At 69.1% G+C, this 113,450-nt stretch carries 89 protein-coding genes, 1 tRNA gene and 2 rRNA genes (2 of these 92 cut by a window edge); 26 read left to right on the forward strand and 66 right to left on the reverse strand.

The genetic code is table 11. The features are described from left to right. The 5 genes from OG584_RS07740 to OG584_RS07760 form a co-directional block, all read right to left on the reverse strand. Nucleotides 1-1,271 carry the 5' portion of a glycoside hydrolase family 13 protein gene (locus OG584_RS07740; protein WP_405776378.1) on the reverse strand. 319 nt of this gene lie to the left of the window's left edge, so the window shows 1,271 of its 1,590 coding nt (coding positions 1-1,271); it begins with the start codon at nucleotides 1,269-1,271; its stop codon lies beyond the left edge, outside the window. A 111-nt stretch (nucleotides 1,272-1,382) separates the two neighbouring features. Then, nucleotides 1,383-2,258, reverse strand: coding sequence for a carbohydrate ABC transporter permease (locus OG584_RS07745; protein ID WP_405776380.1), 876 nt, complete (start codon nucleotides 2,256-2,258; stop codon nucleotides 1,383-1,385). A gap of 17 nt (nucleotides 2,259-2,275) precedes the next feature. Further along, nucleotides 2,276-3,232 carry a carbohydrate ABC transporter permease gene (locus tag OG584_RS07750; RefSeq protein WP_405776382.1) on the reverse strand — a complete coding sequence of 319 codons (957 nt, stop codon included), beginning with the start codon at nucleotides 3,230-3,232 and terminating at the stop codon, nucleotides 2,276-2,278. An 80-nt stretch (nucleotides 3,233-3,312) separates the two neighbouring features. Next, nucleotides 3,313-4,728: an extracellular solute-binding protein gene (locus OG584_RS07755; RefSeq protein ID WP_405776384.1), complete on the reverse strand. Its 1,416-nt coding sequence runs from the start codon at nucleotides 4,726-4,728 to the stop codon at nucleotides 3,313-3,315. 126 nt (nucleotides 4,729-4,854) lie between these two features. After that, complete coding sequence (locus OG584_RS07760; protein ID WP_405776386.1) at nucleotides 4,855-5,871, reverse strand: LacI family DNA-binding transcriptional regulator; 1,017 nt, start codon at nucleotides 5,869-5,871, stop codon at nucleotides 4,855-4,857. 88 nt (nucleotides 5,872-5,959) lie between these two features. Here OG584_RS07760 and OG584_RS07765 point away from each other — a divergent pair, with 88 nt between their 5' ends. Together OG584_RS07765 and OG584_RS07770 are read left to right on the forward strand one after the other, a co-directional pair. After that, nucleotides 5,960-7,594 (forward strand): ATP-binding protein, encoded by a 1,635-nt coding sequence (locus OG584_RS07765; protein ID WP_405776388.1) that lies wholly within the window; start codon nucleotides 5,960-5,962, stop codon nucleotides 7,592-7,594. 248 nt (nucleotides 7,595-7,842) lie between these two features. Then, nucleotides 7,843-8,394, forward strand: a complete 552-nt coding sequence (locus tag OG584_RS07770; RefSeq protein WP_405776390.1) for a GNAT family N-acetyltransferase — start codon at nucleotides 7,843-7,845, stop codon at nucleotides 8,392-8,394. A 362-nt stretch (nucleotides 8,395-8,756) separates the two neighbouring features. Here the strand turns inward: OG584_RS07770 and OG584_RS07775 are convergent, their stop codons facing one another. The 4 genes from OG584_RS07775 to OG584_RS07790 all read right to left on the reverse strand — a co-directional run bounded on the left by OG584_RS07775 (nucleotide 8,757) and on the right by OG584_RS07790 (nucleotide 13,259). After that, nucleotides 8,757-9,839, reverse strand: a complete 1,083-nt coding sequence (locus OG584_RS07775) for an NAD-dependent epimerase/dehydratase family protein (RefSeq protein ID WP_405776392.1) — start codon at nucleotides 9,837-9,839, stop codon at nucleotides 8,757-8,759. A 398-nt stretch (nucleotides 9,840-10,237) separates the two neighbouring features. Further along, entirely contained in the window at nucleotides 10,238-11,269 is a 1,032-nt protein-coding gene (locus OG584_RS07780) for an ABC transporter substrate-binding protein (RefSeq protein WP_405776394.1), read from the reverse strand. A 240-nt stretch (nucleotides 11,270-11,509) separates the two neighbouring features. Beyond that, entirely contained in the window at nucleotides 11,510-12,454 is a 945-nt protein-coding gene (locus OG584_RS07785; RefSeq protein ID WP_405776396.1) for an ABC transporter permease, read from the reverse strand. After that, the gene (locus OG584_RS07790; protein WP_405776398.1) at nucleotides 12,444-13,259 is read right to left on the reverse strand and encodes an ABC transporter ATP-binding protein; all 816 of its coding nucleotides are present in this window, start codon (nucleotides 13,257-13,259) and stop codon (nucleotides 12,444-12,446) included. The genes OG584_RS07785 and OG584_RS07790 overlap by 11 nt, the downstream gene beginning before the upstream one ends. Nucleotides 13,260-13,403: 144 nt before the next feature. On the opposite strand from OG584_RS07790, the gene OG584_RS07795 reads away from it, so the two are divergent. After that, on the forward strand, nucleotides 13,404-14,126 hold the full coding sequence (locus OG584_RS07795) for a response regulator (protein WP_405776400.1): 723 nt from the start codon (nucleotides 13,404-13,406) through the stop codon (nucleotides 14,124-14,126). Here OG584_RS07795 and OG584_RS07800 read toward each other — a convergent pair. The 6 genes from OG584_RS07800 to OG584_RS07825 form a co-directional block, all read right to left on the reverse strand. Next, nucleotides 14,100-15,692: a cation acetate symporter gene (locus tag OG584_RS07800; protein WP_405783923.1), complete on the reverse strand. Its 1,593-nt coding sequence runs from the start codon at nucleotides 15,690-15,692 to the stop codon at nucleotides 14,100-14,102. The genes OG584_RS07795 and OG584_RS07800 overlap by 27 nt on opposite strands. 11 nt (nucleotides 15,693-15,703) lie before the next feature. After that, complete coding sequence (locus tag OG584_RS07805; protein WP_405776402.1) at nucleotides 15,704-16,174, reverse strand: DUF485 domain-containing protein; 471 nt, start codon at nucleotides 16,172-16,174, stop codon at nucleotides 15,704-15,706. 98 nt (nucleotides 16,175-16,272) lie between these two features. Further along, nucleotides 16,273-16,956, reverse strand: a complete 684-nt coding sequence (locus tag OG584_RS07810; protein ID WP_405776404.1) for a response regulator — start codon at nucleotides 16,954-16,956, stop codon at nucleotides 16,273-16,275. Further along, a complete protein-coding gene (locus OG584_RS07815; RefSeq protein WP_405776406.1) occupies nucleotides 16,953-18,101 on the reverse strand; it encodes a sensor histidine kinase in 1,149 nt (382 codons plus the stop codon). Before OG584_RS07815 ends, OG584_RS07810 begins: the two co-directional genes overlap by 4 nt. After that, nucleotides 18,098-18,619: a DUF1453 domain-containing protein gene (locus OG584_RS07820; protein WP_405776408.1), complete on the reverse strand. Its 522-nt coding sequence runs from the start codon at nucleotides 18,617-18,619 to the stop codon at nucleotides 18,098-18,100. The genes OG584_RS07815 and OG584_RS07820 overlap by 4 nt, the downstream gene beginning before the upstream one ends. Before the next feature lie 135 nt (nucleotides 18,620-18,754). Further along, nucleotides 18,755-20,875: a type IIA DNA topoisomerase subunit B gene (locus OG584_RS07825; RefSeq protein ID WP_405776410.1), complete on the reverse strand. Its 2,121-nt coding sequence runs from the start codon at nucleotides 20,873-20,875 to the stop codon at nucleotides 18,755-18,757. A gap of 192 nt (nucleotides 20,876-21,067) precedes the next feature. On the opposite strand from OG584_RS07825, the gene OG584_RS07830 reads away from it, so the two are divergent. Beyond that, nucleotides 21,068-21,310 (forward strand): hypothetical protein, encoded by a 243-nt coding sequence (locus OG584_RS07830; protein ID WP_405776412.1) that lies wholly within the window; start codon nucleotides 21,068-21,070, stop codon nucleotides 21,308-21,310. Further along, nucleotides 21,307-21,537, forward strand: coding sequence for a hypothetical protein (locus OG584_RS07835; protein WP_405776414.1), 231 nt, complete (start codon nucleotides 21,307-21,309; stop codon nucleotides 21,535-21,537). The genes OG584_RS07830 and OG584_RS07835 overlap by 4 nt, the downstream gene beginning before the upstream one ends. A gap of 164 nt (nucleotides 21,538-21,701) precedes the next feature. Here the strand turns inward: OG584_RS07835 and OG584_RS07840 are convergent, their stop codons facing one another. The 7 genes from OG584_RS07840 to OG584_RS07870 form a co-directional block, all read right to left on the reverse strand. Beyond that, on the reverse strand, nucleotides 21,702-22,529 hold the full coding sequence (locus OG584_RS07840; RefSeq protein ID WP_405776416.1) for a S1 family peptidase: 828 nt from the start codon (nucleotides 22,527-22,529) through the stop codon (nucleotides 21,702-21,704). Nucleotides 22,530-22,673: 144 nt separating this feature from the next. Beyond that, nucleotides 22,674-24,221 carry an RNA polymerase sigma factor gene (locus tag OG584_RS07845; RefSeq protein ID WP_405776418.1) on the reverse strand — a complete coding sequence of 516 codons (1,548 nt, stop codon included), beginning with the start codon at nucleotides 24,219-24,221 and terminating at the stop codon, nucleotides 22,674-22,676. 331 nt (nucleotides 24,222-24,552) lie between these two features. Next, nucleotides 24,553-25,491 (reverse strand): FadR/GntR family transcriptional regulator, encoded by a 939-nt coding sequence (locus OG584_RS07850; RefSeq protein ID WP_405776420.1) that lies wholly within the window; start codon nucleotides 25,489-25,491, stop codon nucleotides 24,553-24,555. 105 nt (nucleotides 25,492-25,596) lie between these two features. Then, complete coding sequence (locus OG584_RS07855; RefSeq protein WP_405776422.1) at nucleotides 25,597-27,495, reverse strand: ATP-binding cassette domain-containing protein; 1,899 nt, start codon at nucleotides 27,493-27,495, stop codon at nucleotides 25,597-25,599. Between the two features lie 99 nt (nucleotides 27,496-27,594). Further along, nucleotides 27,595-28,365 (reverse strand): NUDIX hydrolase, encoded by a 771-nt coding sequence (locus tag OG584_RS07860; protein ID WP_405776423.1) that lies wholly within the window; start codon nucleotides 28,363-28,365, stop codon nucleotides 27,595-27,597. A 95-nt stretch (nucleotides 28,366-28,460) separates the two neighbouring features. Then, nucleotides 28,461-30,497, reverse strand: a complete 2,037-nt coding sequence (locus OG584_RS07865) for a glycogen debranching N-terminal domain-containing protein (protein ID WP_405776425.1) — start codon at nucleotides 30,495-30,497, stop codon at nucleotides 28,461-28,463. A 122-nt stretch (nucleotides 30,498-30,619) separates the two neighbouring features. After that, entirely contained in the window at nucleotides 30,620-31,915 is a 1,296-nt protein-coding gene (locus tag OG584_RS07870) for a DUF4192 domain-containing protein (RefSeq protein ID WP_405776427.1), read from the reverse strand. Between the two features lie 110 nt (nucleotides 31,916-32,025). Here OG584_RS07870 and OG584_RS07875 point away from each other — a divergent pair, with 110 nt between their 5' ends. Beyond that, nucleotides 32,026-34,194, forward strand: coding sequence for a RecQ family ATP-dependent DNA helicase (locus tag OG584_RS07875; protein WP_405776429.1), 2,169 nt, complete (start codon nucleotides 32,026-32,028; stop codon nucleotides 34,192-34,194). Between the two features lie 215 nt (nucleotides 34,195-34,409). After that, nucleotides 34,410-35,048, forward strand: a complete 639-nt coding sequence (locus OG584_RS07880) for a hypothetical protein (RefSeq protein WP_405776431.1) — start codon at nucleotides 34,410-34,412, stop codon at nucleotides 35,046-35,048. Nucleotides 35,049-35,265: 217 nt separating this feature from the next. Here OG584_RS07880 and OG584_RS07885 read toward each other — a convergent pair whose 3' ends face one another. From OG584_RS07885 to nrdR, 7 genes are all read right to left on the reverse strand, one after another. Further along, nucleotides 35,266-35,952 carry a hypothetical protein gene (locus tag OG584_RS07885; protein WP_405776433.1) on the reverse strand — a complete coding sequence of 229 codons (687 nt, stop codon included), beginning with the start codon at nucleotides 35,950-35,952 and terminating at the stop codon, nucleotides 35,266-35,268. A 97-nt stretch (nucleotides 35,953-36,049) separates the two neighbouring features. Continuing rightward, nucleotides 36,050-36,760 carry a ribonuclease HII gene (locus OG584_RS07890; RefSeq protein WP_405776434.1) on the reverse strand — a complete coding sequence of 237 codons (711 nt, stop codon included), beginning with the start codon at nucleotides 36,758-36,760 and terminating at the stop codon, nucleotides 36,050-36,052. Between the two features lie 659 nt (nucleotides 36,761-37,419). Beyond that, the gene (locus OG584_RS07895) at nucleotides 37,420-38,343 is read right to left on the reverse strand and encodes an ADP-ribosylglycohydrolase family protein (protein ID WP_405776436.1); all 924 of its coding nucleotides are present in this window, start codon (nucleotides 38,341-38,343) and stop codon (nucleotides 37,420-37,422) included. A 12-nt stretch (nucleotides 38,344-38,355) separates the two neighbouring features. Next, nucleotides 38,356-39,015, reverse strand: coding sequence for a histidine phosphatase family protein (locus OG584_RS07900; protein ID WP_405776438.1), 660 nt, complete (start codon nucleotides 39,013-39,015; stop codon nucleotides 38,356-38,358). A 46-nt stretch (nucleotides 39,016-39,061) separates the two neighbouring features. After that, complete coding sequence (locus OG584_RS07905; protein ID WP_405776440.1) at nucleotides 39,062-39,667, reverse strand: YdbC family protein; 606 nt, start codon at nucleotides 39,665-39,667, stop codon at nucleotides 39,062-39,064. A 411-nt stretch (nucleotides 39,668-40,078) separates the two neighbouring features. Further along, nucleotides 40,079-42,955 (reverse strand): vitamin B12-dependent ribonucleotide reductase, encoded by a 2,877-nt coding sequence (locus OG584_RS07910; RefSeq protein ID WP_405776442.1) that lies wholly within the window; start codon nucleotides 42,953-42,955, stop codon nucleotides 40,079-40,081. Between the two features lie 125 nt (nucleotides 42,956-43,080). Continuing rightward, nucleotides 43,081-43,593 carry a transcriptional regulator NrdR gene (nrdR, locus tag OG584_RS07915; RefSeq protein ID WP_405776444.1) on the reverse strand — a complete coding sequence of 171 codons (513 nt, stop codon included), beginning with the start codon at nucleotides 43,591-43,593 and terminating at the stop codon, nucleotides 43,081-43,083. A 518-nt stretch (nucleotides 43,594-44,111) separates the two neighbouring features. Between nrdR and lexA the strand changes: the two genes are divergently transcribed. Further along, entirely contained in the window at nucleotides 44,112-44,906 is a 795-nt protein-coding gene (gene lexA / locus OG584_RS07920) for a transcriptional repressor LexA (RefSeq protein WP_405776446.1), read from the forward strand. A 173-nt stretch (nucleotides 44,907-45,079) separates the two neighbouring features. On the opposite strand, the gene OG584_RS07925 is transcribed toward lexA, so the two are convergent. The 5 genes from OG584_RS07925 to OG584_RS07945 all read right to left on the reverse strand — a co-directional run bounded on the left by OG584_RS07925 (nucleotide 45,080) and on the right by OG584_RS07945 (nucleotide 53,318). After that, on the reverse strand, nucleotides 45,080-47,050 hold the full coding sequence (locus tag OG584_RS07925; RefSeq protein ID WP_405776448.1) for an ATP-dependent DNA helicase: 1,971 nt from the start codon (nucleotides 47,048-47,050) through the stop codon (nucleotides 45,080-45,082). A 38-nt stretch (nucleotides 47,051-47,088) separates the two neighbouring features. Continuing rightward, nucleotides 47,089-48,894 carry an IucA/IucC family protein gene (locus tag OG584_RS07930; protein ID WP_405776450.1) on the reverse strand — a complete coding sequence of 602 codons (1,806 nt, stop codon included), beginning with the start codon at nucleotides 48,892-48,894 and terminating at the stop codon, nucleotides 47,089-47,091. Nucleotides 48,895-49,120: 226 nt separating this feature from the next. Continuing rightward, nucleotides 49,121-49,861: a GNAT family N-acetyltransferase gene (locus OG584_RS07935; RefSeq protein WP_405783925.1), complete on the reverse strand. Its 741-nt coding sequence runs from the start codon at nucleotides 49,859-49,861 to the stop codon at nucleotides 49,121-49,123. Nucleotides 49,862-49,903: 42 nt separating this feature from the next. Then, complete coding sequence (locus OG584_RS07940) at nucleotides 49,904-51,832, reverse strand: IucA/IucC family protein (protein WP_405776452.1); 1,929 nt, start codon at nucleotides 51,830-51,832, stop codon at nucleotides 49,904-49,906. A gap of 43 nt (nucleotides 51,833-51,875) precedes the next feature. After that, the gene (locus OG584_RS07945) at nucleotides 51,876-53,318 is read right to left on the reverse strand and encodes a diaminobutyrate--2-oxoglutarate transaminase family protein (protein ID WP_405776453.1); all 1,443 of its coding nucleotides are present in this window, start codon (nucleotides 53,316-53,318) and stop codon (nucleotides 51,876-51,878) included. Nucleotides 53,319-53,583: 265 nt separating this feature from the next. On the opposite strand from OG584_RS07945, the gene OG584_RS07950 reads away from it, so the two are divergent. Together OG584_RS07950 and OG584_RS07955 are read left to right on the forward strand one after the other, a co-directional pair. Then, nucleotides 53,584-54,807, forward strand: a complete 1,224-nt coding sequence (locus OG584_RS07950; RefSeq protein ID WP_405776455.1) for a trypsin-like serine peptidase — start codon at nucleotides 53,584-53,586, stop codon at nucleotides 54,805-54,807. A gap of 60 nt (nucleotides 54,808-54,867) precedes the next feature. Then, nucleotides 54,868-56,046: a trypsin-like serine peptidase gene (locus tag OG584_RS07955; protein ID WP_405776457.1), complete on the forward strand. Its 1,179-nt coding sequence runs from the start codon at nucleotides 54,868-54,870 to the stop codon at nucleotides 56,044-56,046. A gap of 118 nt (nucleotides 56,047-56,164) precedes the next feature. On the opposite strand, the gene hflX is transcribed toward OG584_RS07955, so the two are convergent. The 6 genes from hflX to miaA form a co-directional block, all read right to left on the reverse strand. Beyond that, on the reverse strand, nucleotides 56,165-57,682 hold the full coding sequence (gene hflX / locus OG584_RS07960; RefSeq protein ID WP_405776459.1) for a GTPase HflX: 1,518 nt from the start codon (nucleotides 57,680-57,682) through the stop codon (nucleotides 56,165-56,167). A gap of 150 nt (nucleotides 57,683-57,832) precedes the next feature. Then, on the reverse strand, nucleotides 57,833-59,290 hold the full coding sequence (locus OG584_RS07965; RefSeq protein WP_405776461.1) for a M1 family metallopeptidase: 1,458 nt from the start codon (nucleotides 59,288-59,290) through the stop codon (nucleotides 57,833-57,835). A gap of 67 nt (nucleotides 59,291-59,357) precedes the next feature. Then, nucleotides 59,358-61,511, reverse strand: coding sequence for a RelA/SpoT family protein (locus tag OG584_RS07970; protein WP_405776463.1), 2,154 nt, complete (start codon nucleotides 61,509-61,511; stop codon nucleotides 59,358-59,360). 172 nt (nucleotides 61,512-61,683) lie between these two features. Continuing rightward, a complete protein-coding gene (gene dapF, locus OG584_RS07975) occupies nucleotides 61,684-62,556 on the reverse strand; it encodes a diaminopimelate epimerase (protein WP_405776465.1) in 873 nt (290 codons plus the stop codon). Nucleotides 62,557-62,601: 45 nt separating this feature from the next. Then, complete coding sequence (locus OG584_RS07980; RefSeq protein ID WP_405783926.1) at nucleotides 62,602-63,063, reverse strand: hypothetical protein; 462 nt, start codon at nucleotides 63,061-63,063, stop codon at nucleotides 62,602-62,604. A 105-nt stretch (nucleotides 63,064-63,168) separates the two neighbouring features. After that, entirely contained in the window at nucleotides 63,169-64,107 is a 939-nt protein-coding gene (gene miaA, locus OG584_RS07985; protein WP_405776467.1) for a tRNA (adenosine(37)-N6)-dimethylallyltransferase MiaA, read from the reverse strand. Between the two features lie 182 nt (nucleotides 64,108-64,289). Between miaA and OG584_RS07990 the strand changes: the two genes are divergently transcribed. Further along, nucleotides 64,290-64,520: a gliding motility protein gene (locus OG584_RS07990; protein ID WP_405776469.1), complete on the forward strand. Its 231-nt coding sequence runs from the start codon at nucleotides 64,290-64,292 to the stop codon at nucleotides 64,518-64,520. Nucleotides 64,521-64,549: 29 nt separating this feature from the next. After that, on the forward strand, nucleotides 64,550-64,792 hold the full coding sequence (locus OG584_RS07995; RefSeq protein ID WP_405776471.1) for an antitoxin: 243 nt from the start codon (nucleotides 64,550-64,552) through the stop codon (nucleotides 64,790-64,792). A 66-nt stretch (nucleotides 64,793-64,858) separates the two neighbouring features. On the opposite strand, the gene OG584_RS08000 is transcribed toward OG584_RS07995, so the two are convergent. The 3 genes from OG584_RS08000 to OG584_RS08010 all read right to left on the reverse strand — a co-directional run bounded on the left by OG584_RS08000 (nucleotide 64,859) and on the right by OG584_RS08010 (nucleotide 67,832). Then, on the reverse strand, nucleotides 64,859-65,569 hold the full coding sequence (locus OG584_RS08000) for a class III extradiol dioxygenase subunit B-like domain-containing protein (protein WP_405776473.1): 711 nt from the start codon (nucleotides 65,567-65,569) through the stop codon (nucleotides 64,859-64,861). 42 nt (nucleotides 65,570-65,611) lie between these two features. Beyond that, nucleotides 65,612-67,114, reverse strand: coding sequence for a tRNA (N6-isopentenyl adenosine(37)-C2)-methylthiotransferase MiaB (miaB, locus tag OG584_RS08005; protein WP_405776475.1), 1,503 nt, complete (start codon nucleotides 67,112-67,114; stop codon nucleotides 65,612-65,614). Nucleotides 67,115-67,199: 85 nt separating this feature from the next. Beyond that, nucleotides 67,200-67,832, reverse strand: coding sequence for a CBS domain-containing protein (locus tag OG584_RS08010; protein ID WP_405776477.1), 633 nt, complete (start codon nucleotides 67,830-67,832; stop codon nucleotides 67,200-67,202). 186 nt (nucleotides 67,833-68,018) lie between these two features. Between OG584_RS08010 and OG584_RS08015 the strand changes: the two genes are divergently transcribed. Next, on the forward strand, nucleotides 68,019-69,014 hold the full coding sequence (locus OG584_RS08015) for a TAXI family TRAP transporter solute-binding subunit (protein WP_405776479.1): 996 nt from the start codon (nucleotides 68,019-68,021) through the stop codon (nucleotides 69,012-69,014). A gap of 165 nt (nucleotides 69,015-69,179) precedes the next feature. On the opposite strand, the gene OG584_RS08020 is transcribed toward OG584_RS08015, so the two are convergent. Beyond that, nucleotides 69,180-70,577, reverse strand: a complete 1,398-nt coding sequence (locus OG584_RS08020) for an ATP-binding protein (protein WP_405776481.1) — start codon at nucleotides 70,575-70,577, stop codon at nucleotides 69,180-69,182. 15 nt (nucleotides 70,578-70,592) lie between these two features. Further along, the gene (locus OG584_RS08025; RefSeq protein ID WP_405776483.1) at nucleotides 70,593-71,282 is read right to left on the reverse strand and encodes a response regulator transcription factor; all 690 of its coding nucleotides are present in this window, start codon (nucleotides 71,280-71,282) and stop codon (nucleotides 70,593-70,595) included. 361 nt (nucleotides 71,283-71,643) lie between these two features. Here OG584_RS08025 and OG584_RS08030 point away from each other — a divergent pair, with 361 nt between their 5' ends. From OG584_RS08030 to OG584_RS08045, 4 genes are all read left to right on the forward strand, one after another. Continuing rightward, entirely contained in the window at nucleotides 71,644-72,438 is a 795-nt protein-coding gene (locus tag OG584_RS08030) for an amino acid ABC transporter ATP-binding protein (RefSeq protein ID WP_405776485.1), read from the forward strand. 93 nt (nucleotides 72,439-72,531) lie between these two features. Beyond that, entirely contained in the window at nucleotides 72,532-73,362 is an 831-nt protein-coding gene (locus OG584_RS08035; protein WP_405776487.1) for a glutamate ABC transporter substrate-binding protein, read from the forward strand. Between the two features lie 82 nt (nucleotides 73,363-73,444). After that, a complete protein-coding gene (locus OG584_RS08040; RefSeq protein ID WP_405776489.1) occupies nucleotides 73,445-74,119 on the forward strand; it encodes an amino acid ABC transporter permease in 675 nt (224 codons plus the stop codon). After that, nucleotides 74,116-75,030, forward strand: coding sequence for an amino acid ABC transporter permease (locus OG584_RS08045; RefSeq protein WP_405776491.1), 915 nt, complete (start codon nucleotides 74,116-74,118; stop codon nucleotides 75,028-75,030). Before OG584_RS08040 ends, OG584_RS08045 begins: the two co-directional genes overlap by 4 nt. Nucleotides 75,031-75,480: 450 nt before the next feature. On the opposite strand, the gene OG584_RS08050 is transcribed toward OG584_RS08045, so the two are convergent. Beyond that, nucleotides 75,481-75,906 carry a hypothetical protein gene (locus tag OG584_RS08050; RefSeq protein ID WP_405776493.1) on the reverse strand — a complete coding sequence of 142 codons (426 nt, stop codon included), beginning with the start codon at nucleotides 75,904-75,906 and terminating at the stop codon, nucleotides 75,481-75,483. Nucleotides 75,907-76,325: 419 nt separating this feature from the next. Between OG584_RS08050 and OG584_RS08055 the strand changes: the two genes are divergently transcribed. The 4 genes from OG584_RS08055 (at nucleotide 76,326) to OG584_RS08070 (ending at nucleotide 79,269) form a co-directional block, all read left to right on the forward strand. After that, entirely contained in the window at nucleotides 76,326-78,140 is a 1,815-nt protein-coding gene (locus tag OG584_RS08055) for an FAD-dependent monooxygenase (RefSeq protein ID WP_405776495.1), read from the forward strand. Nucleotides 78,141-78,187: 47 nt separating this feature from the next. Then, nucleotides 78,188-78,259, forward strand: coding sequence for a putative leader peptide (locus OG584_RS08060; protein WP_327299548.1), 72 nt, complete (start codon nucleotides 78,188-78,190; stop codon nucleotides 78,257-78,259). Nucleotides 78,260-78,346: 87 nt separating this feature from the next. Then, nucleotides 78,347-78,886 (forward strand): cysteine dioxygenase, encoded by a 540-nt coding sequence (locus OG584_RS08065; RefSeq protein WP_405776497.1) that lies wholly within the window; start codon nucleotides 78,347-78,349, stop codon nucleotides 78,884-78,886. After that, the gene (locus tag OG584_RS08070) at nucleotides 78,877-79,269 is read left to right on the forward strand and encodes a rhodanese-like domain-containing protein (protein ID WP_405776499.1); all 393 of its coding nucleotides are present in this window, start codon (nucleotides 78,877-78,879) and stop codon (nucleotides 79,267-79,269) included. The genes OG584_RS08065 and OG584_RS08070 overlap by 10 nt, the downstream gene beginning before the upstream one ends. A gap of 83 nt (nucleotides 79,270-79,352) precedes the next feature. On the opposite strand, the gene recX is transcribed toward OG584_RS08070, so the two are convergent. From recX to OG584_RS08090, 4 genes are all read right to left on the reverse strand, one after another. Further along, on the reverse strand, nucleotides 79,353-80,066 hold the full coding sequence (gene recX / locus OG584_RS08075; RefSeq protein WP_405776501.1) for a recombination regulator RecX: 714 nt from the start codon (nucleotides 80,064-80,066) through the stop codon (nucleotides 79,353-79,355). Nucleotides 80,067-80,069: 3 nt separating this feature from the next. After that, a complete protein-coding gene (recA, locus tag OG584_RS08080) occupies nucleotides 80,070-81,203 on the reverse strand; it encodes a recombinase RecA (RefSeq protein ID WP_405776503.1) in 1,134 nt (377 codons plus the stop codon). A gap of 184 nt (nucleotides 81,204-81,387) precedes the next feature. Continuing rightward, nucleotides 81,388-82,527: an AI-2E family transporter gene (locus tag OG584_RS08085; RefSeq protein WP_405783928.1), complete on the reverse strand. Its 1,140-nt coding sequence runs from the start codon at nucleotides 82,525-82,527 to the stop codon at nucleotides 81,388-81,390. 241 nt (nucleotides 82,528-82,768) lie between these two features. Next, a complete protein-coding gene (locus OG584_RS08090) occupies nucleotides 82,769-82,963 on the reverse strand; it encodes a DUF3046 domain-containing protein (RefSeq protein WP_405776505.1) in 195 nt (64 codons plus the stop codon). Nucleotides 82,964-83,041: 78 nt separating this feature from the next. Here OG584_RS08090 and OG584_RS08095 point away from each other — a divergent pair, with 78 nt between their 5' ends. Continuing rightward, the gene (locus tag OG584_RS08095) at nucleotides 83,042-83,956 is read left to right on the forward strand and encodes a hypothetical protein (RefSeq protein ID WP_405776507.1); all 915 of its coding nucleotides are present in this window, start codon (nucleotides 83,042-83,044) and stop codon (nucleotides 83,954-83,956) included. Nucleotides 83,957-84,016: 60 nt separating this feature from the next. Here OG584_RS08095 and OG584_RS08100 read toward each other — a convergent pair whose 3' ends face one another. Genes OG584_RS08100 through OG584_RS08110 form a run of 3 tightly spaced genes read right to left on the reverse strand, consistent with a single transcriptional unit; the run spans nucleotide 84,017 to nucleotide 86,008 of the window. Further along, nucleotides 84,017-84,322 carry an AzlD domain-containing protein gene (locus OG584_RS08100; protein ID WP_405776509.1) on the reverse strand — a complete coding sequence of 102 codons (306 nt, stop codon included), beginning with the start codon at nucleotides 84,320-84,322 and terminating at the stop codon, nucleotides 84,017-84,019. Further along, nucleotides 84,319-85,125: an AzlC family ABC transporter permease gene (locus tag OG584_RS08105; RefSeq protein WP_405776511.1), complete on the reverse strand. Its 807-nt coding sequence runs from the start codon at nucleotides 85,123-85,125 to the stop codon at nucleotides 84,319-84,321. The genes OG584_RS08100 and OG584_RS08105 overlap by 4 nt, the downstream gene beginning before the upstream one ends. 10 nt (nucleotides 85,126-85,135) lie before the next feature. Continuing rightward, entirely contained in the window at nucleotides 85,136-86,008 is an 873-nt protein-coding gene (locus OG584_RS08110; protein WP_405776513.1) for an AraC family transcriptional regulator, read from the reverse strand. Between the two features lie 58 nt (nucleotides 86,009-86,066). Here OG584_RS08110 and OG584_RS08115 point away from each other — a divergent pair, with 58 nt between their 5' ends. Genes OG584_RS08115 through OG584_RS08125 form a run of 3 tightly spaced genes read left to right on the forward strand, consistent with a single transcriptional unit; the run spans nucleotide 86,067 to nucleotide 92,441 of the window. Beyond that, complete coding sequence (locus OG584_RS08115; protein ID WP_405776515.1) at nucleotides 86,067-90,692, forward strand: ATP-dependent helicase; 4,626 nt, start codon at nucleotides 86,067-86,069, stop codon at nucleotides 90,690-90,692. A gap of 60 nt (nucleotides 90,693-90,752) precedes the next feature. Next, the gene (locus OG584_RS08120) at nucleotides 90,753-91,625 is read left to right on the forward strand and encodes an Fpg/Nei family DNA glycosylase (protein WP_405776517.1); all 873 of its coding nucleotides are present in this window, start codon (nucleotides 90,753-90,755) and stop codon (nucleotides 91,623-91,625) included. Nucleotides 91,626-91,661: 36 nt separating this feature from the next. Continuing rightward, nucleotides 91,662-92,441, forward strand: coding sequence for an SDR family NAD(P)-dependent oxidoreductase (locus tag OG584_RS08125; RefSeq protein WP_405776519.1), 780 nt, complete (start codon nucleotides 91,662-91,664; stop codon nucleotides 92,439-92,441). A 457-nt stretch (nucleotides 92,442-92,898) separates the two neighbouring features. Here the strand turns inward: OG584_RS08125 and OG584_RS08130 are convergent, their stop codons facing one another. The 9 genes from OG584_RS08130 to OG584_RS08170 form a co-directional block, all read right to left on the reverse strand. Continuing rightward, entirely contained in the window at nucleotides 92,899-93,369 is a 471-nt protein-coding gene (locus OG584_RS08130) for a Dps family protein (protein WP_405776521.1), read from the reverse strand. Nucleotides 93,370-93,494: 125 nt separating this feature from the next. Then, nucleotides 93,495-93,878 carry a helix-turn-helix domain-containing protein gene (locus OG584_RS08135; RefSeq protein WP_405776523.1) on the reverse strand — a complete coding sequence of 128 codons (384 nt, stop codon included), beginning with the start codon at nucleotides 93,876-93,878 and terminating at the stop codon, nucleotides 93,495-93,497. A 109-nt stretch (nucleotides 93,879-93,987) separates the two neighbouring features. Further along, the gene (locus OG584_RS08140) at nucleotides 93,988-94,497 is read right to left on the reverse strand and encodes a CinA family protein (protein WP_405776525.1); all 510 of its coding nucleotides are present in this window, start codon (nucleotides 94,495-94,497) and stop codon (nucleotides 93,988-93,990) included. After that, on the reverse strand, nucleotides 94,494-95,150 hold the full coding sequence (pgsA, locus tag OG584_RS08145; RefSeq protein WP_405776527.1) for a CDP-diacylglycerol--glycerol-3-phosphate 3-phosphatidyltransferase: 657 nt from the start codon (nucleotides 95,148-95,150) through the stop codon (nucleotides 94,494-94,496). Before pgsA ends, OG584_RS08140 begins: the two co-directional genes overlap by 4 nt. Beyond that, nucleotides 95,147-96,610 (reverse strand): 30S ribosomal protein S12 methylthiotransferase RimO, encoded by a 1,464-nt coding sequence (gene rimO, locus OG584_RS08150; RefSeq protein ID WP_405776529.1) that lies wholly within the window; start codon nucleotides 96,608-96,610, stop codon nucleotides 95,147-95,149. The genes pgsA and rimO overlap by 4 nt, the downstream gene beginning before the upstream one ends. Before the next feature lie 48 nt (nucleotides 96,611-96,658). Beyond that, the gene (locus tag OG584_RS08155) at nucleotides 96,659-97,495 is read right to left on the reverse strand and encodes a helix-turn-helix domain-containing protein (RefSeq protein WP_405776531.1); all 837 of its coding nucleotides are present in this window, start codon (nucleotides 97,493-97,495) and stop codon (nucleotides 96,659-96,661) included. A gap of 216 nt (nucleotides 97,496-97,711) precedes the next feature. Beyond that, nucleotides 97,712-100,507 (reverse strand): DNA translocase FtsK, encoded by a 2,796-nt coding sequence (locus tag OG584_RS08160; RefSeq protein WP_405776533.1) that lies wholly within the window; start codon nucleotides 100,505-100,507, stop codon nucleotides 97,712-97,714. A gap of 135 nt (nucleotides 100,508-100,642) precedes the next feature. After that, nucleotides 100,643-101,323 carry a two-component system response regulator gene (locus tag OG584_RS08165; protein ID WP_405776535.1) on the reverse strand — a complete coding sequence of 227 codons (681 nt, stop codon included), beginning with the start codon at nucleotides 101,321-101,323 and terminating at the stop codon, nucleotides 100,643-100,645. 244 nt (nucleotides 101,324-101,567) lie between these two features. Continuing rightward, on the reverse strand, nucleotides 101,568-107,054 hold the full coding sequence (locus OG584_RS08170) for a HAMP domain-containing protein (protein ID WP_405776537.1): 5,487 nt from the start codon (nucleotides 107,052-107,054) through the stop codon (nucleotides 101,568-101,570). A 261-nt stretch (nucleotides 107,055-107,315) separates the two neighbouring features. Here OG584_RS08170 and OG584_RS08175 point away from each other — a divergent pair, with 261 nt between their 5' ends. Then, nucleotides 107,316-109,973: a SpoIIE family protein phosphatase gene (locus OG584_RS08175; protein ID WP_405776539.1), complete on the forward strand. Its 2,658-nt coding sequence runs from the start codon at nucleotides 107,316-107,318 to the stop codon at nucleotides 109,971-109,973. A 49-nt stretch (nucleotides 109,974-110,022) separates the two neighbouring features. On the opposite strand, the gene OG584_RS08180 is transcribed toward OG584_RS08175, so the two are convergent. The 4 genes from OG584_RS08180 to OG584_RS08195 all read right to left on the reverse strand — a co-directional run. Further along, nucleotides 110,023-110,095: transfer RNA gene (locus OG584_RS08180), tRNA-Thr, on the reverse strand. Nucleotides 110,096-110,211: 116 nt separating this feature from the next. Next, complete coding sequence (locus OG584_RS08185; protein WP_405776541.1) at nucleotides 110,212-110,889, reverse strand: DegT/DnrJ/EryC1/StrS family aminotransferase; 678 nt, start codon at nucleotides 110,887-110,889, stop codon at nucleotides 110,212-110,214. 96 nt (nucleotides 110,890-110,985) lie between these two features. Next, nucleotides 110,986-111,102: ribosomal RNA gene (rrf, locus tag OG584_RS08190) — 5S ribosomal RNA — on the reverse strand. A 78-nt stretch (nucleotides 111,103-111,180) separates the two neighbouring features. After that, nucleotides 111,181-113,450, reverse strand: a 23S ribosomal RNA gene (locus tag OG584_RS08195); it runs 855 nt beyond the window's last position.

A 113,450-nucleotide genomic window follows, 5' to 3' on the forward strand; every position in this document is an offset into this window, starting at 1 on the left:
GGCTCGGCGGCGGGCGGCACGGCGGTCCAGGGCAGCGGCACCCGGCAGCCGTCACGTCCCGGGTCGCTGCCGCCGGAACGGAAGTACATCGGGTCCTGGATCCGGTCCAGCGGGATCTCCACCTCGGGAAGCCCCAGCTCCTCGCCCTGGTAGAGGTAGACGGACCCGGGCAGCGCCAGCGAGAGCAGCGCCGCGGCACGGGCTCTGCGGGCGCCCAGCTCCAGATCCGTGGGGGTGCCGAAGGCCTTGGCCGCGAAGTCGAACCCGGTCTCCTGACGGCCGTACCGGGTGACCGTGCGGGTCACGTCGTGGTTGCACAGCACCCAGGTCGCCGGAGCGCCGACGGGCGCGTGTTCGGCCAGGGTCTCCTCGACCGCGGTGCGGAGCCGGGCGGCGTCCCACGGGCAGCTCAGAAAGCTGAAGTTGAAGGCGGTGTGCAGCTCGTCCGGGCGCAGATAGCGCGCGAAGCGCTCCGAGTCCGGCAGCCAGACCTCGCCGATGAAGACACCGCCGTACTCGTCGGCGACGGCCCGCCACGAGCGGTAGATGTCGTGGATCTCGTCCTGGTCGATGTAGGGGTGGGGGTCACGCCCCTCGACGAAGTCGGGCAGCCCGTCCGCCTTGGTGAGCAGCGCGGCCGAGTCGATCCGGACACCCGCGACACCGCGGTCGAACCAGAAGCGCAGTACGTTCTCGTGCTCCTTTCGCACCACGGGGTGAGCCCAGTTGAGGTCGGGCTGCTCGGGGGCGAAGAGATGGAGGTACCACTCGCCGTCGTCGACGCGGGTCCAGGTGGAGCCGGCGAACTGGGACGGCCAGTCGTTGGGAGCGAGTTCGCCGTGCTCGCCGCGCCCCGGACGGAAGTGGAAGAGTTCACGTTCGGGGCTGCCGGGGCCCGCGGCGAGCGCCGCTTTGAACCAGGCGTGCTGGTCGGAGACATGGTTGGGCACGATGTCGACGATGGTGCGGATCCCCAGCCCGCGCGCCTCGGCGATGAGCTTCTCGGCCTCACCGAGAGTGCCGAAGGCCGGGTCGATGCTGCGGTAGTCGGCCACGTCGTAGCCGCCGTCCGCGAGCGGCGACAGATACCAGGGCGTGAACCAGAGAGCGTCCACACCCAGTTCGGCGAGGTAGGGCAGTTTGCCGCGCACACCCGCCAGATCGCCGGTGCCGTCACCGTCCGCGTCGGCGAAACTGCGTACGTACACCTGGTAGATGGCGGCGGAACGCCACCAGTCATCAGTGGCCTCGGGCGGAGGGATGGCTGCCACGTGACGGTCCTTTCGGGCAGGTGGGACTCCACCGCCGGCCCCGGACAGCGGGGCGCCGGGAGGGGGGCAGGCGGCGGAGCGCGAAGGGATGAGGAGGTCCTGCGGCGGTGGTCAGCCCTTCAGGCTGCCCGCGGTCAGACCGCTCATGATGTTGCGCTGGAAGATCAGGAAGATGATCAGTGTCGGGGCCGAGGCCATGGCAAGTGCGGCGATGAGCCAGTTCTCGGGCACTCCCTGGGCGAGGGAGTAGATACCGACGTTGAGGGTCTGCTTGTTGGGGTCGGGCAGGGTGAGCATCGGCCAGAGGAAGTCCTTCCAGACACCGACGATCGCGAAGATCGAGACGACTCCCAGAATGGGCCGGGAGATGGGCAGCACCACGGAGCGCAGCGTGCGCAGCGGTGAGGCCCCGTCGATGGAGGCGGCGTCCAGGAGTTCCCGCGGGATCGAGTCGAAGAACCGCTTCAGCAGGAAGATGTTGAAAGCGTTGGTCACCGAGGGAAGCCAGATCACCCAGGGCGAGTTGAGCAGGTTGCGCTGGAATATCGGCACGTCGAGCACGGTGAGGTACTGCGGTACGACGAGCACGGTGGCCGGGATCATCAGGGTCGCCAGCATCATCCCGAGGATGGCCTTGCCGAAGACCGGCCTGAGCTTGGAGAGCGAGTAGGCGGCGGCGACGTCGAGGACCAGCTGGAAGGCGAGCGCCCCGAAGGCGTAGTAGAGCGTGTTGAGGAGCAGCTTGGACAGCTGCATCACGTTCCAGGCCTTGGAGTAGTTGTCCGGGTGGAGGCTCTTGGGGAAGGCGGTGGGCGGGGACTGGGCTATCTCCTGCGCGGTCTTGAGTCCGCCGGTCACCATCCAGTACAGCGGCCCGAGGAAGACCAGCGTGAAGAGGAGCACGACCAGGGTGAGGACGCCCCAGTAGACGGCCTTCCCGCGGGGTCTGCCCAGCTGGGCGGGTGAGATCAGAGTGCGCTCTGCCATCGTCGTACTCCTGCTCCCTAGCTCTCGCTGTCACGGCTGAGCCGGACGTACGCCGCCGAGAATCCGGCGAGCAGTACGAGCAGGACCAGGCCGAGTGCGGCGGCGCCGCCGTAGTTGTTGAAGTTGAAGGCGTACTGGTAGATGAGGTAGACGACGGTGGTCGTCGAGCCTTCCGGCCCTGCCCCGTTGGTCAGCAGGAACGGCTCGGTGAAGACCTGCATCGTGGCGATGATCTGCATCAGCAGAAGCAGCGAGAGGATCAGCCGGGTCTGAGGGACCGTCACATGCCAGATCTTCCGCAGGAGCCCGGCGCCGTCCAGCTCGGCCGCCTCGTACAGCTCGCCGGGTATGCCCTGGAGGGCGGCGAGGTAGATCAGCGTCGCTCCGCCCATGTTCATCCAGGTCGAGGCGATGACCACGGAGAGCATCGAGGTGCTGGTCGACTGGAGCCACTGCTGTTCGGGCAGGTGCAGGAAGTGCAGGATGCCGTTGAAGAGCCCGTATCCGGGGTCGTAGAAGTACTTGAACAGCAGGACGGAGGCGACCGGCGGCAGCATCACGGGAAGGTAGACCAGCAGGCGCAAGTAGCCCTGGGCGTGCCGGAATTCGTTGATCACGATCGCGATGACGAACGGCACCAGGAAGCCGAGCACCAGGGCCAGCCCGGTGAACAGCAGGGTGTTGCGCCACGCCTGCCAGAAGGCCGGGTCGTGGAAGACGTAGTCCAGGTTGTCCAGGCCGACCCACGTGGTTCTGCCGGACTTGTTCTTCTGGAAGGCCAGGAGGAACTCCCTGACCATCGGGTACCACGAGAAGAACGCGAAGCAGAGCACAGCGCCGATCAGGAAGCCGTGTGCCGAGAGGTTGCGCCGCAGGTTGCGGACGAGGATTTCGCGGCGGGCCGCCGGTGGCGGGCCTTCGTACTGCGGCGGAGGCACGGGCATGCTGCTCGTGGACAGGGTGGGGGCCGACATCGTCTCTCCTTGGCGCCGGGTCTCGGGCTGGGCGGGGCCGGGACCTCCCGGCCCCGGCCCGCACGGTGCAGTTTCCGGGGCTAGTTCGCCAGGACCTGGTTGACCTGCTGCTCAGCGGTGGAGAGCAGCGAGTCGATGTTGGCGTTCTTGTTGGTCAGCACTCCGGACATCGCGTTGTCGAGGACCTTGTAGATCTCCTGCGCCTTCGCCGGCTCGGCCTTGCCCTTGACGGGGTTGTCCATGAAGGGCCGGAAGTTCTCCACCGGCATGGTCGCGTTGTCGGTCCGGGACCGGAGGTCCTTCGCCTTGGTGTCCCCGGTCCAGAAGTTCGGCTGCGGGAGGCCCACCGGCAGCTTGTCGGACTTGGAGCGCGCCCACTCGAACTGCCCCTTGCCGGGGGTGAGCGTCTTGAAGTTGACCCAGGCGATGGCTGCCTTGATCTTGTCCGGTGAACTGCCCTGCTTGATCATGTAGTCGTTGCCGCCGAAGAGCGTGGCCCGCCCGCCGGGGATCGGCCCCATGCCGTAGTCCTTGTACGTGGCACCGAGCTGCTGGACCATGTAGGTGAGGTCGTCCGGGGCCGCGAGGAACATCCCGAGCTTGTCCGTGGAGATCTGCTTCTGCAGATCGCCCCACTTGAGCAGCTGCGTCTTGCCCATGCTGTCGTCGTCCCAGCGCATGGCCTTGAGATTCGCCAGCACCTGTTTGCCTTCGGCGTTGTTGAACGCCGCCTTCTTACCGTCCGGGGTGACGACGTCGCCGCCGAGGCCGTACATCTCAGCGGTGAAGTGCCAGCCGCCCTGGTTGGTCGCGCTGTAGTCGCCGTAGCCCGCTATGCCGTTCCCGAGGCCCGCGATGGCCTTGGCGTCCTTGCGGACCTCCTCCCAGGTGGTCGGCGGCTTGTTCGGGTCGAGCCCGGCCTGCTTGAAGAGCTTGCGGTTGATCATCAAGCCCATCGTGTAGTTGCTGGTGGGCAGGCCGTAGGTCTTGCCGTCCCGCTTCAGGACGTTCATCACGTCGGGGTCGATACTGCTCAGCGCGGGGACGGTCTTCGCGTTCACGTACGCCGAGATGTCGGCGGCGCCGCCGTTGTCCAGCACCTGCTGGAGGTCGGTGAAGTACGTGTAGAAGACGTCCGGCTGCGACTTCCCCTTGAGCGCGGCGGTGAAGCGCGTGGGCTCCTCGCACTGGCCGGGCGTGGACTTACCGTCGATCGTGACGTTCGGGTACTGCTTGTTGAAGGTCTTGATGTCCTCCTTCCACTCGCGCAGCTCGGCCGCCTTCGCGGCCGGCGGCATACAGTCCATGGTCAGCGTGACCTTGGTCTTCGGGTCGAGTGGAGCGGACGGGTCCGAACTGCCGCCACCTGATCCCTTGTTGCTGTCGTCGCTGCTGCTGCTGGTGCCGCAGGCGGCCAGTGCGGTCAGAGCGAGCGCGGAGACAAGGGCAGCCGCCGCGGTACGGCGGTGGGTCGGGCGGAACCAGGTGCTTCTCATCGGTGGTCCCCTTGTGGGCAAGAGCGCTGGAAGCCCACAGCTGGCGTCGCTGTGGGGCGGCGCAAACTCAACCACCCACAACGGCTCTCCGCAAGATGTCGCGCAGATTCCGCAAATTTTCGACAGCTAGCGGGACCCGTCTCGCGAGACTTGCGCGGTCGAACCGCGCACCACCAGTTCGGGCTCGAAGAGCAGCTCGTCGGACGGGACCGTATGACCTCCGATCTGCACGGACAACAGCTCGACCGCGGCACGCCCCATCGCCTCGATGGGCTGGCGGACCGTGGTCAGCGGCGGGTCCGTGCAGTTCATGAAGGCCGAGTCGTCATAGCCGACGATCGAGACGTCCCCGGGCACCGAGAGGCCCCGGCGCCGGGCGGCACGCACCGCTCCGAGGGCGAGGGGGTCGCTCGCACAGATGACTCCGGTGACCCCCTGGTCCAGCAGCCTGGTCGCCGCGGCCTGGCCGCCCTCCAGCGAGAACATCGCCCGCACGACCCGCTCGTCCGGGAGCTCGGCGCCGAACTCCGCCGCGATCGCCCGCGCGGCGTCCAGCTTGCGCATCGAGGGGACGTGGTCGCCCGGCCCGAGCACCAGACCGATCCGCTCGTGACCGAGGGACGCCAGATGCCGCCAGGCCTGGTCGATAGCGACCGCGTCGTCGCAGGAGACACCGGGGAATCCGAGGTCCGGGAGGGTCGCGTTGATCAGCACAACCGGAATCCTGCGGTCCGAGAGCGCCTTGTAGTGGTCGTGCGGAGCGTCGAGCTGATAGAGACCGCCGGCGAAGACCACTCCGGAGACCTGCTGCTCCAGCAGGAGTTCCACGTAGTCGGCCTCGGAGACCCCGCCCTTGGTCTGGGTACAGAGCACGGGCGTCAGGCCCTGTTGCGCGAGGGCCCCTCCGACCACTTCGGCGAAGGCCGGGAAGATGGGGTTCTGCAGCTCCGGGAGCACCAGGCCCACCAGCCGGGCCCGCTCGCCCCGCAGTTGCGTGGGGCGTTCGTACCCGAGCACGTCGAGGGCGGACAGCACCGCCTGCCGCGTGGCCTCCGAGACACCGGGCCTGCCGTTGAGTACCCGGCTGACCGTGGCCTCACTGACCCCAACCTTCTGTGCCACCTGTGCAAGTCGTCGCGTCATACACGCAAGATTAGCGCAAAGACCGCAAGCGGTTTGCGTAGCCTTGGGAGCTTCCGGTGGTTCCTCCGGCCCTCTACCGTTCTGCCACATGAACTCCGGACAGCCCTGGAAACATCGCATCGGCCTGCCCCGGCGGGTGTTCTCCCAGGTGCTGCTGATGCAACTGGCCATCGCCGGCGGGGTGCTCGTCCTTGCTGTCGGTCTCTTCCTGCGCCCCCTCGGCGCGCAGCTCGACGACCAGGCCATGCGGCGGGCCCTCGCGATCGCCGAGACTACCGCGTCGCCCCGGCTCGCAGCGGAGCTCCTCGCCTCTCGGCCGACGCCCGAAGGACCCGTGCAGGCCGAGGCCGAACGCATCCGGCGGGCGACCGGCGCCGAGTACATCGTGGTCATGGACGTACAGGGCGTCCGGTGGTCGCACACCACCCGCTCCGAGATCGGTCAGCCCGTCTCCACCAGCGCCGAGCAGCCCCTGGCCGGCCACGAGGTCATGCAGATCGACAGCGGCACCCTCGGCCGCTCCGCCCGCGGCAAGGTCCCGCTGCGCGACAGCCGCCGCCGGATCGTCGGTGCGGTGTCGGTCGGCATCAGATACGACAGCGTGCGCGGACATCTGCTCGCGATGATCCCCGGGCTTCTCGCGTACGCCGGCGGCGCACTGGCCGCGGGGGCGCCGGCCGCGTATCTGATCTCCCGCAGGCTCCGGAGGCAGACGCACGATCTTGCGTTCTCCGACATCGCGGCGCTGCTGGCCGAGCGTGAGGCGATGCTGCACGGCATCCGGGAGGGCGTCGTCGCGCTGGACGGTGACGGCCGGATACGGCTCATGAACGACGAGGCCCAGCGCTTGCTGGATCTCGGCCCCGAGATCATCGGGCTCCCTCTCACCGACGCGCTGGGTGAGGGCCGTACCACCGATGTACTGGCCGGCCTCGTCACGGGCGAGGACCTGCTGGCGGTACGCGGCCCCCGCGTCCTGGTCGCCAACCGGATGCCGACGGACGACGGCGGCGCCGTGGCCACCCTCCGCGACCGGACCGAACTGGAACAGCTGGGCCGTGAACTCGACTCCACCCGCGGGCTGATAGACGCCCTGCGCGCCCAGGACCACGAACACGCCAACCGGATGCACACGCTCCTGGGCCTGCTGGAACTGGAGATGCACGACGAGGCGGCGGAGTTCATCACCGAGGTGGTGGGGGTGCACCGCACGACTGCCGAACAGGTCACCGAGAAGATCCACGACCCGCTGCTGGCCGCTCTGCTGGTCGGCAAGGCCACGGTGGCCGCCGAGCGCGGGGTCACCCTGCGCGTCACCCCCGAAACCCTGCTGCCCGACCGGCTGGTCGACCCGCAGGGCCTGGTGACGATCGTGGGCAATCTGGTCGACAACGCCCTGGACGCGGTGTCCGGTTCGGCCGGCGCCCAGGTGGAAGTCTCGCTGGGCACCGATGGCCATACGGCCGTCCTGCGCGTCTGCGACAGCGGCGCGGGGATACCCGAGGAGCAGCGTGAGCTGATCTTCACCGAGGGCTGGTCGACCAAGAAGCCCCCGGCACACGGGAAACGTGGTCTGGGGCTGCCGCTGGTGCGCAGGCTCGCCGAGCGGCAGGGCGGCAGCGCCCGGGTCGCCACCGGCACGGAGGGCGGCGCCCAGTTCACCGTCGTGCTCCCGGAGGCGCTGACCGGCCGGCGGCCGGAGACCTGGGAACCGGCGGGATGAGCCGGGAGCGGCGGGCCGGCCGCACCGGGAGGGGGCCCGCCGGTCCGGCGGGGACTTCCCGGCCTGACGCCTCGTCCGGCTCGGGCGGGCGCCGGGTGTTGAGGGGCGGGGTGCAGCCAGTACTCCGTGCGCCCGCCCTGCTGTCCGGCTGCCGGCCGTGCGCCGGTCTCGCCGGCTGGAATCAGCGGGCCCGACAGCTCGTCCCTTGGGATCATCGAGCGGTACCGGCCCAGAAGGAGAGGCACACGATGTCGACACGGTTGCGGACAGCAGGCCCCGGCGACGCCGAAGAGGTAGCTCTGCTGCACGCCGAGAGCTGGCGTCGGCACTACCGCGGCGCCTACGCCGATGCGTTCCTGGACGGCGACATCCTCACCGACAGGTTGTCCGTCTGGTCGTCGCGGCTCGCCGCCCCCGTCCACAGCACGACGATCGTCGCCGAGGATCACACCGGGCTCGCGGGCTTCGTGCACGTCGTCTTCGACCACGATGACCGGTGGGGCAGCCTCATCGACAATCTGCACGTCGCCCACGACCGTCGGCGCACCGGTGTGGGCTCCGTTCTTCTGGCCCGCGCAGGCGAGACCATCACCGAAAGGGCGACCGCCAGGTCCACGTACCTCTGGGTACTGGAACAGAACATTTCCGCCCAGCGGTTCTACCGGGGCGCGGGCGGAATCTGCGCTGGAAAAGCGCCGGTTTCTTCCCCCGGCGGCGTACCGTCCCGGCTGAACGGGGCCCCCGAGAAGCTCCGCTTCACCTGGCCCCACACCGTCGCACCGGCTAGGCCGTGTCCGTAAAGTCGCGCCTGGCATGCGACGCCCGATACGCACTCCCGCCGCATCGGGCAACGACGCGACTTCGCGGACACGGCCGAGCGCCACCAGCCGCTGCCCCCTCCGTCCTCGGCTCCTTCTTCGGCCTCATCGGAATTCCGGTCGTGCTGTTCCCGCTTCCCGACGAAGGCTTCGGCCTCCAGGCAGCCAAGCCCGACGGCGATCCGGCCGGCGCCCCGTGTGTCCGGCGCAACGCCCGCGGCGCCACCGTCCGTACGGCGACGGCGCCGGCCGGCATCGCCCCGGTCCTCGGCCGTACGCCCAGCACGTCACCACCCCTCAGGGCTTCTACGGCCGGGCCGCGACACGTCGGCCCCAACCCCAGGTCACGGTCGTCGGCGCTCCCCTGCCCCGGTGCCACTGTCGGTCTGCGGATCCGGGCCTCCGGCCGACCGTGTGTCCGCGGCCTTCAGCAGGGCCTGCTCACGCTCGGGCGTGATGCCCTTGGCCTCCCGGCCCGTGCGAGCCTCGCCGAACGCCTCTTCAAGACCACCGGGACTGAACAGCCAGGCGGCGGTGGACCGGATGGATTCCTCGACCGGGCGGCAGCGCAGGCCCGCGGCGACCGCCTTGGCCGAGCTGGCCTTCCAGACCGCGGCGGTCTCCCCTTCCAGCGGGGCCCACAGCGGGAGCTCGGCCCAGACACCGACCTCATGCCCGGTCAGGATCTCGTCGTCCACCCACTCCAGTTCCGCTCCGCCGCCGGTCTCGGCGACACAAGTGCCCAAGAAGCTGCCCCAGGTGGTGTTCGCGGGCGTGCCGCTGAGCACATAGGTACCGGCGTCCTCAGCTTCGATCCGGTCCAGACCGAAGACGGCGATGTCGCGCGCGTCGATCAGCTGCATCTCACGGTCGGGCGCGCCCGGAGCGACCATCCGGCCGCCTTGCGCGGCCCGGCGCAACCACCAGGTGAGCCGGCGCGCACGGTCGTGCGGTCCGATGACCAGGCCGGGTTCAAGGATCAGCGTGCGCCCCGGAAAGCCCTGCTCGACGGCCATCTCGCAGCCGGCCTTCAGCTTGCCGTAGCCGCCGTCCTCCGGTCCCGCGTCCACGGCGCCGTCATGACGGGGCGAGCTTTCGTCAACGGGCTCGGTGGGCCAGCCGGGGCGGGCGTTGACCGAGGAGATGAACAGGTACGTCGACGCGGACTTCGCCAGGGCTTCGACCGAGGCCGCCACCACACGGGGAACATAGCCGCATACATCCACGATCGCGTCCCATGGTCCCGCCTCCGCGAGCCGCCCCAGGTCCTCGTGGGACTCCCGGTCGCCGCGCACTACCTGCACGCCGTCCAGGTCGGCCTGGGTCCTGCCCCGGTTGAAGGTGGTCACCTCCCAACCGCGCCGCAGCCCTTCCTGGGCGAACGCCCGCCCGAGGAACACTGATCCACCGATCACCAGAAGTCTCATGCCGCCCAGCCTGCGCCCAGAACCTGACGGCGACGCAGGAGTACGCCGGAAGCATAGGAGTTGTGCCATCGGCGAACGTCCTTGCCGCGGCCCTGGCCACACGTGCCGCACATCCGGCGCACCGGCCATCAGCGCCCGGTGACTTGCCGATGCGCCGGCAGCTACCGCGCGTCGCCCTCATGGCAGCCTCGGGCCGGCGCCGAGGCTTCCATGAGGGCGGCCGGTCTTCGGCACACCGGCCGCCGACCGGGGGCAGAAGCCGCATCCGAACGCCGAACACGACGCCGTCCGCACTGACGACGCGCTGCGCGGCAGCCCGCGCGTCCTGGCCCCTCGCCGGACCCGGCTCCGACCGCGCCGCCTTCACCCACCGTGGCGGCCGGCGAGGGGCCCCGGTCTCAGCGGGCCTTCTTGGCGAACTCCGTGGTGTATGTCCTGGCCAGATCCACCGTGGCGTTCTTGAGGTTGGGATTGAAGGCCTTGAGTACCTTCTCCACCGTCTCGGGACCGTTGGCCGGCATCACTCCGTCCTTGGTGAACATCGGCAGTGTCGCCTTGATCGACTGGGCGTAGAGGCCCTTGCCGCCCTGTGCGTAGTCGGCAGGCATCTTCGCCGCGATCTCCTCGGGCGAGTGCGACGACATCCATTTCAGGGTCTTCACGAACGCGTTGGCCAGCTTCTGCACCGTCGGCTTGTGGCCGTCGACCCAGTCGGCGTCCATGTAGAGGCTGGACGAGGGGTAGGGGCCGCCCAGCGCCGCCTGCGAACCCTCGGGGGTGCGCATGTCGATGAGGACCTTGCCGAGTTTCTGGTCGAGGATGTTCGCGACCGTCGGGTCGGTCGTCATCCCGCCCTGCACGGACCCCTGCTTGAGCGCGGCGATGAACGTCTGCCCCGCGCCCACGGCCACGGGCGTGAAGTCGCTGCTCTGCACACCTCCACGGACCGCCAGGTACTTGGTGAGGAAGTCGGTGGACGAGCCGAGGCCCGTGACGCCCAGCTTCTTGCCCTTGAAGTCCTTGGGTCCCGTGAGGTCTCCGGAAGCCTTGTTCGAGACCACTTCGACCTCACCGGGCGCACGCGAGAGCTGCACGACGGACTCTATGTGCTTGCCCTTGGTCTGGAGATCGAGCGTGTGATCGTAGAAGCCGACGGTTCCCTGGACGTCCCCGGAGACCAGGGCGGTCTCCGCCTGTACGCCGGCGGGCTCGGTCAGGAGGGAGACGTCGAGGCCTTCGTCCTTGAAGTACCCGAGCTGCTGGGTGAGCATCGCGGGCAGATAGATGACCTTGTCCAGGCCGCCCACCATGATCTTGATCTTGTTGGCGTTCTTGCCCTCGCCCGGAGAGTCGCCGCCGCAGCCGGTGAGCGCGGTCAGCGCCAGCACACCGGTCACCGCGGCTGCCGACACTCTGCTGATGCTGCGCATGTTCATCACGTCCCTGTGATTGGTACCGAATGACGAAGGGCTCCGGAAACAAGCCCGGTTGTACGGACGGTTTGTACGGACGGTTTGTACGGACGGTGTCGCCCGGTGCCGCCGTGCACTGCTTGCGCGGTCCCGCGCGGCCGGGTTGCCCGGACCCGGTGGTACGGGCCCGACGGCAAGGGGTCCTGCGGCACGAAGCCCGGAACGCGGGGACGGACCCATCGGGTCGGTGTGCCGCCGTCAGCGTTCGCTGCCGGCTTCGACGGGCCGCCACCTGAACAGCCGCCGCTCGGCGAAGGTGAGCAACCCCTCGGTGAACAGCGCCACGATCGCGAGGATCGCCATCGCCGCGTACACACCGGCGGAGTTGAGGTTGCCCTGGGATGCGGAGACCAGCAGTCCGAGGCCCTTGGTCGCACCGATGTACTCGCCGACGATCGCGCCGATGAGGGCGAAGCCGAAGCTGACGTGCAGGCTGGTGAAGATCCAGGAGGTGGCGGACGGGATCACCACCTGGAAGGTGACACGCCGGTTGCTCGCGCCCAGGATCCGGGCGTTGGCGACCAGGTTGCGGTCGACCTCCCTGGCGCCCTGGAAGGCGTTGAAGAAGACCGGGAAGAAGACCAGCACTACGGCGGAGGCGACCTTCGAGGCCGGTCCGAGTCCGAACCAGATGAGGAAGATCGGCGCCAGCACGATACGCGGGATGGCGTTGAGGACCTTGATGTACGGGCCGAGGACGTCGGAGAGGAACCGGATACGGCCGAGGGTGATACCCAGGACCACACCGGCGATCACGCCGACGACCCAGCCGAGCAGCGTCTCGTACATCGTGTACCAGATCTGCTCCCAGAGGGATCCCTGAGCGGTGCCGTGCAGCGCCCACTCCCGGATCTGGTCCCAGATCTTGGACGGCATGGAGAAGTTGAAGGGGTCGATGACCTCGGTGCGCGCCAGGATCTCCCACAGCGCGACGACCACGATCAGCAGGAGCGCACGGCACACGTACACCACTGCGCGTCGGTTCCGTGCGGCCCGCCGGCGCTCCTCGGTCCGGCCCGTTCTCCTGTCGAGCGCGGCCAACGGGGCGTCGGGCGGCGCGGTGGGCCGGGAAGCCGCCCCGGAGGCGGTCGCGGTACCGCCGGTGGCACCCGTTTCCGGCGTGGGCTTGTTTTCAGGCGGCATCGGCTGCACCTCGCTCACGGGTGATGCGGACTTCCTCGCCGAGGGACGACCAGATCTCGCGGTAGATCTCGATGAACCGGGGTTCGAGCCGGACGGCCTCGACCTTCCGGGGCCTGGGCAGGTCGATCTCGAAGACCTGCTTGACGGTCGCGGGGCCTGCCGTCATCACCACCACCCGGTCGGCGAGAGCGATGGACTCCTCCAGGTCGTGGGTGACGAAGACCACCGAGGCGCCGGTGCCTGACCAGAGTTCGAGGAGTTCGTCGGACATCAGCGCCCTGGTCTGGACGTCGAGCGCGGAGAACGGCTCGTCCATCAGCAGGATCTCGGGGTCGTTGACGAAGGTCGCCGCGAGCGCGACCCGCTTGCGCTGCCCTCCGGAGAGCTGGTGCGGGTAGCGGTCCTCGAATGAGGCGAGGCCGACGCGGGCCAGCCATTCGCGGGCCTTCTCCCTGGCCTCGGGCTTCGGCACTCCGCGGAAGCGCGGACCCGCCATCACGTTGGACAGTACGGTCCGCCAGGGGAAGACGGCATCCTGCTGGAAGACGAATCCGACCTTGTCGCCGATGCCGCGGACCGGCTCACCGGCCACCAGCACCTCGCCCTCGGTGGGCTCCTCGAGTCCGCTGACCAGGGTCAGTGTGGTCGACTTGCCGCAACCCGTAGGGCCGACCACCGCGACGAATTCACCACGGGCGACGGTGAGGTCCAACTCCCGCACGGCGGTGTGCGGCACCCCTGACGGGGTGCGGAACACCTTGCTGGCGCCCCGCAGCTCAATGGCGGGGCTCGTGTCTGTGCTCATGGACCGGGACCGTAGGTGTGGCAGACACCACAGCGGCAGCCTTGTGGGCGCAAGGCAGTCTTCTGCCTGCAAGAGACTGTTGTGCTCGTTTTGCGCGCGCTACAACTACGTGGTTGCAACAACGCCTTAACAGAGAGCGGCCCGATGATTGATGTACTGGTGGTCGACGACGACTTCCGTGTCGCTGAGATCAACGCTGCGTACGTGGGGAAGGTTCCCGGATTCCGCGTCACGGCACGCGCGCACAGTGCCGCCCAGGCCATGGCCGCCCTGGAGCGCGAACGCGTCGATCTGGTCCTGCTCGACCACTATCTGCCGGACGGGACGGGGCTCTCGCTGGTGCGTCGTATGCGGGACGCGGGCCACCACACCGACGTGATCATGGTGACAGCCGCAGGCGACGTGGCGACCGTGCAGGCCGCCATGCGCCACGGCGCCCTGCACTACCTGGTCAAGCCGTTCACCTTTTCGGCACTGCGTTCCCGGCTGGACAGCTACGCGGCGCTGCGTCGCACCGTGAGCCGGGTCGGCGGCAGCGGGCAGTGCGCGGGGCAGGAGCAGGTCGACCGGATCTTCAGCGCACTGCGGACCGCAGGGCCCGCCGCCTCGTCGAGCCTGCCCAGCGGGCACTCCGTACCGACATCCGATCTGATCCGCGATGTCCTGAGCGGCGCCCGCCAGCCGCTGTCGGCGCACGAAGTGGCCGTGAGAACGGGACTGAGCCGCTCCACCGCCCAGCGCTACCTGCGCCAGCTGGAGCAGACGGGACGGCTCAGGCTGACCCTCAAGTACGGGGACACGGGCCGGCCCGAGCATCGCTACGCCTGGGCCGTGCCCGGTTCAGACAGCCCCGGCGCCGGTCAGTGACCGCACCTCCGTCTCGGCGTGCCGGGCGGCGTCCGGCGGCTCGGACGAGGTGACCGTACCGAGCCATCCCGCGATGAAGCCGAGGGGAATGGAGAGCAGCCCGGGATTCTCCAGGGGGAAGAACTGGAAGTCCACGCCGGGGAAGAGCGAGGTGGGACTCCCGGAGACGACGGGCGAGAGGATCACCAGCACGATCGCCGGGACAAGTCCTCCGTACACCGACCAGACCGCGCCGCGCGTGGTGAAGTTCCGCCAGAACAGCGAGAAGAGCAGCACGGGGAGATTGGCCGAAGCCGCGACAGCGAAGGCCAGCCCCACCAGGAACGCGACGTTCAGGTCCTTGGCCAGCAGGCTGAGCCCGATGGCCACGGCACCGATCCCGGCCGCCGCGACACGGGCGACGGCCACCTCGCTGCGCTGCTTGGCGCTCCGGCGTTTGAGGGTCGCATAGAGGTCGTGGGCCACGGAGGCCGACGAAGCGAGCGTGATGCCGGCGACGACCGCCAGGATGGTGGCGAACGCGACTGCGGCGACCACGGCGAAGAGCACCGTGCCCCCGGTGGAACCCGCTCCCCCGCCGACCTCCAGCGCGAGCAGCGGAACCGCGGTGTTCCCCGCGGGGTTCGACGCCCTCACCTCGTCGGAACCGACGAGCGCGGCCGCGCCGAAGCCGAGCACGATCGTCATCAGGTAGAAGCTCCCGATGAGCCCGATCGACCAGACAACGGAACGCCGGGCGGCACGTGCGGTGGGCACGGTGTAGAAGCGCGACAGGATGTGCGGCAGCCCGGCCGTGCCGAGGACCAGCGCGAGACCGAGGCTGATGAAGTCGATGCGTGAGGTCCAGTCACCGCCGTACTTGAGGCCGGGTGCCAGGAACTTCATGCCGTGGCCGCTGCGATGCGCAGCCGAGGTGAGCAGTTCGTTGAAGTTTCCGTGGAAGCGCACCAGAACGAGCACCGTGAGCAGCGTCGAACCCGCCATCAGCAGGACGGCCTTCACGATCTGGATCCAGGTGGTGGCCCGCATCCCGCCGAGCGTCACATAGATCACCATCAGCGCGCCGACCCCGATGACGGTCCAGGCCTGGGCCGCCCCGCCGTTCCCGCCCAGCAGGAGCGAGACGAGGCTTCCGGCGCCGACCATCTGCGCCACCAGGTAGAGCACGGACACGGTGACGGACGACGAACCCACCGCGATCCGGACAGGGTGCTCGCTCATCCGGGCCGCCACGACGTCGGCGAGCGTGAACCGGCCGCAGTTACGCACCAGTTCGGCCACCAGCAGCAGGACGACCAGCCACGCGACGAGGAAGCCGACCGAGTAGAGCATGCCGTCGTAGCCGAAGAGTGCGATCAGCCCGGAGATGCCGAGGAAGGACGCTGCCGACATGTAGTCACCGGCGATGGCGAATCCGTTCTCCATCGGCGAGAAGAGACGTCCGCCGACGTAGAACTCCTCTGCGGAACCATGCCGGTTTCGGCTCACCCAGGTGGTGATCGCAAGGGTGGCCGCGACGAATACGCCGAACAGCAGCAGCGCCAGAGTCTGGTGCTGCGTGGTGATCGTGTGGCTGCTCAACGGCTGATCCCCCGCGTCAATTCCTGTGTGTCCCAACGGAGATCGAGCGCCGGCCGGTCCCTGCGCAGCCGGGCATGGCGCGTATAGGCCCAGGTGAGCAGGAACGTGGAGAGGAACTGACCGAGTCCGGCCAGCATCGCCACATTCACTGCTCCGGCCACCGGGCGGGCCATGATCCCCGGTGCGGCCGTGGCCATGACGACGTACGCGATGTACCAGGCGAAGAAGGCGCACACAGCGGGGACGACGAACCTCCGGTAGCGGCTGCGCACTTCCTGAAAGGCCGCGCTGCTCTGAACTTCCAGATAGATGTCGGCCGCGCTGCGGCCGCGCCCCGGCGGCGCTTGCGCCGGTACGGCAGCAGGTGCACCCGTACCGTCCAACTCGCCCCAGCCAGAGGCCAACGCGTCGTACCACGGGTCGTCCAACCGCACCTCAGCGGCGCCGAGCCCATCGTCCTTCTCCACCGAACACCCTCTCCCTGCTGCGCGACCACTTCAGCCGCGTGCCCAAGGATGGGTACTTCGGGGAGCTTCCGAACCCTTATCGCCCCGTCTTCACCCCTTTAGGTGATGGACGCGCCCGGTGGCAGCGCAAGACCGTGCCGGTAGGCATACCGCACCGCCTGCGCCCGGTCGCGCAACCCGGTCTTGGCGAACAGATTGTTGATGTGCGTCTTCACCGTGGCCGGCGAAATGTGCAGCGCGCGGGAGATCTCCTGGTTGGAAAGGCCCTCGGCGATGAGGGCCAGGATCTCGGCCTCACGGGGGGTGAGGCCGTCGGGCAGCTCGTCTGCGGCCTGCCCGGCCGGTGCGGCCTGCACCGGGGACGCGGTGATCCGCTCCACGAGCAGCCGCTGCACGCTCGGCGAGAGCCCGGCCTGCCCTGCCATGACGTCCTCGATGGCCCGGACGATCTCCTCGCCGCCCGCGTCCTTGGTGAGATACCCCCGTGCCCCGGCCTGCAGGGCAGGGAAGAGCGAGTCGTCGTCGGAGAACGTCGTGAGGACGACGACCTGAGTGGACGGGTACTGCTCCCGGATGCGGCGAGTCGCCTCCACTCCGTCGCAACGGGGCATCCGCAGATCCATCAGGACCACGTCGGGGGCGTGTTCGCCGACGAGCGCGACCGCCTCGACACCGTCCCTCGCCGCTCCCACCACCTCGATCCCCGGCAGCAGTCCCAGCAGCATCACGATCCCCTCGCGCACGACGGACTGGTCGTCGGCCACCACCACCCGTGCCGTCATGCCGGCACCCTCAGCCGTACCAAGAAGCCCTCCTCGTCGGGTCCAGCATCGAGCGTCCCGCCGAGCAGCTCGGCACGCTCCCGCATTCCGACCAGACCGTATCCCGAGCCACTGACAGCGAGTTCGTCAACGGGCTGCCCGGGGCCGGAGTCCCTCACCTCCAGGCTGATTTCGTCCACCCGGTATTCCAGCAGCAGCCGGACATCGGCGCCCGGCGCGTGCTTGCGCACGTTCGTCATCGCCTCCTGCGCCACACGCCGCACCGCCTGAGAGGCCTCAGCGGGCAGCTGTCTGCGGTCCCCCGTCACCGTGAGCCGTGAGCTGCCCGCCATCTCCTCCAGGAACTCCTCGACCGGCGTCATCTCACCGCGCAGCGCCGAGAGCGCCTGCCTGGTCTCGGCGAGCCCCTCCCGGGCCATTCCGCGCGCCGCCACCACCCGCTCCAGGATCTGTTCCCGCCCCGCGTCACGCTCGATCAGCAACCGGGCCGCCTCCAGATGCACCATCTGCGCGGAGAGGCTGTGGGCGAGAACATCGTGGATCTCCCGGGCGATACGGGACCGCTCCGCCAGCGCTGCGGACTCGGCCTCGGCGACCCGGGCCGCCCGCTCCTGCACCAGCAGCCGCTGAGCGCTGCCTCTGGCCTCCGCGTCGAGCCGCAACACATATCCGGCGAGAGCCAGCCCGGCGGTGGTCACGGCGATCGTCAGCAGCTGGTCGGTGCTGACCAGGGCGTAGGCACCGAGCGCGGTTGCCGTACAGGGCAGGGCCGCCACGAGCGGCAACCGCTCCAGAGCGGTCACCGCGCAACCGCACCAGAGGACAGCGGCGGGTACGTGGAAGCCCGTCTGCTGTGCCAGGACAGCGACCCCCAGCAGTACCGCGAGCAGCGCCACCGAAGGCCACAGACGGTGTTCCAGGCTGGTCCGGTAGAAGGCCCAGGCCGCCCCGGCGCAGACGCCCAGACCGGACACCGTGGCGGCCAGCACCCAGGCGTCGTCGCCGATCCTCGTGAACATGTTCCACAGGAGCGCGCCCAGGGCGATGAGCCGCACGGTCCAGATGAGCGAGCGCCGCGCAGCGGTCAGGCCTGCACGGGAAAGGGCTTCCCTGGAGGGCCAGCTCGTCCAGGAGCCGGGCGTCATACGCGGTCCTTCCTTGCCCACCCGGGGGATCCGGCGGCAGAAACACCGTACGACGGGCGTATTCGCCCGGCCCGCCATGCGAGCACCCCGGACCGTACGAGCAGAGAGGCTGCCAGCGCGAGCAGCATCGCTCCGGTCCCCAGGCTCACTCCTGCCAGTGCACCCGCGCCCGCCACCCCGAACCGCACGATCAGCCCCACTGTCCAGACAGCGGCCGTGGCCTTGGTGCCCCGGGTCCAGACCGACCCGTCGGGCTCGTTCCACACCTTCGTGGTCCAGGCCCATCCAGCTCCCATGGCCAGCCCGGCCAGAAGCTCGGCACCGATCACCAGAACGGACAGTGCGGGGTGATGCGTGTCGAGCAGACCGTGCTGGCGCAGGGCGACGAAGACCAGGACGACGGGCAGGAGCCACCAGCGCCTGTCGTGATCCACCCGCTGCGGGCGGAACTGCCGCACGAGCACCAGAGCGACGACTGCGACAGCCACCGCGACATCGGTGAGCGTGGACCCTGACATGAGTGCCTCCGGCGAGCGGGGAAGGTTGACGCCTTCGACGCTACGGAAACGCGCGGGCCGGCAGATCGGCGCTGAGGTGGACCGTGGGTGGAGCTTGCGGCTCCACCCACGGGTGGAGATGGACCGGCGCGCGGCTCAGACGTCGATCCGCGAGCGGTCGAGTGTCGCGGCGGAGCTGGTGATGAATTCCTTGCGGGGCGCGACTTCGTTGCCCATCAGGAGGTCGAAGACCTGCTCCGACGAGTCCAGGTCGCCGATGTTGATCCGGCGCAGCGTGCGGAACCGCGGGTCCATGGTGGTCTCCGCGAGCTGGTCGGCGTCCATCTCGCCGAGGCCCTTGTAGCGCTGGATCGAGTCCTTGAAGCGGACGTTCTTGCGCTGGAACTCCAGCAGCTTCTGCCTCAGCTCGTTGTCGGAGTACGTGTAGACGTACTTGTCCTGCCCCTTCTTGGGCTGGACCAGCTCGATGCGGTGCAGCGGCGGCACCGCCGCGAAGACCCGGCCCGCCTCCACCATCGGCCGCATGTACCGCTGGAAGAGAGTCAGCAGCAGGATGCGGATGTGCGCGCCGTCGACATCGGCATCGACCAGCAGCACGATCTTGCCGTACCGCGCCGCGTCGATGTCGAAGGTCCGCCCGGAACCCGCCCCTATGACCTGGATGATCGCGCCGCACTCGGCGTTCTTCAACATGTCCGAGACCGAAGCCTTCTGAACGTTGAGGATCTTGCCCCGGATCGGCAGCAACGCCTGGAACTCCGAGTTCCGGGCGAGCTTGGCCGTACCCAGCGCGGAATCCCCCTCCACGATGAACAGCTCACTGCGCCCCACATCATCACTGCGGCAGTCCGCCAGCTTCGCAGGCAGCGACGAGGACTCCAGCGCCGTCTTCCTGCGCTGAGCGTCCTTGTGCTGCCGCGCCGCGATCCGCGTACGCGCCGCAGCCACAGCCTTCTCCAGCACCGCCCTGGCCTGCGCCTTGGAATCACGCTTGGTGGAGGTCAGGAACGCCTTCAGCTCCCTGGCCACGACACTGGACACGATGCGGTTGGCCGCCGAAGTACCGAGCACCTCCTTGGTCTGGCCCTCGAACTGCGGCTCGGCCAGACGCACGGTCACCACCGCGGTCAGCCCCTCCAGCGCATCGTCCTTCACGACATCGTCCTCCGCGACGCGCAGAAGCTTCGCCGAGCGCAGGACCTCATTGACGGTCTTGGTCAGCGAGCGCTCGAAGCCCGAGACATGCGTGCCCCCCTTGGGCGTCGCGATGATGTTGACGAAGGACCTGACCGTGGTGTCGTACCCGGTGCCCCAGCGCAGCGCGATGTCCACACCGAGATCACGCGTCACCTCGGTGGGCGTCATATGACCGCGCTCGTCCAGAACCGGCACGGTCTCCTTGAAACTGCCCTGCCCGGTCAGCCGCTGCACGTCACAGACGGCCTTGTCCTGAGCGAGGTACTCGCAGAACTCGCTGATGCCGCCGTCGAAGCGGAAAGTCTCCTCGGTCTTACCCGCACCCTCCAGGGCGCGCTCGTCGCGCACCACGAGAGTCAGCCCCGGCACCAGGAAGGCCGTCTGCCGGGCCCGCTGGTACAGGTGGTCCAGGGAGAGCTTGGCATCCTTGAGGAAGATCTGCCGGTCCGCCCAGTAGCGGACACGGGTCCCCGTCCTGGCCTTGGGGACACGCTTGCCCTTGAGCAGGCCGTTGGACGGGTCGAAGGGGCTGTCCGGGCCCCCCTCGGTGAAAATCCCGGGAACGCCTCGTCGGAAGCTGATGGCGTGGGTGGCGCTGTTGCGGTCGACCTCGACGTCCAGCCGGGCGGAGAGAGCGTTGACGACCGAGGCACCCACACCGTGCAGTCCGCCGGAGGCCGCGTACGAGCCGCCGCCGAACTTCCCGCCCGCGTGCAGCTTGGTCATCACGACCTCGATACCCGAGAGCCCGGTCTTGGGCTCGACGTCGACCGGGATCCCCCGGCCGTTGTCCCGGACCTCGACGGAGCCGTCCTCGTGGAGGATCACGTCGATGTGGTCGCAGTAGCCGCCGAGAGCTTCATCGACCGAATTGTCGATGATCTCCCAGAGGCAGTGCATCAGCCCGCGGCTGTCGGTGGACCCGATGTACATTCCGGGCCGTTTGCGGACCGCTTCAAGCCCTTCGAGTACGAGCAGGTGCCGCGCAGTGTAGTTGGAGCCTTCACGGTCTGCACCGCTCAGCAGCGCAGTGGAAGGCACGGACGTATCGGCGGTCACGCGGTTCGCTCCTCGCTGAATTTATTTTGGGGCCCAATGGGTATGGCCCGGACGTCTGTAGCTCGTCAGAGCCTATCGAGCCCTGGTAGAGCCGTTGTTACGCCACCCTAGAAGAGTCGGGCGCCAAACCTGCATCGTACACCTGTTCGATCGCTCGATGGAGTGAAGCAGACATCACGTTCCCTTCGAGGCATGAACCATTTAGGCTCCGGGCACGTCCTCATCAACACCGGCAGCCAGCCGGGAGGATTAACCGAAGACAAGCAACGCGAAACCGTAAAGCCACCGCAATACGGCTTATTCGCCGCCAACCGCCAGCAGACAGCCACCTTGACAAAAAGTTTCAAGGAAAAGCCACGAGCGGGAACGTTTTGGGCCTGGTTGGATGTTGACCCTGGTACGACAGCTCGTCGAGCTAGAGAAGAGGCGACGTGACTACTGTTCTGACCCCCGCGAGCCAGCTGACGGCCGCTGACCGCTGCGACCGATGCGGCGCCCAGGCTTACCTGCGCGTTGTCCTCGCCAGCGGTGGCGAACTGCTCTTCTGCGCCCACCACGGTCGCAAGTTCGAGCCAGAACTCAAGAAGATCGCCGCGGACATCCAGGATGAGACGGATCGCCTGACGGCCGTCCCGAACCATTCCGAAGAAGAGGACCGCTGACACCTCGCACCCACCGACGAGCAAGGACCGGTATCAGCCCGGTCGACGGGCGGCCTCGCCTGCACCCAACGGGAGAGGCCGCCCGTTCTCACACCCGGGCCCCGGAGAACACCGGCGGGGCCCACACCCCTCGCACCCGTTGAGGTGGACGGCCACCGTCCACCTCAGCGATGCGACACCACGTCCTGCCGCATCGCGGACATGCGCGTGTAGACACCCGGGCTGTTGGCCCTGCCGCAGCCCGCACCCCACGAGACCAGCCCGATGAGCAGGCCACGGGCGACCAGAGGGCCCCCGCTGTCGCCCTGGCATGCGTCATGACCGCCTCGGGGTTCACCCGCACAGAGCATGGTCGACGCCTGGAAAGTGCCACTCGCCGACCCGGGGTAAGCGGACGCACACTGTCCGTCGGGCAGAACCGAGACACGCGTGGCATGCAGCCCCGATGGATAGGCCCCCGTACCCACCGTGTCGCCCCAGCCATAGACAGTCGCATCGGCCCCGGCCTGCTCAGCCGGATCGTGCGGGCCGGCGATCGCGATCGCGTACGAACGGGGCAGCGCACGGGAAAGCGTCAGCACGGCGAGATCCGCCGCGTTGCTGACCCTGTTGTACCGCGGGTCGGTCCATGTGGACCTCACCCGGATCTCGCGGCCGGCCGTCGTACGCAGGTCGCTGCGGCCCGCGACGACCGCCAGGTCATGCACCTGGCCCAGCTGGGCCCCGAGCACCTCCTGACTCAGACAGTGGGCCGCCGTCACCACCTCCTGGGGTGACACCACCACTCCCCCGCAGAACTGGCCGGAACGACTCCCCCCGAAGCGTTCACGGCTCGATACCGCGACTGCCCAGGGGCTGTCGCTCACGGACACCCCCTGGCCGCCGATCACCGCCCTCTCGGCGGCGGACGCGGACACGGGAGCACTCAGTGGCAGCGCTGTCGCAGCCAGCGCCAGCACGCCTGTCAGTGCTCGGACGATAGGACGGCACATACGGCTCCCTGACTCTACGATGACCATGTCTCACTCAGAGTGAATCAGTCTCGTGGAGCACAGCCCCGCACCGCAAACACACAGCGGGTCCGCATCTCTCCGGTTCGAGAGATACGGACCCGCTGCGGCGCGCCCTGTGGCCGACTAGTCGAGGTAGTCGCGCAGCACCTGCGAACGCGACGGGTGACGCAGTTTCGACATGGTCTTCGACTCGATCTGACGAATCCGCTCTCGCGTCACGCCGTAGACCTTGCCGATCTCGTCCAGGGTCTTCGGCTGACCGTCGGTGAGACCGAAACGCATGGAGACCACGCCCGCCTCACGCTCGGACAGAGTGTCCAGGACCGAGTGCAGCTGCTCCTGGAGGAGCGTGAAGCTGACGGCGTCGGCCGGGACGACCGCCTCGGAATCCTCGATGAGGTCACCGAACTCGCTGTCGCCGTCCTCGCCCAGCGGCGTGTGCAGGGAGATCGGCTCACGGCCGTACTTCTGGACCTCGATGACCTTCTCAGGGGTCATGTCGAGCTCCTTGGCCAGCTCCTCCGGGGTGGGCTCACGGCCCAGGTCCTGGAGCATCTGGCGCTGAACGCGCGCGAGCTTGTTGATGACCTCGACCATGTGCACCGGGATACGGATGGTGCGGGCCTGGTCTGCCATGGCGCGGGTGATCGCCTGACGGATCCACCAGGTGGCATACGTGGAGAACTTGTAGCCCTTGGTGTAGTCGAACTTCTCGACGGCACGGATCAGACCGAGGTTGCCCTCCTGGATCAGGTCCAGGAAGAGCATGCCGCGGCCCGTGTAGCGCTTCGCGAGCGAGACGACCAGACGGAGGTTGGCTTCGAGGAGGTGGTTCTTGGCGCGTCGGCCGTCCTCCGCGATGATCTCCAGCTCACGCTTGAGCTTCGGCGCGAGCTTGTCGGCATTGGCCAGCTTGTCCTCGGCGAACAGCCCGGCCTCGATGCGCTTGGCGAGCTCCACCTCCTGCTCCGCGTTGAGGAGCGGGACCTTGCCGATCTGCTTCAGGTAGTCCTTGACGGGGTCCGCGGTGGCACCGGCGACGGCGACCTGCTGCGCGGGTGCGTCGTCCTCGTCGTCGTCGGAGAGAACGAAGCCCTTGGCCTCGCCGCCCTCTTCCTCCTCCTCGCCCGACTTGGCAGCCGGGGTCTCCTCGGCGGCCTCGTCACCGTCCTGGAGCTCGTCGGCGTCCTTCTTGGAGGCAGTCTTCTTTGCCGCGGTCTTCTTGACTGCCGTCTTCTTCGCGGCGGTCTTCTTGGCGGCCGTCTTCTTGGCCGCGGCCTTCTTCTCGGGCTCGGCGTCGTCCGCCACGGCGTCCACACTGTCGGCGGAAGGAGCGGCAGTGGCCGCCACAGTCCTCGCCGCGGTCGACTTGACCGCAACAGTCCTGGTGGCGGTGCGCTTGACCGGGCTCTTCGCTGCGACGCTCTTGCGGGGGCGCTTCGGCGACTCCGCGGCACTGACCATCAGAGTCACACCCTCTTCCTCGAGGATCTGGTTGAGGCTGCGCAGAACGTTCTTCCACTGGGTGGCCGGAATCTGGTCAGCCTCGAAGGCCCGGCGCACGTCGTCGCCGGCGATCTGCCCATCAGCCTTTCCCCGCTCGATGAGCGCCATGACAGACTCGGACTCGGCGATCTCCGGCGGGAGAGTACGGGATGTGCTGGCCGACACGAACAACCTCTCGAAAGGATGGAAACGGCTTCCGGCTCCGCCCTTGACGGGCCTGGAACCGACGACCGCCGGCTGGGGATGTACCGACGGCGCGGGCTGAACCTCGGAGCTGTACAGCGCCGCCTACGACGCCTGCATTCCCTCTTCGGCTACCACCTCTTAGGTCATCGCGCTGCCTCGAGGAGTGTTACGCCCAATCCGCGTGGCCCGAGTCACACCCGATTCGCGACATATGGTTCCTCAAGGGACGCATACCCATAATCATGCCGCCGGACCCACCGGGGATCCGGCGCCACAGGGTTCAGGCACGCGCTCCGGCCGCACTGCGCGATCAATGCACGCGGGGCGCGGGAACGACGCGCTCCACTTCCGGGTGGACGGTCAGCAGTTGACGCATGGCCGCCTCTGCCGCCTGCGGGTCGTTCGCGGCAAGGGCGTCTGCGATGCGCGCGTGGTGGACGAGAGAGATCTCGGTGGGGCGGTCACACCCGGTGACGGGTCCGCCGGAGACCTGAAGGGCTCCCGAGACGATGCCGGAGAGGTGTTCCAGCATGCGGTTGCCCGCAAGCTGGATCAGCAAGGCGTGGAACTCGGCATCCGCCCGGGAAAAGGTGATCGAATCACCCTGAGCGATAGCGTGACTCATGATCTCGACCATGTCCGCGAGGCGCTGCTGCATGTCCTCGCGCCCATGCCCGGCGGCGAGACGCGCGGCCAGCGGCTCGATCGTCCAGCGCAGCTCGTTCAGCTCACGCCGCTGGTCGTCACGCTGCGGCCCGAACGCCCGCCACTCGATGATGTCCGAGTCCAGCAGATTCCAGTCGCTGACCGGGCGGACCCTCGTACCCACATTGGGCCGGGCACTGACCAGACCTTTGGCCTCAAGAACACGCAGCGACTCGCGTACGACCGTGCGCGATACCTCGAAGCGCTGGCCGATCTCCTCGGGGACCAGCGGGCGGTCGGCGCCCAGATCGCCGGAGACGATCATCTGACCGAGCTGCTGGACCAGCTGACCGTGCAGACCGCGACCGCGGCTGCCGGTCGCGCGCCGGCCGGCACGTCCCAGCTCGGCGTCGCTACCCCAGGAGGGAGCCCCGGCACGGCCGGCGCCGGGTGTCTCAGCGTACGGATAGCGGTCGAGTTCACCTGAGCCTGCGAGGCCGGACTCGGCAGTGCGGGCGTTGGTCATCATGGAGTGCGCAAGGGTAGTCACGCATCCTTTGTCGGCGCGCCTTGGGCGCCCCTTGAGGTCTTTGGTGAAAAGCACACGAAAGGGTGATCATCGACCTCGCCTCAATTGACGCCTTATCGGAAAGAAGCGGGCATTCCCCCTGGAGTTACTCATAGACCGCCGCGAAAGGGACCCGGGCGTTCACCAACGGGCCCTGCCGCGAAGGCCGGTGAACAGATACGCGCAGAGCAGTGCCGAGAGCGACAGCGCAAGGGCCGCACCTACGGGCTGGGACAGCAGACGGAGCGCCGCGATGAGCCATCGGTCGGCCTCGTGCGGCCATACCCAGGCGAGCTCACGGAGCCGGGCAGGAAGCCCGGCGGCGGACCGCGCCGCTGGTGCCGCCAGCACCATCCGCACCAGTGGCACGACGGCGACCGGGACGGACAGCACGGCGGCCAGGCCCGCGGTCGTGCTCCTGAAGACGCCCGCCCCCAGCAGCCCCGCCCAGGCGCAGCCGACGGTCAGCCCTGACCAGCCCACGGCCATCGACGGCCAGTTGTGCGGGACGGCGCCCAAATCACCGCCGTACACCAGACGGAGGGCTCCGGCATCGGTCACGGCGGTGAGCAGGGCCAGCAGGAGAGCCGCCCCACCCGATACCGCGAACTTGGCCGCCAGCAGGCCGAACCGCCTGGGAATACCGCCGAGGCCGACGGCGAGTGCCGGGTACCTGAACTCGTCCCCGAACGCGAGAGCGCCGAGCAGCCCGGCCGCGAATGCCGCGGGCGGCAGCGGAAGCAGTCCCGGCCACGCCATCACCAGATGGGAGAGCGGCCCCTGTCCCATTCTGGCGAGCACTACAGCAACAGCTACGGAGATGACAAGGACCGCGCTCGTCACGAGGAGCGTAGTCCGGATGCCGAAGACCCGGCGCAGCTCGTAACGGAGCGGCCTGATCGGCCCCCTGGCAGGGGCAGGGATGATCACCGGCTGCTGGTCGGCGAGTTCGGATCGCGCCGCGGCCAGCGACTGGAGTTCCGGAAGGGACGACCGGGCCGCCAGGGCGGGGACTTCGGCATCAGGGCCCCCCGGGGCCGGGATTCCCCGGGCGGATTCATCACGGGGGAACGCACCGTGGGGGGTCGCCTCGGAGCCCGGCGCTCCGGAATCGAACGGCGCGGTCAAGGACGCACCGGCAGCCGGGGCGCCCGGCTCATTCGCCGGACGCATGTCGCCGGTCTCGTCGGCGAGCTGATGGATCAGCACTCCGTGCCGGAAGGCCGTCTCTCCGATTTCGGCGCAACTGCTGCCGTAGACGGACAGCCGGCTGCCGCTCTCCGCGACGACCTCGACGGAGCGGTGCCCTTCGCGGGCCTCACGCCCCAGCAGACCGGCCAGCCGGGCGGTGTGAGGTGTGCGTACGGCGACCCGGGGGCGCAGCCGGGTACGGGCGAACTCGGCTCCGTCCTGGTCCGCCGCGAGCCGTCCGGCTTCGATGGTGACGACATGGTCGGCCGTGCGGGCCGCCGCCTTGGAGTCGCTCGTGGTGTACAGGACCGTGCCACCATCGGCGGCGTGGGCCCGCAGCAGCCCGTAGAGCCAGTTGCTGTCCTGCGGCGAGAGCCCTTCGGCGGGCTCGTCCAGGAGAAGGGTCTGCGGATCGGCGAGCAGAGCGACTGCGAGGCCGAGCCTGCGGTCCATCCCGTGGGAGAGCACGCCGAGCCGCTGATCGGCGAGACTGCCGAGGTCCACGGCTTCGAGCAGTTCGCCGGCGCGGGAGGCAGGTACACCCACCGCGGCGCAGAGCATGCGGAGTTGCCCTCGAACAGTGCGCGCAGGGTGTCCGGGGACGTCACCGAGCAGAGTGCCCACTTCAGCGGCGGGTCGGGCGATCCGGTGCAGCGGAAGGCCCCGGAAGTACGTGATGCCACGCCCCTGCTCCAGTTCGAGCATCAACCGCAGGGCGGTGGTCTTGCCGGAGCCCGGAGCGCCGAGGAGTGCCGTTACCTGCCCGGGTTCGGCTTCGAAGGTCAGATCGTCCACCGCGGGCGGCAGGTCCCGGCGGGGATGGCTGGTGAGTCCGATGGCCTGGAGCATCGCTTCTCTCGCGGGTAGCAGGGCCGCTGATGACTCAGACGGCTACCGGAGCAAGATAACGCGACATTTAGGACTTTTCGTGCATGTTCGCGCCGACCCTCACACCTCGGGACGAAGCATCGGGGGGTTGAGCAGCGTCGCGCCTCCCGCTCTGAACAATTGCGCGGGCCGCCCGCCCTGGCGGGTCGTGGTACCGCCCGAGGGCACGAGGAAGCCCGGCGTGCCGGTGACCTTGCGGTGGAAATTGCGGGGATCGAGTACCACGCCCCACACGGCCTCGTACACCCGGCGCAGCTCGCCGACCGTGAATTCCTGGGGGCAGAAGGCAGTGGCCAGTGAGGAATACTCGATCTTCGACCGGGCCCTCTCGACGCCGTCCGCGAGGATCTGAGCGTGATCGAAGGCCAGCGGGTCGGCAGGCTCTGCGACCCTTCCGATAGCCCCCTCCTGCCCCAGCAGGACCTCGACGGGCGCCCACCGGGCACTGCGGGCATCACCTCCGGCCCTGGGAGCAGGCAGATCGGGGGCGAGCGCCAGATGGGCCACACTGACGACCCTCATACGAGGATCGCGCTTCGGATCGCCATAGGTGCCCAGCTGTTCGAGGTGGGCACCGTTGCCTCGGACCGGGACCGGCGCCGAGGGATCGAGGGCGCACAGCCCAGTCTCCTCGGCCAGCTCCCGCGCCGCTGCGGCCCCCAGGTCCTCGTCCGTCTTGACGAAGCCGCCGGGCAGAGCCCACCGCCCCTGGAAGGGCGCCTCTCCCCGACGTACGGCCAGTGCGCACAGCGCATGACTGCGCACCGTGAGCACGACCAGGTCGACGGTGACAGCGAAGGGCGGAAAGGCCGACGGGTCGTAGGGCGACATGGCATGATCATAGTCGTCTCTCTGACGATAAACACGCCCTTCGGGATTCGCGGTGTTCTGCGATTCCTCCGCCCTCTTCACTCCTCATACCCCCCTCACAGCCCCAGTTGGAGCCCGGCCGCGGCTTCCTCGACCATGCCGAGGCCCAGCCTGCTGACGCGCACCGAGAAGGGCTCCCCCGCGACGCTCAGACCCGACAGTTGGATCGCGCCGAGCGGGGTAGTGCTCATCGGTCTGAGCGCGACGGTCCCTGCCGGGACATCGGGACGGACACCCGCGAGGCCGGTGAGCAAATGGATCCCGGCGGCCGCGGACACGGCCGCCGGACGGCAGGCCGCCGGATGCGGAAGAGGCACACTGTCCTCGGTCCGCTGCACCCCGGCGTACATCTCCGGGAGCCGATAACCGAAGGTACTGGCCGCGGAAAGAACTCCATTGAGCAGCGAGGCCGCCTCCCTCTCGAACCCTGAGGCTGCCAGGCCGGCTACCGCGAGCGCCGTCTCGTGGACCCGCACGGCGCCGCCCCGGTGTCCGAACGGGTTATGCCCCTGCTCCCTGGCTCCGAGGCTGCGCAGGCCCCAGCCCGAATCCATCGCCGGACCGCCGAGCAGTCTGGCGACCTGTTCCGTCCGCACCTTGTCCAGCAGCCCCTCGGCGAACGTGCCGCCGCCCAGCAGGCCTGTGTCCAGGAGGTGAGCCGTGCCGGAGCCCAGATGCGGGACCAGCCGGCCATCGGGCGTGCGCGCGGCCGCAGGTCTGCCCCCGGTCCGGTCCTCGATCCAGAATGTCTGCCGGAACCCGCTGCGAAGGCGGTGGGCCCACTCGTGCCAGGCATCCGCGCCGGGCCGGCCGCATTCGCCGAGCAGTTCGGCCGCCAGCATCGCGGCTCGGTGGGCGTGCGCCTGAGTTTCCGCACGCTGAAGGCCGCCCGCCCCGGGCTCGCCGAGCCGGCTCTCCCCGTCAGCCGCCGCACGCAGCCAGGCCAGACAGCGTTCGGCTGCGGGAAGGAACTCCGCCACCTCACGCTCAGGCAGGCCCCAGCGCCGCGCTTCAGCCAGCAGCACGGGAAAGAGCAGCGTGGCCTCCACCCCAGTACAGGTGGGTGGCAGATGAGGCCCCGCGTCCCTGAGGGGCCCCGGAATACGGCCTGCGCCCGGCCCTGTCCCCCCGAGCTGGGTACGGGCGAGTCCGCGCAGCGCGGCGGCTGCGAGACGGGTACCGAGAGGGAGTGTCATGCGGGCTGCCCAGAGAGTGTCCGCGGGCGAGAAGCCGCAGCGCCACGGGACGCCCGCCACCGGATACACGTCGGCGGGGTGGCTCGGATCACGGACCAGCATCGCCCGCAGGTCCTCCAGACTCATGCGCAGCAGGGCCTGAGCCCGGGGGTCGTCGCTGTCGGCCCGCGCCTGGGACAGCACACCGCCGGCCATCGGGCGCGCGGGGCGGGCCGACACGTCCGTACGGATCCGGAGCTCGATGTCCGTCGATCCCCCTGGAGGCACTTCCAGTTCCCATCTCAGCGAGCCCGCGGCAGCCAGCGCGTCATCGGGTGGAGGATCGGCTGTGACGACCGCCTGGCACCCCTCTCCCGTCCAGCGCAGACCAGCTCCGTGAACACCGGCGGGCAGCTCCGCTCCCGGGGTACCCGCCGCGACAGCTCCCAGAAACGCGAGGTCCGTACCGAGAGCGATCTCCACCGGAACCCGCAGGACCCGGTCGGACGCACTTCGCAGAGTGATCCGCTCCGTGCCATCGGCTGAGCGCAGCCGCTCCACGACCAGCTCGGGGTCGGGCCCCGCCGCGCCGGGCAGACGCACCACCGAGACGAACCGGGCGCGGCCGGCTGCGATCAGACTTCCTCGAACGGCGACCGGTTCACGTCCCGACACCCGGACGTGGCACCGGGAGAGAAGCCTTCGTCCCGACTGGTAGTAGCCATCGAAGCCCTGGCCCGTGAGTTGCCCGTGTTCAGGGGAAATAGCGAGTCCTGGAAGGCCGACACAGATCAACGCGTTGTGCACGGAAGGCAGTTCGCCCCGTCGACGCGTGCCTGCGGGGGCGGGCCCCGAAGCCGGCGTCCGGGAGCGGCTCCCAGCGGCTCCGCTGGTTCCTGAAGGGACGCTGAGAGCCATGTCCCGCCTCCTGAGCGCTGCGGCCGGTTGCGGCGGAGTCCCCGGCGCCGTCCGCCGCGCACCACCACCCAGGTGAACGGCACCGGATGCACCCGGGTCACGCCCGCACCTGTGTCCCGCTCTCATCGCCCGGCTCGCGTGCCGCGCTGACCGCCGCGGCGGCGTGCACGGCTGCGCCCCGCAGATGCCCCCGGCCGGGCTGTTCCGGCAGGCGCGTTCCTGCGGGCGGCCGGGGGCTCGGCCGGGGTCTGACGGCCGCTCCGGGAAGCTGCCGTTCCCGGCGCCACCCGGCTGCTTCGCTCCCGGCGCAGGCAGTGCCGGAGCGTCTCAGGGTCGAGTCCCTCGTTGCATGCCTGGTGAAGCAGCCGGGCGAAAACGTACTCGGGATCCAGGGCAAGGGCGCGCCCCAGCGCGACCCGGGCACTTGGTTCGTCCCCGGTCGACCAAGCCACCCAGCCAGCGAGAGTGAGCGGCGCCGCACCGTACTCGGCGTACGGGCCGACACACCGGCGGGACAGGGCCCGCCACAGCCGCAGGACCGATCCGGCGGCCGGCCCTTCCATCCACTCGGCGGCGCGGTCACGGGTCGTACGGTCCTGGAGCCCGAGAAGGACCGATGCGGCCTCATCATCGGTGATGAGCTCGTCGTCCGCACTATCAGCCTCGGCCCAGCCGGGCGCCTGTGGCGTCCGTTGGATGCGGCGAACGAGTCGCCGGGCCACGTCCAGCGTCTCCTGGCCGACCCGGTCGCGGTCGGTACCGGCCAGGATCCTCGGCACCAGGACACCGGCGGCCTCGTCCAGCGCGCGCTCCTGCGCCTCCGTACGAGGCTGCTGCCATGGAGCCAGCCTGGCCTCCATCTCCTGCAGGGATCCGCGGACCTGGATTCCCGCGTATGCCGCGGCCGCAGCCATCACCGAGGTGCCGGGCAGGGCCATGGGATTCCCGTCCGCCGGGCAGCACCGCGCGTCAGGGCAGCAGTACGAGAAGAACCTGCCGTCCGAGATACAGAGCGCTTCGGGGACGGGGACGTCCCGGGCACCGCACGCCGTGCGCAGATGCTGAGCGAAGGGGCGAAGCCGCTCCATGACGTCCGCTGGGGTCTCTCCCGCGGACGGGTCCTGGCACAGAAAGACGATGACGCCCTCCGGCCGCCGGCCCCGGCGCTCGCTACCGCTGACCAGTCCTTCGGCCAGCTGATCGGCGACCGGCTGCCACTCCTCCGGAGAGCGGGGGATTCCGAGCCTGAGCCTGCCTCCGAAGCGGCCACGGCGGCCGTGCAGCGCGACCATCACGACCGAGTCGGTCGGGCGGAAGCCCAGCAGATAGGGCAGTGCGTCAGCAAGCTCAGCAGGACCGCGCAGCGTGACCTGTTCCTGGACGGGCGAAGGACTGTTGGTTGCGTCGTGCTTGTTCATGGCTCGAAGATCCCGCGGTTCTCCCGAGTCCGCGACCCCTGTGGATAAAGTTATCCACAGGCTGACCGCCTCATTCGCGCATTGTCAGTGCGATCGGGTTGCATGGGGGCATGACCAACTCAGACCGCTCCGGCCTCAGGGCAACGGCCGATTCCGTACTGGCCCGTCTCGTCGGTGACCCCACGGGCGCCGCCACACTGCGCGAGGACCAGTGGCGTGCCATCGAGGCCCTGGTGGCCGACAAACGCCGGGCACTGGTCGTTCAGCGGACCGGATGGGGCAAGTCCGCGGTCTATTTCGTGGCGACATCGCTTCTGCGGGCCCAGGGCAGCGGTCCCACCGTGATCGTCTCACCCCTCCTTGCGCTGATGCGCAATCAGGTGGAAGCGGCGGCGCGGGCCGGCATCAGAGCACGCACCATCAACTCCTCGAACACGGAGGAGTGGGAGACGGTTCAGGCCGAGGTGGCCGCGGGCGAGGTGGACGTACTGCTGGTCAGCCCAGAGCGACTCAACAACCCGGACTTCCGCGACGGGGTGCTGCCCAAGCTCTCAGCAGCCACAGGCCTCCTCGTGGTCGACGAGGCACACTGCATCTCCGACTGGGGCCACGACTTCCGCCCCGACTACCGGAGGCTGCGCACCATGCTCGCGGAGCTTCCACCCGGCGTCCCTGTCCTCGCGACCACGGCCACAGCGAACGCCCGCGTGACCGCGGACGTCGCCGACCAGCTGGGTACCGGCGCCGGTACCGACGCGCTGGTACTGCGGGGACCGCTCGACCGGGAGAGCCTCAGCCTGGGCGTCGTCCGGCTCCCGGACGCCGCGCACCGACTGGCCTGGCTGGCAGATCACATCGACGAGCTGCCGGGCTCCGGAATCATCTACACACTGACAGTCGCCGCCGCCGAGGAGGTAGCCGCATACCTGCGCCAGCGCGGGCACACCGTCTCCTCGTACACCGGAAGGACGGAGAACGCGGACCGTCAGCAGGCGGAGGACGACCTGCTCGCCAATCGTGTCAAGGCGCTCGTCGCGACCTCCGCGCTCGGCATGGGCTTCGACAAACCAGACCTCGGATTCGTGGTGCACCTCGGTTCACCCTCCTCTCCCATCGCGTACTACCAGCAGGTGGGCCGCGCGGGCCGCGGCGTCGAGCACGCGGAGGTCCTGCTGCTCCCCGGCAAGGAGGACGAAGCCATCTGGCAGTACTTCGCCTCGGTCGCCTTCCCGTCCGAGCAGCAGGTTCGCCGCACTCTCGATGTGATGGCCGAGGCGGGAAGGCCACTCTCGCTGCCGGCCATCGAGCCCCTGGTCGAGCTGAGGCGTACCCGCCTGGAGACGATGCTGAAAGTCCTGGACGTCGACGGTGCGGTGAACCGGGTGAAGGGTGGCTGGACCACCACCGGACAGCCCTGGGCCTATGACGCTGAACGTTACGCGTGGGTAGCCAAACAGCGGGCGGCGGAACAGCAGGCCATGCGGGACTACGCGTCGACCGCCGACTGCCGGATGGAATTCCTGCGCCGCCAGTTGGACGACGAGGAGGCGGCGCCCTGCGGTCGCTGTGACAACTGCGCGGGCGGCCGGTTCACCGCGGAGGTTTCGACTGCGGCACTCGACGGGGCGCGGGGTGAGCTGAGCAGGCCGGGCGTCGAGGTGGAGCCGCGGAAGATGTGGCCCACGGGGCTGGCTGCTGTCGGTGTCGACCTCAAGGGGCGCATCGCCAAGGGCGAGCAGGCGTTTTCCGGACGGGCACTCGGCAGGCTCTCGGACATCGGGTGGGGCAACAGACTGCGGCCGATGCTCGCGCCGCAGGCTCCCGACGGCCCGGTGCCCGACGCCGTGGCGGATGCCGTGGTGACCGTACTGGCCGACTGGGCGCGGGGGCCCGGTGGTTGGGCTTCGGGCGGGCAGGACGCCCCGTCGCGGCCGGTGGGCGTCGTCACCGTCGCCTCGCACAGCCGTCCCCAACTGATCGAGTCGCTCGGCCGACACATCGCGGATATCGGACACATGCCCCTGCTCGGCCGGGTCGAATACGCGCAGTCGGCCTACGAACGGATTCCACCGAGCAACAGTGCCCAGCGTGTGCGAGCACTGCACGAGGCCTTCGCGGTGCCGCCCGGACTGGCGGAGGCCCTCAGCTCTGCCGAGGGCCCTGTCCTCCTCGTCGACGACCAGTCGGCGAGTGGCTGGACTCTTGCCGTGGCAGCACGCCTGCTGTGCCGGTCAGGAGCGAAGGGGGTATTTCCGCTGGTCCTCGCTGTTCAGGGCTGACAGCAGGAATCGCCGGGGACCTCGATGGGCAGGGATATGTGAGCCATACCCGAAGATTCCTGCCGGTCGCACGACTTGTTCGTTGCCGCCCGCCGGTACGGCAGGAAGAATCAGGACTGCTCCCCGCGCGGCCCGCCGGCGATTCGGAAGGCTGTGTCCCGGCGCGCCTCAGCCGACCCTGCCCGCGCCTCGGGCGCGTACGCGAAGGGAGGACGGTGACCTCCGAATTCGCTCCGTCCGCCGCCATCGCCACCTCTTCGACATCCACCGCCATGTCCACCGACTCGGTCAACCGGATCGGGCGACTGCTCGAACCTGCCGAATGGGCCGCCGCGGGCATACCCCTGCTCCGCAGCCCCCGTGGCGTGGTCAGCGGCCTGCACTCCAGACATCGCCCCACGTTTTCGACCGCCGTCGTGGCCGTGCTCGATCATGAGGAACGGGTCGTCGCCAGTGCCTCGTTCAAGCGTCGCACCACACCTGCCGACGGCTGGGACTTCCGCAACGCACTCCTCGCCCACCTGCGCCGGGTCATCCCGCACGACCTTCGCCGCCGCACACCGGTCCGCACTGCGGTATTGCTCTACTGCCGCGAGGGGGAGGGACGGTGGACCGAGGAGGACGGTGCCTGGATGTGGGGGCTGCGCGACGCCTGCACACTGCACGGCCTGCGCTGCGGGGCGTACATCACACTCACTCCGGACGGCTGGCAGGTGCTTGGCGAAGACCGTGGCGGGCGACGGCCCAACTCGCGTTCCGGTCCGGCCGCCGCCACCGGTACCGAGGCCGACTCTCTCTCGGCGCCGCTTCCTTCGGGGGCAGCGGCCGCCCTCCGCCGGGTCGCGACCCGGTGATTCCCTCCGCCGGGCGTCGCACACTCGCAGTCCGCACCCCCCGTCCGGCCACGGCAGTCGGCAGTCGGCAGTCGGCAGTCGGCAGTCGGCAGTCGCTCAACGACGGCCGCACCGAAGCCAGTTGAGGAGCGTCTCGCGTCTGCCGCTCATGCGAGCGGAAACGGCTCTGCCCGGCCTCCGCGTTGTCGCGAAGGCCGGGCAGACGGGGGCCTATGGTTCAGACTCCGGCGCCGAGAACGGTGTTGACGTGCTGCGGGTCACCGCAGACGATCAGCAGCGCTCCCGCATACGCCCTGGCCGCAGGCAGCACCTGGGCCACGGACTCATCGGTTCCGCCGTTCAGCACGACCACCACGACGGGCCGGGTCTTCGCCCGGTCCACCGCTGCGGCATCCGCGTAAAAGACGTCCTCCCGGGCATCGTGCTGTGCCCAGTAGGCGGCTTCACCGAAGGACAGCTCGTGCGCTGCCCACGGGTGCTGCCCGCCAGTGGTGAGCACCAGAATGTCACTCGGTGCGCGACCGCTGTCGAGCAGCAGGTCGACCGCTTCGTCCGCCGCCTCCAGCGAACCATCCGCGGAAGCGGGGATCAGCTGGATCTGTGGCGTAGAAGAGTCTTCCGAAGGGGCATCCGGACGGGACCCCGGACGGCTGTCCGGCCGAGCGTCCGCGCGGTTGCCCGACCGGTTGTCCGGCCGCTGGGAAGAGGATGTCCGCTGCACGGGAGGCGCGGGAGGCGCAGGCCGGGCAGCGGGACGGGGCCCCGGACGAGCGGGGCGTGGCACGGCCGCGGGACGCGGGCCGGGTACGGGACGAGGGGTCGACGCAGTACGGCCGGCGGCCGGAGCAACGCGGGGACCCTGGGCACTCTCGTGAATCTGAGACTCCTCGGGGATGAGAGGCATGAATGATTGTCTATCAAACAGCGGTGAACGAGACACCACCGGGTGGGCACGTCAGTGCGAATCGGACGGAGGAATTCTCCACCGGTTCGCTGAAAGTTCAGAAGTCGAAGCCGAGTTGGCCCCCGTTTTCCAGCGCGACAGCCTCCACGGAGGAACGGGTCTTCTTGAGATGCCGCCACTGGGGCAGCCCGTCCAGATAGGACCAGGAGAGCCGGTGGTGCGGGGTGGGCCCCCGCTCCTCCAGCGCGGCTTTGTGCACAGGTGAGGGATACCCCGCGTTGGCGTCGAAGGCGAAGCCCCCGCACACATCGGATTCGGTGGCGAGCTCCGCCATCATCGCGTCCCTGCGCACCTTGGCAATCACCGAGGCGGCCGCTACGGCGATGCAGGACTGGTCGCCCTTGATCACCGTGCGGACCCGCCAGGGAAGGCCGAGGTAATCGTGTTTGCCGTCGAGGATGACCGCCTCCGGGCGGACCGGGAGCTGTTCGAGCGCCCGCACCGCGGCGAGCCGCAGCGCTGCTGTCATCCCCAGGTCATCGATCTCCTGCGGAGAGGCGTGCCCGAGTGCGTAGGCAGTCACCCACGACTCCAGCAGCCCGGCCAGCTCCGTGCGGCGCTTGGGGCTGATCAGTTTGGAGTCGGTGAGCCCGGTCGGCGGTCGCCGCAGTCCGGTGACTGCGGCGCAGACGGTGACAGGGCCGGCCCAGGCCCCGCGCCCGACCTCGTCGACGCCGGCGACGGTCGTGGCACCCGTAGTGGCGCGCAGTGAGCGCTCGACGGTGTGCGTGGGTGGTTCGTACGGCATGGCGCCAGTCAGGGTACGCCGCCGGACACCTCGTGCGACACCCCGGTGCCGCCCCGGGCTTCAGCGGCGGAATCGACGCAGCGGCAGCGCTTTCACTTCCTCGGCCTTCCGCACCGCATTCCCGCCACGAAATTCGCACTCGCACATCGCTGATCGACACAGCACCCCTTGGGCCAGCTCGCAGCGCACACTCCCCGCCCCGCCCCGCCCGCACAGGCAGCCGCGCGCTGCACCCGACCGCGCAATACCGTTGCAGCGTAAGCAAACTGCACGGTCCCCCCGACGGGTCGAGCGAACCGACCGACGGCCTACCGGACGATCACCTCGCGAACCACTTCGGCGCGAGTTGCCGCGTGTTGTCGCATTCGTGAAGCTCTGACTGCAATGCAAATGTGGCCGGACGTGCCCCTCAGATGCGTCGTCGTCGGACCCCTGAGCAAAGCCGATCCATTCCGGCGGGCCCACAGCCTCGGCAGCAATCACTGGACTGCGGGCGTCATCCAGTCCGCGAGCGCAGTCCGGAAACGCTCGGCGCACAGCCGCCCCTACGCGGCCGGGAGCCCGCATGACACGTCCAGCGACGCCTCCGGGGGCAAGGGCCGACCCGGGCACTCCACGCCGCCCCGTCTCCGTCCCGCCGAGGTCACCGCATCACACCGTCACAGGGACGGTGTCCACCCCGGGAGCTCCTCGGTCTGCTCGAGCCACCCGGCGGGCGGCATCCCGCCCGCCCCCGCGGCCACCACACCCCCCGCGATCGCACAGGTCGTGTCGACGTCACCGCCGACCTGGGCAGTCGTCCAGAACGTCCGCTCGAAATTCCCGAGGCCCCGGGCGGCCGACCAGAGCGCGAACGGCACCGTGTCGTGCGCGCTGGTCCGGCGGCCGCACCCCAGCACAGCGGCGACCGTACCCGCGTCGTCGTAGTCCAGCATGTCCTTGGCCCGGCGCAGCCCCGCCCCGACGGCGCTGCGCGGGACGAGCGCGATCACACCGTCCAGCAGGTCAACGGCGGACGGCGGCCCCGCCGGGTCAGCGGCCAGGGCGGCGGCGGCCGCGACAGCCATGCTCCCCACCACCGCCTCGCGGTGCTGGTGGGTGGTGTACGCGGAGATCTCGGCCTGATGCGTGGCCTGCTCCGGGTCGTGCGCGTACCAGGCGCCGAGGGGTGCGATCCGCATCGCGGCACCGTTTCCCCACGAGCCCTGGCCACTGAAGAGACCACTGGCGAGTTCCCGCCAGTCGCCCCCTTCTCTCACCAGTCGCAGCATCCGGTTGACCGCCGGGCCGTAGCCCCGGTCGAATTCATGGTGCCCGGCGAAGGAAGCCGCGAGCACGTCCTGATCGATCCGGCCCTCCGCTGCCAGTACCGCCAGCACCGAACAGGCCATCTCGGTGTCGTCGGTCCACTGCCAGGGGCCAGGGGGCAACTCCCGCCGGGCCAGCAGCGGATAGTTGTCGGGCACGAAGAACTGGGATCCCAGGGCATCTCCCACGGAGAGCCCACGCAGGCTGGCCCGAGCGCGTCCGAACGCGTCGGGACGAGATCCGGAAACGGGGTGAAAAGCGGAGTCAGCGGTCATCTCAAACACACTCTAACCGGTGGTGCCGTACGGTTCCGGAACGCGCCAGTGGTCGAACGGCCGGTCAAGCGTGTACTTGCCGTCCGCTCCCAGCACCAGCGTCCGCGACTCCGCGTTCCCCGGATTGGACAGCGCCTCGAACTCCGCGACCGACCAGTGGAACCAGCGCATGCAGAAGAGCCGCATCGTCAGCCCATGGGTGACCAGCAGGACGTTCGGCGGGTGGTCCGGTGCTTCGAAGCTGCGGTGGAGGCTCTCCAGGAACGACCCGACGCGGTCGTAGACATCGGCCCCGGACTCTCCCTGCGCGAACCGGTAGAAGAAGTGGCCGTAGGCGTCGCGGTACGCCTTCTGCAGGCGCACGTCGTCACGGTCCTGCCAGTTCCCCCAGTCCTGCTCGCGCAGCCGGGGCTCTTCCCTGACCCGCACCAGTTCCGGATCAAGACCGAAGGCCCGGAAGGTCTCATGGGTGCGGCGATAGGGCGACACATAGGTGCTCACCTCTTCGCGTCCGAAGAGTTCCCGCAACTGTGTCCCGGTCGTCTCCGCCTGGGACCAGCCGCTCGGGGTGAGCTTCAGGGCGTGGTCGGGTTCGCGTTCGTACACCGTGTCATCAGCGTTGCCCTCCGATTCCCCGTGCCGGACGAGAACGATGCGTTGTGGTCGTGCCATGCCAAGACCCTAGATCGGATCGAGACCGGCTGCGCCGACAGCCCCCTCACACCGTCCAGGAGGGTTCCAGTTGCACGACATCGCCCGCCAGCGCTGCCACGTCCGCATCGGTCTGGGCCCGCAGGGACAGCCGTTCGATCCGCTCCGGCCGGTATTTCCCGCGTTCGGCCGCCGACTGCCACATCGAGAGCACCAGGAACTCGTCACCGGGCGCTTCCCCGAACATTCCTCGCAGCATCCCCGGCGACCCTGCCATCGCCGGATTCCAGACCTTCTCCTGCATCAGCGCGAAGTGCTCCGCGCGCTCGGAGTGCACCCGGCAGTGCGCGACCCTGACCACATCCGCGTCCCCGAAACGGGGTTCGAACCCCGTTCTCACATCGAAGCGATACTCGAAGATCTTGGCCTGCATGTCCTTGAAGGTGCCCGCCTGGGCGGCAGCGAGCCGGTTGTGCGCGCGTGCCATGAACGAGTCGTAGAAAGCCCGGCTCTCCCAGAAGGCGAACACGTGCGCCACGCTCTGCCGCCCCCGGCTCCAACCGCCTCCCTGCCCCCGGAATCCCGGCTCACCCAGCAGCCCCGCCCACCTCCGCTGCCCCTGCTCGTACCCTCTGGGGTCTGTCACCGTGCAGCGAATCCACTTGACCAGCACCGCGCCATCGTACGGCCAGGAGAGTGACGCGGGTCGCGGTCCGGCCGAGGACGTCCGGATCACCCGTCGTAAACCTCCGCGCCACTCGCAATACCGATCACATAGCCCGGAATTCCGGTCAACGGCGTTGCCACGTCCGCCTGTTCGCCGCCCCCGCCCCGAGGACGGGCCGCACAGCCGGCGGTCCCACGCCGCGTTCGCGCCAATTCCGGAGGCCGCACCGCCGGGATGTCCGGTCGGCCGTCAGGCACATCATCTCCGGCGGCAGGGCTTGAGGCGCCGCCTGTGGCGGGCCTCGGGAGCTCGAACGACGGAGGGGACCGGCCTCAGGCCGGTCCCCTCCGTGAGCTGCTGGTCAGCTACCTGTGCGGGCTACGCCGGATGTTGCGTCCGACGCAGTCCCGACCGGTATCAGCTGCACCCGCTGGTCGAGCCACACCCCTCGCAGAGGTAGCAGCTGCCCGCACGGCGCATCTTCGTGCCGCAGGAGAAGCAGAGCGGGGCATCGGCGTTCAGACCGAGCGTGATCTCCATCAGCTCGGTCGAATTGTGCGCCTGCTTGGGCGCGGGCACCTCGACGGCGGCTTCCGGCCTGGCTGAAGCCGTCTCCGGCGCCTCCACCTTGCGGGGCGCGGACTGGGACAGGCTCTCCACGTCCATGTCGTCGTCCTCCGGCTCGTACGAACCGGTGTCGAGGTGGCGCTGACGCTCCGAGGCCGAGTGGATACCCAGCGCCGAGCGCGTCTCGAAAGGCAGGAAGTCGAGCGCCAGCCTGCGGAAGATGTAGTCGACGATCGACTGCGCCATCCGCACGTCGGGGTCGTCCGTCATACCGGCCGGCTCGAAGCGCATGTTGGTGAACTTCGAGACGTACGTCTCCAGCGGGACTCCGTACTGCATGCCGACCGAGACCGCGATCGAGAAGGCGTCCATCATGCCCGCGAGGGTCGACCCCTGCTTGGACATCTTCAGGAAGACCTCACCGAGGCCGTCGTCCGGGTAGGAGTTGGCGGTCATGTACCCCTCGGCGCCACCCACGGTGAACGAGGTGGTGATGCCGGGGCGCCCCTTGGGCAGGCGCCTGCGGACCGGGCGGTACTCGATGACCTTCTCGGTCTTCGGCTCCGCCTTCTCCTCGGCGGGCTTGCTCTTGGCCGAGAGCGGCTGACCGACCTTGGAGTTCTCGACATAGACGGCGAGCGCCTTGGTACCGAGCTTCCAGCCCTGGAGGTAGATCTCCTCGACGTCCTCGACCGTGCTGGACGCAGGCATGTTGACCGTCTTGGAGATCGCACCGGAGAGGAACGGCTGGGCGGCAGCCATCATCCGTACGTGGCCCATGGGCGCGATGGAACGCTCACCCATGGCGCAGTCGAAGACCGAGTAGTGCTCCGGCTTGAGACCGGGGGCGTCGACGACGTTGCCGTGGTCGGCGATGTGGGCGACGATCGCCTCGACCTGCTCCGGCTGGTAACCGAGGCGCTTGAGTGCCTTGGGGACCGTGTTGTTCACGATCTGCATGGAACCGCCGCCGACGAGCTTCTTGAACTTGACCAGCGCCAGGTCGGGCTCGACGCCGGTGGTGTCGCAGTCCATCATCAGTCCGATGGTGCCGGTCGGAGCCAGCACCGAGGCCTGCGCGTTGCGGAAACCGTTCTTCTCACCGAGACGCAGGACGTCCTGCCAGGCCTCCGTCGCGGCGGCCCAGACCGGGCTGTCCAGGTCGTCGGTGCGCGTGGCCGACGCGTTGGCATCCGCGTGCTGCTTCATGACACGCTTGTGGGCGTCCGCGTTGCGGGCGTACCCGTCGTACTGGCCGACGACCGCGGCGAGCTCGGCGGAGCGCTTGTACGAGGTACCGGTCATCAGCGAGGTGATGGAGCCGGCAAGCGCACGGCCGCCGTCACTGTCGTAGGCGTGGCCGGTCGCCATGAGCAGCGCGCCCAGGTTGGCGTAGCCGATGCCCAGCTGACGGAAGGCCCGGGTCGTCTCGCCGATCTTCTCGGTGGGGAAGTCGGCGAAGCAGATCGAGATGTCCATCGCGGTGATGACCAGCTCGACGACCTTGGCGAAGCGTTCGGCGTCGAACGACTGGTTGCCCCGGTCGTCGTCGCGCAGGAACTTCATGAGGTTGAGCGAGGCGAGGTTGCACGACGAGTTGTCCAGGTGCATGTACTCGCTGCACGGGTTGGACGCGGTGATCCGGCCCGACTCGGGCGAGGTGTGCCACCGGTTGATGATGTCGTCGTACTGGATGCCGGGGTCGGCGCAGACGTGCGCGGCCTCGGCCATCTTACGGAAGAGAGCCTTGGCGTCGACCTCCTCGATGACCTCTCCGGTCATGCGCGAGCGCAGTCCGAACTTGGATCCGGCCTCGACCGCGTTCATGAACTCGTCGTTGACCCGGACCGAGTTGTTGGCGTTCTGGTACTGGACGGACGTGATGTCGTCGCCGCCCAGGTCCATGTCGAAGCCCGCGTCGCGCAGGGCGCGGATCTTCTCCTCCTCCTTCACCTTGGTGTCGATGAAGGCCTCCACGTCCGGGTGGTCGACATCGAGGACGACCATCTTCGCGGCTCGGCGCGTGGCGCCACCGGACTTGATCGTTCCCGCGGAGGCGTCGGCGCCCCGCATGAAGGAGACAGGTCCTGATGCGTTGCCGCCGGAGGAGAGCAGCTCCTTGGAGGAGCGAATACGGGAAAGGTTCAGGCCGGCGCCGGAGCCGCCCTTGAAGATCATCCCCTCTTCCTTGTACCAGTCGAGGATGGACTCCATGGAGTCGTCGACTGAGAGGATGAAACAGGCACTGACCTGCTGGGGCTGCGCCGTGCCGACGTTGAACCAGACCGGCGAGTTGAAGCTGAAGACCTGGTGGAGCAGAGCGTAGGTGAGCTCGTGGTCGAAGAGCTCGGCGTCCTCGGGAGAAGCGAAGTAACCGTTCTCCTCGCCGGCCCTGCGGTACGTCTTCACCACACGGTCGATGAGCTGCTTGAGACTGTTCTCGCGGTTGTCCGCGCCGACAGCGCCGCGGAAGTACTTGCTGGTGACGATGTTGACCGCGTTCACCGACCAGAAGTCGGGGAACTCGACGCCACGCTGCTCGAAGTTGACCGAGCCGTCGCGCCAGTTGGTCATGACGACATCACGGCGTTCCCAGACAACCTCGTCGTACGGATGTACGCCGGGCGTGGTGTGGATGCGCTCGCCGCGCAGCCCCTGCCGATTAGCAGCCGCCTTGGCTCCCTTTGCGCGGGAACCTCGTGCCGGGCCGCTCGCCGTCTCTGTCATGCCGCCTCCCATATGCGGGCTAGAACGCCCAAAAGTGCCCAGTTCTTCCCATGGCACTGTGTCTGTCTGACACCTGCGGCGCAGGAAGCGCCGCAGGCAGGTCTGTGTCCGCCGACCCCTGGGGGTCAGTCGGTGGCAGTGGCGGGCACGGGGACCGCAGGGGCCCCTCCGCACTCGCATCCCACTGCGGGCGGCTGCGCGTCGCGGAGTTCCGCGATGGCGGCCTCGAAGTCTTCGAGCGAATTGAACGCCCGGTAGACGGACGCGAAACGCAGGTACGCGACAAGGTCGAGTTCCTGCAACGGGCCGAGTATGGCCAGTCCGACGTCGTGAGTGGTCAGCTCGGCACCCCCGGTGGCACGCAGCGCCTCTTCGACCTGCTGGCCGAGTTTGGCGAGAGCGTCCTCGGTGACCGGGCGCCCCTGGCACGCCTTCCGTACACCCGAGATGACCTTCGTACGGCTGAAGGGTTCCGTGACCCCGCTGCGCTTGATCACCATCAGCGAGGCGGACTCCACCGTGGTGAAACGGCGGGAGCAGTCGGGGCACTGGCGGCGCCGGCGGATCGACGTGCCGTCGTCCGTGGTGCGGCTGTCCACAACGCGGCTGTCAGGGTGCCTGCAGAAGGGGCAGTGCATGGTTCCCGACCCTCCTTCGCAGTACGACTGAATAGCCTCGCCGGGCCCGGAACGAGCCCCTCGAAGCAGCCCCAAGCATAGGCGATGGCCCGAGGCGCGGGAGACCAGGGACCACAACTTCTGGGCGGCCGTTTCAATCCAACCACTAGATCTGGGGTTCAGCGCTGCTTTCACCGCAGAGCGTGTCGCACTCGCCCACCGATGCCTTCCGGCTCGGATGAGGGTACGGGAAGCGTGTCGGCGCCGGACTTCCGGGCCATCCGGCAACACGCGATGACAGACTGGGAACACAGCGCGACAACGTGCGGCGAACCACCCCCACGGCCCGGCTCCCGACCGGCGGACGATACCGTAATCGACCGAATTGCCTTTCGGCTCCGGCCGCGCTCATACACCCGACATCGTGCTCATGTGAAGGTTATTTCACTTTTTCACTCGAACGTGTGTTTGGCGCAACCTTTCGAAAGCCACTACCGTTGTCCAACTAGGGAGAGAACATCTCGAGAGGGGCCGACGACGTGACCACGACCGCAGACAGCGCCACCATCACTGCCCAGGACCGTTCCCAGAACCGACTCGAGCCGGTGCATGCCATGAACGACGCGGCAACGGGCCCCGAGGGGCAACTGCCCCCGCGCCCCGCGCGCTCACTGCCCGGCCGACCTCCCGGCATCCGGGCGGACAGCTCGGGGCTCACGGACCGGCAGCGACGGGTGATCGAGGTGATCAGGGATTCCGTGCAACGCCGTGGATACCCGCCCTCCATGCGCGAGATCGGCCAGGCGGTGGGGCTGTCCAGCACGTCGTCCGTCGCTCATCAGCTGATGGCGCTGGAGCGCAAGGGCTTCCTTCGCCGGGACCCGCACCGCCCGCGTGCGTACGAGGTCCGGGGCTCCGACCAGCCGAGCACCCAGACGACCGACACGACGGGCAAGCCCGCCGCGTCGTACGTCCCACTGGTGGGCCGGATTGCCGCCGGTGGGCCGATCCTGGCAGAGGAGTCGGTGGAGGATGTCTTCCCGCTCCCCCGGCAACTGGTCGGCGACGGCGAGCTGTTCGTCCTGAAGGTCGTCGGTGACTCGATGATCGAGGCAGCGATCTGCGACGGCGACTGGGTCACCGTACGGCGCCAGCCTGTTGCGGAGAACGGCGACATCGTGGCGGCCATGCTGGAGGGCGAGGCCACGGTCAAGCGCTTCAAGCGGGAGGACGGCCATGTGTGGTTGCTGCCGCACAATGCCGCTTACCAGCCGATCCCCGGTGACGAGGCCACGATCCTCGGCAAGGTGGTGGCGGTGCTCCGGCGCGTGTGAGCACCGCGTCGGCCATGAACAGGGCCCCGGAACCCACTGCGCCGGTTCCGGGGCCCTGCCTTTCCCGCATTTCCGACTTCGCTCTGCTTCAGGCGGCATGCCGATCGCGCATATCGGCCTTCTTGTCGACTCGGCCTGCCGGCTCTGTGCCGGTTCGGGGAAGCCGTCCCTGCTTACTGACCGGCCTCCTTGGCCACGGCATCGATCGCTGCCAGTGACCTCCGGATCTGATTACGGTCCGTGGTGAACCAGAAATCGGGCAGGGAAGCCCGCAGATAGCTGCCGTAACGCGCGGTAGCCAGCCGGGGATCCAGCACCGCGACGACACCGCGGTCCCCCATGGCTCTGACCAGCCGCCCGGCACCCTGCGCCATCAGCAGTGCGGCATGCGTCGCGGCAACCGCCATGAACCCGTTGCCGCCCCCTTCCTCGACCGCCTTCTGCCGGGCACTCATCAGCGGGTCGTCGGGGCGGGGAAAGGGGATCCGGTCCATCACCACGAGCTGGCAGCTCGGCCCTGGGACATCGACGCCCTGCCAGAGGGAGAGCGTCCCGAAAAGGCACGTCTCGGGATCGGCCGCGAAATTTTTGATCAGCTCACCGAGCGTCTCCTCACCCTGGAGCAGAACACGCCGGTCCTGCCTGCCACGCAGCTCCTCGGCGGCCGCCTGGGCGGCCCTCATGGAAGAGAAGAGACCGAGCGTCCGCCCGCCCGATGCCTCCACCAGTTCAGCGAGCTCGTCCAGCATGTCCGTGCGCGACCCTTCACGGCCGGGCGGCGAGAGATGTTTGGCGACGTACAGGATGCCCTGCTTGGCGTAGTCGAAGGGCGAGCCCACGTCGAGGCCCTTCCACTGCGGGACGTCCTCCCCCTCGGTGCCTTCCGGCGAGAGCCCGAGAGAGGCTCCGATCCCGTTGAAGTCACCACCGAACTTGAGTGTCGCGGAGGTGAGGACCACTGAGCGGTCCGCGAAGAGTTTCTCCCGGAGCAGCCCGGAAACGGAGAGCGGCGCAACACGCACGGAGGCACCGAACCGGTCGTGGCGCTCGTACCACACGACGTCGTACTCGGATCCGAGGGTGATCCGCTCGGCGACATCGTGGATGGACTCGACGGACGCCAGAGCCTGCTTCCGCACGACGTCCTCGTCCTGCACGGACTTGTCCCTGGTGGATCCGAGGGCTGAGATGACCGTCCTCGCCGCGTCCCGCAGGGCCATCAGCGCATAACCGAGATCCTCCGGGACCTCTTCGAGCCGGCCCGGCAGCGCCAGCTCCATCACACGTTCGAAGGTTTCGGAGGCGGTCTGGAGAGCGTCGGCGGCCTTTTCGTTGACGAGCTTGGCCGCTCGGCGCACGGCCCTGTTGACCTGGCCCGGAGTGAGCTCGCCAGTGGCTACACCGGTGACACGGGAGACCAGCTCATGGGCCTCGTCGACGATCAGCACCTCGTGCTGCGGCAGGACCGGCGCCCCCTCGATCGCATCGATGGCGAGCAGGGCGTGGTTGGTCACGACGACATCCGCGAGCTTGGCCCGCTCGCGGGCGGCCTCGGCGAAGCACTCCGCGCCGTAGGCGCACTTACTCGCCCCGAGACACTCGCGGGAGGAGACAGAGATCTGGCCCCAGGCGCGATCCGAGACGCCCGGGGTGAGATCGTCGCGGTCGCCCGTCTCCGTCTCATCCGCCCAGTCCCGCATACGCAGCAGGTCCTGGCCGAGCTTGCTTGTGGGCACGGCCGTCTCGAACTGGTCGAACAGCCCGTCCTCCTCCTCCTGCGGTACACCCTCGTGGAGGCGGTGCAGACAGAGGTAGTTGGACCGCCCCTTGAGCATGGCGAACTGAGGGCGCCGCCGCAGCAGCGGGTGCAGGGCCTCGACCGTGCGCGGCAGGTCCCGCTCCACGAGCTGTCGCTGGAGTGCGAGCGTCGCGGTGGCCACCACGACGCGCTCCCCATGAGCCAGTGCGGGTACCAGGTATCCCAGGGACTTTCCGGTACCGGTGCCGGCCTGGACCAGCAGGTGGGCGTTGTCGTCGACGGCTTCGGCAACGGCCTCGGCCATAGTGACCTGGCCGGGCCGCTCCGTACCGCCCACAGCGGTGACGGCGGCGTGCAGGAGCTCGGGGAGGGAGGGCTTCGTCATAGCGGGACCACCCTACGGGGCAGCACTGACAATCGGAGTCACACCTCGTGCAGAGGGTTGCTGACTGTCCCGTGCACGGCCGCGTGCGGTCGGCTCGGACGGTCCCGGTATCCGTCGAGATGGAGACGATTGCGGTTCAGACAGAGCCGCTCGATCCGCGGGGTGAGCAGGTCGAACATCTCGAAGCGCTCCTTGAGCTCGGGGAACCGGGCTTGGTGCCGGAGGATCTCGGCGCGTACCAGCTGCCAGAAATCAGCCTCCGGGACTCCTAGTTGATCTTCGCAGAGGGGGGCGAGATAGCGGAAGACACCGACGAAGAGTCCGGAGTGGATGAACTGCGTCAGGAAGGCAGGATCCTCGGTCAGCAGCACGTCCCGCACGTCAGCGGGCATCGAGTCGTGTTCCGGCAGGGACTCCGAACTGATGTTGACGTCGTCGACGAAGTCCTTGATCGCAAGCCGTACCGGGACGTCGTGGTCGTCGAACACGACGATGGCGTTTTCGCCGTGCGGGGAGAAGACCGTCCCGTAGCGGTAGAGGAACCGCAGCAGTGGGGGAAGCAGCGCAGCGAAGAGCCGGCGGAGCCAGGCTGTGGGCGTGAGTCCCGACCGGGCGACCAGCTCCGCGGTGAAGGACCGTCCCTGAAGGTCGGTGTGGAGCAGGGAGGCGAGCGTGCGGGCGCCTTCGCCCTCGGTCAGCTGTACGTCGAGCGGCTCGCGCCAGATGGCGCCGAGGAGCTCCCTGTACTGGTACGGCACTTCGGGCAGCTGGTCGTAGAGGGGGTGCTCGACCGAGACGGACGCGACTTCTCCCAGCAGGATGACGCCGCATTCGTCGCGCAGGAACGCATCGCCGTCGCGCAGTCCCTGGACCCATGCGGTGACGGCGGGGGCCGCGAGGGTGCGCTCCGTGGGGAGACCGCGCCAGACCAGGGTGTTGAGGATCGAAAGCGGCAGCTTCACGGTGTGCCGCTCGGGGTGTTCGAGATTGAGGAAGGTACGGATGGACTGCTGCGGCAGACGCGGGTCGGCGTCGGCGTGGAGCGGCACGATCTGAAGGTGTGCGATGGCCGGCGCGTAGAGCGGCAGGATCACTTCGTCCCACTGCCAGGGGTGCACGGGGAGATAGAGGTAGTCGTCCGGGTCAAGTCCGCGAGCCCTTAACGAGGCGGCGAAGGACTCCCGGGCGGCAGGGTCGAGTTCACGGCGGTACAGGCGGTCGGGCGTCGCCAGGCCTGTGACACCCCGGTACTGGGCGATGTCCGTACTCACCGCGATCCACGGAAGCCGGGCGGGCCGGCGGGACTCGGGCGTCCACCGGGCGGCGTCGGCCGCGGAGAACCCGATCCGGCCCTTGTTGAGCACGAGCCAGGGGTGGCCGGTCTGATGACCCTCCAGCTGCGCGTAGTCGAGGTCGGCGAGATCGGCGGCAGCGAGGGCTGTGTGATCGATGCGGGCATCGGCAGCGAGGGTGGTGGTGAGTTCGCGCACCAGATGCCCGAGCGTGGCGCCGTCCAGGGCGAGGAGCCGGCGGGCAAGGACGAGGAAGCGGAGCGGGTCACTGAACGAGGTGCCCTGGAGCTCGATGCTGTCCGGGGCGACGTGCCAGTGCCCGTAGGCACCACGCCGGGCCAGGAAGGTCAGAGGCAGGTCGTCGTCCAGCGTGAGGGTGTGGCGGCCGCCGCCCCGTGCCACGGGCTCGATGATCTCTTCGTAGGCGAAGGCACCGAGCATCTTGGCGAGGAGACGGCGCGCGGCGCGGTCCCAGTCCTCGGGGTTCAGCTCGGGAGGGGCGAACAGCGTCGGTTCGGCTTCGGAGTCGAAGGCAGCAGACGGGTTCAGCACGGGGACTCCTCGGGATGGAACCGATTCGGGACGAGCGGTGTATCAGAAGCACCAGGTCGTCAGGGGCGGCAATTCACGGAGCGGGCAGGTGGGTGCGGAGATGGCCGGAGCAGGGACGGGCGCAGTAAGGACAGGCGCAGCAGGAGCGGATTCATTGGGAGCGGAAAGCGCTGGGACAGGGAAGGAAGCAGGGGCTTCGCTGAGCAGCGGAGTTCGCGGGGAGTGGTCACAACACTTCGCGGAGGGAGCGGTCGCGAATCATGAGTGCCGCCCGTTTGCCGGGCAGGTCGAGTTCGGCCGAGAAGCGGAAACCCGCCCCGAGAAAGGCCGATACGGAAGGGGTGTTGCGCAGGTCCGGCTCAGCGACGACGCGTGTGCACTGGGCCCGGTTGTCCAGGACCAGATCGGACACAGCACGCAGCAGGGTGGTACCGGTGCCGTGGCCCCGGTCGGCGACGCCGCCGATCAGGAGATGCAGGCCGGTGTCATGCGGGCGGGCCGGGTAATGGCGTGCGAGCGGATCGAGGTCGGCGCGGTAGATCTCCCAGTAGCTCATGGGAGTGCCGTCGAGTACGCCGAGACAGGGGATGCTCCTTCCGTCACCGTCCAATTGAGGACGCAGATGGGCGCCTGTGACGGAATCCGCGCCCGACAGCTCCCAGAAGGCGGCGACCGCGGGGTCGTTCATCCAGTGGCTGATGAGAGCGAGGTCGCGGTCGATGTCCACGGGTACGAGTTGGAACGTGCCGGCGGGGGTGGCCACGGGTTCCCACGCGCCGGGGCTGTCCAGAAGGTCACCCCCGGAGTAGCTGCGGGCGTCCGGCCAGGGCCCGTGCGGAGGATCTCCCGCACGCAGCAGCGACAGCAGGTCACCGGACAACTGCAGATCAAGGGTGTCCTCGGCCCCTTCATCGGCTCGGGGGACGGGACCTTCCCCGGTATGGGTGCTCGCATCCGTGGAGGGCACAGCCACACACACTCCTCATCCTGTGCTCAGCTATCGGTCGGGTCATGCCCCAGTGGGGTGAAGGGGGTTGGTGAGACTGACGTAGACGGACTGGGTGTCGACCGGGCCGACGAGTTCATCAAGTCCGTGGAGTCGGGTCAGCAGGTTGGCCTTCGTGCGCAGGACGGGGGTGTCCAGGAGTTGAGCGGGCAAGGGAGAACCGAGCGTGGTGGCTCGGAAGAGGAATTGCCGGAAGGCGGCGATCAGCAGGCGTTCGTCGGCGAGCCGTTGGGCGCCGAAGGCGCCGATCAGTCCGAAGACGTTGTTGATGGCGAGGTAGTAGGCGAATCGCTCGTCGGTGACGTCGTCGGCTACGAAGGTGTCGCTGGTGGTGCCGATCCCGGGAAGGCGTCTCTCCAGAGCTTCACGGTGGGACTCCCGGAAGTAGTAGCCCTGGTTGTCGCGGTAGCGACCGCCGACGGGCCAGCCCTCCGGGCCGAGGATGACGATGGTGTTCTGCTGGTGGGCTTCGAGGGCGATTCCCGCAGTGCCGTCCAGCCACAGCACCGGACGCACGACGTGGTCGAGATATCGGAGGAACCACTCGGCCGCGACTGCTCCGGTGGGGCGGCCGGTGCGGGCTGCGAGGGCGTTCACGATGTCGGAGAGCCGAGAGCGCATGGCACCTCCGCCGGGGCGGGGGTGAACCGCGGTGAGGCCGGCGACGCAGACGGCGTCGTCGACAGCGCTGAACGGATTGTGGCGCAGGACGACATCGAAGCCGGGCAGTGGTTCCCCGTCCGGGGTGTCCACAGCAAGCCAGGCGGGGTCACGAACGATGTCGAACCCCGGGTGGGCCGCCTGCCATGCCCTGCTGAGTCCGCTGCGCAGTACCCGGTGCACCTCTACACCTCGGTGGAGTTCCTTACGGAGGTTCTCCCTGCGGGAGTTGGTGATGCGCACGCCCAGGGACAGCTTGAGCATCACCTGGGCGCCCGGCCGGTGCACGGTACGGACGGAGGAAGTGGGGTGCCAGCGGTCGCCGTCCGGGCCGAGGTCGTGCAGCAGCCCCGCGTCGACGAGGGCGGCTACCGCGGGGCGGTGTGTCAGGTCTCGGGCCTGCCAGGGGTGGAGCGGCAGCAGCGCGGTGTTGTCGGGATGCCGGACGGCCCCCGCGAGGCGGGCGGTGAGCTGGTCGGCCTGCAGCGTGCGCCCCCTCTCCGTCCACGCCGAGTCCTGCGCTAGCACGGAACGGTCCACAGCCATCCAGTGCAGGGGGAATGATCCGTGCAACTCCGGCGAATACAGCTGGATTTCGGCCTCCGAGAGGCCCTCGCGGCTCTTGGGGGTGGGGTGCAGCGGATGTCCGAGCAGAAGAGCCTGCTCGGCCGTCAGGAAGAGGTCCGCTTCGCTGGACGGTTCCGGGCTGAGCCGCCGCTCGGCGATGAAGGTGGCTGTACGGCGTACCGAGTCGGCCACCCTGCCGACCAGTTCGGTGCTGTCGCTCTGGCCCGCCTCCCTGCCGAGCAGAGCAGCGACGGTGACGGCATCGGCGAGTGGAGCGCCGATCGCCGCGCCTTCGAGGACCGGCCTGCCGAAGCGGTGCCACCCGGTGGCCGACCAGTAGAGGACGGGGGTCAGCAGCGCTGTGCCGCTGGCGTTCAGGGTGATGCGGAGTGTGCGGCCGGAGGGCTCGGACAGGTTGGTTTCCCGTACCCAGCAGCGGAGCAGGTTCTCGACCGCTGCGGCCTCGGCGGCGATGTTCGCGTCCGGGGCGTCGAGGTGATCGTCGAGGAGCTCGGATGCCGGGCGCCACCGCGGGGTACGGTCCGCCGTCATCTGGCGTGGCACGGTCTCCGGGCCGGCCGAGAGCGAGCCGGTCGAGACCGGGCCGGCGGTGAGGGAGTCGGCCGGGGGCGGTCCTGGCACACGGCTGCCGGGGACAGCGGTACCACCGGTCTCGCGGGCATCAGGGTCGGGCGTGGGGTTCACGGGGGTGCTTCCTTGCGCGGCCGAGGGGAAACGGGAGGTGGGTTCAGTGCGGGTGAGGCGTCTCATGACGGCCGTGGAGGGCACGTTCAGCGGCGGACAGGGCGTCGGCCAGCCGGTCCAGGACCGCCTCCGCCTGTTCGTCGGTGAGAGTGAGGGGAGGCAGCAGACACACAACGCTGGAGTGGCGGCCGCCGAGTTCGACAATGAGCCCCCGGGCCAGACACTCGCGCCGCACGGCAGCGGCAAGAGCCGGGGCAGCAGGAAAGGGGCCGGAGGTACAGGGCTCGTCGGACATCGAGCCGGTGAGGAGTTCCCGGCAGGCGAGCGGGTCCGGGGAAGCGAGCGGGTCCGGGTCGACCAGCTCCAGGCCCATCATCAGGCCCCGGCCTCGCACGTCCCCGATGCAGGGGTGGTCTGCGGCCAGACCCCGCAGCCTGCCGATCATGCGCGCGCCCAGTTCGGCAGCCCGTTCGGCGAGCCGGTTCTCCCGGACATGGGCGAGGGTCGCGGCGCCTGCTGCCATGGCGAGCTGGTTGCCGCGGAACGTGCCCACGTGGGCTCCCGGCTCCAGGCAGTCCAGCTCCGACCGGTAGACGACGACCGCAAGAGGGAGGGAACCGCCGATGGCCTTCGACAGCACCATCACGTCCGGCACGATCCCGCTGTGCTCGACGGCCCAGAAGGCGCCGGTGCGCCCGACTCCGGTCTGCACCTCGTCGGCGATCAGCGGAATCCCCCGATCGGCGGTGAGCTTCCGCATACGGCGCAGCCAGGCGTCCGGGCCAGGGATCACCCCGCCCTCGCCCTGTACGGGTTCGAGGATCATCCCGGCCGGCGGAACCACCCCACTGCTGGGATCGTCCAGAAAGGACTCGGTCCAGTTGCCGGCGAGCTCCGAGCCTCGCGCTCCTCCCGCACCGAACGGGCAGCGGTAGTCCTGTGGGTACGGCAACCGGGGTGTCCGTACGTCTCTTGCGTCTGTGGCGCCGCCGGCCCCCGTCAAGGCGTCGGCCGTCAGGTCGTGGCAGGCGCCGGTGAACGTGAGGATCCTGTCTCGGCCGGTCGCGGTACGGACGAGCTTGAGGGCCGCCTCGACCGCGTCCTTTCCAGTCGGCCCGCAGAACTGCACCCGGGCCCGGTCGGCGAACTGGCGTGGCAGGGTCTCGAACAGCTCAGTGATGAAGGTGTCCTTGACCGGAGTGGCGAGATCCGTCGCATGCAGCGGGGCGCCCGAGTCGATTACTTTCTTGATCGCTTCGAGCACCACGGGGTGGTTGTGGCCGAGGGCCAGGGTCCCGGCTCCCGACAGACAGTCGAGATAGCGGCGGCCGTCCGCACCCTCGATGGTCAGCCCCCGTGCACGGGCAGGGACGATCGGCAGCGATCTCGCATAGGTGCGGGCCGCGGATTCGCGCATTGACTGCCGGCGCAGGATCCCCTCGTGCGCTGTCGTCGCCGCCGCCGGTGCGGTGTCGGTCACGGCCACTGCTGTTGATCCTCCCGCTGTAACGGATCGGCCGTCGCGCCTCTCGCCCTGCGGCCGTCGCCTTGGGCGCTGAACGCAGCCCAAAAGCCCCCACCCGTACCAACGACGGAGTCGTCCGGGGAGCACGGGTAAGTCGGAAGATCCTTGCGGCGGCGGAACCGTGGCCCTGCCGTAGGCCGTCCACATCGGCACCGGCATAGTGGGGCCCGCACTTTCGTTCCAAGTGCCGAAAATCCGTTGTTCGAAGTCCCAGGGGGATCACCAGATGCGACCGCTACGCCCGACTTCCACCGAACGCAGCGGGAGGGCCGCATCCCGGCGAACCCTTCCCGTCATGGCCGCAGTTGGCCTCACGGCGGCACTCGCCCTCACCGCGACCGCCTGCGGGCCGGGCAACGACGACGCGAGTAACAAGCCGGGTACCAGCGCTTCATCGCCCTCGGACACCAAGATCGCCATACCGGACAACGTCAGGGGCGTGCTGAAGAAGCACGGCATCGACCCGGACAAGTGGAAGCACGGCGAGTGGAAGGACTGGAGCAAGGACAAGTGGCTGCGTGAAGCGAAGGACTTCGTCAACCCGATCATCTCGGGGCTCTGGGACCCGGACAGGATGCGGGACGCGTCCAAGCCTCCGCAGCAGCCTGTCGACAACGACATCTCCGGTGACAAGGGGGTCACCGATCCGACTCCGGCGCCGGTGACCGCGCAGCAGGTGAAGGCCCCCTATCACCAGAACATCCCCGAGGCGGGCAAGGTCTTCTTCGACAGTCCCGAAGGGTCGATGGTCTGCTCGGCGACGGTCGTGAAGGACCCCGCCCACCCCGGAAAGTCCAACATGGTGTGGACCGCGGGCCACTGCGTGCACGCCGGCAAGAAGGGCGGGTGGTACCGCAACATCGCCTTTGTCCCCTCTTACAACAACAGCGGCAAGTCCGCCGCCCAGCTGCAGCACGCCACGAAGCAGGAGGTCGCCCCTTACGGCGTCTTCTGGGCCGACTGGGCCCAGACCTCCCAGCAGTGGATCAATGGCGGCGGCCCCACCGGCGGCCAGGGCGCCCCGTACGACTTCGCGGTCCTGCACGTCACTCCGGAGAAGGGCAGCACCAAGTCCCTCGAGGAGACGGTCGGGGGCGCGCTTCCGGTCGACTTCAACGCACCGGCGGTGCCGAAGATTGCGAACCTGACTGCGACCGGCTACCCGGCCGCGCCGCCGTATGACGGCCAGAAGCTGTTCCAGTGCTCCGACCGTCCGGGCCGGCTCTCCCTCGCGGCGGCCTACCCGACCATGTACCGCGTCGGCTGCACCATGACCGGCGGATCGTCCGGCGGAGGCTGGATCGCCAAGGGCGCCGACGGCAAGCCCGCTCTGGTCTCCAACACCTCCATCGGCCCGGTGACCGCCGGATGGCTGGCCGGTCCGCGCCTCGGCAAGGAGGCCAAGGGCGTCTACGACTCGGTCAGCAAGAAATACGCGGGACAGCAGTAGACACACGTCCTTCCCGGCAGCCAGCAGCAATGATCAAGTACCAGCAGGGGGAACAGTTCCATGCGATCCATCCGTCCGATACTCACCGCCACGGGCGTGGCCGCGGCGCTGGCGCTGACGGCCACCGCCTGTGGCGGCGGTGATGACAAGGCCTCCGCTCCGACCGCCGACAAGCCCGCGGCATCCGCGTCGTCCGCGGCGTCCGGCGCCGATACGGCCGCCGGTGTGGCCGGCACCCTCAAGAGCCACGGTGTCGACCTGACGAAGTGGAAGAACGGCGGGTGGAAGGACTGGAAGGACCAGAAGTGGCTCCGTGAAGCCAAGGACTTCGCCAATCCGGTGATCAAGGGCCTCTGGAAGCCCGAGCGGATGAAGACCGCCAAGGACCCGCAGAAGACGATGGCCTACGGCGACAGTTCGGGCGACAAGAACGTGACCGATCCCGAGCCGGCCCCGGTCAGGGCTCAGGAGGAGAAGCACCCGTACCACCGGTACGCGGCGCCCGTAGGGAAGGTCTTCTTCGACTCCCCCGAGGGCTCCATGGTCTGCTCGGGCACGGTCGTGAAGGACCCGAAGCACCCGGGCAAGTCCAATCTGGTGTGGACCGCCGGGCACTGTGTCCACGCGGGCGGCAAGGGCGGCTGGTACCGGAACATCATGTTCGTGCCCTCGTACAACGACCAGGGCAAGTCGGTCGCTCAGCTGCGGAACGCACAGCCGCAGGAAGTCGCCCCGTACGGCAACTACTGGGCCGACTGGGCCATGACCTCCAACGCGTGGATCAACGACGGCGGCCCCACCGGCGGCCAGGGGGCTCCGTACGACTACGCCCTGCTCCACGTGAAGCCGGAGAACGGGGGCAAGTCGCTCGAAGAGACGGTCGGAAACGCCCTGACGGTCGACTTCCATGCCCCCGCGGCCAACGCCATATCGGCGATGGGCGCCTGGGGTTACCCGGCCGCCCCGCCGTTCAACGGCCAGCTGATGAACAAGTGCGTCGACCGGCCGGGCCGGCTGTCCATCAGCCCCGGCACTCCGGCCATGTGGCGCATCGGCTGCACCATGACCGGCGGATCGTCCGGCGGAGGCTGGTTCATCTCGGGTCCGAACGGCAAGTCGGAGCTGGTCTCCAACACCTCGATCGGCCCGGTCACCTCGGGCTGGCTCGCGGGCCCGCGGCTCGGCCAGGGTGCGGAGCAGCTCTACCGGGCGATGAGCGACAGGTACGCGAACCAGTAGCACGACCGGGCCGCGGGGCCGGCCCGCCCCGCTCATGGCCGAGGGCCCGTCCTCTCTACGCAGAGAGGACGGGCCCTCGGCCATGGCCCACCATTACCGGGCTCCGGCAATGCTGCCGTCAGGGAGCCACAGGCACGTACGGCGCCAGATCAGCGGCCAGTTCCTCGTGCACCAGTGCCTTGAGCAGAGTGCCCTCCGGGGTGTGCTCCTCGGAGATCACTTCGCCGTCGGAGTGCGCGCGGGCCACGAGCTGCCCTTGTGTGTACGGCACGAGCACCTCAACGGCGACCTTCGGCCGAGGCAGTTGCTCGTCGATCAGCGCGAGCAGCTCGGCGATGCCCTGCCCCGAGCGGGCCGACACCGCGATGGCGTGGCGCTCGATGCGCAGCAGGCGCTGCAGCACGAGCGGATCGGCCGCGTCCGCCTTGTTGATCACCACGACCTCCGGGACGTCGGTGGCACCGACCTCGCGGATCACCTCGCGTACCGCGGCCAGCTGTTCCTCCGGCGCCGGGTGCGACCCGTCCACGACGTGCAGGATCAGATCGGACTCGCCGACCTCTTCCATCGTGGAGCGGAACGCCTCGACGAGATGGTGCGGCAGATGCCGGACGAACCCGACGGTGTCCGCGAGGGTGTAGAGCCGCCCGCTCGGTGTCTCGGCCTTGCGCACGGTCGGGTCGAGGGTCGCGAACAGCGAGTTCTCCACCAGCACACCCGCGCCCGTCAGCCTGTTCAGCAGGGAGGACTTGCCCGCGTTGGTGTACCCGGCGATGGCGACCGACGGAACCCTGTGGCGCTTGCGCTCCTGCCGCTTGATGTCGCGTCCGGTCTTCATCTCCACGATTTCCCGGCGCATCTTCGCCATCTTCTCGCGGATCCGCCGCCGGTCCGTCTCGATCTTGGTCTCACCCGGGCCACGGGTGGCCATGCCGCCCCCGCCCCCCGAGCCCGCGCCGCCCATCTGCCGGGAGAGCGACTGGCCCCAGCCGCGCAGCCTCGGCAGCATGTACTGCATCTGCGCCAGCGCGACCTGGGCCTTGCCCTCCCGGGACTTGGCGTGCTGGGCGAAGATGTCCAGGATCAGCGCCGTACGGTCGACGACCTTGACCTTGACGACGTCCTCGAGGTGGATGAGCTGGCCGGGGCTGAGCTCACCGTCGCACACCACGGTGTCCGCTCCGGATTCGAGCACGATGTCCCGCAGCTCCTGCGCCTTGCCCGAACCGATGTAGGTCGCCGGGTCGGGCTTGTCGCGCCGCTGGACCACGCCGTCAAGCACCAGTGCGCCCGCCGTCTCCGCGAGGGCCGCCAGCTCCGCGAGGGAGTTCTCCGCGTCCTGAGCGGTGCCCGAGGTCCACACGCCCACCAGCACCACACGCTCCAGGCGCAGCTGCCGGTACTCGACCTCGGTGACGTCCTCGAGCTCGGTCGAGAGGCCCGCCACCCGCCGCAGTGCGGCGCGCTCCGAGCGGTCGTACTGGTCACCGTCCCGCTCACCGTCGATCGAGTGGCTCCAGGCGACGTCCTCTTCCATCAGGGCATCGGCCCGAAGGCTCTCGTTGAAGCTCTGCGCTTCCTGCTTGTGCGCTTCCTGCTCGTGCGCGTCCTGGGAAGTGGAAGAAGAGGAGGTCATTGGATCCTTACGTCGAAGCCGCTGGAAAGATTCGTTCGTCAGTCACAACGCGTGACGGCCTCCGATGATTCCCTGAGGTCCCACCGGTTCCGGCAGCGCCCGCCGACGGGTCGATAGTGACATGGTGCGCTCACGCCCGTCACCCGGGTTTCAGCCCTTGTGGCCCTGGCGGGGCCGGGCGCTGCGCCAGTCCGGGTGTCCGGGCATGGGCGGCGTCTTCTTCCCGTACAGCCACCCCTGGAAGAATCCGGTGAGGTCCCGCCCCGCGATCCGCGAGGCCAGCGCGGCGAAGTCCGCACTGGTGGCCGACCTGTCCCGGTAGCGGCTCGCCCAGGTGTGCTCCACCCTCGCGAAAGCGGTCCCTCCGATCTCGCGGCGCAGCGCGTAGAGCACGAGCGCGCTGCCGTCGTAGACGACCGGCCGGAAGATGCTGATCTTCTGTCCCGGCTCGGGCGCCCTGGGTGCGGCCGGGGGGCCACCGCTCGCCCGCCAGCCGTCGGATGCGCGGTACGCGTCGCGCATCCGGGTATCCAGCGTCTTGCCGCCGTGTTCATCCGCGTAGAGCGCCTCGTACCAGGTGGCGTGGCCCTCGTTCAGCCAGAGGTCGGACCAGCTGTGCGGCGAGACACTGTCGCCGAACCACTGATGTGCCAGCTCGTGGACCATGACCGAGTCGACGTACCACTGGGGATACGAGGTCCCGGAGAACAGTGAGTGTTCGAAGAGGGACAGCGTCTGGGTCTCCAGCTCGAAGCCGGTGTCCGTGTCGGCGATGAGGACCCCGTACGTCTCGAAGGGATACGGTCCCGCCTTGGACTCCATCCAGGCCAGCTGACCGGGGGTCTTCCGCAGCCAGGGTTCCAGTTTCTTCGCGGCGGCCGCCGGCACGACGTCGCGCACCGGCAGTCCGTGGGGCCCGCTCCGGTGGATCACCGCGGAGTCGCCGATCGACACCTGGGCCAGCTCGGTGGCCATCGGGTGGCGTGTCCGGTAGGTCCAGGTGGTGTGGCCTGCCCGGGTCGTCCGGGGCCCGGGGAGGCCGTTGGCCACAACGGTCAGTTTCGGTGGGGCGGTGATCCGGAACGTGAAGAAGGCCTTGTCTGCCGGGTGGTCGTTGCAGGGGAAGACCCGGTGTGCGGCGTCCGCCTGGTTGGCCATGGCCAGACCGTCGGCCGTCCGCACCCAGCCGCCGTCCGCCGCGCCCCGCGGATCGCTGGTGTGCCGCACGGTGATCCGCAGCGGGCTTCCGGCGCGGACCGCGCTCCGCGGCGTCACGACCAGGTCCTCGTCGGCCGTCTCGAACCGGGCGGGCTCGCCGTTCACCTCCACGGAGTGCACGGTGCCGCGGGCGAAGTCGAGGTTGATGTGCCGCAGCATCGCCGTGGCCCGTGCCTCGATTCTGGTCACGGCCTCCAGCGGCTTGTCGTTACTGCCCGGGTAGGCGAGACCGATGTCGTACGAGCGCACGTCATACCCGGGGTTGCCCAGGTGCGGGAAGAGCGGATCGCCGATGCCGAGAGGGACGGGAGCGGGCAGAGTCGCGGCGACGAGGGCAGCCGATGCGGCCGCCAGCAGGACGGCTCGCGAGCGCCGGGAGATGAACAGCATGGACTACCGCTACCAGCCCGTGCCCCACGCGCCCCGGCGCAGCGCGCCGGGCCACCCGAACGTGTGGTCAGGCGGTGGCCGGATGCTGGGCGCGGCTCACGTCGTACACGCCGGGTACGTCCCGCATGGTGCGCATGAGGGCGGGAAGCCCGGCGGCGTCCGGGAGTTGCAGCGTGTAGGTATGGCGTACGCGCTGCTCGGACGGCGGCTCCACGATGGCGGAGACGACCGCGACACCCGCTGTGGCGATGGCCTCGGTGAGGTCGGCGAGGAGTTGCGGGCGTCCGAAGGCCTCGGCCACCAGGGTGACTCTGCAGTCGCCGGACGCACCCCAGTTCACTTCGACCGGCGGACGTCCCAGAGCCAGCATCCGGGCCACCGAAGGACACCTCTCACGGTGGACCGTGACGGCCCCGCCGCGCACGGTGAAACCGGTGACGGCGTCCGGCGGCACCGGCGTGCAGCAGCCTGCCAGCCGCACCGTCGCGTGCGGCACGTCCACGACGGCCCCCACGGCTGCCCTGCGCATCGCACCCCCGGTCACCGAGACGCTCGGCCGGGGGGCGGCGGCCGGGGCCGCCGCCCCCTCGGGGTGGGCGGCGAGCCAGCTCGTGATCGCGATCCGCGCGCCGGGTGTCCGTACATGGCCGAGCCAGTCGGGCGAGGGGCCGGAGGCGGTGTCTCCGGTGAGCAGCAACTGGACGGTGTCGCCGTCGCTCAGCACCGTACTGAGGGTCGCCAGGCGCCCGTTGACCCGTGCGCCGATGCAGGAGTGTGCCCTCTCGCCGTGCTGCGCGTAGGCGGCGTCGACGCAGCTCGCCCCCGCGGGCAGGCCCAGCGTGCCGCCGTCGGCCCGGAACACGGTGATCTCGCGGTCCTGCGCCAGGTCGGCACGGAGCGTGGACCAGAACGTGTCCGGGTCGGGGGCCGACTCCTGCCATTCGAGAAGTCTGGAGAGCCAGCCGGGGCGGGTGGGGTCGGCGCGTACGCCGTCGGCCTCGTCGCCGGGGGCACCGGCGTCGGCCGGCCCGGCACTGCCGGACTGCGGGCCGTCCGGCGGCACGTAGGGATTGCCCAGAGCGACAACCCCGGCCTCGGCGACCTTGTGCATCCGGTGGGTGCGGATGAGGACTTCGGCGACGGAGCCGCAGGAACTGGCGACGGCGGTGTGCAGCGACTGGTAGAGGTTGAACTTGGGCGAGGCGATGAAGTCCTTGAACTCGGAGATCACCGGGGTGAAACAGGTGTGCAGCTCTCCCAGTACGCCGTAGCAGTCGGCGTCCTCGCCGACGAGCACCAGCAGGCGGCCGAAGTCGGTGGCACAGAGTTCACCGCGTTTCATCCTGACCCGGTGGACGGAGACGAAGTGCCGTGGCCTGATCAGGACTTCGGCGGTGATCCCGGCCTCCCTCAGCACCTTTCTGACATCCTCGGCGATGGTCACGAGGGGGTCTGCCGCGGCGTCCTGGGCGGCGATGAGGGCGCGCGTGATCCCGTACTCCTCCGGGAGCAGGATCGCGAAGACCAGATCCTCCAGCTCGGTCTTGAGCGCCTGCACACCGAGCCGTTCGGCCAGCGGGATCAGCACGTCGCGGGTGACCTTGGCGATCCTGGCCTGCTTCTCGGGACGCATCACACCGAGGGTGCGCATGTTGTGCAGCCGGTCGGCGAGCTTGATCGACATGACCCGTACGTCGTCACCGGTGGCCACGAGCATCTTGCGGAAGGTCTCGGGCTCGGCGGCGGCCCCGTAGTCGACCTTCTCCAGCTTGGTCACGCCGTCGACGAGATAGCAGACCTCGTCGCCGAACCCCTCCCGCACCTGGTCGAGGGTCACATCCGTGTCCTCGACGGTGTCATGGAGGAGGGAGGCGGTCAACGTCGTGGTTTCGGCGCCCAGTTCGGCGAGGATCAGGGTCACCGCGAGCGGATGCGTGATGTACGGCTCGCCGCTCTTGCGCATCTGGCCGCGATGGGATGTCTCAGCCAGGACGTACGCCCGCCGCAGGACGGCGAGATCGGCGTCCGGGAAGTGCGCGCGGTGGGCCTCGGCCACATGGCCGATGGCGTCGGGCAGCCCGCCTCGCGAGGCAGGACCGAACAGTGCGGCTCGGCCGATTCTGCGCAGATCGATTCTGGCACGGCCGCGTCTGCGGCCCGGATTGTCCACCGGACGGATCTCCGGGGACGCACCGTTGGGGCTGGTGGCCTCTGCACTCATGGCACCTCCGGCAGTGTCGACCGGCGGTGGACCGCTGCGACTGAGCGCCCCGGGCCGGTGCTTGATGCTACCGAGCCCACCACGCGGCGCCCGCCCCCTCCCGCCCAGCGTGAAACGGATCACCCATTCGAGCGAAGTCCGGTACCTCTGCGGACACGCCGGGAACGGGCCCCTAGGCCAGGGCCGTTCCCCGGAACGCGGCGTCGAACGTGCCCTCCGCGACGATCACCGCGGGCCCCGTCATCTCGACCTCGCCGTCCGGCAGCTCGGTGATCAGCAGCCGCCCGCCGGGGAGGTCGACCGTGTATGTCACCGGCTCGCCGGTGACAGCGGGGTCGACGCCGTCCCTGCGGGCCGCCGCGACGGCCACGGCGCAGGCGCCCGTGCCGCAGGACCGGGTCTCGCCCGAGCCGCGCTCGTGCACCCGCATGGCGACGTGGCGTTCACCGCGGTCCACGACGAACTCGACGTTGACACCGTCGGGATAGACGGACGACGGCGCGAACTCAGGCGCGGCGAGCAGGGCCCCGGCATCCGCCAAGTCGTCCACGAAGGCGACGGCGTGCGGGTTGCCCATGTTCACGTTCAGCGCGGGCCAGCCCCGGTCGCCCACCGTGACGGTGACACCGTCCGCGGGGAGCACGGCCCGGCCCATGGAGACCGTGACATCGCCGTTCGTGGCGAGGTGGACCCTCTTCAGGCCGCCGCGCGTCGCGACGGCGACATCTCCGGCTTCCACCAGTCCGGCGCGCTGGAGGTGGCGGGCGAACACCCGGACCCCGTTCCCGCACATCTCGGCGATCGAGCCGTCGCCGTTGCGGTAGTCCATGAACCACTCGGCCTCGCCCGCCATCGCCTGTGCCTCCGGGTGCGCGGCGGACCGCACGACGTGCAGGACGCCGTCACCGCCGATACCCGCGCGGCGGTCGCACAGGGCGGCGACCACGGCTGCGGGCAGGTCGATGACGTTGTCCGGGTCAGGGACGATCACGAAGTCGTTCTCGGTCCCGTGGCCCTTGAGGAAGGCGATCCGTGAGGTGGTCACCCAGCCATCGTACGAGGTGGGCGCCGCGACGGTGAGCGGGCGGGCTCAGCGCAGCCGGGCGACGCGCCAGACGGCGAGTGCCACGATCACAGCGAAGGCGAGGACGTAGAGCCCGGCCACCCGCCAGTCGGGGCGCACTCCCGACCCCCGGGCCGGCAGGCCCGGCCAGGTGTAGCCGACCCGGCGGGCCGCCATCATGCCCCAGCCGGCGGCGCAGCAGCTGATGAGCAGCCCGAGCATCGCGACCACGGGCCCGCCGTCACCGAACTCGAAGGCGAGCGGGAACGCGAACATCAGCGATCCGACGGCCGCCAGGCCCACGATGGGGGCGAGCTGCCAGATGCGCATCCGGCGCTGCGGCCTGAGCTCCACCTCGACCTCGGGGGCGGCGTCGGCGATGTCCTGGGCGTCGGGGCCGTCGGGGCTCAGCCGCGGGGCCTCCGCGAGGCTTCCCTGATCACTGCCGGGTTCGCTGTCGCGTTCCCTGTCGCGAGGGCCGGCCTCCATCGCCACACGCCCTCCCACTCGGACTCCACTGTCGATCGCAGATCGATGATGGCACGCCCCCCGGCCCCGGACTGACGGCCTGAGCGTCCCGATGCCATCACGTGATCAGGCTGTGACCGCTCGTTCGACCAGGGCGAGCGCCTGCCCGGGAAGTTCCGTCCGGTCAGCTGCCGCGCCGCTGAGCCAGTGCACCCGTGGATCGCGGCGGAACCACGAATCCTGGCGGCGCGCGAAGCGTTTGGTGGCGCGTACGGTCTCGGCGCGGGCCTCGTCATCGGTGCACTCCCCCGCGAGCGCCGTGAGCACCTGCTGGTACCCGAGGGCGCGTGACGCGGTGCGTCCCTCCCGTAGTCCCTGGGCATCGAGGGCGCGGACCTCGTCCACCAGCCCCGCTTCCCACATCCGGTCGACGCGCACGGCGATGCGCTCGTCCAGCTCGGGGCGGGCGACACCGACGCCGATCTGCACGGTGTCATAGACGGGGTCGGGGCCCGGCAGATTGGCGGTGAAGGGCTTTCCGGTGATCTCGATCACCTCCAGGGCCCGGACGATTCTGCGGCCGTTGCCGGGCAGGATAGCCACGGCCGCTTCCGGGTCGGCGGCTGCGAGGCGGTCATGGAGCACTCCGGGGCCGTGCCGCTCCAGATCGTCCTCCAGCCGTGCCCGTACGGCGGGGTCGGTGCCGGGGAACTCCAGTGCATCGATGGCCCCGCGGACGTAGAGCCCGGAGCCCCCCACGAGGACCGGCACCCGCCCAGCGGCGAGGAGCCGGTCGATCTCCGCGCGGGCGAGTCTCTGGTACTCGGCCACGCTGGCCGCCTCGGTCACGCTCCAGATGTCGAGGAGGTGGTGCGGAACGCCCCCGCGCTCTTCGAGGGTCAGCTTGGCGGTCCCGATGTCCATGCCCTGATAGAGCTGCATGGAGTCGGCGTTGACGACCTCGCCGCCGAAATGCCGGGCGAGAGTGACGCCCAGATCGGACTTTCCGGCCGCGGTGGGACCGACGACGGCGATGACCCGCGCTGCGGGAGCTGCTCTTCTCACGGCCTCAGTCTCGCAAACCCGGCGGGCTGTCCCCGAATGAGTTACGTGACGGCCGGGCGCCCGGATCCGTTTGCTGTTCCGAGGTTCCGGCCGACGGCTTTCGACCGATGGCCCCGGTCGGCGCAATCGGGCGCTCCGGGTGGTGAGGAATTTCGGCCACACGAGTACGTTATGGAGTGAATATGAGTATTTTTGCAGTGTTTCGCCGGAAGACGAAGGACGTCGTGGCGGAGTCGGACGGGGACACCCGGGTCGATGATGCTCCGGCGCAGGACCCGGCGCCCGACGACAGCACCGGGGAGCCCTCCGCCGACGTGTCCCTGGAGGACTCGGGTGCGGGTGTGGAGATCCCCCGCCAGCAGTCCGCGGCTGCGGCCGCCGACAACGAAGCCGGTGAGGGCGTTCGCAAGTAGAACGCTCTCCTGAGGGAAGTAGGCATGCCATGGGATTCCTGGACAACCTGAAAGCCAAGATCGGACCGGCCAAGGACAAGGTCTCCGACCTCGCGCAGCAGCACGGGGGCAAGATCGGGGAGGGCCTGGACAAGGCCGCTCACACGGTCGACACCCGGACGAACGGTAAGTACAGCGACAAGATCGAGTCCGGCACCGGCAAGGCCAAGGACGCCCTGGAACGCCTCTCGCGCAAGGACGGCGACGGCACCACGCCGCCCACCGCTTCCTGAACCGGCGCGGCGGGCGGCCGCGGAGCAGCTCGCTCCGCGGCCGCCCGCGGTGTTCCGGGGCAGCTGTCAGGACCAGGCTGCGACGTAGTACCCGACGCCGTACGGAGCGTCCTCGTACAGCAGCCTGCCGCCCGGCTCCGTGCCGTCGGCGGCGCCCGCGAGGACCTGCCACGGCGCACGGCCGGCCGCCTTCAGGTCGTACGCGAGCGGGGCGTCGAGAGCCTCCAGCCCGGCGACGTCCGCCGCGCCCAGCGCCCGTGCGGCAGCAGCGTCGAAGCCGGCGGCGCGCTCGTCGAGGTATCCGGGCGCCTTCAGTGTGCGGCAGGCGCTGCCGTCTCCCATGACGAGCAGGGCGACGCGCCCGGCACGCGCGGCCAGCTCCCGCCCGGCGGTCAGACAGCGCGCGGGCTCCAGCGATTCACCGACGCCGAGCCCCTCGACCGGGCAGGCCGCCCAGCCGGCCCGTTCCAGCAGCCAGCCGGCGACCGAGAGGGAGGGCGGGAGTTCCCCTCCGGCTCCTGGGTCCGCCGTGCCCAGCCGTACCCGGAGGTCCACCCCGAATCCGCTGAACGAGCCGGTGGCCCCCTCGGGGTGCGGCCCGCTGCCCTCGGCACCGGCGGGTCCCACGGCGATCAGCAGATCGGGCCGGGCGGCGGCGAGCACCCCGACAGCGTCGAGGCAGGCGGACCGCGCACCGTCGAGTTCGGGTGCCGCGCCCGCGGCCACCTCCGGCACGAGCAGTGGCGGGCAGGGACACACAGCGGCGGCTACGAGCATGATCGGCAGCCTAGCCCGCGGCCGGTCCCGTCCGGGCCGGAGCTAGTCGCAGCCACAGCCCCCGGCCGCGGCCGGTTCCACCGCCGGGGCGCCGATGCCGGGGAGTCCGAGCATCACGCCCGCCGGCTTCGCTGCCGCGGCGGCGGTGCGCTTCTCCCAGGCGTCGCCGGAGCGCGTGCGGCGTACGGACGTGGTCGGCCCCTCGGCGAGCAGGTGGTGGGGCGCCGCGTACGTGATCTCCACCGTCACCACATCGCCGGGCCGCACTTCGGTGTCCGGCTTGGTGAAGTGCACCAGCCGGCTGTCGGGTGCCCGCCCGGAGAGCCGGTGCGTGGCACCGTCCTTCCGGCCCTCCCCCTCGGCCACCATGACGTCCACCGTGCGTCCGACCTGCGTCTTGTTCTCGGTCCAGGAAATCTCCTCCTGGAGCGCCGAGAGCCGCATGTAGCGGTCCTGGACGACCTCCTTGGGGACCTGGCCGTCCATGGTCGCGGCCGGCGTTCCGGGCCGCTTGGAGTACTGGAAGGTGAAGGCCTGTGCGAAGCGCGCTTCACGGACCGCGTGCATCGTCTGCTGGAAGTCCTCCTCGGTCTCGCCGGGGAAGCCCACGATGATGTCGGTCGAGATCGCCGCGTGCGGGATCGAGGCCCTCACCTTGTCGATGATCCCGAGGAAACGCTCCTGCCGGTAGGAGCGCCGCATCGCCTTCAGAACGGCGTCCGAACCCGACTGCATCGGCATGTGCAGCTGCGGCATCACGTTGGGCGTCTCGGCCATCGCCGCGATCACGTCGTCGGTGAAGTCCCTCGGATGCGGAGAGGTGAAGCGGACCCTTTCGAGCCCTTCGATCCGCCCGCAGGCGCGCAGCAGTTTGGAGAACGCCTCCCGGTCGCCGATGTCCGAACCGTAGGCGTTGACGTTCTGGCCGAGCAGCGTGATCTCGGAGACGCCTTCGTCCACCAGCGCCTCGATCTCGGCGAGGATGTCGCCGGGCCTGCGGTCCTTCTCCTTGCCCCGCAGCGCGGGCACGATACAGAAGGTGCAGGTGTTGTTGCAGCCGACGGAGATGGAGACCCACGCGGCGTACGCGCTCTCGCGCCGGGTCGGCAGTGTCGAGGGGAAGGCTTCGAGCGACTCGGCGATCTCCACCTGGGCCTCGCCCTGGATACGGGAACGTTCCAGCAGCACCGGGAGCTTGCCGATGTTGTGGGTGCCGAAGACGACATCGACCCACGGAGCCCGCCGGACGATCGTGTCCCGGTCCTTCTGCGCCAGGCAGCCGCCGACCGCGATCTGCATACCGGGGCGCGTGGTCTTCATCGGGGCGAGCCTGCCCAGGTTGCCGTACAGCTTGTTGTCGGCGTTCTCCCGTACCGCGCAGGTGTTGAAGACGACGACATCGGCGTCCCCGTCGGCGCCCTCCGGCGCGCGGACGTATCCGGCGTCCTCCAGAAGGCCCGACAGCCGTTCACTGTCGTGGACATTCATCTGGCAGCCGTAGGTGCGGATCTCGTAACTTCGGTTCAGGGCGTCCTGCGCGGTCATGTCACCAGGGTAGGCGGTGCCGGGCGGAGCTCCCGCCCGGCCCGTGGACGGGGGTGGCCGCGGCCGGCTCGCGGCCGCGCCGTCGTCAGTTCGCGCCGGCGCCGTCGTCGAGGTCGTACTGCAGCCGCTCCGAGACGTCGACCACCCCGTCCACTCCCCGGCACAGCCGCACCGCCGCCGGAATCACGCTCCGGCGCTCGACGACGCCGCTGAGCATGACGTGGCCGTCGCTGACGTCCACCGTGATCGCGGAGGGCGAGAGACCCAGGGACCGGGTCAGGACTCCCTCGAGTACCTCCTCCTGGATCGCGCGGTCGCGCCGGAGGAAGACCTGGAGAAGGTCGCTGCGGCTGATGACCCCGGTCAGTCTCCCGTCGCCGTCGACCACAGGCAGCCGTTTGATGCTCCGGGCCTCCATCAGCCGGCCCGCCTCGACGATCGTCCAGCCGGGCTGCGCCACCACGGCCGGGCTCGTCATCAGCCCCTCCGCCGTGGTGGCCTCGGTCTTGGAGTGCTGGTCGCCCTCCTGCCGGACGGCGGGCAGCAGTGCGGTCAGGCCCAGTTGCTTGCGGAGCAGATCGGCCTCGGACACCACGCCCACCGGCCGGTCGTCGTCATCGACGACGGGGACGGCCGAAATGCGGTGTTCGGTGAGCAGCCGGGCGATCTCCTTCAGGAACGTCCCCCGCTGCACCCGTACGACATCCGTCGACATCATCTGTCCGACAGTCCGACCAGTTCGACTCGACGTCACTGCAGTCCTCCGGGGCACGGTCCAGCGGCAAGGGGCTGCCGACTGGTGATCAATAGTGACAGCCATGAACCGGACCTGATAATTCCGATCTGGTACGCGTCCGTCGGCTCCCCTGTTCGCCGGGGGGCACGAACTGGCAGGATCGCGCGCATGTCCAAGGCACTGTCCCGCATCAGCCGCCGCCGCGCCCTGCAGGGGACGGCGGCCGCACTGGTGGTCTCCGGGCTGCTGATGTGGTGGCTGCTGCCCATCGGCCCGTCCTCCCCGCACGGGACCGTGACCTTCAGTACGGGGGTGCGCACCGGTGTCTACCAGCTCTACGGGAAGCTGCTCAGCCCCACACTCACCCACGACATGCCAGGGGTGCGGATCAGCCTGCAGCCGAGCGAGGGGTCCCAGCAGAATCTCGCCAGGGTGGCGACGGGCAAGGCGGACTTCACCATCGCGACCGCCGACGCGATCGCGAAGTACCTGGCGGACGGCAAACCCGGCGCGGACCGGCTGCGCGGCTGCGCGCGGTTGTACGACGACTATGTGCAACTCGCCGTCGAGGACGGCTCCACGGTACGGCGCGCCGCCGATCTGCGGCACAAGCGGGTGGCCGTGGGGCAGCCCGGATCCGGTGTCCGGCTGATAGCAGACCGCGCGCTGCGCGCCGCCGGGCTGGACCCGGACAAGGACATCACGCCAGTACCCGCCGGGATAGACACCAGTCCGGATCTCCTGAAGGCGGGCAGGATCGACGCGTTCTTCTGGTCGGGCGGGCTGCCGACCGACGCGGTACGCGATCTGGCCGCCCGCGATCCGATCCGGCTGATCCCGCTCGACGACCTGGTGACCAGGCTGCACGCGGCGGGCGGTACGACGCGCTACTACCGCTCGGCGGTCATGCCCGCCGACGCCTACCGGCAGGCCCGTAACGGCGGCCCCGTGCCCACCGTCGCGGTTGCGAACGTTCTGGTCACCACCGACCGGGTCGACCCCAAGCTGACGGAGGGCTTCACCCGCAGCGTGATCCGCAGCCGCGACCGCATCGGCCGGCAGGTGCACGCGGCGCAGCTGGTGGACGTACGGACCGCGATCTACACCGACCCTCTGAAGCTGGACGAGGGCGCCCGGCGCTACTACCGGTCGGTCAAACCCTAGGCCCTGTCCGCGAGGTCGCGCCCGGCACGCGACGCCCGATACGCACTCCGGCCGCACCGGACTCCGCGCGCCCGCCCTCCGGGCGACGCCGCGACGTCGCGGACACGGCCTGGGGCCGGGCCCCGTCCGCAACGGTTCGGACTGCGGGAGAGGCGCCGGCCGTGCTCAGGGGCTGCCCGGTTCGGTCCGGGGCACTGTGACGGTCACCCGCAGCCCGTGGGGCTGGTTCTGTTCGTACGAGATCGAGCCGTGTCCCGCCGTGAGCAGGGCGCGCGAGATGGAGAGACCGAGGCCCGAGCCCTTGATGTTCTGGTGGTGACCGCTGCGCCAGAAGCGGTCACCGATCCGGGCGAGTTCGTCCTGGCTCAGGCCCGGTCCGCCGTCGGCGACCGTGACCTGGGAGAATGAGCCGTGGGATGCCGCCTCGACCCTCACTTCCTCTCCCCCGTCCGTGAATTTCAGCGCGTTGTCGATCACGGCGTCCAGCGCGCTGGAGAGCGCGACGGGGTCGGCCCAGGCAGTGACCGCGGCGGGGCCCCCCGTGGTGAGCCGGACGCCCTTGGCGTCGGCCACCGGGTGCCAGGCGGAGACGCGTTCGGCCGCCAGCTCGGCCATGTCGATGAGCCGCAGCTCGGCCGCGGTGTGCTCGGCGAGCGCGAGGTCCAGGAGGTCGTCGAGGACCTGACCCAGCCGCTTGCCCTCGGTGCGCACGGAAGCGATCTCCTCATTGCCCTCCGGGAGTTCGAAGGCCAGCAGCTCAATCCGCAGCAACAGCGCGGCGAGCGGGTTGCGCAGCTGATGGGACGCGTCGGCGACGAAGGCCCGCTGCTGCTCCAGGACGTCCTCGACGTTGTCCGCCATCTCGTTGAACGACCGGGCCAGGCGGCGCAGTTCCGGCGGCCCGCCACCCGGGGCGACCCGTGACTTCATCAGTCCGGTCGCGATGCCGTGCGTGGCGGCGTCCAGTGTCCGCACCGGCAGCAGCACCCAGCCCGTGAGCCGGAAGGCGGCACCCACCGCGAGCAGCATCGCACCGGCCTCCCCCGCCGCGATCAGCAGCCAGCCCCGGACGATCCCCGAACGCATCTGGCCGGTGGGCGAGTCGGTGACCACCACCGCGATCACGTCACCGTTCCTGACGACGGGCGACGCGACGATCAGGCGTCCGCGCTGCCAGGGCCAGATCTGCCCCGGGTCCCGGCTGCGCCGTCCGGCGAGCGCGTCCTCGAAGGCGATCCTGCCCTCCCCGCCGACCGGTACCGTCCAGTCCTGCGGGGCGGCGGCCATGGCCATGCGGTCCCGGTAGAAGACCCCGGCCCGGATGCCGTACACCGTCTGGTACCGGGCGAGTTCCTCCTGCAGCGTGTCGTGCCGCTCCCGCTCGCTCGCCGGTATCTCGGTGACGAACTGCGCCTCCTCCGCCATCCGCGCGGTGTCGTCGATCCGGTCGACGACCACGTTCTGCTGCGCGGCTGCGGCCACGCTCAGCGCGAGCGGGAAGCCGAGTGCGAGCAGCACTCCGGCCATGAGGACGATGAGCAGGGGGAGCAGACGCGCGCGCACGGCCGGGTACGCGCCTCAGGCCGGAACGACGAGGCGGTAGCCGACGCCGCGCACGGTCTCGATCAGGGCGGGCAGGCGCAGTTTGGAGCGCAGCGACGCGACGTGCACCTCAAGGGTGCGGCCGGTCCCTTCCCAGCTGGTCTGCCAGACCTCGCTGATGATCTGCTCCCTGCGGAAGACGACACCGGGACGCTGGGCGAGCAGCGCCAGCAGGTCGAACTCCTTGCGGGTCAGCTGGATTTCGCTGCCTTCGACGCTGACGCGCCGGGTGGGCAGCTGTATCTCGACGGGCCCCACCCGGAGCGCGGCCGCGGGGACCGGCCCGGTGTCCTCCCCACCGCTCTTGCGCCGGCTGACGGCGTGGATCCGCGCGAGGAGCTCCCCCGTGTCGTACGGCTTGACCACGTAGTCGTCGGCGCCGAGGTTCAGCCCGTGGATGCGGGACCGTACGTCGGACCGGGCCGTCACCATGATCACCGGGGTCGTCGTGCGCTTGCGGATCCTGGCGCACACCTCGTAGCCGTCCAGGTCGGGCAGGCCGAGGTCGAGCAGGATGACCCCGAAGGGCTCCTGCTCGTCCGGCAGGAGAGCCCTCAGCGCCTCTTCACCGTTCCTGGCGTGCACCACTCCGAAGCCGTGCCTGGCCAGTACGGCGGACAACGCGGCGGCCACGTGGTTGTCGTCCTCGACGAGCAGCAGTCTCATGGGCCCCTTCCGTGGTCCGCGCTTCCTTGATCCGTACGTAGCGCGGCCCGTACGTCCTACCGCCCGTACGTCCCGCCGCGGGGACCGGTTCCGCGCCCGGACGGACTCAGCCGTACTCAGGCATCCACGCCGATGGCTGCCACACCAGTCAAGGGGGTTCCGCTTCCCTCCGGCTTTCCGTTATGCACCCGGTACTCCGATCAGGACCGCGCTCACCTGGAGTATCCGGATCGTACCCACGCGCGACCGGATCGTGATGCTCAATTTCCGCTCAGATGTAATGACGCTGGTAGGGACGTCTCATTACTGTCCTTCCCACCACAACCGCACTTGCGGCCGTGGAGGACGGAGCGAACAGCCGATGAGCGGAGTGCCAGTGATCAAGTCCGCCGAGTCCACCGAAGAGCCTTTGCCGGTGCCGGACGACCTGGTCGTACTCAGCAACGTCAACAAGCACTTCGGCGCACTGCATGTGCTCCAGGACATCGACCTGACCATCGCCCGCGGCGAGGTCGTGGTCGTCATCGGGCCCTCGGGGTCCGGGAAGTCCACGCTGTGCCGCACGATCAACCGTCTGGAGACAGTCGACTCCGGCGCGATAACGATCGACGGAAGGCCACTGCCCGAGGAGGGCCGGGAGCTCGCCAGGCTGCGTGCCGATGTCGGCATGGTCTTCCAGTCGTTCAACCTCTTCGCGCACAAGACGGTTCTGCAGAACGTGATGCTGGGCCAGGTCAAGGTGCGCGGGACCGAGAAGAAGGCCGCAGAGGAGAAGGCGCGCGCGCTGCTCGACCGGGTGGGCGTCGGAACGCAGGCCGACAAGTACCCCGCGCAGCTCTCCGGCGGTCAGCAGCAACGCGTCGCCATCGCGAGGGCGCTGGCGATGGACCCCAAGGTCATGCTCTTCGACGAGCCCACGTCGGCTCTCGACCCCGAGATGATCAACGAGGTCCTGGAGGTCATGCAGCAGCTGGCCCGTGACGGTATGACGATGATCGTCGTCACCCACGAGATGGGCTTCGCACGCTCCGCGGCCAACCGGGTCGTCTTCATGGCCGACGGGAAGATCGTCGAAGAGGCTGCCCCGGACCAGTTCTTCAGCAACCCCCGCAGTGACCGCGCCAAGGACTTCCTGTCGAAGATCCTTCACCACTGATTCCGGGACCGATCCCGGCCAATTGCGGCTGCCCGGACCGACTCAGGTCCGGCTGAACCGACTGGCCAATGACTTACGCGAGGAAGTTCATCCATGAAGCTGCTCAAGGCAAGTGCGGCAGCCGCCGCGGTTCTGGCTCTCTCCCTGACCGCCACCGCCTGCGGTTCGGGCAAGGACGACTCGGCCGGCGGTGGCAAGAAGGTCACCATCGGTATCAAGTTCGACCAGCCCGGTGTCGGCCTGAAGACGCCCGACGGCAAGTACGAGGGTTTCGACGTCGATGTCGCCCGGTATGTCGCCAAGTCCCTCGGCTACTCCGAGAAGCAGATCGAGTGGAAGGAGGCCCCGAGCGCGGAGCGCGAGAACCTGATCTCGGCCGGTGACGTCGACTTCGTCGTAGCCAGTTACTCCATCACCGACGAGCGCAAGCAGAAGGTCTCCTTCGCCGGCCCCTATCTGCTGGCCCACCAGGACCTGCTGGTCCGCGCCGACGACAAGACGATCACCAAGGCGACGGACCTCAACTCGAAGAAGCTGTGTTCGGTGACCGGCTCCACTTCGGCACAGAACATCAAGGACAAGCTCGCCCCCAAGGCGGACCTGCTGAAGTACGGCGGGTACTCGGAGTGCCTGACCGGGCTGGAGAACAAGGCTGTTGACGCGCTGACCACCGACGACGACATCCTCGCCGGTTACGCCTCGCAGAAGGAGCACCAGGGCAAGTTCAAGCTCGCCGGCCTGAAGCTGAGCGACGAGAACTACGGTATCGGCCTGAAGAAGGGCGACACCGCACTCCAGGGCAAGATCAACAAGGCGCTCGGAAAGATGGTCTCGGACGGCTCCTGGGCCGCCGCGGTGAAGAAGAACTTCGGTCCGGCCGGTTACAAGAACGAGCCTGCTCCGAAGATCACGGCAACCAGCTGACCCTCGGTCGGCGCGCCGTCCGGTGAACCCATGGGGTACCGGCGGCGCGCCGCGCCGTCCGACACGGGAGAGCGCAGGCAACGTGTTCGACTTTCTTGATTCCGGGCAGTACGACCTGCTCGGCGCCTTCTGGGTAACGGTGCAGCTCACCGTGTACTCAGCGATAGGTTCCCTCATCTGGGGAACGCTCCTGGCCGGCATGCGGGTCAGTCCGGTCCCGCTGATGCGCAGCTTCGGCACCGCCTACATCAACATCGTCCGCAACGTCCCGCTGACGGTGATCATCGTCGGCTGCTCGCTGGGGCTCAACCAGACGCTGGGCTTCTCTCTGGGCGCCAGCAACTTCGACGACATCGGCTTCCGCCTGTCCGTGCTCGGCCTGGTCGCGTACACCGGAACCTTCGTCTGCGAGTCGCTACGCTCCGGCATCAACACCGTTCCGGTGGGCCAGGCTGAGGCGGCTCGCGCACTGGGACTCAGCTTCACCCAGGTCCTGACCCTGATCATCCTTCCGCAGGCCTTCCGCGCGGTCGTCACTCCCCTGGCGAACGTGCTGATCGCGCTCACCAAGAACACCACGGTGGCGGCGGCGATCGGTACGGCCGAAGCCGCGAGCCTGATGAAGGACATGATCGAGAACGAGAGCGACAAGCTGATCGCCGTCTTCGCGGTCTTCGCTTTCGGCTTCATCGTTCTCACCCTTCCGACCGGCCTGATCCTCGGCTGGGTGGCCAAGCGAGTGGCGGTGAAGCGATGACCTCGGTGCTGTACGACACCCCCGGCCGCCGTGCCAAGCGACGGAACGTCGTCTACACGGTCTTCTTCCTCGTGGTGCTAGCGCTCGCCCTCTGGTGGGTCCTGACGACCCTGGCGGACAAGGACCAGCTCGCGGCCGCGAAGTGGAAGCCCTTCGTCACGGACTCCGAGGTCTGGACGACGTATCTGCTTCCCGGGCTGGTCGACACGCTCAAGGCCGCGGCTCTGTCGATCGTGATCGCGCTGCCGTTCGGCGCGGTACTCGGTCTCGGACGCCTCTCCGACCACGCGTGGGTCCGCTGGATCTCCAGTGTCGTGGTGGAGTTCTTCCGCTCCATTCCTGTGCTGCTGCTGATGGTCTTCGCCAATCAGCTCTACATCCAGTACGGCGACCTCGAATCCGACATCCGGCCGTTGTACGCGGTGGTCACCGGCCTGGTGCTCTACAACGCTTCGGTCATCGCCGAGATCGTCCGGGCCGGTGTGCTCACCCTGCCCCGCGGTCAGACCGATGCCGCCAAGGCGATCGGGATGCGCAAGGGCCAGACGATGACGAATGTCTTGCTGCCGCAAGCCGTCACCGCCATGCTTCCGGCCCTCGTCAGCCAGCTCGTCGTCATCGTCAAGGACACGGCGCTGGGCGGGGCCATGCTCGGCTTCACCGAACTGCTTTCGCGGAACCGGCAGATCACAGCGAACTACGGCGCCAACACCATCGCCACGCTCGTCGTGATCGCGCTCATCTACGTTGTGATGAACTACTTGCTCACGCTGTTCGCCAGCCGGCTCGAAGGGCGGCTGCGCCGCGGCAAGAAGTCCACCGGCGCCGTCGTCGACGCCGGTCCCGGCGGCGGCCTGGCGACCATCCCCGCCCCGGCGTCCTCGACCGCCGACGAGGGCCAGCCGATCTGACGGACACGGCATCGGTGAGGGGCGGCAGGCTCACTGCCGCCCCTCACCGCGTTCCGCGGTCCGGTGCGGCCGGACCGAACACTTCGCGCCGCTGGACACAGACGGTCTCGGCCTGCCGACGGCGAGGGCATGCCGTGCGGGTGAGGACAGGAACACGAATCCATTCACCCTCCCCTGCACCGGAGGTGACCAGGCCGGGGCGCATTCTGCCGTTGCGGGATCCAGCAGCTCGCTCACCCACCGGCGCAGCACCGCAGAAGCGAAAAAGGGCCCGTCAGTTTCCTGACGGGCCTTTTCCGAAGACCAGGGTCAAAGATCTCCGTTCACCCCTGAACCCGGCGCCAGACACACACCAACGTAATGGGAAATGCATATCCCGCCACCATCATGCAAACCCGGTGCCGAATTCATTCCCCGATTTCGGGGTGCACATCCGAAGCCATCCGGCCCTTACTTATATTTGTACGTGGCGTGAGCCACACTGGAGACCGGCCAGTAGTCGCTGTCCTTGGGAGATCCCTGCGATCCCGTACCGGAGTTGGAACCTCGATACGTCCATCCCTTGGTGGCCTTGACCGAGACGGTCTTCGTCGTGCAGCTTCTGGCCTTGGAGCAAGCCTTCCCGGCCGAGACGAACGTCTTTCCGCCGTTTCCGGAGAGCGCCACGGTGGGCCGCTGTATCAGGATCGGCTTGTCACAGAGCTGCCGTGAGTACGCATGCACCTTTCCCCCGCTTCGCCAGACGGCCACGTAGTTCGTACAGCCCTTGTACTTCTTTCCGTGAGCTGTTTCCAGCGCGCTGGCCCCGCTGCTCGACATGACAACGCATGCCAGAGCGGCCGAACCGATGCCCAAGCCCCGAATGATCCTGTTCACGTTCTTCCCCCTCTTGTTCGCACCGACCTGAACTCCGCAACAACGAAAGTTACCGAGCCGTCAGTAATTTGAACGTATCTCGCAGCGAGATCACATTGGATCGATTTGAGGAAATTTTGAGCTTGCGGGCAGAGAAGAGAAACAAGGAACCGTGAGTGCTCGGCCTCCGGTGGAAGAGGGCCGAACGGACCGCGAGGGCTTCCCCGGGGGCATACCGGTCCGGCGCCTCCATATACGCGGTCTGCTCAGCGCTCGGTGTCATACGAACTCCCGCCATGCTTCGTGGACTGGGCACGGCGCGCTGTGCAGTCTGCTCGCTTGACGCAAGCACCCCCAGTGGGTTGCATACGTTCTGTGATCGTGTACCGGGCGCAACCTGCCATCAGTCACTTCTCCGCACGGGTTCGAGGAGCCGCACCGTGGACCCGGTGATCATCGTCGGCGCGGGCCCTGTCGGGCTCGCGCTGGCCCTTGCGCTCGCCGCGCAGGACGTCCCCTCCGTCGTGCTCGACGAGGGGGCGGGCGACGGGACACCGCGCCCAGCACGCACAGTCGTACTGCGCCCGGACACAGCCGACTTCCTCGGGCGATTGGGCTGCGCGACCGCCCCGGGTGAGGCAGCCCGCTGGACGGCCTGGCGGTCCCTCAGGCGGAACCAGCAGGTGGAACGGGTCGAATTCGACGAGGCCGGCAGTGCGTCGTCCGGCCACAGGGAGCCCAGCGGCCCCGAAGGCGCTGACGGCGCCGCCGTCAGCGGCGGCTTGGAAACCCGTTCGGACGCATCCGCCTCATCCGGCTCATCCGGCCCGCACGGATTTCCTCGGCCCGAAGCATCCGGCCGGCTCGACCGGTTCGACGGGCTCGACGGGCTCGACGGGCTGGGCTCGGGAGGGCCCTCTCCCGTACATCTGCCCCAGCACGCCCTGACACGCGGGCTGCGGGCCGCTGTCGCGGCCCGGAAGCAGGTGAAGCTGGTCCCGGGCAGCCGGGTGGACACCGTGGAACAGGACGGCAGCGGCGTCACCGTGCACACGGCGGGACCGCACGGCACCTGGTGGCGGGGCAGCCATCTGGTCGGCTGCGACGGAGCCCGGTCCACGGTCCGCAAACTGCTCGGCGTCAGGTTCCCCGGGCGTACGGCGGTGGAGCGGCACGCGGTAGCCGCACTGCGCACCGAACTACCTTGGCCCGGTGAGGCGTTGCTGCACCGGCGGCCACCGTGGCGCACCGGCGGCGAAGAGGTGACGGCCCGTCCGCTGCCGGACGACGTCTGGCGGATCGACTGGCTGCTTCCCCCGCGCGCCGAACTGGTCACCCCCGAAGCGCTGGTGGCCCGGGTCAGGGCCGCGCTGGCGGGCTGGTGCGGCGAGACACCTCCGTACGAACTGATCGACACCGGCGTGTACACCTTGCACCACCGGCTCGCCAGGCGCTGGCGAGTGGGCCGGGCGTTCCTCGCGGGGGACGCCGCGCATCTGCTGGGCGCCCTCGGTACGCAGGAGCTCGACGAGGGGCTGCGGGACGCGGACAACCTTGCCTGGAAACTGGCGCAGACCTGGCATCACGCGGCCTCCGAGCGACTCCTCGACAGCTACCAGGCGGAGCGGCGCGCAGCCGTGGCCGCACGGCTGCGCGCCGCGGACCAGTCACTGCCGATACTGCGCGGCGGCGGGCTGCGGGCGTATCTGCCCGGCAGGGCGCGCGGACACGACGCCCTTCTCGCGGACGGCCATCTGGGCGGCGGCGCGCTGGGCGCGCCGCCCGTGTACGACCGCTCGCCCCTGTCCCCTCCGTACACCCCGTCGCAGACAGCCGTCGGCACCGGCGAGGGCGCCCTCGTCGCCGACGTCCGGGTCACGGCGCCGGACGGTACCGCCGTACAGCTGCGGGACCGGCTCGGACGCGGGCATCTGCTGATCGTGCTGGTCGCACCGGGTACGGGGGTGTGGGACCGGCGGCACTGGCTGAAGGCGGGCGTGATGCCGAGGCTGGCCGCCGCGGTGAGCGCGCTCCCGGTCAAGGGCGAACTCCTGGTGGCCGAGGCCTATCCGGGCGCATCGGCGCACACGGTGCTGCTGGTGCGCCCCGACGGGCATCTGGTTGCGGCCTTCAACGGGGTGCGCCCCGCCGAACTGTACGAAGCCGCCGACGCCGCACGGGGCGGGGCACCCGCAACGGCACCGGCATCGGCATCCGCATCGGTCCCGGAAGAGAGCACCGCGGACATCAATTGACCGTCGTGGGCGCACATGGTGTACTGCGGAGCGTGACCGACACCGATGTGCGCCTGTGGCGGAGGGTCCATATGGACCTCGTCCGCTATGCGGGCTGCATGTGTCGCCCGTCCCGCTGATTCGCCCTTTCCTTCTGTGCCTGCGCCGCGCCGTGCTGTTCCGGGCTGCCGCGCCGCACATCCCCGCGAACCATCCGGACGGTCACCATGTCTCTCTCCGCACCTCTGCCTGCCCCTGCTCCCGTGCGCTCCGCGCCACCCACCGCCGGCCGGCTCCTCGACTTCGTACGCCGTACCGCCGCCGATCCTGAACTCGTCCGCTCGCTCCCCCTCGATCCCGAGGGCCGCACCTGGATCCGGCTCGACGGGCCGGGCGGGAGCGAGGCCTGGCTGATCGGCTGGCCGCCGGGCACCGGTACCGGCTGGCACGACCACGGCGGCTCCCTGGGCGCGTTCGCCACCGCGGCGGGTGGGCTCACGGAGGACTCGCTGGCCGCACGGCTGCCCACCGAGGGGTGGAAGACACTCGAACTGGCCGACGGCGTCGACCGCACCCGGCAGCTGGCACCCGGTGACGGGCGGGCCTTCGGCGCGCACCACGTCCACCAGGTCCTCAACGAGTCGGCCGCCGACCACGCGATCTCGGTGCATGCCTACTATCCGCCGCTGCCACTGATGCGGCGCTACAGCCGCAGCGGCCCCCTGCTCCGCCTCGAGCAGGTCGAGCGCCCCGGGGAGTGGGAGTGAGCGAGCCGGTCTCCATCGATGAGCTGCTGGAAACGGTGCGGTCGGGTCTCGACCGCATCGGGCCCCAGGAGGCTTTCGCCGCCGCGGCGCACGGGGCATTGCTGGTGGACATCCGGTACGCGGCACTGCGCGAGCGCGACGGGCTGATCCCCGGGGCGCTGGTCGTCGAGCGCAACGAACTGGAGTGGCGGCTGGATCCACGGGGCAGCCATCGTGCGCCGCAAGCCACCGGTCATGACCTGCGGACCGTGGTGATCTGCAATGAGGGGTACGCGTCCTCCCTGGCCGCGGCCTCCTTGCGGCAGCTGGGCCTGTACCGGGCGACGGACCTCATCGGCGGATTCCAGGCCTGGCGCGCTGCGGGGCTCCCGGTCGACGGATAGCAGAGAGTCGAGATGCAGTCCGTGCGACCCGCACGGGAGCCAACAGTGCGTGCTACCGGCACGGGGAGCCGGTGGCTGGGCTGTCAGTCGCCCGGGAACTCCCCGTGCTCCAGGTCCGCCGCATCCTCGCCCTCTTCCTCCAGGGCACGCCTGACCACGCGCAGGGCCATACCTTCCGCGTATCCCTTGCGGGCGAGCATGCCCGCGAGGCGGCGCATCCGCCGGTCCCGGTCCAGGCCCCGGGTCGAGCGGAGCTTTCGGGCGACCAGCTCGCGGGCGGTCTCCTCCTCCCGCTCCGGATCGAGCTGTCCGACAGCCTCCTCGATGAGCTCGGAGTTCACGCCTTTGGTGCGGAGCTCCCGCGCGAGTGCCCGTTTGGCGAGGCCCCGCCCATGGTGGCGGGATTCCACCCAGGCATCCGCGAAAGCCGCGTCGTCGATGAGCCCGACCTCTTCGAAGCGGGACAGCACCTCATCGGCGACCTCGTCGGGGATCTCCCGCTTGCTCAGCGCGTCGGCCAGCTGCTTACGGGTGCGCGCGGTCCCGGTGAGCAGGCGCAGACAGATGGCCCGCGCCTGCTCAGCCGGATCCTGAGGCTTCCGCCGGCTCGACTCCCGGGACCCGCGCTCCCCGGACCGCTGCTCCCCGAACCCTTGTTCCGGGGACCGCTGCTCCCCGAAACGTGACGGTCGTGACTGCTGCCGCGGCCGTCCCCGTTCTCCATCCCCCTGTGCCCTCTCGCCTGCTCCTTCGCCCTCGGAGCCGGTGGCCTCCGGCCATTCGGTTCTCCGGACCATGGATCAGCTCTTGGCGGCAGCGGTCTTGGCCGTCTTGGCCTTGCCACCGGCCGGAGCGGGCACCGTCTTGACGGCCTCTTCGGTCACTGCCGCATCCGCGGCGGCCGCGCCGGCCTCGACCCCCAGCTCGGCCTCACGCCTGACACCGATACCGAGCTTCTCGAGGATCTTCTTCTCGATCTCATTCGCGAGATCGGGGTTGTCCTTCAGGAAGTTGCGGGCGTTCTCCTTGCCCTGTCCGAGCTGGTCGCCCTCGTACGTGTACCAGGCCCCGGCCTTGCGGACGAAGCCGTTCTCCACGCCCATGTCGATCAGGCCGCCCTCGCGGCTGATGCCCTGGCCGTAGAGGATGTCGAACTCGGCCTGCTTGAAGGGCGGTGCGACCTTGTTCTTGACGACCTTCACCCGGGTGCGGTTGCCGACCGCGTCGGTACCGTCCTTCAGCGTCTCGATCCGGCGGATGTCGAGCCGGACCGAGGCGTAGAACTTCAGCGCCCGGCCACCCGTGGTGGTCTCCGGAGAGCCGAACATGACGCCGATCTTCTCGCGGAGCTGGTTGATGAAGATCGCGGTGGTCTTCGACTGGTTCATCGCGCCGGTGATCTTCCGGAGCGCCTGGCTCATCAGCCGGGCCTGCAGACCCACGTGCGAGTCGCCCATCTCGCCCTCGATCTCCGCCCGCGGCACCAGAGCCGCGACGGAGTCGATGACAACCAGGTCGAGCGCACCGGAGCGGATGAGCATGTCGACGATTTCGAGCGCCTGCTCGCCGTTGTCCGGCTGGGAAAGGATCAGGTTGTCGATGTCGACGCCGAGCTTCCTCGCGTACTCGGGGTCGAGCGCGTGCTCGGCGTCGATGAAGGCCACCTGGCCGCCGAGACGCTGCGCATTCGCCACCGCGTGCAGCGTCAGCGTCGTCTTGCCGGAGGACTCCGGCCCGTACACCTCGACCACACGGCCACGCGGCAGACCGCCGACGCCCAGCGCGACGTCGAGGGCGGTCGAGCCCGTGGGGATGACCTCGATGGGCTCGTTGGGCCGCTCGCCCAGGCGCATGACAGCGCCCTTGCCGAATTGCCGTTCAATCTGGGCGAGAGCGGCGTCCAGCGCCTTCTCGCGGTCGTTGCCTGCTGCCATGGGTTCCACCCGATTTGCTTGAGTCGATCGCTTCACGTCAATGACGCTAACCCCTGCCACTGACAATGGGCTCCGAAGCCCGCCCTGCCTGTGGACAACTCAGTGGACAACTCGTCCGGGCACCGGGCCGGATCCCCATAAGAATGTCTGTTCGATTTTGCTGTCAAGTCCGCCACGCGGCAGGTCAGACGTTGCTGTCCTCGCTGCTCCCCTGCGGCGGGATCCGCCCCTGGAACAGTGATCTCCGCAGCCCTCGTACGTCGCGGAATCCCCGCCTGCCGTGGACACGCGGGTCGTCCGTCACGTCGTACCGCTTCACGTAGGCCCCCAGGAACGCCTGGAGGGTCGCCACCGCGGGGATGGCGATCAGCGCACCGACCGCTCCCAGCAGCGCGGTGCCCGCGATGACCGAGCCGAAGGCCACCGCGGGGTGGATGTCGACGGCTTTCGCCGTGAGTTTCGGCTGGAGCCCGTAGTTCTCGAACTGCTGGTAGACCACCACGAAGACCAGCACCCACAGCGCGTACCAGGGGTTCACGGTGAAGGCGAGCAGCATGGGCAGAGCGCCCGCCAGATACGTGCCGATGGTCGGGATGAACTGGGAGACGAGACCGACCCACACCGCGAGCGCGGGGGCGTACGGCACATTCAGCACGACGAGCAGGATGTAGTGCGCGCCGCCGGAGATCAGCGCCATCACGCCACGCGAGTAGAGGTAGCCGCCGGTCTTGTCGACGGCGATCTCCCAGGCCCTCAGCACCTCGGTCTGCTTCGACGGGGGCAGTACGGAGCAGAGCGCTCGCCTCAGGCGTGGACCGTCGGCCGCGAAGTAGAAGGCGAACAGGAAGATCGTCAGGAGCCGGAAGAGGCCGCCCAGCACGGTCGTCGAGACGTCGAGTACGCCGCTCGCGCTGTTCTGGACGTACTTCTGCAGCCAGTCCGAGTGCAGCAGGCTGTCCTGGACCTGCACCCGCGACAGCTTGCTGTGGAAGGTGTGGTTGGTCCAGTTGATCACCAGGTCCAGGTACTTGGGGAACTCCTCGACCATGTCCACGATCTGTCCGGCAAGCATCGAACCGAGCAGGAAGACGAAACCGGCCACCGCGAGCGCCACACCGAAGAAGACCAGGAAGGTGGCGAGCCCGCGGCGCATTCCGCGCGCCGCCATGCGCCCCACCGCCGGCTCCACCGCGAGAGCCAGGAAGAAAGCGATGAGGATGTTGGTCAGCAACCCGATCAGCTGGTAGAACGCCCAGCTGCCCAGCTGGAAGCAGGCGATGAGTGCCAGTGCGAGCACCATCGCCTTCGGCAGCCAGCGCGGCATCAGCGCCCGCCCCGGCGGCCGGCCGCCGTCAGGGGCGGCCGGAGGGGGCTGCGCTGCGCCCGGGGCCCGGTCGGTGGTCGTCCCGGCCGCGGCCGCCCGGTCTGCGGTCGTCCGGTCCGCGGCGGTCTCGTCCGGGGTCATCTGGTCCTCGGCAGTCTCATCGGTCGATCGGTCGGTGGCACTGGCCCAGTGTCGCCCACCCGTGGGGCACCCGGTCGCACGCCCCGGCCGCCGGCGGCACTCAGCGCCGGCCCTCCGGGATCCCCGCCGCGGCGCAGACACCCCGCCAGACGTCCTTCGTCTCCCAGCCCGCGGCCAGTGCCTCATGCACCGTACGGCCGCCCAGCTCCGCCATCACATGGTCGCGGGCGAACGAATCGGCGTACACCTCGCCGAAGTGCTCAGCCATCCGCTCCCAGAAAATCGTCAACCGCATGACTTCAGTATCCAGCCCCGAGAGTGCAGCCCCACCCGTCTCCCTTGTCGCGGGCTCTTTCCGCTCTACCTTCGGAACATGGCTGGCACCGGAGCATCTCCTCTCGCACGCGCCGAGCACTTCATCTGGCTGACGGCCCGGGTGCTGGAGCAGCGGCGGTTCGCGTACCACTTCCTCGACGGGCGTGCCGACGCGGTCGAGGCCGCGCTCGCCGCCTATCTCAACGAGGACGGGGGCTACGGCCACGCGCTCGAACCCGATCTTCGCGGACCGGTCAGCCGGCCCCTGCACACCGCGCACGCGCTGCAGGTACTCGACTCGGTGGGACGCTGCGGCGGTATGCGGGTGGAGCGGGTGTGCCGGTATCTGACCGAGGTGTCCACCAGGGACGGGGCGCTCCCCGCAGCACTTCCCTCCCAACGGGGCCATCCGCCCGCCCCCTTCGTCCCCGTCGCCGACGACCCGCCGAGTGAGCTGCTGGCCACCGGGCCGGTGGTGGGCCTGCTGCACCGCAACCAGGTGTGGCACGCCTGGCTCTTCCGGGCGACCGACTTCTGCTGGACGGCGGTAGACGCCCTGGAGCATTCCCATCCGTACGAGATCCAGGCGGCGGTCGCCTTCCTGGACGGTGTCCCCGACCGGTCGCGGGCCGAGGCGGCGGCCGACCGGCTGGGCCGTCAGGTGCGGGAGCAGCGGCTGGCCGTGCTGGAGCCGGCGGACCGCGCCTCGTATCGGGTCACGCCGGGGTACGCGCCGGGGGAACAGCACTTCCCGTACGACTACGCGCGCGTGCCCGGCTCTCTGGCGCGCGGCTGGTTCACCGACGAGGAAATGGCCCGCTCGCTGGACTTCCTCGCGGAGGAGCAGCGCGACGACGGCGGCTGGCCCGTCAACCGGCGTTCCCGGGCGCCCGGCCCGCGGATCGAGGCGCGGTCCGTAGTGACGGTTGAGGCGCTGCTGACGCTGCGGGCCCACGGACGCACAGTCGTCTGACCGGTGTCGCGCCGGGCACACCGCGGCACGGGCGGCGGGCCGGACCCGCGGAACGCGGATTCAGCCCAGCGCGCGCACCCCTGCGGTGACCGCGACGGCTGCGGCGACGACCACCAGAAAGGGGGCGCGCAGCACCAGTGCAAGCGCTGCTGCGGCGAGGCCCACGCCCCTCGCGTCCAGGACGAGGTGCTGCCCGCCTCCGAAGGTCTCCTGAGCGGTGAGAGCCGTCAGCAGGGCGACGGGCAGCAGCGCGGACAGCCGCTTGACGAGGGGCCGCTCAAGCGTGCCTGCGGGAATCAGCAGACCGAGCAGTTTGACGAGATAGCAGCCGAAGGCCGTCACCCCGATCGCGATCCAGACGCTCAACGCTCCTCCTCGTCCGCCATGTCTTTTTTGCTCACGCCGTGCTTCTCCGCTCCAGCTCCGGCCGTGCGGAGGATCGTGGGCCCCTTCGGCTCCTCGGTACGGCCCTTGAGGAACAGCACGGCCGGAGCGGCCAGCGCCGCGACCAGCACGGGCACCCCACCGGGCAGCAGCGGCAGTGCTCCGAGCTCCAGGACTACGGCGAGCCCGGCGACCGCCCGCTCAGCGGACGTGCGCAGCATGGGAGCCAGCAGGGCCAGGAAGACCGCGGGACCGGCCGCGTCGAGGCCCCAGGCGCCGGTGTCGCCGATCGCCTGGGCGCCCAGCGCACCGCCCAGCGTGGTGAGGTTCCACAGCACGTAGAGCGACAGACCGGTGACCGTGAATCCGAGCCGGGCGGCACGCCGGGTGGGCTGGGCGAGAGTGACCGCGGCCGTCTCGTCGATCACCCAGTGGGCGGCGAAGGGCCGTACGGCACGCGGCAGTGCCAGCAGCTGGGAGAGCCGCAGTCCGTAGAAGGTGTTGCGGACACCGAGGAAGAAGGCGCCCGCGGCGGCGGCGAAGGGGTTTCCGCCCGCCGCCAGTGCGCCGACCAGCGCGAACTGCGAGGCCCCGGTGAAGACCAGCAGGCTGAGGAGACAGGTCTGCAGCAGGCTGAGACCGGAGCCCGCCGAGGTCACGCCGAAGGCGAATCCGGAGAGTCCGACCGCCACGCCGACGCCGAGCGCGTCCCTGATGACGGCCGCGTCCGGTCTGGGCTCCGGTGCTGTGCCGATGTCCGTGAGTGCTCTGTGTTCGCTTGCCACCCGGCGGACGTTACGAGGAACGGTCCGGCCCGGTCTTGTACGTTCTTGCGCGCCCCCGCTGGTACGAGCCCGGCGGCACCCCCACGATCCGGGTGAAGTGCCGGTTCAGATGCGGCTGGTCGGTGAACCCGACCGCGGCGGCCGCGTCCGCGGGGGTCGTGCCCGCATCAAGGAGGTGCCGGGCCCGGCGGACGCGCGCGTCGGTGAGCCAGGTGTGCGGCGGCATGCCGTATGCCTCCCGGAAGGCACGCAGCAGGGCGAAGGGGCTGGTGCCGAGGCCGGCGGCGAGGCGGTCCAGGGACGGCGGACGCACCATCCGTTCCTCCAGCACGGCACGGGCACGGGCCGCGTTGTCCGCGCCGGCCGTACGGGGCGGACGCTCGGGGAGCCGCCCCCCGTGAGTGCGCAGCAGCCGGGCGACGGCGAGCCTCAGCAGGCTGTCGGCGGCCAGCGCGTTGCCCTGCTCGGCGGCCTGGTGCACGGCGACGACGAGCCGGGCGGCCTGCGGTTCGTCCACGACCGGCGAGGTGAAACCGACCGCGCCGGCGAGTGTGCTGATGTCGGCGGCGACCTCCGCGACAAGCCCGGCTTCCGGGTAGAGCGTGCGGTAGGCCCAGCCGTCGGGCGCGCCGGCGAATCCGGTGTGCGCGGTGTCGGGGTTGACGAGGGCGAGCTGCCCCGCTCCGGCCCTGACGAGCTGGTCGCGGTGGTGGAACGCCTCGACGCCGTGGGTGATCGCGGCGATGACGAACGTCTCGTGCGTATGCCGGGCGAAGGATTTCCGGATGTAGCGGGCATGCAGGAGGTCGACGCCCGGCAGCCCGTCGAGCCGCCAGTGCCGTGCCCGTTCCTCGCCGTCCGGTACGTCCGCTTCCATGGCCATGGCCCCATTGTTTCCCCAGGTCCGGGCGGTTGTCAGTGGTGGGGTGCACGATGGGGACATGGTGAGGTCAGCGCTCGATTCCTTCTCCCCCGCGACCCGCGGCTGGTTCTCGGGGGCCTTCACTGCGCCCACCCCCGCCCAGGACGGGGCGTGGCGGGCGATCGGTGCCGGCTCCGATGTGCTGGTCGTGGCGCCCACCGGCTCCGGCAAGACCCTCGCCGCGTTCCTGGCCGCCCTCGACCAGCTGGCTTCGGCGCCCCCGCCCGCCGAAGCCAGGAAGCGCTGCCGGGTCCTGTACGTCTCACCGCTCAAGGCGCTCGCCGTCGACGTCGAGCGCAATCTCCGCAGCCCGCTCACCGGCATCCGCCAGGAGTCGGTGCGGCTCGGACTCCCGGAGCCCGATGTGCGGGTCGGTATCCGCTCCGGCGACACCCCGGCCGCCGAGCGCCGGTCGATGTCGGTGCGGCCCCCGGACATCCTGATCACCACCCCCGAGTCGCTGTTCCTCATGCTCACCTCGTCCGCCCGGGACGCGCTGGCCGGTGTCGAGACGGTGATTCTCGACGAGGTGCACGCCGTGGCGGGCACGAAGCGCGGTGCGCATCTCGCCGTGTCCCTGGAGCGTCTCGACGAGCTGCTCCCACGCCCGGCACGCCGTATCGGCCTGTCCGCGACGGTCCGGCCGGTGGACGAGATCGCGCGCTACCTCTCACCTCAGCGCAAGGCCGAGATCGTGCAGCCTCCCTCGGGCAAGGAATTCGACCTGTCGGTGGTCGTCCCCGTCGAGGATCTCGGTGAGCTGGGCGGTTCACCGGCCTCCGACACGGACCCGGACAAGGCGGAGAAGCCCTCGATCTGGCCACACGTCGAGGAGCGCATCGCGGATCTGGTCCAGGCCCACCGCTCGACGATCGTCTTCGCCAACTCCCGGCGTCTCGCGGAGCGTCTGTGCAACCGGCTGAACGAGATCGCGTACGAGCGGGCCACCGGCGAGGTCATGCCGGAGGCCCACTCGCCCGCCGAGCTGATGGCCGAGTCGGGTGCCGCCAAAGGCGCGCCGGCGCTGCTGGCCCGCGCCCATCACGGCTCCGTTTCCAAGGAGCAGCGAGCCCAGGTCGAGGAAGATCTGAAGGCGGGCCGGCTGCCTGCCGTGGTGGCCACGTCCAGCCTCGAGCTGGGTATCGACATGGGCGCGGTCGATCTGGTGATCCAGGTCGAGTCACCGCCGTCGGTGGCGTCCGGTCTGCAGCGTGTGGGGCGGGCTGGGCACCAGGTGGGTGCCGTGTCCACCGGGGTCGTGTTCCCCAAGTACCGGGGGGACCTGGTGCAGGCCGCGGTGGTGACCGAGCGCATGCGGACCGGCTCGATCGAAGCGCTGCGTATCCCGTCGAATCCTCTGGACGTGCTGGCTCAGCAGCTGGTCGCCATGGTCGCTCTCGACAGCCGGCAGGCCGACGATCTGCTCGCGGTGGTCCGGCGCGCGGCGCCGTTCGCCGCGCTTCCCGAGTCCGCCTTCACAGCGGTCCTGGACATGCTCGCCGGACGCTATCCGTCCGACGCCTTCGCGGAGTTGCGCCCGCGCGTGGTCTGGGACCGGATCGCCGGTACGGTCACGGGCCGCCCCGGAGCACAGCGCCTCGCTGTCACATCCGGCGGCACCATCCCCGACCGCGGGCTCTTCGGGGTGTTCCTCGCCGGGTCCGACCCCAAGAAGGGCGGGGGGCGGGTCGGCGAGCTGGACGAGGAGATGGTGTACGAGTCGAGGGTGGGCGACGTCTTCACACTCGGCACCACCTCCTGGCGCATCGAGGACATCACCCGCGACCGGGTGCTGGTCACCCCGGCCCCCGGGGTGCCGGGCCGGCTGCCGTTCTGGAAGGGCGACCAGCTGGGCCGCCCGCTCGAACTGGGCCGCGCCGTGGGGGCGTTCCTGCGTGAGGTGGGCGGGCTCACCCCGGACGACGCCCGGCTGCGCCTGCTCGCCGCTGGGCTCGACGCCTGGGCCGCGGACAACGTCCTCTCCTACCTGGACGAGCAGCGCCGCGCCTGCGGTCATGTGCCGGACGACCGAACCATCGTCGTCGAGCGGTTCCGTGACGAACTGGGCGACTGGCGGGTGGTCGTCCACTCCCCGTTCGGCGCGCAGGTGCACGCGCCCTGGGCGCTCGCCCTCGGCGCCAAGCTCTCCGAGCGCTACGGAATGGACGCCCAGGTCATGCACGCCGACGACGGGATCGTGCTCCGGCTCCCCGACGCGGACCTGATGGGCCTCGACCTGCTGGACGGTGATCCCGCCGCGCCCGGCAGCGAGTACGACACCGAACAGGCCCCGCTCGGCGCGGCCGATGTGGCCTTCGACAAGAGCGAGATCAACCAGATCGTCACCGACCAGGTCGGCAGTTCCGCGCTCTTCGCCTCCCGCTTCCGCGAGTGCGCCGCCCGTGCCCTTCTCCTGCCGCGCCGCAGCCCCGGAAAACGGACACCGCTGTGGCAGCAGCGCCAGCGGGCCTCGCAGCTCCTCCAGGTGGCGAGCGAATTCGGCTCGTTCCCGATCGTCCTGGAAGCCGTCCGTGAATGCCTCCAGGACGTTTTCGACGTCCCGGGCCTCACCGAGCTGATGGGCGACATCGAGTCGCGCCGCGTACGGCTCGTCGAAGTCACCACGACCGAGCCGTCGCCCTTCGCCCGCTCGCTCCTCTTCGGCTATGTCGCCCAGTTCCTCTATGAGGGCGACTCCCCGCTCGCCGAGCGCCGGGCGGCGGCTCTCTCGCTCGACTCCCGTCTCCTGGCAGAGCTGCTCGGCCGCGCCGAGCTGCGCGAGCTGCTCGACGCCGACGTGCTGGACCAGCTGGAGAGCGAGCTCCAGTGGCTGACGGAGGACCGGCGGATCAAGGACGCCGAGGGGGTCGCCGACCGGCTGCGACTGCTGGGGCCGCTGACCGAATCCGAGCTGACCCGGCGCGGGGCGGAACCGCACTGGGCTCAGGACCTCACGGCCGCCCGCCGCGCCATCCGGGTCCGCATCGCGGGCGTCGACCACTGGGCGGCGATCGAGGACGCGGGGCGGCTTCGCGACGCGCTCGGCACCGCGCTCCCGGTGGGGGTGCCCGAAGCCTTCACCGAACCGGTCACGGATCCGCTGGGCGACCTGCTCTCACGTTTCGCCCGGACTCACGGGCCATTCACCTCTTCGACGGCAGCGGCGCGCTTCGGCCTGGGCAGCGCGGTCACGGACGGCGCTCTCCAGCGGCTCGCCGCGACCGGCCGCGTCGTCCAGGGCGAGTTCCATCCGTCCGGCATCGGCCAGGAGTGGTGTGATGCCACGGTGCTGCGCAGGCTCCGCCGACGCTCTCTGGCGGCGCTGCGCGAGGAGCTCGAACCGGTACCGCCCGAAGCGCTCGCCTCGTTCCTGCCCCAATGGCAGCATCTGGGGGCAGGCAGCCTGCGCGGCATCGACGGCCTGGCGCGCGCTGTCGAACAGCTTCAGGGTGCGCCGGTCCCTGCCTCTGCTCTGGAGCGGCTGATCCTGCCGTCGCGGGTATCCGGCTACACCCCGGCCCTCCTCGACGAACTCACCACCACGGGCGAGGTCGTATGGGCCGGAGCGGGTGCGCTCCCCGGCAAGGACGGCTGGGTCTCGCTCTTCCTCGCGGACAGCGCGCCTCTGCTCGTTCCGCCGCCGCACCTGCTGGAGCTGAGCGCGCTGCACGAGTCCGTCCTCCAGGCCCTCGCCCCCGGATACGGGCTGTTCTTCCGTCAGCTCAAGGACCATGTCCGGGCCACCACCCATCCAGACTGCACCGACCCCCAACTGGCCGACGCGGTCTGGGATCTGGCCTGGTCGGGGCGGCTGACCAACGACACCCTGGCTCCGCTGCGCTCCCTGCTCGGCTCGGGCCGCACCGCGGGGTCCACCGCTCACCGCGCCCGGCGGACGGTCCCACGGGGGCGCTACGGCTCCCTCACCGCTGCGGCGCGCCCCGTGTCGCGCACCGGCCCGCCGACCGTGGCGGGGCGGTGGTCTCTGCTCCCGCCCGCCGAGTCCGACACCACGCACCGTGCACACGCCCTGGCCCGTACCCTCCTGGACCGGCACGGTGTCGTCACCCGCGGCGCGGTCGCGGCCGAGGGGATCGAGGGCGGCTTCTCCGCGGTCTACCGCGTCCTCTCCGCGTTCGAGGACAGTGGCCAGGCACGCCGGGGCTACGTCGTGGAGGGCCTGGGCGCCGCCCAGTTCGCGATGGACGGCGCGGTCGACCGGCTGCGCGCCGCAGCGACCGCACACGACCGCACGGATTCGGGGGCGCCGGCCCGGGCACTGGTGCTGGCCGCAGCGGATCCGGCGAACGCTTACGGGGCAGCTCTGCCGTGGCCGGAGTCCCCGGGCGGAGTGGGCCACAAGCCCGGCCGCAAGGCCGGGGCTCTGGTCGTTCTGGTGGACGGAGAGCTGATCCTCTACATGGAGCGCGGCGGCAAGAGTCTGCTGGCCTGGCCCACCGAGCCCGACAGCCCCAGACTGCTCGCGGCCGGACAGGCACTTGCCGCATCGGCCGCGTCGGGGGCGCTCGGCACCGTGACCGTCGAACGCACCAACGGCGCGTCCGCCCTCACATCCGACCTGGGCCGGACTCTGGAAGCAGCTGGTTTCGTGGCCACCCCGAGGGGGCTGCGGCTGCGGGCCTGAACCCACCCGCTACGCGGTGCACAGCTGCAGCCGGCCCCGAAGCACCCGCATCATGGAGGCATGCCCGAAGGAGACAGCGTCCACCAGGCGGCCCAGCGGCTGCACACGGCGCTGGCCGGACACGTCCTCACCCGCTTCGACCTGCGTGTTCCCCGGTTCGCCACCGCAGACCTCACCGGACGCACCGTCCTCGACGTCACCGCGCGCGGCAAACATCTGCTGATGCGGCTCGAAGGCGGGCTCACCCTGCACAGCCATCTGCGTATGGACGGCAGCTGGAAGGTCTACGCCCCGTCCGAGCGGTGGCGCGGTGGCCCGGCGTACGAGATCCGGGCTGTCCTCGGGACTGCGGGGCCCACCGCAGTCGGCTACCGCCTCCCCGTACTCGAACTGCTGCGCACCGCCGACGAGAGCACAGTCGTCGGCCACCTCGGCCCGGATCTTCTGGGCCCCGACTGGGACCCCGGGACCGCCCTCGCCAATCTGCTGGCGGACCCCGTCCGACCCCTCATGGAAGCCCTGCTGGACCAGCGCAACCTGGCCGGTGTCGGCAATGTCTTCGCGGCGGAGATCTGCTTCGTGCTGCGCGCCGCTCCCTGGCTGCCCGTCGGCCGGCTCCCCCGGCCCGAAAGGGCGGTGACCGTCGCGAAGAGGCTCCTCGATGCCAATCGCGACCGTCCCGTCCGCACCACCACGGGGCGGCCGGACCAGCGTCTGTACGTCTACGGCCGGGCGCCCCGGCCCTGCCTTCGCTGCGGCACCTCCATCCGCAGAGCGGTCCGGAGCGAGCGCGGCAGCGAGCGTCCGACGTACTGGTGCCCGCAATGCCAGGCAGACCCCAGCAGTCCTGCCGACCCCACCAGCAGCCCTGCCCCTCCCACCGACCCGAGCAACACCGGCAACCACCGGCAACACCGTTACCGAAGCCACTAGTTGACGGGTCGTCAGGTCAGGTCGTACGGTCCCGTCATGTCCGTCACGTCGTACGACCTCACCGGCCGCACCGCGTTCATCACCGGCGCCGCGAGCGGCATAGGCCGCGCAAGCGCCCTGCTGCTCGCGGAAGCAGGCGCCACCGTCCACTGCGCGGACCGCGACGAATCAGGGTTGCGCGAGACCGTCGCCGGGATCGGCGCGGCGGGCGGCGCTGGCCATCCCCATCCGCTGGACGTCTCCGACCGCGGCGCTGTGGAGGCAGCTGTCGAGGCGGCCGCCTCGGCGTCGGGGCGGCTGGACATCCTGGCGGCCGTCGCGGGGATCATGCACAGCAGCCCGGTCCTGGAAACTCGGGACGAGGACCTCGACCGCGTTCTCGCCGTCAATTTCAAGGGCGTGCTGTACGCCTGCCAGGCGGTGGCCCGCAGCATGATCGCGACGGGTACAGCGGGAAGCATCGTCACGATGGCGTCGGGCGCCGTGGACACCGGCGGACCTGGACTTCTCTGTTACGGCGTGACGAAAGCGGCCGTTTTCCAGCTGACGAAGACGCTCGCGACCGAGGTGGGCCGGCACGGGATCCGGGTCAACGCGGTCGCCCCCGGCTGGATCCGCACACCCATGACGGAGCGGCACAACAACACCGAGGCCCAGGCGCACACCGCCGCCCTCATGTCCCGGATGTCCCCGCTGGGCCGGGTGGGAACCCCCGAGGACGTCGCGCACACGGTCCTGCACCTGGCGTCCGACGCCGCCGCCTTCACGACCGGTCAGATCGTGCGGCCTAACGGCGGCGTCGCCATGCCCTGGTAGACCCCACCCCGGCGGACCACGCCTCGGTGGACCGCGACGCCCCGGCCCCGTGACCGCCCGAAGGCCGCCCGCCCGAAGGCCGCCCGCCCGAAGACCACCTGCCCGGAGGCCGTCCGCCCGGAGGCCGCCTGCCCGGAATCGCCACCACGTGTATCGGCAGAAGACTCAGCCCCCACCCCCCGATGGCGACGGCGCCCTCCAGCGGCCCGGAGTCGCCGGGCGCGAGCACCAGTCTCAGGACGGCCCACCACCACACACCACCTACCACTATCGCCGGCACCACCGCCGGCACCCACTGCCGCACCATGGCCGCCTCCTCCGGCTGAAGCCGGTGTCGCGGCCGGACGGATTCACCGGCGCACTGCACCCGGGAGCCCTGTCCGGCCGGAGCGCAGGCCGGGGCCCCTCACCCGGCGGGAGGGCCCGCAAGGTGCCCACCCAGCGCATATCCGCACGGTTACGCGCTCTCCGCCTGGTACATCCAGGCATGCTTCTCCAGAGCCGCGGTCACTGCGATGAGCAGATCCTGCGTGACCGGGTCCGGAGCATCGGTGGCGGCGATCCGCTCCCGCATCCGCGAGATGACAGCGCCGAGCGCGTCCACCAGCGTCCGAACGGCGTCGGTGTCGTTGATCCACCCTTCGGGAACCTCGCGGATCGCACTGGTCCTGGAGACCGTCGCGGCCCGTCCGTCCGGCGCCACACCGATCGCGGAGGCCCGCTCGGCCACCGTGTCCGTGTACTGCCTGGCGGTGTCGACCACTTCGTCGAGCTGGAGGTGCACCGACCGGAAGCGCGGCCCGACCACATTCCAGTGCACCTGCTTGGCGACCAGCGACAGATCGACAAGATCCGCGAGTGCGCCCTGGAGCGCGTCTCCGACCACTTTCAGATCGGCTTCGGGCAGAGAGCTCTTCACGCCAGACATGCAGGGCCTCCCATACGTTCGTACGTTTCCACCACCATGGCACAAATATCCGTAACACGGACATTCAGGGCAGCAAAACGGCCCCGCCCGGTCCCTGAGGACCAGCCGGAGCCGGGAAGCACGTACTAGGCCGCTACAACATTCACGGCTTCGGCGGGCGTCTTGATCGTCACCCGCTCGGTGGGAACACCCGCGACCGACGTCACGGGCACGGAATTGAGCATCGAGCGTACCGGCACAGGCACGGGCTCAGTCGACGCTGCCGATTCGGCCAGCTCCGCGAGCGACAGTTCGTCGCTCACTTCTCGCATGAGCTCGGACATCCGCACGTCAAGCGCGTCGCAGATAGCGGAGAGCAGCTCGGAGGATGCCTCCTTCTGCCCCCGCTCCACCTCGGACAGATAACCGAGAGAGACTCGGGCGGACGAGGAGACTTCGCGCAGAGTACGGCCCTGGCGCTGGCGCTGCCGACGCAGCACATCACCCAACAGGCGACGGAGCAGAATCATCGGTGGCTCCCTCCTCGGACCGCGTAGCCGCATCCTTCACGCCCCACCGTACCGCCTTGCGCCGCGGCCGTGCGGGGAGCGATGTCGTGTTCACTCAGGGCTGCAAACATCAATTCCCCCCGTTCTCTTCCGTATCCTGTGTCCGCACATTCCCACGGAGTTCACCGCAGAGCAGTCCGAGAACGCCCAGCACGCTCTCCTTACGGATTTCCGCCCGGTCCCCGTTCAACCGCAACGAGGCCAGATTCTCCGCCCCGCCCGGTCCGCGGACCGCGACGTACACCGTCCCGACAGGCTTCCCGTCCTGCATATCAGGACCGGCGACACCAGTGGTGGCCAGCCCCCAGTCCGCGCCGAGCACCCGCCGCACTCCGGCCGCCATCTGCCGGGCGACCTCGGGGTCCACCGCACCGCGCTCGGCCAGCAGGGCCCCGTCGACGCCGAGGACCTCCCGCTTGAGCGCCGTCGCGTACGCCGTGACGGACCCGCGGAAGACCCGGGAGGCCCCAGGGACAGAAGTGAGCTCGGCGGCCAGCAGACCGCCGGTGAGCGATTCCGCGACAGCGAGGGTCTCCCCCCGTTCCGCCAGGAGCTCCAGCACCCGGGCCGCCGATGTCACCGGGCGGCCCGCTCGGACGCGAGCCCCTGCCGGCGTGCGGTCACGGCCTGCTGTACGTAGTCGAGCCCCGTCACGACGGTCAGCACCACCGCGACCGCCATCACCCAGAACCGCATGGTCGCCAGTGGCCCGGTCAGCGCCAGGACGTACATCCCCACAGCCGTACCCTGGGCCAGCGTCTTGATCTTGCCTCCGCGGCTGGCCGGGATCACCGCGTGCCTGATCACCCAGAACCGCATCAGGGTGATCCCGAGTTCCCGGAAGAGGATCACGCCGGTCACCCACCAGGGCAGATCCCCGAGGTACGAGAGGCAGACCAGCGCGGCTCCCATGATCGCTTTGTCCGCGATGGGGTCGGCGATCTTCCCGAAGTCGGTGACGAGGTTGTACGTCCTGGCCAGATGACCGTCGAAGACATCGGTGATCATCGCGACGGCGAAGGCCGCCCAGGCGTACGCCCGCCACGCCGGGTCGTAGCCACCGTCGTGAAGCAGCAGCAGCACGAACCCCGGCACGAGTACCAGCCGCACCATGGTCAGCAGATTGGCGACATTCCACAGGCTGGCCTGATTGACCACCGCAGCGCCCACCTTGCCGGCGGACGCCGGTTTGGCACCGGTACCGCCCGTGGCGGACGCCGGGACTCCGGTCATCTGGCTGCCTCCTCACCAAGACATTCGGCCACCAGGTCGACACCTTCGGTACCGACCACCTTCGCCACGACCATACGGCCGGGCACCAGCCCCTCGCCTGCCGTGAACATCACCTGCCCGTCCGTCTCGGGCGCCTGGTGCGCGGCCCGGCCCACAGCGCCGTCCTCGCCGTCCACCGACTCGACGAGCACCGACAGCGTCTCTCCCAGCCGCTCCTCGGCCCGCTGCGCCGTCAGCTCCTCTGCGAGGCGTGAGATGTGCTCGAGACGTTCGGCGATGACATCGGCGTCCAGCTTGTTCCCGTAGCCGACCGCCTCGGTGCCGTCCTCGTCGGAATAGCCGAAAACGCCGATGGCGTCGAGCCGCGCGCCGGTGAGGAAACGCTCCAGCTCGGCCAGATCGCTCTCGCTCTCACCGGGGAAGCCCACGATGAAGTTGGAGCGGACACCGGCCTGCGGCGCCTTCCCCCGGATGGTGTCGAGCAGCTCCAGGAACCGGTCGGTGTCCCCGAACCGGCGCATCGCACGGAGCACACCGGGCGCCGAGTGCTGGAAGGAGAGGTCGAAGTACGGGGCGACCTTCGGCGTCGACGTCAGGACGTCGATGAGACCCGGACGCATCTCGGCGGGCTGCAGATAGCTGACCCGGATCCGCTCGATGCCCTCGACGTCGGCGAGCTCGGGCAGCAGGGTCTCAAGCAGCCTGATGTCGCCGAGGTCCTTGCCGTACGAGGTGTTGTTCTCGGAGACCAGCATGACCTCCTTGACGCCCTGCCCGGCCAGCCAGCGCGTCTCTCCGAGGACATCGGAGGGGCGCCGCGAGATGAAGGACCCGCGGAAGGACGGGATGGCGCAGAAGGAGCACCGCCGGTCGCAGCCGGAGGCCAGCTTCACCGACGCGACCGGGCTGTTGCCGAGCCTGCGGCGCAGAGGCGCGCGGGGCCCGGACACCGGGGCGACGCCCTCCGGCAGGTCCTCGGGCGGGGTGTCCTGCGCGTGGCCGGGGAGCGCCACGCCTGGCGTCTCCTGGCGCTCGGCCGGGCTGATCGGCAACAGCTTGCGGCGGTCGCGCGGCGTGTGCGAGGCGTGGATTCCGCCGTTCAGGATGGTCTGGAGGCGGTCGGAGATATCGGCGTAGTCGTCGAATCCGAGGATTCCGTCCGCCTCGGGGAGCGCTTCGGCAAGATCCTTGCCGTACCGCTCGGCCATACAGCCGACGGCGACAACGGCCTGCGTCTTGCCGTGATCCTTGAGATCGTTGGCTTCGAGCAGGGCGTCGACGGAGTCCTTCTTGGCGGCTTCGACGAATCCACAGGTATTGACGACGGCCACATCCGCGGCGGCGGCATCCTCGACGAGGTCCCAGCCGTCCGCTGCCAAGCGGCCTGCGAGCTCCTCCGAGTCCACCTCGTTACGGGCGCAGCCAAGAGTGACAAGGGCGACGGTACGGCGTTCGGGCATGGGCTCAAGACTACTTTGTCCCGGCCCACGCCCGTCGCGCGAGGGTGATCAGCCCGCCTCGGGGTCACCCTTCGTGTAGGACAGACGCTCGACCTGACCGGTCTGGAAGTCGTTGTGGACGTCCTTGCCGTTCACGAAAAGCTGGATCGCGCCGGCGTTCCCGAGGATCAGATCGACCTGCTGCGGGTCCGTGAAGGTCTTGGACGCGCCCTTGGCCAGAACGCCGTCGAAGAGCAGCTTTCCGTTGTGTGCCTTCGCCGAGATCCAGCTCTTGTCGTCGACGGCCGACAGTTTCACCGTCACCTTGTCCTTCGGGACGGCCGCGATGGCGCTGTCCGAGGCGGCGGGAGTGCTGGGCTTGGGGTCGGCGGGCTTGCTGGAGGTGGTACCGGCCGGCTTCGTGGCGGTCGTGGGGCCTTCGGCGACCTGCTTGCTGCCCTTGTCGCCGCTGCCACCGGTGAACATGGTGAAGCCGACGAAGCCGACCACGGCGACGATCGCCGCGACCATGGCCGCGGTCCAGTTCGGCCGGCGGCGCTCGGGCTTGATCCGTTCCGCGTCGAAGAGCGGAGCGACCGGGGTGGGCTCGGGACGGCCGCCGTGCTCCGCGTCGTACTGCTCGACGAGGGCCGCCGGGTCGACAGCCACGGCGCGCGCCAGCGTACGGATGTGACCGCGCGCGTACACGTCGCCGCCGCAGCGGGAGAAGTCGTCGAGCTCGATCGCGTGCACGATGGGAATGCGCACCCGTGTCGCGGCACTGACTTCCTCGAGCGTCAGGCCTGCGGCGGTGCGGGCCTGTTGGAGGGTCTGGCCGATGGAGGGCCGGTCGTCTTCGGACGAGGTCGAAGGCCGGTCGTCTTCGGGGGAGTTGCCGATGGACACGGGGGCGCCTTTCGAGCGTGAGCCACCTGCTGGATGTTCAGTCTAGGGGGGCGGTGAAAGGGTGGGGCAACCTGAGGGCGCACTTTGTACGCCATCAGGTCGGCGAATCGGTGGACGACCCGCCGGGCGGACCGTTGGACTACCCGACTGCGGGACGTCCCCGGTCCTCTCTCCAACTTGACGTACGGCCGGATGAAACGGTTGCCCGCCATTCGGTCACGGCTGGGGCTCGCCGCGGATGACGGCGAGCACGCCGTCCATTTCCTCCGGCTTCACCAGCACATCACGCGCCTTGGACCCCTCGCTCGGCCCGACGATGTTCCGGGACTCCATCAGGTCCATCAGCCGGCCCGCCTTCGCGAACCCGACGCGCAGCTTGCGCTGGAGCATCGACGTCGATCCGAACTGCGTGGAGACGACCAGTTCGGCCGCCTGGCAGAGCAGATCGAGGTCGTCGCCGATGTCCCCGTCGATCTCCTTCTTCTTCGCCGTCCCGACCACCACGTCGTCACGGAAGACGGGAGCCATCTGGTCCTTGCAGTGCTGGACGATCTCACCGACCTCCTCCTCGGTGACGAAGGCGCCCTGCATACGGGTCGGTTTGTTCGCCCCCATCGGGAGGAAGAGCCCGTCGCCCTTGCCGATCAGCTTCTCGGCGCCCGGCTGGTCGAGGATGACCCGGCTGTCGGCGAGCGACGAGGTGGCGAAGGCGAGACGCGAGGGCACGTTCGCCTTGATCAGTCCCGTGACGACGTCGACCGAAGGCCGCTGCGTGGCCAGCACCAGGTGGATACCGGCGGCGCGTGCCAGCTGGGTGATCCGGACGATGGAGTCCTCGACGTCACGCGGGGCGACCATCATCAGGTCGGCGAGCTCGTCGACGATGACCAGCAGATACGGGTACGGGGAGAGCTCCCGCTCGCTCCCCTCGGGTGCCTTGGCCTTGCCGCTGCGCACGGCCTGGTTGAAGTCGTCGATGTGCCGGTATCCGTAGGCCGCGAGGTCGTCGTACCGCAGGTCCATCTCGCGTACGACCCACTGGAGCGCCTCAGCGGCGCGTTTGGGGTTGGTGATGATCGGCGTGATCAGGTGCGGGATGCCCTCGTACGCGGTGAGCTCGACGCGCTTGGGGTCGACCAGCACCATCCGTACGTCCTCGGGCGTCGCCCGCACCATCACCGAGGTGATGAGGCAGTTGATGCAGGAGGACTTTCCTGAGCCGGTCGCTCCGGCGACCAGGACGTGCGGCATCTTCGCGAGGTTGGCCATCACATAGCCGCCCTCGACGTCCTTGCCCAGTGCCACCAGCATCGGGTGGTCGTCCTCGGCGGCGTCCGCGAGGCGCAGGACGTCACCGAGGTTGACCATCTCGCGGTCGGTGTTGGGGATCTCGATACCGACCGCGGATTTCCCCGGGATGGGCGAGATGATGCGCACGTCCGGGCTGGCCACGGCGTAGGCGATGTTCTTGGTGAGCGCGGTGATGCGCTCGACCTTCACCGCCGGGCCCAGCTCGACCTCATAGCGTGTGACGGTCGGACCGCGGGTGAATCCGGTGACGGACGCGTCGACCTTGAACTCCATGAAGACGTTCGAGAGCGAGGCGACGACCGCGTCGTTGGCGGCGCTGCGCGTCTTGCCGGGGCCGCCGCGCACCAGGAGGTCCAGTGAGGGCAGCGAGTAGGTGATGTCACCGGAGAGCTGGAGCTGTTCGGCGCGGGAGGGGAGCGGCTGCGACTCCGGCGGTTTCGGCGACTTCTTCGTCAGGTCGGGCACGGCCGCTGTCGCGGGCGCGGCGTCCGCCTCTTCGGACCTCTCGCCACCCGCTGCCTCGCGGGCGGACGGTACGGGCGCCGCGGCCGGCGCGGCGGACGGTGTGGCCTCCGGGCGCTCAACGGAAACGCCCTGGGTCAGGTCCGCCACCAGCGGGGAGGGCGGCAGGCCGTTCAGCACGGCCCCGTCCAGCGCGGCAGCGGCAGCGGCGGCGACGTCCACGGCGTCCATCGGCCGGCCGGCCGACGGCTGCACGGAGGGCCTGCGCGGCTTGCCGCGGCGCTTGGTGAGCGCCTGCTCCTCGGCCGCCTCGGCGTCGTACAGCTCGGGTGTGCGGCCGCGGGGTGCTGCGGGACGGCGGGCCGCGGGCTGCGACTCACGCCACTGCTCCTCGTACTCCTCGTCGTCCTGCTCCTCCTGTCCGGCCCCGGCGGTTTCCGGGTCGACGATGCCCAGCCGGGCGCCGAGCACCCTGAGCCGGTGCGGGATGGCGGTGACAGGCGTGGCCGTGACGACCAGCAGGCCGAAGACGGTGAGCAGCAGGAGCAGGGGTACGGCGAGGACATCGCCCATCAGGAAGATCAGCGGCTTGGAGGCGGCCCAGCCGATCAGCCCGCCGGCGTCCTGCAGGGCCGATGTGCCGTCCTCGCGTCCGGGAGCGCCGCAGGCGATGTGGACCTGGCCGAGCACGCCGATGACCAGTGCGGACAGGCCGATGACGATCCGGCCGTTCGCCTCGGGCCGCTCCGGGTGGAGGATCAGCCTCACGGCGACGGCGCCCAGCAGTATCGGCACGAGCAGATCGAGCCGTCCGAAGGCGCCGGTGATCAGCATCTCGACGAGATCGCCGACCGGACCGTGCAGGTTCGACCAGGTCCCGGCCGCGATGACGAGCGCCAGACCGAGCAGGAGCAGGGCGACGCCGTCCTTGCGGTGAGCCGGGTCGAGCCCCTTCGCACCGCGTCCTATGCCGCGGAACATCGCCCCGACGCCGTGGGCCGCACCGAGCCAGACGGCCCGTACGAGCCGGTACAGACCCCCGGTGGGCGACGGCGCGGGTTTGGGCGCGGGCCTCGCGGCTGCCTTCTTGGCGGGCGCTCTCTTCGCGGGGACGGTCTTCTTCGCAGCGGTCTTCTTTGCCGGAGCTGCCTTCTTGGCGGCACCGGCGGTACGGCCGGCGCGCGGCTTTGCGGTGCCCGCCGTGCCTGGGGAACCCTTGCCGGACGTACGTGAGGCCATGGTCCCGAGGTTACCGGTGTCTGCGGCAACGGACACGTGTGCTTACCGCTTCACCCGTTCGTGTCGCTCCCGTGAACACTTTCTCTTGACGCGTGGTGACGCTCCCTCAGCGGGCGGCGAGCGCCGGACAGGGCGTCAATTCTGCGACGGAAGCGAGGCGGCCGGGCCGCCCGTGCCCGGCTCCAGCGCGTCCAGCGCCCTGCGCAGACCGGTGAGTTTGCGCTCCAGATGGGCGGCGGTCGCCACAGCGGCCGCGTCCGCGGACTCCTCGTCGAGCTGCTTGGAGAGCGCCTCGGCCTGCTCCTCAACTGCCGCGAGACGCGCGGACAGTTCAGCGAGGAGCCCGGCGGGTTCCTTGGTGTCACCGGCCGCGGGAGCGCTGCCGTCCAGCTGGAGACGCAGCAGCGCCGCCTGCTCACGCAGTTGGCAGTTCTTCATGTACAGCTCGACGAAGACCGACACCTTCGCGCGCAGCACCCACGGGTCGAAGGGCTTCGAAATGTAGTCCACCGCTCCCGCCGCGTAGCCGCGGAACGTGTGGTGCGGCCCGTGGTTGATCGCTGTGAGGAAGATGATCGGGATGTCCCGGGTCCGCTCCCGCCGCTTGATGTGCGCGGCGGTCTCGAAACCGTCCATGCCCGGCATCTGGACGTCCAGCAGAATCACTGCGAAGTCATCCGTCAGCAGCGCTTTCAGCGCTTCCTCCCCGGACGATGCCCGAACCAGTGTCTGATCGAGCGCGGAGAGAATGGCCTCCAGCGCCAGCAGATTCTCCGGCCGGTCATCGACCAGGAGGATCTTGGCCTTCTGCACCATGGCCCGTCCTCCTCGTCCCGGCAGTGCACCGGGCGCCGCCCCAGGGGACAGCTCCGTAACGCCGTCCGTCCTTGTGCCGGTCATGGTAACCGCACCCCGCCTGCCACCACACCCTGTCACCGTGATGTCACGGCACATGTAGCAGAAACGCGTTGGGAGACCAGAAGGTTCCCCGAATACATTCGCCTCACACGCCTTCGACCACAGTCAGTCAGCAACTCATCGAGATTGCCTCACCAATCGATCACTCCCCGCGCATCCACTGCTCCATTACCGTGAGCAAATGATCGGGATCGACAGGCTTGGTGACATAGTCGGAAGCGCCGGATTCGATCGCCTTCTCCCTGTCGCCCTTCATCGCCTTCGCCGTCAGAGCGATGATCGGCAACCCGGCGAACTGCGGCATCCTGCGGATGGCCGTCGTCGTCGCATATCCATCCATCTCCGGCATCATGATGTCCATCAGAACGAGCGTCACGTCGTCGTGCTGCTCGAGGACTTCGATGCCCTCCCGCCCGTTCTCCGCGTACAGCACCGCGAGACCGTGCTGTTCGAGCACGCTGGTGAGTGCGAAGACGTTACGGATGTCGTCGTCAACGATGAGCACCTTCTCCGCGTCGAACTGGAAGACCCGGCGCGGCTTCGCCGTCTCCTCGGGCTCCTTCTCCGTCCACGAATCGGGCTCCGCCGTCGCGGCCGTCACACCTGAACTGGCGGGCAGTGCGGGCTGTCCGCCGGCCGGCCCGAGCGCCCGGCGGCGCCGGCGGAACAGCTCCGCGGGCCCGCCCTGGCCGTCCGTGGGCGCCATCCCGGGCGCCTGGCCCCCTTCGGGCCGCACCCCGTCCTGGGCGCCGCCGGGCACCCGCTCCAGGCCGCCGGGGCTGAGCTGCGGGTAGCCCTGCGGAGGCAGCTCGCTGGCGTGCAGCGGCAGGTACAGCGTGAACGTCGAACCGCGTCCCGGCTCGCTCGCCGCGTGGATCTCACCCCCCAGCAGCCTGGCGATCTCCCGGCTGATGGACAGACCGAGCCCGGTACCGCCGTATTTCCGGCTGGTGGTCCCGTCCGCCTGCTTGAACGCCTCGAAGATCACCCGCATCTTGCTGGCCGCGATCCCGATGCCCGTGTCGCTGACCGAGAACGCGATCAGGTCCGCGTCCGCGTCGCGCAGTGAGCCCGCTTCGAGCAGCTGCTCACGGATGGCGTTCGGCACATTGGCGTTGGCGGGCCTGATGACCAGTTCCACCGCCCCGGTGTCGGTGAACTTCACCGCGTTGGAGAGGAGGTTCCGCAGGACCTGCAGCAAGCGCTGCTCGTCCGTGTGCAGCGTCGCGGGCAGTTCGGGCGAGACCCGTACGGAGAAGTCCAGGCCCTTCTCCGCCGTCAGTGGCCGGAACGTCGCCTCGACGTAATCGACGAGCTGGACCAGCGCGATCCGGGTCGGGCTGACGTCCATCTTGCCGGCCTCGACCTTGGACAGGTCCAGAATGTCGTTGATCAGCTGCAGCAGGTCCGAACCCGCACCGTGGATCGTCTCCGCGAACTCCACCTGCTTCGGCGAGAGATTCCCCTCGGCGTTGTCCGCGAGCAGCTTGGCGAGAATCAGCAGCGAGTTGAGCGGTGTGCGCAGCTCGTGCGACATGTTCGCCAGGAACTCGGACTTGTAGCGCATCGAGACAGCGAGCTGCTCGGCCCGCTCCTCGAGGACCTGCCTGGCCTCCTCGATCTCGGTGTTCTTCACCTCGATGTCGCGGTTCTGCTGGGCCAGCAGCTCGGCCTTCTCCTCCAGTTCGGCGTTGGACGCCTGAAGCGCCTTCTGCCGGTTCTCCAGTTCGGCCGAACGCTCCCGCAGCTGCTCGGTCAGCTCCTGCGACTGCTTGAGCAGCACCTCGGTCTTCGAGTTGACGCTGATGGTGTTGACACTCGTCGCGATCATTTCGGCGATCTGGTTGAGGAAGTCCTTCTGGATATGGGTGAAGGGCTGGAAGGAGGCCAGCTCGATCACCCCGAGGACCTTCCCGTCGAAGAGCACCGGCAGCACGATCACATGGGCCGGCGGTGCCTCGCCGAGCCCGGAGGAGATCTTCAGGTACCCCGGCGGCACGTTCTCCACCAGGATGGTGCGCTTCTCCTCGGCGGCCGTGCCGATGAGCGTCTCGCCCGGCCGGAACGTCGTCGGCATGGAGCCTGCGGAGTAGCCGTAACTTCCGTGCATCCGCAGCTCGTACGCGTTCTCCGCCGACGCGCCGCTCTCCGCCGCCGACCCGGTGGGCATCGCCAGGAAGAACGCGCCGTGCTGGGCCGAGACCACCGGTGTGAGCTCGCTCATGATGAGCGACGCCACGTCCACCAGTTCCCGCCGCCCCTGCATCAGCCCCGAGATACGGGCCAGGTTGCCCTTGAGCCAGTCCTGCTCCTTGTTGGCGACCGTGGTGTCGCGCAGGTTGGCGATCATCGTGTTGATGTTGTCCTGGAGCGCCTGGATCTCCCCTGCGGCATCCACATCGATCTTGAGGTTGAGATCCCCGCGGGTCACCGCGGTGGCCACGGCCGCGATGGCGCGCACCTGACGGGTCAGGTTCCCGGCCATCTCGTTCACCGACTCGGTCAGGTCCCGCCAGGTGCCGTCCACGTCGCGCACCCGCGCCTGCCCGCCCAGCTGGCCCTCGGTGCCCACCTCACGGGCCACCCTGGTCACCTGCTCGGCGAAGCTCGACAGCTGGTCGACCATCGTGTTGATGGTCGTCTTCAGTTCCAGGATCTCGCCCTGGGCGTCGATGTCGATCTTCTTGGTCAGGTCGCCCTTGGCGATGGCCGTGGTGACCGTGGCGATCTGGCGTACCTGTCCGGTCAGGTTGGAGGCCATCGAGTTCACCGACTCGGTGAGGTCCTTCCACGTGCCGGAGACCCCCGGCACCCGCGCCTGGCCGCCGAGCGAGCCGTCCGTACCCACCTCACGCGCCACCCGCGTCACTTCGTCCGCGAACGAGGACAGCGTCGTCACCATGGTGTTGACGGTGTCCGCGAGCTGCGCGACCTCGCCGCGCGCCTCCACCGTCACCTTCTTGGTCAGATCGCCGTTGGCGACGGCCGTGGCGACCTGTGCGATGTTCCGGACCTGGCTGGTCAGGTTGTTGGCCATCAGATTCACGTTGTCACTGAGGTCTTCCCAGATACCGGTGACCCCGCGCACCCGGGCCTGCCCTCCGAGGATGCCCTCGGTGCCGACCTCGCGCGCCACCCGTGTGACCTGCTCGGCGAACGAGGACAGCTGGTCGACCATCGTGTTGACGGTGGTGACCAGTTCGAGGATCTCGCCCTTGGCGTCGACAGTGATCTTCTTCGACAGGTCGCCCTTGGCGACCGCCGTGGTCACTTCTGCGATGTTCCTGACCTGCGAGGTCAGGTTGTTCGCCATGAAGTTGACGGACTGGGTGAGGTCCTTCCAGGTCCCGGAGACGCCCTGGACCTCCGCCTGCCCGCCCAGGATGCCCTCGGTGCCCACCTCGCGCGCCACCCTCGTCACCTGCTCCGCGAACGACGACAGCTGGTCGACCATCGTGTTCAGGGTGTTCTTGAGCTCCAGGATCTCGCCGCGCGCGTCCACGTCGATCTTCTGCGACAGGTCACCGCGCGCCACCGCGGTCGCGACCTGCGCGATGTTGCGGACCTGAGCCGTGAGGTTCCCGGCCATGCCGTTGACGGAGTCCGTCAGATCCCGCCACACCCCGGCCACACCGGGCACCTGCGCCTGACCCCCGAGCCGGCCGTCCGTACCCACCTCACGGGCGACCCTGGTCACCTGCTCGGCGAAGGCGGAGAGCTGGTCGACCATCGTGTTGATGGTGTTCTTGAGCTCCAGGATCTCGCCGCGCGCGTCCACGTCGATCTTCTGCGACAGGTCACCGCGCGCCACCGCGGTGGTCACCTGGGCGATCTGCCGGACCTGCGACGTGAGGTTCCCCGCCATGAAGTTGACGGAGTCGGTGAGTTCCTTCCACGTACCGCTGACACCGTCCACCCGGGCCTGCCCGCCGAGCCGTCCCTCGGTGCCCACATCACGCGCCATCCGCGTCACCTGGTCGGCGAAGGAGGAGAGCTGCGCCACCATCGTGTTGACGGTGTTCTTCAGCTCCAGCATCTCGCCGGCCACGTCCACCGTGACCTTCTGCGACAGATCGCCGTTGGCGACCGCCGTCGTGACCTGCGCGATGTCCCGCACCTGTCCGGTGAGGTTGCGGAAGGCCGTGTTCACCGAATCGGTGAGGTCCTTCCACGTGCCGGCGGCGCCCGGCACCTCGGCCTGGCCCCCGAGACGGCCCTCGACCCCGACCTCGCGCGCCACCCGGGTCACTTCCGAGCCGAAGGACTGCAGCTGCTCCACCATCGTGTTGACGGTGTTCTTGAGCTCCAGCATCTCGCCGGCCACGTTCACCGTGACCTTCTGCGTCATGTCGCCGTTGGCGACCGCCGTGGTCACCTGGGCGATGTCCCGCACCTGCGTCGTGAGGTTGCGGAAGACGGTGTTGACGGAGTCGGTGAGGTCCTTCCAGGTACCCGCGGCGCCCGGTACCTGCGCCTGGCCGCCCAGCAGCCCCTCGGCGCCGACCTCGCTGGCCACTCGTGTCACTTCGTCCGCGAAGGTGCGCAGCGTCTCGGTCATCTGGTTGATGGTCTCGGCGAGCTGGGCGACCTCGCCGCGCGCGCTCACCGTGACCTTCTGCGAGAGATCACCGTTGGCGACCGCGGTGGTGACCTCGGCGATACCGCGCACCTGGGACGTCAGGTTCCCGGCCATCGTATTCACCGAGTCGGTCAGGTCCTTCCACACGCCGGCCACACCCGGCACGGCCGCCTGGCCGCCGAGCTCGCCCTCCGTGCCCACCTCACGGGCCACCCGGGTCACCTCGGAGGAGAACGAGGACAGCTGATCGACCATCGTGTTGACGGTGTTCTTCAGCTGGAGCATCTCTCCGGCCACATGGACCGTGACCTTGCGTGACAGGTCACCCCGGGCAACGGCGGTGGTGACGAGAGCAATGTCACGCACCTGCGCGGTGAGCCGGTACGCCATGGTGTTCACCGAGTCCGTGAGGCCCTTCCACGAACCGGACATACCGCGCACCTGGGCCTGGCCGCCCAACTTGCCCTCGGTGCCGACCTCAAGTGCGACGCGCGTCACCTCGTCGGTGAACGCCGACAGCTGGTCGACCAGGTTGTTGACCGTACGGGCGACCTTCAGGAACTCGCCGCGCAGCGGCCGCTCCACACCGTCCATCGCCTGCGAGCGCAGGTCCATCCGCTGTTCGAGATCGCCTTCGGCCACCGCCGAAAGCACCCGGCCGACCTCGGACACCGGCCGTGCGAGATCGTCCACCAGCTCGTTCGACGCGTCCACCGCGGCAGCCCAGGAGCCCTCGAGGGCCCCCGTCTCCAGCCGCTCGGTGAGCTTCCCCTCGCGGCCGACCATCCTGCGCACCCGGGCGATCTCACCCGTCAGATGGAGGTTCCGGTCTGCGACCTCGTTGAAGACCGCCGCGATCTCGGCCATCGTGCCGTCACCGGAGACCGTCAGACGCCGCCGGAAGTTCCCGTCGCGCATCGCGGCCAGAGCCGTCAGCAGTCTGCCCAGGGCAGCGGCGTCCACTTCGATTGTCCCGTGGTGTCGCTTTTTGGGCGACTGTCCGCTTTTTGCGCGCGTGTTCTTGTCACGCGCCGCCGTGCCAGACTCCACCGTGTCCCTCCCGCAGGGGTTGGCCGTACTGCCCAGGTGTCTTGAGAAGCGTGCCCAGTGTTTCACCATGGGAGTACCAGGCCATAACAGTTCGGCAGCTTTGCATACCGTCCCCACCCACTCGGGGCGGAAACCCGGTAACCGGCATCCGCTCGGACCGCGAAGGTAAGTAACCTGGCATCCGGCTGTCCAACCGTCCCGGTCCGCCCGGCGGGGGCGGAGGCACCAGTACTACCACCGGGCAGCGAGGGGCGGGCCGACATGGCAGAGCCGGGCGTCGAGACGCGTACGAGGAGTTCTGTGATCACCGCGCGGGCGGCTGCCAGTTTCGAACCGGTCGGGCGGTCGGTAGCGACCGCCCGCACCTTTGTCCGTGACACCCTCCAGGGCTGGGGGTATTCCGACGTCGTCGACGACGCGGTCGTCCTCACCAGCGAGCTGGTCACCAACGCGGTGGTCCACGCGGGCACCAACGCCGATGTCCTGTGCCTGCGTACGGAGGAAGGCATCCGGGTGGAGGTCGCCGACCACTACCCGGAGCGCGAGGTCCCGCTCCAGGGCACGGACCAGTCCTTCGGGAGCCCTGACCGGGAGGGCGGCCGCGGGCTGCTGCTCTGCGCGGCGCTCGCCTCCCGCTGGGGTGTCGACTACACACCCACCCAGAAACAGGTCTGGTTCCAACTCGACCTTCCGCAGCGCCCGGTGGGCGCGCGCTCGGCCGGACCGCTGCTCCCCGCGGAGCTCCTCCCCGTGGCCGACGGGCGGCTCCGGGTAGCGGTGATCCAGATCGACCGGACCGGCGCGGTCTCCTCGTGGAACGAGGACGCGACGGAGCTCTTCGGCCACCCGGCCGAGCAGGTCGTCGGCAAACAGCTCACCGACTTCGCCGCCTGGCCGCACACCCCTGGCACCGGCACCGGCATCGCCGACGCCCTCCAGCTCTCCCGCTGGGAGGGCAGCTACGGCATCCGTACCGCCGACGGCAGAGTCGTCCCGGTGTACGCCTCCCATCTGCGGGTGCGGGACGCGCAGGGCGAACCGAGCACTGTGTGCCTCCTGGTCAACGACTACGAGCGCGCGATCCTCCAGACACCTGCGCGCACCCCGCAGAACGACTCGAACTCCTTCTCCGACCACCGCACCGCCGACCCGTTCGAGGTCTTCATCGGCTCCCCCGCCCCTGACGACCTCGACGGTCTCCTCCAGCGCACCGTCGAGCGCGCCCGGGACATGCTCGACGCCGACGCCGCGTTCCTGCTCCTCGCGACGGACGACGAGACGGAGCTGGAAGTACGGGCCACGACGGGACTGCCCTCCGCCCGGCAGCGTTTCGCCCGCGTCCCCGTCGAGGCGGGCACCGGACGGTACGGATCGGCGCGGATGCCCGCCGTCCACGAGGACCTGGCGGCCGTACCGGGCGCCGTGCCGCTCCTGAACGGCACCGGCATGCGCTCGGTCGTCACCGTCCCGCTCAAGGTCGAGGGCCGCCTCACCGGCTCCCTCGGGGTCTCCACGGAGGCTCCCGGCCGGTACTCCAACGAGCAGGCGCTGCGTCTGCAGTTCGCCGCCGACCGCATCGCGCTCGCCGTGGAGTCGGCCCGCCTGGGCGAGCTGGAGAAGCTGCGCCGCGGCTCGCTCTCGTTCCTCGTCGAGGCGTCCGACCTGCTTGCAGGCACCCTCGACCGCGATCAGACGCTTGCCCTGATGGCACAGATGACCGTGCCGACACTGGCCGCCTGGTGTGCCGTCTACACGATCGCCGACCAGTCGTCGGAGCCGTACCTCTCGTACGTGCTGCACGAGGACGAGGAGCGCATCGACGGGCTCAAGGCACTGCTCTCCCGCATCAGCCCGCCCGAGCCGGTCCCGACACCGGGTGCCCGGAGCTGGGCGGCGCCCGGTGAGGCGGCGCACCAGGCGGCTCTGACGTCGTCGATGCGCAGCCTCGGCCTCGGGTCGAGTCCGGCGCTCGGTTCGGGCATCGGCACCACGCTCGCCACGGCCGCAGCGGTCGGCGGCGAGACCGTGGTGCTGCCGCTGGTCGCCCGTAACCGCGTCATCGGCATGCTCACCCTCGGCAAGCCGTCCGACGACCACTTCCGCCAGGAGATCCTGGAGCTCGCGGAGGACCTCTCACGCCGTGCGGCGCTCGCCCTCGACAACGCCCGCCTGTACTCCGAGCGCACCGCCATCAGTCAGGCCCTGCAGCGCAGTCTCCTGCCGCCGGGCCTGCCCGATGTGCCCAATGTCGAGGTCGAGGTCATCTACCGGGCGGCAGGCGAGGGCAACGAGGTCGGCGGCGACTTCTACGACCTCTTCCCGATCCGGGACGGCGCCTACGGGTTCGCCATCGGCGACGTCTGCGGCACGGGACCCGAGGCGGCCGCGGTCACCGGCCTGGCCCGTCACGCGCTGCGCCTGCTCGCCAGAGAGGGCTTCTCGGGCCCCGCTGTCCTGGAGCGGCTCAACGCCGCCATCCTCGACGAGGGTTCCCGGAGCCGCTTCCTGACGCTCCTGTACGGGGAGCTGTGGCCCCAGGAGGACGGCAGCGCCCTGCTCAAGGTCGTCTGCGCCGGGCATCCGCTGCCACTGCGGCTGCGGCAGGACGGCACGGTGGAGCCGGCGGCGGAGCCGCAGCCGCTGCTGGGGGTGATGGAGGACCTGGAGCTGTACGAGCAGGATGTGACCCTCCAGCCGGGTGACGTGCTCCTGTGCGTCACGGACGGCGTCACGGAGCGCCGCGAGGGGACACGCATGCTCGGCGACGACGGCCTGGCCGTCGTCCTCAGCACGTGCACCGGGCTGACGGCGGGCGCGGTGGCCGGCCGCATTCTGCGCGCGGTGGAGCGGTTCGCCGCCGAGCCCGCATCGGACGACATGGCGATCCTGGCCATGCGGGTGCCCGAACCGCCCAAGTAGCGGATACGCGAAAGGCCCCCGCCAACCGGCGGGGGCCTTTCGGTGTGAGAGCCCCAATACGGAATCGAACCGTAGACCTTCTCCTTACCATGGAGACGCTCTACCGACTGAGCTATTGGGGCGCAGCAACAAGGTAGATCATACCCGAAGCCGATGGTGCTTCCCGCCACCGCGCCCTCTCTGTTCTGCCCCCTTTCCGTCTTCTCGCCTCCGGTGGCACGGGGCCGAAGCGCGGGGCTCAGAAGGCGGGTTGGAGCAGACCACCGAGTGCGTTGCAGGAGGAGACCATGCGCTGGAGTTCCCGCCGGCGCAGCGGACCGTGCACCGGAAGCGCGAGTGTCTCGTCGGCTGCCCGCTCGGTCTCGGGCAACCGCACGTCCCGGCGGAAGGCCGGCATGCGGTGCACGGGCGTGGTCACGGGCACCTCGCAGCCCACTCCCCTGCGGCGCAGGGCCTGAGCGAACGCGTCACGGTCGGGGCGCCCGTTGCCCGGGACCCGGACGACGTAACGCTGGTAGGTGTGGGCCGCGTGGTGCACCGGCGTCCGTACGCCGGTCAGCCGGTCCCCCAGATAACCGGCGTGCGAACGGCGTTGCTGGACTTCGTCCGCGGATGCGACGGAGTCTGCGGGCCCGACGACGAGGAGCCCGTGCAGCCGCCCGAGCTCGACGATGCGTGCCAGGTCCGGGGGGTGCCCGAAGGTGGAGACCGCCACGACAGCGGCGGTACGTGGGGTGAGTACGGCAGCGACCGCTTCCGGGTCGAGGCAGTAGCTCTCAGGATCTATGTCGGCGAAGACGGGCCTGGCTCCGGCCATCACCACAGCCGCGGCCGCTTCGGCGTCACCGTATGCCGGCACGACGACCTCGTCGCCGACCCGGACGCCTGCGGACTTCAGGAACCTCGCGGTACTCATGGCTGCATGCTGCTCGCCGCACGTGAACACCAAGTGACAGGGCATAAAAAAACGTCGGCCCCTGAACCGAAGTTCAGGGGCCGACATTGAAAGATTGTTCGGCGGCGTCCTACTCTCCCACAGGGTCCCCCCTGCAGTACCATCGGCGCTGAAAGGCTTAGCTTCCGGGTTCGGAATGTAACCGGGCGTTTCCCTAACGCAATGACCACCGAAACACTATGAAATTAACCAACACCGGATACAACACGGTCGTTCGTTATTTCAGAACTAACACAGTGGACGCGAGCAACTGAGGACAAGCCCTCGGCCTATTAGTACCAGTCAGCTCCACCCGTTACCGGGCTTCCACATCTGGCCTATCAACCCAGTCGTCTACTGGGAGCCTTAACCCCTCAAAGGGGGTGGGAATACTCATCTCGAAGCAGGCTTCCCGCTTAGATGCTTTCAGCGGTTATCCTTTCCGAACGTAGCCAACCAGCCATGCCCTTGGCAGGACAACTGGCACACCAGAGGTTCGTCCGTCCCGGTCCTCTCGTACTAGGGACAGCCCTTCTCAATATTCCTACGCGCGCAGAGGATAGGGACCGAACTGTCTCACGACGTTCTAAACCCAGCTCGCGTACCGCTTTAATGGGCGAACAGCCCAACCCTTGGGACCGACTCCAGCCCCAGGATGCGACGAGCCGACATCGAGGTGCCAAACCATCCCGTCGATATGGACTCTTGGGGAAGATCAGCCTGTTATCCCCGGGGTACCTTTTATCCGTTGAGCGACAGCGCTTCCACAAGCCACTGCCGGATCACTAGTCCCGACTTTCGTCCCTGCTCGACCCGTCGGTCTCACAGTCAAGCTCCCTTGTGCACTTACACTCAACACCTGATTGCCAACCAGGCTGAGGGAACCTTTGGGCGCCTCCGTTACTCTTTAGGAGGCAACCGCCCCAGTTAAACTACCCATCAGACACTGTCCCTGATCCGGATCACGGACCGAGGTTAGACATCCAGCACGACCAGAGTGGTATTTCAACGACGACTCCACAACCACTGGCGTGGCCGCTTCAAAGTCTCCCACCTATCCTACACAAGCCGAACCGAACACCAATATCAAACTGTAGTAAAGGTCCCGGGGTCTTTCCGTCCTTCTGCGCGAAACGAGCATCTTTACTCGTAGTGCAATTTCACCGGGCCTATGGTTGAGACAGTCGAGAAGTCGTTACGCCATTCGTGCAGGTCGGAACTTACCCGACAAGGAATTTCGCTACCTTAGGATGGTTATAGTTACCACCGCCGTTTACTGGCGCTTAAGTTCTCAGCTTCGCCACACCGAAATGTGACTAACCGGTCCCCTTAACGTTCCAGCACCGGGCAGGCGTCAGTCCGTATACATCGCCTTACGGCTTCGCACGGACCTGTGTTTTTAGTAAACAGTCGCTTCTCGCTGGTCTCTGCGGCCACCCCCAGCTCACCGAGTAAATCGGATCACCAGAAATGGCCCCCCTTCTCCCGAAGTTACGGGGGCATTTTGCCGAGTTCCTTAACCATAGTTCACCCGAACGCCTCGGTATTCTCTACCTGACCACCTGAGTCGGTTTAGGGTACGGGCCGCCATGAAACTCGCTAGAGGCTTTTCTCGACAGCATAGGATCATCCACTTCACCACAATCGGCTCGGCATCAGGTCTCACCCTTAATGTCATCCGGATTTACCTGGACAACGGGCTACACCCTTACCCCGGGACAACCACCGCCCGGGTTGGACTACCTTCCTGCGTCACCCCATCGCTTACCTACTACCACCTTGGTTCGACGGCTCCACCACTTCCCTTTCCCCGAAGGGTCCAGGACGGCTTCACGGCCTTAGCATCAGAGGATTCAGTATTGGGCGTTTCAAAGCGGGTACCGGAATATCAACCGGTTGTCCATCGACTACGCCTGTCGGCCTCGCCTTAGGTCCCGACTTACCCTGGGCAGATCAGCTTGACCCAGGAACCCTTAGTCAATCGGCGCACACGTTTCTCACGTGTGTATCGCTACTCATGCCTGCATTCTCACTCGTGAACCGTCCACAACTCGCTTCCGCGGCTGCTTCACCCGGCACACGACGCTCCCCTACCCATCCCAGCCCCCGTTGGGGGTATGTGCTGGAATGACACGACTTCGGCGGTACGCTTGAGCCCCGCTACATTGTCGGCGCGGAATCACTTGACCAGTGAGCTATTACGCACTCTTTCAAGGATGGCTGCTTCTAAGCCAACCTCCTGGTTGTCTCTGCGACTCCACATCCTTTTCCACTTAGCGTACGCTTAGGGGCCTTAGTCGATGCTCTGGGCTGTTTCCCTCTCGACCATGGAGCTTATCCCCCACAGTCTCACTGCCGCGCTCTCACTTACCGGCATTCGGAGTTTGGCTAAGGTCAGTAACCCGGTAGGGCCCATCGCCTATCCAGTGCTCTACCTCCGGCAAGAAACACACGACGCTGCACCTAAATGCATTTCGGGGAGAACCAGCTATCACGGAGTTTGATTGGCCTTTCACCCCTAACCACAGGTCATCCCCCAGGTT

This window comes from Streptomyces sp. NBC_00859, assembly GCF_045161865.1.
Lineage (GTDB): Bacteria > Actinomycetota > Actinomycetes > Streptomycetales > Streptomycetaceae > Streptomyces.

Coding starts and splice junctions, on each gene's coding strand:
- OG584_RS07870 (WP_405776427.1), bottom strand. CDS start 31,915: ATGAACAAGCACGACGCAACCAACAGTCCTTCGCCCGTCCAGGAACAG.
- OG584_RS07780 (WP_405776394.1), bottom strand. CDS start 11,269: ATGCGCAGCATCAGCAGAGTGTCGGCAGCCGCGGTGACCGGTGTGCTG.
- OG584_RS07860 (WP_405776423.1), bottom strand. CDS start 28,365: ATGTCGCCCTACGACCCGTCGGCCTTTCCGCCCTTCGCTGTCACCGTC.
- OG584_RS08165 (WP_405776535.1), bottom strand. CDS start 101,323: ATGGTGCAGAAGGCCAAGATCCTCCTGGTCGATGACCGGCCGGAGAAT.
- OG584_RS07790 (WP_405776398.1), bottom strand. CDS start 13,259: ATGAGCACAGACACGAGCCCCGCCATTGAGCTGCGGGGCGCCAGCAAG.
- OG584_RS08095 (WP_405776507.1), top strand. CDS start 83,042: ATGGCTGGCACCGGAGCATCTCCTCTCGCACGCGCCGAGCACTTCATC.
- recX (WP_405776501.1), bottom strand. CDS start 80,066: ATGGTCCGGAGAACCGAATGGCCGGAGGCCACCGGCTCCGAGGGCGAA.
- OG584_RS08000 (WP_405776473.1), bottom strand. CDS start 65,569: ATGCTCGTAGCCGCCGCTGTGTGTCCCTGCCCGCCACTGCTCGTGCCG.
- OG584_RS07990 (WP_405776469.1), top strand. CDS start 64,290: ATGAGTATTTTTGCAGTGTTTCGCCGGAAGACGAAGGACGTCGTGGCG.
- OG584_RS08085 (WP_405783928.1), bottom strand. CDS start 82,527: ATGCCGCGCTGGCTGCCGAAGGCGATGGTGCTCGCACTGGCACTCATC.
- OG584_RS07890 (WP_405776434.1), bottom strand. CDS start 36,760: ATGCCGTACGAACCACCCACGCACACCGTCGAGCGCTCACTGCGCGCC.
- OG584_RS07955 (WP_405776457.1), top strand. CDS start 54,868: ATGCGATCCATCCGTCCGATACTCACCGCCACGGGCGTGGCCGCGGCG.
- OG584_RS08120 (WP_405776517.1), top strand. CDS start 90,753: ATGCCCGAAGGAGACAGCGTCCACCAGGCGGCCCAGCGGCTGCACACG.
- OG584_RS08030 (WP_405776485.1), top strand. CDS start 71,644: ATGAGCGGAGTGCCAGTGATCAAGTCCGCCGAGTCCACCGAAGAGCCT.
- OG584_RS08045 (WP_405776491.1), top strand. CDS start 74,116: ATGACCTCGGTGCTGTACGACACCCCCGGCCGCCGTGCCAAGCGACGG.
- OG584_RS07900 (WP_405776438.1), bottom strand. CDS start 39,015: ATGGCACGACCACAACGCATCGTTCTCGTCCGGCACGGGGAATCGGAG.
- OG584_RS07830 (WP_405776412.1), top strand. CDS start 21,068: ATGAACCATTTAGGCTCCGGGCACGTCCTCATCAACACCGGCAGCCAG.
- nrdR (WP_405776444.1), bottom strand. CDS start 43,593: ATGCACTGCCCCTTCTGCAGGCACCCTGACAGCCGCGTTGTGGACAGC.
- OG584_RS08175 (WP_405776539.1), top strand. CDS start 107,316: ATGGCAGAGCCGGGCGTCGAGACGCGTACGAGGAGTTCTGTGATCACC.
- rimO (WP_405776529.1), bottom strand. CDS start 96,610: ATGCCCGAACGCCGTACCGTCGCCCTTGTCACTCTTGGCTGCGCCCGT.
- OG584_RS07775 (WP_405776392.1), bottom strand. CDS start 9,839: ATGAGACTTCTGGTGATCGGTGGATCAGTGTTCCTCGGGCGGGCGTTC.
- OG584_RS07810 (WP_405776404.1), bottom strand. CDS start 16,956: ATGACGGCACGGGTGGTGGTGGCCGACGACCAGTCCGTCGTGCGCGAG.
- OG584_RS08185 (WP_405776541.1), bottom strand. CDS start 110,889: ATGAGTACCGCGAGGTTCCTGAAGTCCGCAGGCGTCCGGGTCGGCGAC.
- OG584_RS07980 (WP_405783926.1), bottom strand. CDS start 63,063: ATGGAGGCCGGCCCTCGCGACAGGGAACGCGACAGCGAACCCGGCAGT.
- OG584_RS08015 (WP_405776479.1), top strand. CDS start 68,019: ATGTCCAAGGCACTGTCCCGCATCAGCCGCCGCCGCGCCCTGCAGGGG.
- OG584_RS08025 (WP_405776483.1), bottom strand. CDS start 71,282: ATGAGACTGCTGCTCGTCGAGGACGACAACCACGTGGCCGCCGCGTTG.
- OG584_RS08115 (WP_405776515.1), top strand. CDS start 86,067: ATGGTGAGGTCAGCGCTCGATTCCTTCTCCCCCGCGACCCGCGGCTGG.
- OG584_RS07840 (WP_405776416.1), bottom strand. CDS start 22,529: ATGTGCCGTCCTATCGTCCGAGCACTGACAGGCGTGCTGGCGCTGGCT.
- OG584_RS07970 (WP_405776463.1), bottom strand. CDS start 61,511: ATGAGTGCAGAGGCCACCAGCCCCAACGGTGCGTCCCCGGAGATCCGT.
- OG584_RS07925 (WP_405776448.1), bottom strand. CDS start 47,050: ATGACGAAGCCCTCCCTCCCCGAGCTCCTGCACGCCGCCGTCACCGCT.
- OG584_RS07995 (WP_405776471.1), top strand. CDS start 64,550: ATGGGATTCCTGGACAACCTGAAAGCCAAGATCGGACCGGCCAAGGAC.
- OG584_RS08130 (WP_405776521.1), bottom strand. CDS start 93,369: ATGTCTGGCGTGAAGAGCTCTCTGCCCGAAGCCGATCTGAAAGTGGTC.
- OG584_RS08160 (WP_405776533.1), bottom strand. CDS start 100,507: ATGGCCTCACGTACGTCCGGCAAGGGTTCCCCAGGCACGGCGGGCACC.
- OG584_RS08035 (WP_405776487.1), top strand. CDS start 72,532: ATGAAGCTGCTCAAGGCAAGTGCGGCAGCCGCCGCGGTTCTGGCTCTC.
- OG584_RS07820 (WP_405776408.1), bottom strand. CDS start 18,619: ATGTCAGGGTCCACGCTCACCGATGTCGCGGTGGCTGTCGCAGTCGTC.
- OG584_RS08010 (WP_405776477.1), bottom strand. CDS start 67,832: ATGATGTCGACGGATGTCGTACGGGTGCAGCGGGGGACGTTCCTGAAG.
- OG584_RS07895 (WP_405776436.1), bottom strand. CDS start 38,343: ATGACCGCTGACTCCGCTTTTCACCCCGTTTCCGGATCTCGTCCCGAC.
- OG584_RS07785 (WP_405776396.1), bottom strand. CDS start 12,454: ATGCCGCCTGAAAACAAGCCCACGCCGGAAACGGGTGCCACCGGCGGT.
- OG584_RS08065 (WP_405776497.1), top strand. CDS start 78,347: ATGTCTCTCTCCGCACCTCTGCCTGCCCCTGCTCCCGTGCGCTCCGCG.
- miaB (WP_405776475.1), bottom strand. CDS start 67,114: ATGACCGCGCAGGACGCCCTGAACCGAAGTTACGAGATCCGCACCTAC.
- OG584_RS07910 (WP_405776442.1), bottom strand. CDS start 42,955: ATGACAGAGACGGCGAGCGGCCCGGCACGAGGTTCCCGCGCAAAGGGA.
- OG584_RS07875 (WP_405776429.1), top strand. CDS start 32,026: ATGACCAACTCAGACCGCTCCGGCCTCAGGGCAACGGCCGATTCCGTA.
- OG584_RS07745 (WP_405776380.1), bottom strand. CDS start 2,258: ATGGCAGAGCGCACTCTGATCTCACCCGCCCAGCTGGGCAGACCCCGC.
- OG584_RS07765 (WP_405776388.1), top strand. CDS start 5,960: ATGAACTCCGGACAGCCCTGGAAACATCGCATCGGCCTGCCCCGGCGG.
- OG584_RS08110 (WP_405776513.1), bottom strand. CDS start 86,008: ATGGCCATGGAAGCGGACGTACCGGACGGCGAGGAACGGGCACGGCAC.
- OG584_RS07855 (WP_405776422.1), bottom strand. CDS start 27,495: ATGCTCCAGGCCATCGGACTCACCAGCCATCCCCGCCGGGACCTGCCG.
- pgsA (WP_405776527.1), bottom strand. CDS start 95,150: ATGACCGGAGTCCCGGCGTCCGCCACGGGCGGTACCGGTGCCAAACCG.
- OG584_RS08125 (WP_405776519.1), top strand. CDS start 91,662: ATGTCCGTCACGTCGTACGACCTCACCGGCCGCACCGCGTTCATCACC.
- OG584_RS08135 (WP_405776523.1), bottom strand. CDS start 93,878: ATGATTCTGCTCCGTCGCCTGTTGGGTGATGTGCTGCGTCGGCAGCGC.
- hflX (WP_405776459.1), bottom strand. CDS start 57,682: ATGACCTCCTCTTCTTCCACTTCCCAGGACGCGCACGAGCAGGAAGCG.
- OG584_RS07950 (WP_405776455.1), top strand. CDS start 53,584: ATGCGACCGCTACGCCCGACTTCCACCGAACGCAGCGGGAGGGCCGCA.
- OG584_RS07815 (WP_405776406.1), bottom strand. CDS start 18,101: ATGACGCCCGGCTCCTGGACGAGCTGGCCCTCCAGGGAAGCCCTTTCC.
- recA (WP_405776503.1), bottom strand. CDS start 81,203: ATGGCAGCAGGCAACGACCGCGAGAAGGCGCTGGACGCCGCTCTCGCC.
- OG584_RS07865 (WP_405776425.1), bottom strand. CDS start 30,497: ATGGCTCTCAGCGTCCCTTCAGGAACCAGCGGAGCCGCTGGGAGCCGC.
- OG584_RS07795 (WP_405776400.1), top strand. CDS start 13,404: ATGATTGATGTACTGGTGGTCGACGACGACTTCCGTGTCGCTGAGATC.
- OG584_RS07750 (WP_405776382.1), bottom strand. CDS start 3,232: ATGTCGGCCCCCACCCTGTCCACGAGCAGCATGCCCGTGCCTCCGCCG.
- OG584_RS07885 (WP_405776433.1), bottom strand. CDS start 35,952: ATGCCTCTCATCCCCGAGGAGTCTCAGATTCACGAGAGTGCCCAGGGT.
- OG584_RS07965 (WP_405776461.1), bottom strand. CDS start 59,290: ATGCTGTTCATCTCCCGGCGCTCGCGAGCCGTCCTGCTGGCGGCCGCA.
- OG584_RS07770 (WP_405776390.1), top strand. CDS start 7,843: ATGTCGACACGGTTGCGGACAGCAGGCCCCGGCGACGCCGAAGAGGTA.
- OG584_RS07760 (WP_405776386.1), bottom strand. CDS start 5,871: ATGACGCGACGACTTGCACAGGTGGCACAGAAGGTTGGGGTCAGTGAG.
- OG584_RS07755 (WP_405776384.1), bottom strand. CDS start 4,728: ATGAGAAGCACCTGGTTCCGCCCGACCCACCGCCGTACCGCGGCGGCT.
- OG584_RS08090 (WP_405776505.1), bottom strand. CDS start 82,963: ATGCGGTTGACGATTTTCTGGGAGCGGATGGCTGAGCACTTCGGCGAG.